The 115,343-nt window shown below is 71.4% G+C and carries 98 protein-coding genes and 1 riboswitch (2 of these 99 only partly in view); of the genes, 43 read left to right on the top strand and 55 right to left on the bottom strand.

The window, feature by feature from the left end:
* Both DBP14_RS25720 and DBP14_RS25730 read right to left on the bottom strand, forming a co-directional pair.
* Nucleotides 1-857, bottom strand: partial view of a hypothetical protein gene (locus DBP14_RS25720; RefSeq protein ID WP_206739352.1) — the 5' portion only. The gene continues 319 nt to the left of window position 1, outside the view; 857 of the gene's 1,176 nt are visible here — the first part of the coding sequence; the start codon lies at nt 855-857; its stop codon lies off the left edge, out of view.
* Nucleotides 858-987: 130 nt separating this feature from the next.
* Nucleotides 988-1,422, bottom strand: a complete 435-nt coding sequence (locus tag DBP14_RS25730; RefSeq protein WP_129309479.1) for an Rrf2 family transcriptional regulator — start codon at nt 1,420-1,422, stop codon at nt 988-990.
* 185 nt (nt 1,423-1,607) lie between these two features.
* Between DBP14_RS25730 and DBP14_RS25735 the strand changes: the two genes are divergently transcribed.
* The 3 genes from DBP14_RS25735 (at nt 1,608) to DBP14_RS25745 (ending at nt 5,133) form a co-directional block, all read left to right on the top strand.
* Complete coding sequence (locus DBP14_RS25735) at nt 1,608-2,300, top strand: DUF3105 domain-containing protein (RefSeq protein WP_129309480.1); 693 nt, start codon at nt 1,608-1,610, stop codon at nt 2,298-2,300.
* Nucleotides 2,297-2,929, top strand: a complete 633-nt coding sequence (locus DBP14_RS25740) for a DUF305 domain-containing protein (protein ID WP_129309481.1) — start codon at nt 2,297-2,299, stop codon at nt 2,927-2,929. Before DBP14_RS25735 ends, DBP14_RS25740 begins: the two co-directional genes overlap by 4 nt.
* A gap of 260 nt (nt 2,930-3,189) precedes the next feature.
* Nucleotides 3,190-5,133: a S53 family peptidase gene (locus DBP14_RS25745; RefSeq protein ID WP_129309482.1), complete on the top strand. Its 1,944-nt coding sequence runs from the start codon at nt 3,190-3,192 to the stop codon at nt 5,131-5,133.
* Nucleotides 5,134-5,207: 74 nt separating this feature from the next.
* On the opposite strand, the gene DBP14_RS25750 is transcribed toward DBP14_RS25745, so the two are convergent.
* Nucleotides 5,208-6,395: a globin domain-containing protein gene (locus DBP14_RS25750; RefSeq protein WP_129309483.1), complete on the bottom strand. Its 1,188-nt coding sequence runs from the start codon at nt 6,393-6,395 to the stop codon at nt 5,208-5,210.
* Between the two features lie 283 nt (nt 6,396-6,678).
* On the opposite strand from DBP14_RS25750, the gene DBP14_RS25755 reads away from it, so the two are divergent.
* The 4 genes from DBP14_RS25755 (at nt 6,679) to DBP14_RS25770 (ending at nt 13,745) form a co-directional block, all read left to right on the top strand.
* Entirely contained in the window at nt 6,679-8,040 is a 1,362-nt protein-coding gene (locus DBP14_RS25755; RefSeq protein WP_129309484.1) for a glutamine synthetase family protein, read from the top strand.
* A 59-nt stretch (nt 8,041-8,099) separates the two neighbouring features.
* Nucleotides 8,100-9,446, top strand: coding sequence for a hypothetical protein (locus tag DBP14_RS25760; protein WP_129309485.1), 1,347 nt, complete (start codon nt 8,100-8,102; stop codon nt 9,444-9,446).
* Nucleotides 9,436-9,999, top strand: a complete 564-nt coding sequence (locus tag DBP14_RS25765; RefSeq protein ID WP_129309486.1) for an NUDIX hydrolase — start codon at nt 9,436-9,438, stop codon at nt 9,997-9,999. The genes DBP14_RS25760 and DBP14_RS25765 overlap by 11 nt, the downstream gene beginning before the upstream one ends.
* A 518-nt stretch (nt 10,000-10,517) precedes the next feature.
* On the top strand, nt 10,518-13,745 hold the full coding sequence (locus DBP14_RS25770) for a bifunctional [glutamine synthetase] adenylyltransferase/[glutamine synthetase]-adenylyl-L-tyrosine phosphorylase (protein ID WP_129309487.1): 3,228 nt from the start codon (nt 10,518-10,520) through the stop codon (nt 13,743-13,745).
* Here DBP14_RS25770 and DBP14_RS25775 read toward each other — a convergent pair.
* On the bottom strand, nt 13,733-14,620 hold the full coding sequence (locus tag DBP14_RS25775) for a phosphatase PAP2 family protein (protein ID WP_206739353.1): 888 nt from the start codon (nt 14,618-14,620) through the stop codon (nt 13,733-13,735). The genes DBP14_RS25770 and DBP14_RS25775 overlap by 13 nt on opposite strands.
* A gap of 117 nt (nt 14,621-14,737) precedes the next feature.
* The gene (locus DBP14_RS25780) at nt 14,738-15,772 is read right to left on the bottom strand and encodes a LacI family DNA-binding transcriptional regulator (RefSeq protein WP_277752733.1); all 1,035 of its coding nucleotides are present in this window, start codon (nt 15,770-15,772) and stop codon (nt 14,738-14,740) included.
* A gap of 371 nt (nt 15,773-16,143) precedes the next feature.
* On the opposite strand from DBP14_RS25780, the gene DBP14_RS25785 reads away from it, so the two are divergent.
* The 5 genes from DBP14_RS25785 to DBP14_RS25805 all read left to right on the top strand — a co-directional run bounded on the left by DBP14_RS25785 (nt 16,144) and on the right by DBP14_RS25805 (nt 22,840).
* Nucleotides 16,144-17,418, top strand: coding sequence for an extracellular solute-binding protein (locus tag DBP14_RS25785; protein ID WP_129309489.1), 1,275 nt, complete (start codon nt 16,144-16,146; stop codon nt 17,416-17,418).
* A gap of 128 nt (nt 17,419-17,546) precedes the next feature.
* Nucleotides 17,547-18,551, top strand: coding sequence for a sugar ABC transporter permease (locus tag DBP14_RS25790; protein WP_129309490.1), 1,005 nt, complete (start codon nt 17,547-17,549; stop codon nt 18,549-18,551).
* A gap of 19 nt (nt 18,552-18,570) precedes the next feature.
* Nucleotides 18,571-19,476, top strand: coding sequence for an ABC transporter permease subunit (locus DBP14_RS25795; RefSeq protein ID WP_129309491.1), 906 nt, complete (start codon nt 18,571-18,573; stop codon nt 19,474-19,476).
* Between the two features lie 161 nt (nt 19,477-19,637).
* Nucleotides 19,638-21,323: a glycoside hydrolase family 13 protein gene (locus tag DBP14_RS25800; protein ID WP_129309492.1), complete on the top strand. Its 1,686-nt coding sequence runs from the start codon at nt 19,638-19,640 to the stop codon at nt 21,321-21,323.
* 134 nt (nt 21,324-21,457) lie between these two features.
* Nucleotides 21,458-22,840: an alpha-amylase family protein gene (locus DBP14_RS25805; protein WP_129309493.1), complete on the top strand. Its 1,383-nt coding sequence runs from the start codon at nt 21,458-21,460 to the stop codon at nt 22,838-22,840.
* Nucleotides 22,841-22,847: 7 nt separating this feature from the next.
* On the opposite strand, the gene DBP14_RS25810 is transcribed toward DBP14_RS25805, so the two are convergent.
* Nucleotides 22,848-24,941, bottom strand: coding sequence for a carbohydrate-binding module family 20 domain-containing protein (locus DBP14_RS25810; protein WP_241741040.1), 2,094 nt, complete (start codon nt 24,939-24,941; stop codon nt 22,848-22,850).
* A gap of 221 nt (nt 24,942-25,162) precedes the next feature.
* Here DBP14_RS25810 and pulA point away from each other — a divergent pair, with 221 nt between their 5' ends.
* On the top strand, nt 25,163-30,574 hold the full coding sequence (gene pulA / locus DBP14_RS25815) for a pullulanase-type alpha-1,6-glucosidase (protein ID WP_129309494.1): 5,412 nt from the start codon (nt 25,163-25,165) through the stop codon (nt 30,572-30,574).
* 1 nt (nt 30,575) lies between these two features.
* Here pulA and DBP14_RS25820 read toward each other — a convergent pair whose 3' ends face one another.
* The 5 genes from DBP14_RS25820 to DBP14_RS25840 form a co-directional block, all read right to left on the bottom strand.
* Entirely contained in the window at nt 30,576-31,265 is a 690-nt protein-coding gene (locus tag DBP14_RS25820; RefSeq protein ID WP_129309495.1) for a TetR/AcrR family transcriptional regulator, read from the bottom strand.
* A 67-nt stretch (nt 31,266-31,332) separates the two neighbouring features.
* Nucleotides 31,333-32,385 carry a PDR/VanB family oxidoreductase gene (locus DBP14_RS25825; RefSeq protein WP_129309496.1) on the bottom strand — a complete coding sequence of 351 codons (1,053 nt, stop codon included), beginning with the start codon at nt 32,383-32,385 and terminating at the stop codon, nt 31,333-31,335.
* Nucleotides 32,385-33,281: a metal-dependent hydrolase gene (locus tag DBP14_RS25830; RefSeq protein WP_129309497.1), complete on the bottom strand. Its 897-nt coding sequence runs from the start codon at nt 33,279-33,281 to the stop codon at nt 32,385-32,387. The genes DBP14_RS25825 and DBP14_RS25830 overlap by 1 nt, the downstream gene beginning before the upstream one ends.
* 144 nt (nt 33,282-33,425) lie before the next feature.
* Nucleotides 33,426-35,345, bottom strand: coding sequence for a hypothetical protein (locus DBP14_RS25835; RefSeq protein WP_129309498.1), 1,920 nt, complete (start codon nt 35,343-35,345; stop codon nt 33,426-33,428).
* 105 nt (nt 35,346-35,450) lie between these two features.
* A complete protein-coding gene (locus DBP14_RS25840; protein WP_129312099.1) occupies nt 35,451-35,975 on the bottom strand; it encodes a tetratricopeptide repeat protein in 525 nt (174 codons plus the stop codon).
* A 95-nt stretch (nt 35,976-36,070) separates the two neighbouring features.
* Here DBP14_RS25840 and DBP14_RS25845 point away from each other — a divergent pair, with 95 nt between their 5' ends.
* Nucleotides 36,071-36,505 (top strand): hypothetical protein, encoded by a 435-nt coding sequence (locus DBP14_RS25845; protein ID WP_129309499.1) that lies wholly within the window; start codon nt 36,071-36,073, stop codon nt 36,503-36,505.
* Nucleotides 36,506-36,602: 97 nt separating this feature from the next.
* Here DBP14_RS25845 and DBP14_RS25850 read toward each other — a convergent pair whose 3' ends face one another.
* The 8 genes from DBP14_RS25850 to DBP14_RS25895 all read right to left on the bottom strand — a co-directional run bounded on the left by DBP14_RS25850 (nt 36,603) and on the right by DBP14_RS25895 (nt 44,846).
* Nucleotides 36,603-38,147, bottom strand: a complete 1,545-nt coding sequence (locus tag DBP14_RS25850; RefSeq protein WP_129309500.1) for a DUF1996 domain-containing protein — start codon at nt 38,145-38,147, stop codon at nt 36,603-36,605.
* A gap of 175 nt (nt 38,148-38,322) precedes the next feature.
* Nucleotides 38,323-38,976 carry a response regulator transcription factor gene (locus DBP14_RS25855; RefSeq protein WP_129309501.1) on the bottom strand — a complete coding sequence of 218 codons (654 nt, stop codon included), beginning with the start codon at nt 38,974-38,976 and terminating at the stop codon, nt 38,323-38,325.
* Nucleotides 38,961-40,232, bottom strand: a complete 1,272-nt coding sequence (locus tag DBP14_RS25860) for a sensor histidine kinase (protein WP_129309502.1) — start codon at nt 40,230-40,232, stop codon at nt 38,961-38,963. The genes DBP14_RS25855 and DBP14_RS25860 overlap by 16 nt, the downstream gene beginning before the upstream one ends.
* A 31-nt stretch (nt 40,233-40,263) precedes the next feature.
* Entirely contained in the window at nt 40,264-41,322 is a 1,059-nt protein-coding gene (locus DBP14_RS25865) for an NAD-dependent epimerase/dehydratase family protein (protein WP_129309503.1), read from the bottom strand.
* Nucleotides 41,323-41,383: 61 nt separating this feature from the next.
* Complete coding sequence (locus tag DBP14_RS25870; RefSeq protein ID WP_129309504.1) at nt 41,384-41,872, bottom strand: winged helix-turn-helix domain-containing protein; 489 nt, start codon at nt 41,870-41,872, stop codon at nt 41,384-41,386.
* 444 nt (nt 41,873-42,316) lie between these two features.
* Entirely contained in the window at nt 42,317-43,348 is a 1,032-nt protein-coding gene (glnII, locus tag DBP14_RS25880; RefSeq protein ID WP_129309506.1) for a glutamine synthetase, read from the bottom strand.
* Nucleotides 43,349-43,619: 271 nt separating this feature from the next.
* Nucleotides 43,620-44,357 (bottom strand): hypothetical protein, encoded by a 738-nt coding sequence (locus DBP14_RS25890; RefSeq protein WP_129309507.1) that lies wholly within the window; start codon nt 44,355-44,357, stop codon nt 43,620-43,622.
* Nucleotides 44,358-44,477: 120 nt separating this feature from the next.
* Nucleotides 44,478-44,846, bottom strand: coding sequence for an arsenate reductase family protein (locus DBP14_RS25895; RefSeq protein ID WP_129309508.1), 369 nt, complete (start codon nt 44,844-44,846; stop codon nt 44,478-44,480).
* Between the two features lie 256 nt (nt 44,847-45,102).
* Here DBP14_RS25895 and DBP14_RS25900 point away from each other — a divergent pair, with 256 nt between their 5' ends.
* Nucleotides 45,103-45,417: a hypothetical protein gene (locus DBP14_RS25900; protein WP_129309509.1), complete on the top strand. Its 315-nt coding sequence runs from the start codon at nt 45,103-45,105 to the stop codon at nt 45,415-45,417.
* 156 nt (nt 45,418-45,573) lie between these two features.
* Here DBP14_RS25900 and DBP14_RS25905 read toward each other — a convergent pair whose 3' ends face one another.
* Complete coding sequence (locus tag DBP14_RS25905; protein WP_129309510.1) at nt 45,574-46,761, bottom strand: winged helix DNA-binding domain-containing protein; 1,188 nt, start codon at nt 46,759-46,761, stop codon at nt 45,574-45,576.
* A 182-nt stretch (nt 46,762-46,943) separates the two neighbouring features.
* On the opposite strand from DBP14_RS25905, the gene DBP14_RS25910 reads away from it, so the two are divergent.
* Nucleotides 46,944-47,222 carry a hypothetical protein gene (locus tag DBP14_RS25910; RefSeq protein WP_129309511.1) on the top strand — a complete coding sequence of 93 codons (279 nt, stop codon included), beginning with the start codon at nt 46,944-46,946 and terminating at the stop codon, nt 47,220-47,222.
* A 16-nt stretch (nt 47,223-47,238) separates the two neighbouring features.
* On the opposite strand, the gene DBP14_RS25915 is transcribed toward DBP14_RS25910, so the two are convergent.
* The 5 genes from DBP14_RS25915 to glnA form a co-directional block, all read right to left on the bottom strand.
* On the bottom strand, nt 47,239-47,823 hold the full coding sequence (locus DBP14_RS25915; RefSeq protein ID WP_129309512.1) for a hypothetical protein: 585 nt from the start codon (nt 47,821-47,823) through the stop codon (nt 47,239-47,241).
* 3 nt (nt 47,824-47,826) lie between these two features.
* Nucleotides 47,827-48,744, bottom strand: a complete 918-nt coding sequence (gene htpX, locus DBP14_RS25920) for a zinc metalloprotease HtpX (RefSeq protein WP_129309513.1) — start codon at nt 48,742-48,744, stop codon at nt 47,827-47,829.
* Between the two features lie 190 nt (nt 48,745-48,934).
* Nucleotides 48,935-49,060 carry a hypothetical protein gene (locus tag DBP14_RS37340; RefSeq protein ID WP_277752734.1) on the bottom strand — a complete coding sequence of 42 codons (126 nt, stop codon included), beginning with the start codon at nt 49,058-49,060 and terminating at the stop codon, nt 48,935-48,937.
* The gene (locus DBP14_RS25925) at nt 49,060-49,317 is read right to left on the bottom strand and encodes a hypothetical protein (RefSeq protein ID WP_129309514.1); all 258 of its coding nucleotides are present in this window, start codon (nt 49,315-49,317) and stop codon (nt 49,060-49,062) included. Before DBP14_RS25925 ends, DBP14_RS37340 begins: the two co-directional genes overlap by 1 nt.
* Before the next feature lie 191 nt (nt 49,318-49,508).
* Nucleotides 49,509-50,918 (bottom strand): type I glutamate--ammonia ligase, encoded by a 1,410-nt coding sequence (glnA, locus tag DBP14_RS25930; protein WP_129309515.1) that lies wholly within the window; start codon nt 50,916-50,918, stop codon nt 49,509-49,511.
* Between the two features lie 210 nt (nt 50,919-51,128).
* On the opposite strand from glnA, the gene DBP14_RS25935 reads away from it, so the two are divergent.
* Nucleotides 51,129-51,596: an RDD family protein gene (locus tag DBP14_RS25935; protein WP_129309516.1), complete on the top strand. Its 468-nt coding sequence runs from the start codon at nt 51,129-51,131 to the stop codon at nt 51,594-51,596.
* A gap of 131 nt (nt 51,597-51,727) precedes the next feature.
* Here the strand turns inward: DBP14_RS25935 and DBP14_RS25940 are convergent, their stop codons facing one another.
* From DBP14_RS25940 to lipB, 4 genes are all read right to left on the bottom strand, one after another.
* Nucleotides 51,728-52,429, bottom strand: a complete 702-nt coding sequence (locus DBP14_RS25940) for a DUF4191 domain-containing protein (protein ID WP_129309517.1) — start codon at nt 52,427-52,429, stop codon at nt 51,728-51,730.
* A gap of 63 nt (nt 52,430-52,492) precedes the next feature.
* The gene (locus DBP14_RS25945; protein WP_129309518.1) at nt 52,493-52,690 is read right to left on the bottom strand and encodes a hypothetical protein; all 198 of its coding nucleotides are present in this window, start codon (nt 52,688-52,690) and stop codon (nt 52,493-52,495) included.
* Between the two features lie 261 nt (nt 52,691-52,951).
* Nucleotides 52,952-53,941, bottom strand: coding sequence for a lipoyl synthase (gene lipA, locus DBP14_RS25950; RefSeq protein WP_129309519.1), 990 nt, complete (start codon nt 53,939-53,941; stop codon nt 52,952-52,954).
* Nucleotides 53,942-54,055: 114 nt separating this feature from the next.
* Entirely contained in the window at nt 54,056-54,853 is a 798-nt protein-coding gene (gene lipB, locus DBP14_RS25955) for a lipoyl(octanoyl) transferase LipB (RefSeq protein WP_129309520.1), read from the bottom strand.
* A 238-nt stretch (nt 54,854-55,091) separates the two neighbouring features.
* On the opposite strand from lipB, the gene DBP14_RS25960 reads away from it, so the two are divergent.
* Entirely contained in the window at nt 55,092-56,576 is a 1,485-nt protein-coding gene (locus DBP14_RS25960; protein ID WP_129309521.1) for a regulator, read from the top strand.
* 58 nt (nt 56,577-56,634) lie between these two features.
* Here the strand turns inward: DBP14_RS25960 and DBP14_RS25965 are convergent, their stop codons facing one another.
* Both DBP14_RS25965 and DBP14_RS25970 read right to left on the bottom strand, forming a co-directional pair.
* A complete protein-coding gene (locus tag DBP14_RS25965) occupies nt 56,635-57,999 on the bottom strand; it encodes an NAD(P)/FAD-dependent oxidoreductase (protein ID WP_129309522.1) in 1,365 nt (454 codons plus the stop codon).
* A gap of 431 nt (nt 58,000-58,430) precedes the next feature.
* On the bottom strand, nt 58,431-59,327 hold the full coding sequence (locus tag DBP14_RS25970) for a TIGR01777 family oxidoreductase (RefSeq protein ID WP_129309523.1): 897 nt from the start codon (nt 59,325-59,327) through the stop codon (nt 58,431-58,433).
* Between the two features lie 37 nt (nt 59,328-59,364).
* On the opposite strand from DBP14_RS25970, the gene DBP14_RS25975 reads away from it, so the two are divergent.
* Complete coding sequence (locus tag DBP14_RS25975) at nt 59,365-59,886, top strand: GNAT family N-acetyltransferase (protein ID WP_129309524.1); 522 nt, start codon at nt 59,365-59,367, stop codon at nt 59,884-59,886.
* On the opposite strand, the gene DBP14_RS25980 is transcribed toward DBP14_RS25975, so the two are convergent.
* Nucleotides 59,876-61,060, bottom strand: coding sequence for a MarP family serine protease (locus DBP14_RS25980; RefSeq protein ID WP_129309525.1), 1,185 nt, complete (start codon nt 61,058-61,060; stop codon nt 59,876-59,878). The genes DBP14_RS25975 and DBP14_RS25980 overlap by 11 nt on opposite strands.
* Nucleotides 61,061-61,274: 214 nt before the next feature.
* On the opposite strand from DBP14_RS25980, the gene DBP14_RS25985 reads away from it, so the two are divergent.
* Together DBP14_RS25985 and DBP14_RS25995 are read left to right on the top strand one after the other, a co-directional pair.
* On the top strand, nt 61,275-62,120 hold the full coding sequence (locus tag DBP14_RS25985) for a peptidoglycan recognition protein (RefSeq protein WP_129309526.1): 846 nt from the start codon (nt 61,275-61,277) through the stop codon (nt 62,118-62,120).
* 656 nt (nt 62,121-62,776) lie between these two features.
* Nucleotides 62,777-63,073 carry a hypothetical protein gene (locus tag DBP14_RS25995; RefSeq protein ID WP_129309528.1) on the top strand — a complete coding sequence of 99 codons (297 nt, stop codon included), beginning with the start codon at nt 62,777-62,779 and terminating at the stop codon, nt 63,071-63,073.
* On the opposite strand, the gene DBP14_RS36220 is transcribed toward DBP14_RS25995, so the two are convergent.
* The 9 genes from DBP14_RS36220 to DBP14_RS26040 all read right to left on the bottom strand — a co-directional run bounded on the left by DBP14_RS36220 (nt 63,012) and on the right by DBP14_RS26040 (nt 76,016).
* Nucleotides 63,012-63,725, bottom strand: coding sequence for a hypothetical protein (locus DBP14_RS36220; RefSeq protein ID WP_164992409.1), 714 nt, complete (start codon nt 63,723-63,725; stop codon nt 63,012-63,014). The genes DBP14_RS25995 and DBP14_RS36220 overlap by 62 nt on opposite strands.
* Nucleotides 63,726-63,893: 168 nt before the next feature.
* Nucleotides 63,894-64,778 (bottom strand): helix-turn-helix transcriptional regulator, encoded by an 885-nt coding sequence (locus DBP14_RS26005; protein ID WP_129309529.1) that lies wholly within the window; start codon nt 64,776-64,778, stop codon nt 63,894-63,896.
* A 298-nt stretch (nt 64,779-65,076) separates the two neighbouring features.
* Entirely contained in the window at nt 65,077-65,595 is a 519-nt protein-coding gene (locus DBP14_RS26010) for a DUF4240 domain-containing protein (protein ID WP_129309530.1), read from the bottom strand.
* Between the two features lie 174 nt (nt 65,596-65,769).
* Nucleotides 65,770-68,472: a pyruvate dehydrogenase (acetyl-transferring), homodimeric type gene (aceE, locus tag DBP14_RS26015; protein ID WP_129309531.1), complete on the bottom strand. Its 2,703-nt coding sequence runs from the start codon at nt 68,470-68,472 to the stop codon at nt 65,770-65,772.
* Nucleotides 68,473-68,877: 405 nt separating this feature from the next.
* Entirely contained in the window at nt 68,878-69,501 is a 624-nt protein-coding gene (locus DBP14_RS26020) for a GntR family transcriptional regulator (protein ID WP_129309532.1), read from the bottom strand.
* Between the two features lie 275 nt (nt 69,502-69,776).
* Entirely contained in the window at nt 69,777-71,561 is a 1,785-nt protein-coding gene (gene sucB / locus DBP14_RS26025; RefSeq protein ID WP_129309533.1) for a 2-oxoglutarate dehydrogenase, E2 component, dihydrolipoamide succinyltransferase, read from the bottom strand.
* A gap of 64 nt (nt 71,562-71,625) precedes the next feature.
* Entirely contained in the window at nt 71,626-73,014 is a 1,389-nt protein-coding gene (lpdA, locus tag DBP14_RS26030) for a dihydrolipoyl dehydrogenase (protein WP_164992410.1), read from the bottom strand.
* Nucleotides 73,015-73,322: 308 nt separating this feature from the next.
* Nucleotides 73,323-74,864: a leucyl aminopeptidase gene (locus DBP14_RS26035; protein WP_129309535.1), complete on the bottom strand. Its 1,542-nt coding sequence runs from the start codon at nt 74,862-74,864 to the stop codon at nt 73,323-73,325.
* A 357-nt stretch (nt 74,865-75,221) separates the two neighbouring features.
* Nucleotides 75,222-76,016 (bottom strand): adenosylcobinamide-GDP ribazoletransferase, encoded by a 795-nt coding sequence (locus DBP14_RS26040; RefSeq protein WP_164992411.1) that lies wholly within the window; start codon nt 76,014-76,016, stop codon nt 75,222-75,224.
* An 83-nt stretch (nt 76,017-76,099) separates the two neighbouring features.
* Between DBP14_RS26040 and DBP14_RS26045 the strand changes: the two genes are divergently transcribed.
* Nucleotides 76,100-76,864 carry a hypothetical protein gene (locus DBP14_RS26045; RefSeq protein WP_129309536.1) on the top strand — a complete coding sequence of 255 codons (765 nt, stop codon included), beginning with the start codon at nt 76,100-76,102 and terminating at the stop codon, nt 76,862-76,864.
* Here DBP14_RS26045 and DBP14_RS36445 read toward each other — a convergent pair.
* From DBP14_RS36445 to cobT, 3 genes are all read right to left on the bottom strand, one after another.
* Nucleotides 76,804-77,565, bottom strand: coding sequence for a hypothetical protein (locus tag DBP14_RS36445; protein WP_206739356.1), 762 nt, complete (start codon nt 77,563-77,565; stop codon nt 76,804-76,806). The two genes, DBP14_RS26045 and DBP14_RS36445, sit on opposite strands and share 61 nt — an antisense overlap.
* Nucleotides 77,566-77,601: 36 nt before the next feature.
* Nucleotides 77,602-79,383, bottom strand: a complete 1,782-nt coding sequence (locus DBP14_RS26055) for a phosphatidylglycerol lysyltransferase domain-containing protein (RefSeq protein ID WP_129309537.1) — start codon at nt 79,381-79,383, stop codon at nt 77,602-77,604.
* A 62-nt stretch (nt 79,384-79,445) separates the two neighbouring features.
* Nucleotides 79,446-80,546, bottom strand: a complete 1,101-nt coding sequence (cobT, locus tag DBP14_RS26060; RefSeq protein WP_129309538.1) for a nicotinate-nucleotide--dimethylbenzimidazole phosphoribosyltransferase — start codon at nt 80,544-80,546, stop codon at nt 79,446-79,448.
* A 134-nt stretch (nt 80,547-80,680) separates the two neighbouring features.
* Here cobT and DBP14_RS26065 point away from each other — a divergent pair, with 134 nt between their 5' ends.
* Nucleotides 80,681-81,709 (top strand): class I SAM-dependent methyltransferase, encoded by a 1,029-nt coding sequence (locus DBP14_RS26065; protein ID WP_129309539.1) that lies wholly within the window; start codon nt 80,681-80,683, stop codon nt 81,707-81,709.
* Between the two features lie 417 nt (nt 81,710-82,126).
* On the opposite strand, the gene DBP14_RS26070 is transcribed toward DBP14_RS26065, so the two are convergent.
* A complete protein-coding gene (locus tag DBP14_RS26070) occupies nt 82,127-83,329 on the bottom strand; it encodes a bifunctional adenosylcobinamide kinase/adenosylcobinamide-phosphate guanylyltransferase (RefSeq protein ID WP_129309540.1) in 1,203 nt (400 codons plus the stop codon).
* Nucleotides 83,330-83,406: 77 nt separating this feature from the next.
* Here DBP14_RS26070 and DBP14_RS26075 point away from each other — a divergent pair, with 77 nt between their 5' ends.
* Entirely contained in the window at nt 83,407-83,628 is a 222-nt protein-coding gene (locus DBP14_RS26075; RefSeq protein ID WP_129309541.1) for a hypothetical protein, read from the top strand.
* Nucleotides 83,629-83,685: 57 nt separating this feature from the next.
* Here the strand turns inward: DBP14_RS26075 and DBP14_RS26080 are convergent, their stop codons facing one another.
* The 3 genes from DBP14_RS26080 to DBP14_RS26090 form a co-directional block, all read right to left on the bottom strand.
* Nucleotides 83,686-84,765 (bottom strand): trypsin-like peptidase domain-containing protein, encoded by a 1,080-nt coding sequence (locus tag DBP14_RS26080; protein ID WP_129309542.1) that lies wholly within the window; start codon nt 84,763-84,765, stop codon nt 83,686-83,688.
* Between the two features lie 73 nt (nt 84,766-84,838).
* A complete protein-coding gene (locus DBP14_RS26085; RefSeq protein WP_129309543.1) occupies nt 84,839-85,546 on the bottom strand; it encodes a class I SAM-dependent methyltransferase in 708 nt (235 codons plus the stop codon).
* Nucleotides 85,547-85,629: 83 nt separating this feature from the next.
* Nucleotides 85,630-86,256 (bottom strand): DUF3043 domain-containing protein, encoded by a 627-nt coding sequence (locus DBP14_RS26090; RefSeq protein WP_129309544.1) that lies wholly within the window; start codon nt 86,254-86,256, stop codon nt 85,630-85,632.
* A gap of 283 nt (nt 86,257-86,539) precedes the next feature.
* Between DBP14_RS26090 and DBP14_RS26095 the strand changes: the two genes are divergently transcribed.
* The 5 genes from DBP14_RS26095 to DBP14_RS26115 all read left to right on the top strand — a co-directional run bounded on the left by DBP14_RS26095 (nt 86,540) and on the right by DBP14_RS26115 (nt 93,223).
* A complete protein-coding gene (locus DBP14_RS26095; RefSeq protein WP_241741288.1) occupies nt 86,540-87,310 on the top strand; it encodes a PspA/IM30 family protein in 771 nt (256 codons plus the stop codon).
* A 33-nt stretch (nt 87,311-87,343) separates the two neighbouring features.
* Nucleotides 87,344-87,622 carry a hypothetical protein gene (locus DBP14_RS26100; protein WP_129309546.1) on the top strand — a complete coding sequence of 93 codons (279 nt, stop codon included), beginning with the start codon at nt 87,344-87,346 and terminating at the stop codon, nt 87,620-87,622.
* A 312-nt stretch (nt 87,623-87,934) separates the two neighbouring features.
* A complete protein-coding gene (locus tag DBP14_RS26105) occupies nt 87,935-89,158 on the top strand; it encodes a histidine kinase (RefSeq protein ID WP_206739357.1) in 1,224 nt (407 codons plus the stop codon).
* The gene (locus DBP14_RS26110) at nt 89,155-89,835 is read left to right on the top strand and encodes a response regulator transcription factor (RefSeq protein WP_129309547.1); all 681 of its coding nucleotides are present in this window, start codon (nt 89,155-89,157) and stop codon (nt 89,833-89,835) included. The genes DBP14_RS26105 and DBP14_RS26110 overlap by 4 nt, the downstream gene beginning before the upstream one ends.
* 283 nt (nt 89,836-90,118) lie before the next feature.
* Nucleotides 90,119-93,223, top strand: coding sequence for an efflux RND transporter permease subunit (locus tag DBP14_RS26115; RefSeq protein WP_129309548.1), 3,105 nt, complete (start codon nt 90,119-90,121; stop codon nt 93,221-93,223).
* A gap of 667 nt (nt 93,224-93,890) precedes the next feature.
* On the opposite strand, the gene nadA is transcribed toward DBP14_RS26115, so the two are convergent.
* Nucleotides 93,891-95,075: a quinolinate synthase NadA gene (nadA, locus tag DBP14_RS26120; RefSeq protein ID WP_129309549.1), complete on the bottom strand. Its 1,185-nt coding sequence runs from the start codon at nt 95,073-95,075 to the stop codon at nt 93,891-93,893.
* A gap of 242 nt (nt 95,076-95,317) precedes the next feature.
* Here nadA and erpA point away from each other — a divergent pair, with 242 nt between their 5' ends.
* Nucleotides 95,318-95,674: an iron-sulfur cluster insertion protein ErpA gene (erpA, locus tag DBP14_RS26130; RefSeq protein WP_046586096.1), complete on the top strand. Its 357-nt coding sequence runs from the start codon at nt 95,318-95,320 to the stop codon at nt 95,672-95,674.
* A gap of 131 nt (nt 95,675-95,805) precedes the next feature.
* On the opposite strand, the gene DBP14_RS26135 is transcribed toward erpA, so the two are convergent.
* Both DBP14_RS26135 and DBP14_RS26140 read right to left on the bottom strand, forming a co-directional pair.
* Nucleotides 95,806-97,287: a hypothetical protein gene (locus DBP14_RS26135; protein WP_241741289.1), complete on the bottom strand. Its 1,482-nt coding sequence runs from the start codon at nt 97,285-97,287 to the stop codon at nt 95,806-95,808.
* Nucleotides 97,288-97,562: 275 nt separating this feature from the next.
* On the bottom strand, nt 97,563-97,775 hold the full coding sequence (locus DBP14_RS26140; protein WP_129309551.1) for a hypothetical protein: 213 nt from the start codon (nt 97,773-97,775) through the stop codon (nt 97,563-97,565).
* A 130-nt stretch (nt 97,776-97,905) separates the two neighbouring features.
* Between DBP14_RS26140 and DBP14_RS26145 the strand changes: the two genes are divergently transcribed.
* Nucleotides 97,906-98,880 (top strand): carbohydrate kinase family protein, encoded by a 975-nt coding sequence (locus DBP14_RS26145; protein WP_129309552.1) that lies wholly within the window; start codon nt 97,906-97,908, stop codon nt 98,878-98,880.
* A gap of 89 nt (nt 98,881-98,969) precedes the next feature.
* Here DBP14_RS26145 and DBP14_RS26150 read toward each other — a convergent pair whose 3' ends face one another.
* Nucleotides 98,970-100,346 (bottom strand): cysteine desulfurase/sulfurtransferase TusA family protein, encoded by a 1,377-nt coding sequence (locus DBP14_RS26150; RefSeq protein WP_129309553.1) that lies wholly within the window; start codon nt 100,344-100,346, stop codon nt 98,970-98,972.
* 284 nt (nt 100,347-100,630) lie between these two features.
* Between DBP14_RS26150 and coxB the strand changes: the two genes are divergently transcribed.
* From coxB to DBP14_RS26175, 4 genes are all read left to right on the top strand, one after another.
* Nucleotides 100,631-101,593 carry a cytochrome c oxidase subunit II gene (gene coxB, locus DBP14_RS26160; RefSeq protein WP_129309554.1) on the top strand — a complete coding sequence of 321 codons (963 nt, stop codon included), beginning with the start codon at nt 100,631-100,633 and terminating at the stop codon, nt 101,591-101,593.
* The gene (gene ctaD, locus DBP14_RS26165; protein ID WP_129309555.1) at nt 101,590-103,320 is read left to right on the top strand and encodes a cytochrome c oxidase subunit I; all 1,731 of its coding nucleotides are present in this window, start codon (nt 101,590-101,592) and stop codon (nt 103,318-103,320) included. The genes coxB and ctaD overlap by 4 nt, the downstream gene beginning before the upstream one ends.
* Nucleotides 103,317-103,715 carry a cytochrome c oxidase subunit 4 gene (locus DBP14_RS26170; RefSeq protein ID WP_129309556.1) on the top strand — a complete coding sequence of 133 codons (399 nt, stop codon included), beginning with the start codon at nt 103,317-103,319 and terminating at the stop codon, nt 103,713-103,715. The genes ctaD and DBP14_RS26170 overlap by 4 nt, the downstream gene beginning before the upstream one ends.
* Before the next feature lie 130 nt (nt 103,716-103,845).
* A complete protein-coding gene (locus tag DBP14_RS26175) occupies nt 103,846-105,102 on the top strand; it encodes an Ig-like domain-containing protein (RefSeq protein WP_129309557.1) in 1,257 nt (418 codons plus the stop codon).
* A gap of 302 nt (nt 105,103-105,404) precedes the next feature.
* On the opposite strand, the gene DBP14_RS26180 is transcribed toward DBP14_RS26175, so the two are convergent.
* Nucleotides 105,405-105,806, bottom strand: coding sequence for a hypothetical protein (locus tag DBP14_RS26180; protein WP_129309558.1), 402 nt, complete (start codon nt 105,804-105,806; stop codon nt 105,405-105,407).
* A 154-nt stretch (nt 105,807-105,960) separates the two neighbouring features.
* On the opposite strand from DBP14_RS26180, the gene DBP14_RS26185 reads away from it, so the two are divergent.
* From DBP14_RS26185 to DBP14_RS26210, 6 genes are all read left to right on the top strand, one after another.
* Nucleotides 105,961-106,581, top strand: coding sequence for a heme-copper oxidase subunit III (locus tag DBP14_RS26185; protein ID WP_129309559.1), 621 nt, complete (start codon nt 105,961-105,963; stop codon nt 106,579-106,581).
* Between the two features lie 75 nt (nt 106,582-106,656).
* Nucleotides 106,657-107,472, top strand: coding sequence for a cytochrome c (locus DBP14_RS26190; RefSeq protein WP_129309560.1), 816 nt, complete (start codon nt 106,657-106,659; stop codon nt 107,470-107,472).
* Nucleotides 107,469-108,527, top strand: coding sequence for a Rieske 2Fe-2S domain-containing protein (locus tag DBP14_RS26195; protein ID WP_129309561.1), 1,059 nt, complete (start codon nt 107,469-107,471; stop codon nt 108,525-108,527). The genes DBP14_RS26190 and DBP14_RS26195 overlap by 4 nt, the downstream gene beginning before the upstream one ends.
* On the top strand, nt 108,524-110,161 hold the full coding sequence (locus DBP14_RS26200) for a ubiquinol-cytochrome c reductase cytochrome b subunit (protein WP_129309562.1): 1,638 nt from the start codon (nt 108,524-108,526) through the stop codon (nt 110,159-110,161). Before DBP14_RS26195 ends, DBP14_RS26200 begins: the two co-directional genes overlap by 4 nt.
* 138 nt (nt 110,162-110,299) lie before the next feature.
* Nucleotides 110,300-111,364, top strand: coding sequence for an anthranilate phosphoribosyltransferase (gene trpD, locus DBP14_RS26205; RefSeq protein ID WP_129309563.1), 1,065 nt, complete (start codon nt 110,300-110,302; stop codon nt 111,362-111,364).
* A 446-nt stretch (nt 111,365-111,810) separates the two neighbouring features.
* Nucleotides 111,811-111,927, top strand: a riboswitch (SAM riboswitch).
* 161 nt (nt 111,928-112,088) lie between these two features.
* Entirely contained in the window at nt 112,089-113,450 is a 1,362-nt protein-coding gene (locus tag DBP14_RS26210; protein WP_129309564.1) for an aminotransferase class V-fold PLP-dependent enzyme, read from the top strand.
* Between the two features lie 104 nt (nt 113,451-113,554).
* On the opposite strand, the gene DBP14_RS26215 is transcribed toward DBP14_RS26210, so the two are convergent.
* Together DBP14_RS26215 and DBP14_RS26220 are read right to left on the bottom strand one after the other, a co-directional pair.
* The gene (locus tag DBP14_RS26215) at nt 113,555-113,836 is read right to left on the bottom strand and encodes an Lrp/AsnC ligand binding domain-containing protein (RefSeq protein WP_129309565.1); all 282 of its coding nucleotides are present in this window, start codon (nt 113,834-113,836) and stop codon (nt 113,555-113,557) included.
* Entirely contained in the window at nt 113,833-114,576 is a 744-nt protein-coding gene (locus tag DBP14_RS26220) for a rhomboid family intramembrane serine protease (protein WP_129309566.1), read from the bottom strand. Before DBP14_RS26220 ends, DBP14_RS26215 begins: the two co-directional genes overlap by 4 nt.
* A 151-nt stretch (nt 114,577-114,727) precedes the next feature.
* Between DBP14_RS26220 and DBP14_RS26225 the strand changes: the two genes are divergently transcribed.
* Both DBP14_RS26225 and DBP14_RS26230 read left to right on the top strand, forming a co-directional pair.
* Nucleotides 114,728-114,967 (top strand): hypothetical protein, encoded by a 240-nt coding sequence (locus DBP14_RS26225; RefSeq protein WP_129309567.1) that lies wholly within the window; start codon nt 114,728-114,730, stop codon nt 114,965-114,967.
* Nucleotides 114,968-115,004: 37 nt separating this feature from the next.
* On the top strand, nt 115,005-115,343 hold the 5' portion of the coding sequence (locus DBP14_RS26230) for an NYN domain-containing protein (protein WP_129309568.1). 1,005 nt of this gene lie beyond the right edge of the window; the window shows 339 of its 1,344 coding nt (coding positions 1-339); it begins with the start codon at nt 115,005-115,007; its stop codon lies off the right edge, out of view.

The following is a 115,343-nucleotide window of genomic DNA, read 5'->3' on the forward strand; positions in this document are numbered from 1 at the left end:
GCGGCCGCGCGGACCATGTCTCCGCCCTCCAGGCGGAGTTGAGCGAGCCGTGCCTCGAACGCGCCGTCCCAGAACGGTGTCGCGGGGGAGTCGTCCGGCGCGCCGGCCGCCGCTGCCGTCGCCGTACCGCCGTAGTGCTCGACCAGCCGGTCCAGGGCCTGGTGCCGGACGTCGTGCGGGTCCTCCGCGACGGTCAGGCGGAGCGCGAACGCGCGCTCGGCGGAGTCGAGCCGGTACCGCTCCCGGCCCCCGGCGACCGGCAGAAGCAGACGCTCTCGGCCCAGCAGCCGCAGCGAGGCCGCCGCCCGGGACACCGGCACCCCGCCGAGCGCCGCCGCCGCGCCCGCGTCGATCACATCGCCGGGATGCAGCGCGAGCAGCCGGAACAGCCGCTGGTCGGAAGCGGACAGCCGACGGTAGGCGGCCACCGGCTCCGGACGCCGTTCGGCGGCACGGCCGGTGAGGGAGCCGCCGGCCACGGGCGCGTCGGCGCACGCACCGGCCTGTGCGTGCGTCCGAGGCCCACCGGCCCAGCCGTCCGACCGGCACAGCAGACCCCGCAGTGCCCGCCGCCACCGTCCCAGCTCCGGAGCCGGGGCGCCCAGCGCGGTCACGATGTCGAGCACGAGGTCCATGTCGATACGGCGCCGCCCGGTGCGGAAGCAGTCGTAGACGGTGACCCGGCCCGGCGCGCACTCCGCCGCCGGTACCCCGCGGGCCGCACGGAGGGCGCTGATCCGCCGCACGAGTTCGGCGTACGAGGGGTTGCCGGCCCAGGCGCGCAGGGTCCGCAGGAGGTCCGCCAGTTCGTCGGTGGAACGGAAACCGTCGGCGTCGGGCACTGGTAAGAGGTCCATGCTCTTCGTCTCGTCGGTCGGGCACGATGGCACTGACGCACCGGAATGCGTGACACCGCTTCCGGTATTCGAACGTGTGCGCAGAGTAGCAGAGGGTGCCCGGCGGGGTGGGCGCTCGCGGCGGGCTGTTTCAAGCCCTCTTGGAGATCTCCAGCAGCAGCGGTCCGGTCGGCCCCGCGATGATGTCCTGCACGGTCAGCGGGTCCAGCGCCGCGAAGAACGCCTCCTGGGCGTGGCGGAGGGCGCCGCGCAGCCGGCAGCCGGGATTGAGCGGGCAGGGGGTGGCGCCCTCGCAGTCGACGACGTCGCCGTCACCCTCGAAAGCACGCACGAGCCGTCCCACGGACGCCGTACGCCCCTGCTCGGTGAGGCTGAGGCCGCCGCCGCGCCCCCGGCGGGCGTCCACCAGGCCCAGGTGCTGGAGTTCGGCGACGACCTTCGCGGTGTGCGTGTACGGCACGTCCATGCCCTCGGCGACCTGGCGGGTCGTAGGACTGGACCCGGTCGCCACCGCGAGCCGCATCAGGACGCGCAGGGCGAGGTCGGTGGAGCGCAGGAGCCGCATACCGCGAGCGTAGGTAATACGCATCCTGTATTCAACTTATCTGGAGCTGACATCCCCCCCCGGTGCCTTGCCGCACCCTTTCCCGCACCCTTTGCCCCGCCGGTCCACGGAAGCGGGGGCTTCCCCACTACGATCGGCACGCCTCACCTTTCCCGTGCCGTCCGTTTCCCCGAAGAGGACACCTGATGGGTTCCGCGAAGAACAGCAGCACCGCCGCGCGCAAGGCGCGCATAGAGGAGATGCGGCGGGCCGAGCGTGCCCGCGAGCGCCGCAACCGGATCCTCGTCGTCGCCGCGAGCGCGGTGGTCGTCGCCGGTCTCGTCGTCGGCGGTGTCGTGCTCCTGAAGGGGCAGTCGGACAGCGGCAAGGACTCCGTGGCGAGCGGTGACGACGCCAAGGGCGGCGGCAGCGCCGGGGACTCGGGCCACTTCGTCACCGGCAAGGACGGCGTGCGCACGTGGTCCGGCAAGCTGGGCCGCACCCACGTCACGACGAAGGTGTCGTACCCGATGCACCCGCCGGTCGGCGGCAACCACAACCCGGTCTGGCTGAACTGCAACGGCGACGTCTACACCCAGCCCGTGCAGGACGAGAACGCGGTGCACGCGCTGGAGCACGGCGCGGTCTGGGTCACGTACACCGGCAAGGCGAAGAAGGCCGACGTCGACGCTCTCGCGGCCAAGGTGAAGAAGACGCCGTACTCGCTGATGAGTCCGTACGCGAACCAGGCCGCCCCGCTGATGCTGTCGGCGTGGGGCCACCAGGTGACCGTGAAGAGCGCGAGCGACCCCGAGGTGAACAAGTTCTTCGCCGCCTATGTGCAGGGCCCGCAGACGCCCGAGCCGGGTGCCTCGTGCACCGGCGGGGAGATGAAGTGAGGCGGCGGCACGTCGGCTGGATCGCGTCCACGGCCGCGGCGGTGCTCGTCGCGGCCGGCGCGATCACCTACGCGGTCGCCGAGGACGACGGCTCCGCGGGCGCGAGCACGCCGGCCGCCGGCTCGGCGGACGCCGGGTTCGCCCGGGACATGGCCGTCCACCACCAGCAGGCCGTCGAGATGTCGTACATCGTGCGCGACCGCACGAAGAACGTCGAGGTCCGGCGGCTCGCGTACGACATCGCGCAGACGCAGGCCAACCAGCGCGGGATGCTGCTGGGCTGGCTGGACCTGTGGGGGCTGCCGAAGGTGTCCGCGGACCCGCCGATGACCTGGATGGGCATGGGGGACATGGCCTCCGGCAAGGACGGCGCGCTGATGCCGGGGATGGCCACGAACACCCAGATGAGGAAGCTGCAGACCCTGAGCGGCAAGCAGGCGGAGATCCTCTACCTGCAACTGATGACGGCCCATCACAAGGGCGGCATCCACATGGCCCAGGGGTGCGTCGACAAGTGCACCGTCGGCGTGGAGAAGCGGCTCGCGCAGGGGATGGTCGCCGGACAGCGGTCGGAGCTGGACGTGATGGCCGGAATGCTCAAGGAGCGCGGAGCCCAACCGCTCCCGTAATGCCCCCTTCCGTAGCGGCCCTTTTGTGACACCCGTTATCACCGTCGTACGGAAGAAAGGCTCAAATCACCCTCAAGTCCCCTGAAGTGACGGTTCCTTGGGTTTCTCTTGACCTTTCCGTTCCCCTGGCATGAACGGTTCATCGAGAGAGTGACCCCGATCGTGTGATCCATTCGCGGGCTCAAACCGCCGCGGGCCGGTGCGCGGATCCACGGAGTACCGACCACTACATGCATGCGAACCGCATCGCAGGGGGTTCTATGAGATCCAACCGCGCCACCATGCGCGCCGGCGTGAGCATGGCAGCGACACTGCCGATGATCGCCGGTGCCCTGGCGCTCGGCATACCCGCGGCCCACGCCGCGGACCAGCCGGCCCGCAACGCACTGGCGGGTACCAAGCCTGCCTGGGCCACGCCCAAGGCGGACAAGGGTTCCACCGCGAACAGCAACCGGGTCCACGCCCGGGTCTACCTCGCCGGCAGGGACGCCGCCGGACTCGCCGCCTACGCCAAGGCCGTGTCCGACCCCAGCTCGCCGCACTACGGCAAGTACCTCAGCGCCAAGAAGGCCCAGGCCCGCTTCGGCGCGACCAAGGCCCAGGTGACCGCCGTCAAGAACTGGCTGAAGTCGGCCGGTCTGACGGTCACTTCGGTCACCGACCACTACGTCGCCGTCTCCGGTGACGTCGCCGCCGCCGAGAAGGCGTTCGGCACCCAGCTGCACAACTACGCCAAGGGCGCCAAGACGTACCGTGCTCCGCAGCACAGCGCGTCCGCGCCGGCGTCCCTGAAGGGCGCCGTCCTGACCGTCACCGGTCTGGACAACGCCCCGCACAAATCGGACCGCGCCGACCAGCTCCCGCCGCCGGACGCCGTGTTCAAGAACGCCGGGCCGTTCTCCTCGTACTACGGCTCGAAGACCGCGAGCACGCTGCCCAGCGCGTACGGCCAGAAGATCCCGTACGCGATCAAGGGCTACACCGGCAAGCAGCTGCGCGCCGCCTACGGCGCCGGCAAGTACACCGGCAAGCACGTCCGCATCGCCATCACCGACGCCTACGCCTCGCCGACCATCGCGTTCGACGCGGGCATGTACGCGAAGAAGAACGGCGACGCCGCCTGGAAGACCAGCCAGCTGCACCAGGTGCTGCCGGCGAACTACACGCACACCGAGGAGTGCGGCGCGGCCGGCTGGTACGGCGAGGAGACCCTCGACGTCGAGGCCGTGCACGCGGTCGCGCCGGCCGCCGACGTCACCTACGTGGGCGCGGCGTCCTGCTATGACGACGACCTGCTCGACTCGCTCAGCAAGGTCGTCGACAACCACCTGGCCGACATCGTCTCCAACTCGTGGGGCGACATCGAGGCCAACCAGACGCCGGACCTCGCGGCCGCCTACGACCAGGTGTTCCAGCTGGGCGCGGTCCAGGGCATCGGCTTCTACTTCTCCTCCGGTGACAACGGTGACGAGGTCGCCAACACCGGGACGAAGCAGGTCGACACCCCGGCCAACTCGGCGTGGGTGACGGCGGTCGGCGGTACCTCGCTGGCGGTCGGCAAGCACAACAAGTACGAGTGGGAGACCGGCTGGGGCACCGAGAAGGCGACCCTGGCGGCCGACGGCAAGAGCTGGACCGGCTTCCCCGGCGCCTTCACCTCGGGCGCGGGCGGCGGCACCAGCAAGACCGTGCCGCAGCCGTACTACCAGAAGGGCGTCGTCCCGAACGCGCTGGCCACGGCGAACAACGCCGCCGGCAACCGCGTCGTCCCGGACATCGCCGCCATCGCCGACCCGACCACCGGGTTCCTCGTCGGGCAGACCCAGACCTTCCCGGACGGGTCGCAGCAGTACAGCGAGTACCGCATCGGCGGCACCTCGCTGGCCGCGCCGACCATCGCCGCCATCCAGGCGCTGGCCCAGGAGGCCGGCGGTGGCAAGGCGCTCGGTTTCGCCAACCCGGCGATCTACTCGAAGTTCGGCAAGAAGGGCGTCTTCCACGACGTCACGGACAACCCGACCGGCCACGGTCTGGCGAACGCCCGCGTGGACTTCGCCAACGGCTTCGACGCCGCCGACGGCCTGCTGACCTCGGTCCGCAGCCTGGGCAAGGACAGCTCGCTGTCCGCGGTGAAGGGCTACGACGACGTGACCGGCGTGGGCTCGCCCGCGGGCGGCTACGTGAAGTCGTACCGCCGCCACTGATCCACTGAGCGGCAGAAAAAGAGGGGCGTGAGGTGCCCGGCACCTCACGCCCCTCCTCTTACCCCTGGGCTTCCTTATCCCTGGGCGAGCCACAGGTCGGGACCGAACACCTCGTAGTGGATGTCGGCCGGGGCCACGCCCTTGCCGATCAGCTGGGTGCGCACGGCCCGCATGAAGGGCAGCGGCCCGCACAGGTACGCGCGCGTGCCCTCCGCCACGGCGACGTCCGCCAGGTCGACCAGGCCGGTACGGGCGCCGGGTGCGGCGTCCCGCTCGTAGAAGAAGTGAACCGAGGCGTCCGCGAGCTTGTCCGCGTACAGCGCGTGGTCGGTGCGCAGGGCGTGGTCGGCGGGGGAGCGGTCACCGTGGACGACGGTCACCGGCGCCTCGTACCCGTCCGCGGCGAGGGCGGCCAGCATGGCCACCATCGGGGTCACCCCGATACCGGCGGAGGCGAGCAGCAGCGGCCGCCCCGCGACGTCGCCGAGTACGAGGTCGCCGTAGGCCTCGGACAGCTCCAGCACGTCACCCACACGCACGCGCGCGTGCAGACGATTCGACACCTCCCCCTCAGGCCCCGAAGCCTCCTCCCGCACCCGCTTGACGCTGAACTGCCTCAATGACTCACCCGGCGCCCCCGACAGGCTGTACTGCCGTATCTGCCGGGCCCCGTCGGCCAGCTCGACGCGCACGGACACGTACTGCCCGGCGCGGAACTCCCGCACAGCACCCCCACCCACCGGACGCACCCGGAAGCTGACGACGTCAGCCGTCTCCTCGACCCGCTCCACGACCTCCCACGGCTGCCATCCCTGGCCGCCGCTCTCCTCGTAGAGCCGCTTCTCGATGGCGATGAGGGCGTTGGCCATCAGCCAGTACACCTCCGTCCAGGCGGCGGCGACCTCGGCGGTGACGGCGTCACCCAGCACCTCGGCGATGGCGGCGAACAGGTGCTCGTGCACGACCGGGTACTGCTCCGGGACGACGCCCAGCGAGGCGTGCTTGTGGGCGATGCGCTGGAGCATCTGGTCGGGGCGCTGGTCGGTGTGGTCGACCAGATGGGTGGCGAACGCGGCGATGGAGCCGGCGAGGGCCTGCTTCTGGGCGCCGGAGGCCTGGTTGCCCCGGTTGAACAGGTTCCGCAGCAGATCGGGGTGGGCGTCGAACAGCCGGGCGTAGAAGCGCTCGGTGATCTCGCCGATGGCCGCGCCGACGGCGGGAAGCGTGGCACGGACGGTGGCTGCGGACTGCTCGGACAGCATCGGGACTCCTCAAGGGGTCGATCGCTCAACTGATCGAACGCTAGGAAAACTTGCATCTGAAATGCAAATTATGGGGACGTGGTGTCGATCACGTGGAGAGGGAACCGGCCATTACATCCGGGCCCCTCCGAAGGCAAGATGGACACCAGGGCACACCCACCGGACGATCAAGGTCCGCAACGCGTATGAAACGCTGATGTGGTGTGATGCTCCTGTGCGCCCGACCGCCTCCCGCGACACCGGAGCAAAGGCGGCCTGACCAGCAAGGATGGGGAAGCGGAAGATGGACAAGCAGCAGGAGTTCGTGCTCCGGACGTTGGAGGAGCGCGACATCCGGTTCGTACGCCTGTGGTTCACGGACGTGCTGGGCTTCCTGAAGTCCGTGGCCGTGGCCCCCGCCGAACTGGAACAGGCCTTCGACGAGGGCATCGGCTTCGACGGCTCCGCCATCGAGGGCTTCGCCCGGGTCTACGAGTCCGACATGATCGCCAAGCCGGACCCCTCCACCTTCCAGATCCTGCCCTGGCGCGCCGAGGCCCCCGGCACCGCCCGCATGTTCTGCGACATCCTCATGCCGGACGGCTCCCCCTCCTTCGCCGACCCGCGCTACGTCCTCAAGCGCGCCCTGGCCCGCACCTCCGACCTGGGCTTCACCTTCTACACGCACCCCGAGATCGAGTTCTTCCTCCTCAAGGAGAAGCCCCTCGACGGCACGCGCCCCACCCCGGCCGACAACTCGGGCTACTTCGACCACACCCCGCAGGCCATCGGCATGGACTTCCGCCGCCAGGCGATCACCATGCTGGAGTCGATGGGCATCTCGGTGGAGTTCTCCCACCACGAGGGCGCCCCCGGCCAGCAGGAGATCGACCTGCGCTACGCCGACGCCCTCTCCACGGCCGACAACATCATGACGTTCCGCCTGGTCATGAAGCAGGTCGCGCTGGAACAGGGCCTCCAGGCCACGTTCATGCCCAAGCCGTTCTCGGAGTACCCCGGCTCCGGCATGCACTCCCACCTCTCCCTCTTCGAGGGTGACCGGAACGCGTTCTACGAGTCCGGCGCCGAGTACCAGCTCTCCAAGGTCGGCCGCTCCTTCATCGCCGGCCTGCTGCGCCACGCCGCCGAGATCTCCGCCGTCACCAACCAGTGGGTCAACTCCTACAAGCGCATCTGGGGCGGCTCCGAGCGCACCGCGGGCGCCGGCGGCGAGGCCCCCTCCTACATCTGCTGGGGCCACAACAACCGCAGCGCCCTGGTCCGGGTCCCGATGTACAAGCCCGGCAAGACCGGCTCGGCCCGCATCGAGGTCCGCTCCCTCGACACCGGCGCCAACCCCTACCTGGCCTACGCCCTCCTCCTCGCCGCGGGCCTCAAGGGCATCGAGGAGGGCTACGAGCTCCCGCCGGGCGCCGAGGACGACGTCTGGGCCCTCTCCAACGCCGAACGCCGCGCCATGGGCATCGAACCCCTCCCGCAGAACCTCGGCGAGGCCCTCACCCTGATGGAAAGCAGCGACCTGGCCGCCGAAACCCTCGGCGAACACGTCTTCGACTTCTTCCTCCGCAACAAAAAGCAGGAATGGGAGGAGTACCGCTCAGAGGTGACGGCCTTCGAACTCCGCAAGAACCTGCCGGTGCTGTAAGCACGGACAGCCTCGGCGCGAGAGCGTGAGCGGCTCGCGAAAAGGGTAGGGACCAGCCCATGGCGGCGGTCCTCAGCACAGGGTGGGACAGCGTGCGGCAGCGGGCCGGGCTCAAGGGCCACGCGCCCGCACCGGCGGAGCGGCTGACCGCACCGACGCGGGCCGAACTGCTCGGGCGGCTGCGCTGGGAAGTCATCCAGGGCCGCTCCCTGTTCCTCACCTACCCGCAGCTGCTCGACGGCGCCGTCTTCGCCGCGCTGCGGCCCGCCGTACTGCTCGACGAACTGGCGATCGGCGCCGTCGGCGGCGGCGCGGTCCTGCCGATCCGGGTGAACGCCAGGAACGCGGACCTGCCCCGGCAGCTGATCGCCATGCTCTCGACCGGTTTCCTCTTCTCCTCCCTCCCCGTGCCCGACGAACAGTGCCTGCGCCTCCAGCGGGAGCTGGCTGCCCGCGTGAACGGTGAGGCCGCGGCCTCGGAGGACCCGGCCGGCATGGCGGACCGCCTGCTGACGGCGACAGGCGTCCTCGACACCCGGTTACGGCAGCGCACCATCGCTCGGTGGGACGAGTGGCTCAAAGCTGCCGAGCACGGCCTGCTGGAGGTCAGCCCCCTGGTACCGGCCGACTACGCGACGGCGTACGCGCTGCGTCCCCCGCCGCGCCCGGAGGAACTCGCCAGTGACGAGGGCCGGGCCGTGCTCTTCTCCTGGACCGGCGGAGAGTTCGACGTGAACGGCCTGCCCAGCCGCAGCCGCCTGCACGAGAGCCTCGACCACCTGCTGCGCTCCGGTGACCCGGCGGCGCGGACGGACGCACTGACCCTGCGCGAGTCCTTCGACGAGGCGTACTACCGGGCCATCGCGGTGAGCGAGGGCTGCATGCTCGGGCTGACCTCACCGCGACGCGGTGTGCGGCGCGGGGAAGCGGCGACCCTGGCGGCGATGACACCGGTCGTGACCTATCCGACCCGGTTCGAACTACGGCTCGGCCTGATGAGCGGCGAGCAGTGGCGGCGCTACACGGACGAGGCGGCCGATGCCCTCGCCCAGTGGTGGAACGAGCAGGACCTCACCGCACTGCAAGAGGTGGGCGACCTGCTCGCCGGCCGGACGAAGGAGCCGCCGGCCGGCGGTGCGGACGTGCCCGTGACCCGACTCCAGCGGTTCGCGCGAGGCGCGCGCGGCACCACCGCCCAGATGGCCGCGGGCGGCGGGCTCAGCCTGGCGACCAGCCTGCTCGGCCAGGGGGCGACAGCAACCTTCGCCGCCGGTGCGGGTGGGGCGCTCGCACCGGTCGTCATCGCGGCCGTCACCGCCGGAGTGACCCGCCTGACCGACTTCCGGGGCCGCTACGACGTGATAGAGCTGCCCCAGGCGCCGGAGAGGACTCCCGATGGACACTGAGGCCCCACGCACCCGCACCCGCAAGGCCTACGCCGATGCCGACGGCGGCCGATGGTGCGAGGTCTACGTCGACACCTACCGCCTGCCGTCCGGCGCCGAGACAGACCGCCACCGCGTCCGCCTCGGCGGCGGCCGAACAGGAGTCGTGGTGCTGGCCCGCCGGGGCGAGGACATCCTCCTGGTGCGCCAGTGGCGACCGACGATCGGCCGGTGGGCCTGGGAACTCCCGCGCGGTTTCGGCGAGACCGATCCCGTCTCGGACGCGCTGCGCGAACTCGCCGAAGAGACAGGGCTGACCGGCTCCGCAGCGGCCGCGCCGGCGTACCTGGACGTCGACTCCGGCATGCTGGAGAGCGAGGTCGCCGTGGTCGAGGTCTCCGTTCCGGATGACCCGCCCCTGCAAGCCCGCCCGGCTGGTGACGGCGAGATCGCCGAAGCGCGCTGGTGGAGTCCACAAGACGTAGCACAGGCGATCCGCGCAGGAGAACTACGGGACGCCTTCACGCTGGCCGCACTGGGGGTGGCCGCTGCGGCCAGAGGCCGACCGGAGTAATGCCGCCCCTTCGGCGTCGCCCCGCACCCGCGTACGGCGGGAAGGGGACGTGCCGGGTGGTGTCCGCCCGCAGCGGCCGGCGAAAACTCCGTAAGCCTCTAGGCCGACAGCCCGCCGGACCGAGGACGGACACCACCCGGCGCGGCCCCGACCCACTCCCGCCCGGCGGGCGCAACGCGAACCCCCACGCACCCGAGCAGGCCGCCGCAGGCGTACGCACCCCCGACCCCCGGGGCGCGGCCCCGACCCACTCCCGCCCGGGGGCGCAACGCGAACTCCCACGCACCCGAGCAGGCCGCCGCAGGCGTCCACCCCGACCCACTCCCGCCCGGGGGCGCAACGCGAACCCCCACGCACCCGAGCAGGCCGCCGCAGGCGTACGCACCCCCGACCCCCGCGAGCAGGCATACGAACCCACGCACCCGCGCAGGCACGCGTACGCGGCGCCCCCGAAGCCACAACCGCCCCCGGCCGTTAGGCTCTGGCCAGGACCACCTTGATCCGAGGGGAGGCCACGGATGACGCCGGGCCGCAGAAGCAGCACGTTCACCCGCCTCCTGCGCCACGGCTTCACGGATCCCTCAACGGCCGAACGCCAACTGGACAGCCCGGAGCTCTCCCCGGTCCGCAACGACCCGGTCCTCCTGGAGGCCCTGGGCGCCACGGCCGACCCCGACCTGGCCCTGCACAGCCTCGTGCGCCTCCTGGAGGCCCAGCCCACGCCCCCGGACCGCCACGAGCTCCTCGACACTCTGATAGCGGCCAAACCCCTCAGAGACCGCCTCCTGGGCGTCCTCGGCGCCTCCGCCGCCCTCGCGGACCACCTCACCCGCCACCCCGCCGACTGGCAGGCCCTCGTCACCTACGAGCCCCAGGACCTCCATCCCGGCCTCCAGGAGTTCGAACACGGCCTGCGAGAGGCCACCGACCCCGTCACCCTCCGCATCGCCTACCGCCGCTGCCTCCTCTCCATCGCGGCGAGAGACGTCTGCGGCACCACGAACGTCGCGGACACGGCCGCGGAACTGGCAGACCTGGCAACAGCCACCCTCCGCACGGCCCTGGCCATAGCCAAGACCGAGTCCCCCGACGACGCGAAAGCCTGCCGCCTCGCGGTCATCGCGATGGGCAAATGCGGCGGCCACGAACTGAACTACGTCTCGGACGTGGACGTGATCTTCGTGGCCGAAGCGACAGAGCACACCCCCGAACCCCAGGCCCTCCGGGCCGCCACCGCCCTCGCCTCGCACATGATGCGCATCTGCTCGGAGACGACCGTCGAGGGCAGCATCTGGCCCGTGGACGCCAACCTCCGCCCCGAGGGCCGCAACGGCCCCCTCGTCCGCACCCTCAGCAGCCACCTCGCCTACTACCAACGCTGGGCGAAGACCTGGGAGTTCCAGGCCCTGCTCAAGGCCCGCCCGGTGGCCGGCGACCAGGACCTCGGCCAGGCGTACATCGACGCCCTGCAACCCCTGGTCTGGCAGGCCGCGGAACGCGACAACTTCGTGGTGGACGTCCAGAAGATGCGCCGCCGAGTGGTGGAGAACATCCCCGCGGCCGAGGTGGAACGCGAGCTCAAACTGGGCCCGGGCGGACTGCGGGACGTCGAATTCGCGGTCCAGCTGCTCCAGTTGGTGCACGGCCGCACCGACCCGGCCCTCCGCAGCGGCACCACCCTCGACGCCCTCCAGGCCCTCGCGGCGGGCGGCTACGTCGGCCGCGAGGACGCCGCCCGCCTCGACGAGGCGTACCGCTTCCTGCGCTCCCTCGAACACCGTATCCAGCTGTACCGACTGCGCCGCACCCACCTGGTGCCCGAGGCCGAGGAGGACCTGCGCCGCCTCGGCCGCTCCCTGGGCCTGCGCACCGACCCGGTGGACGGCCTGCGCCGCGAGTGGAAGCGGCACACCGGCGTCGTACGACGCCTGCACGAGAAGCTGTTCTACCGCCCCCTCCTGGACGCGGTGGCCCAACTGGCCCCCGGCGAGGTCCGGCTGAGCCCGGAGGCGGCGAGGGAACGCCTGGTGGCCCTCGGCTACGCCGACCCCGCCGCCGCCCTGCGCCACCTGGAGGCGCTGGCGTCCGGCGTCACCCGCAAGGCGGCCATCCAGCGCACCCTCCTCCCGGTGCTCCTGGGCTGGTTCGCCGACTCGGCGGACCCGGACGCGGGCCTGCTGAACTTCCGCAAGGTCTCCGACGCGCTCGGCAAGACGCCCTGGTACCTGCGCCTGCTGCGCGACGAGGGCGCGGCGGCGGAGAACCTGGCCCGGGTCCTGTCGGCGGGCCGCCTGGCCCCCGACCTCCTGATGCGCGCACCCGAGGCAGTGGCCCTGCTGGGCGAAACGACACCACGCCCTGAAACAACACCACGCCCCGGAACGGCACCACGCCCCGAAACCACACCCCACCCCAAAACCACCCAGCGACCCGCACCCGGCCGCACACCCGCACCCGGCCGCACACCCGCACCCGGCCGCACACCCGCACCCGGCCGCACACCCGCACCGCAACCCGCCCCCGCCCCCGCGACTGGCCCCGCCCCCGCGCCCCGTCCCGGGCCCGCCCCCACCCCCCGCACCGCCACAGGCTCCCTCGCCCCCCGCGACCGCGCCCACCTGGAACAGGAGATCATGGCCGCGGTGGGCCGCGCGGAGAACGCCGAGCAGGGCGTCACCGCGGCCCGAGGCGTCCGCCGCAGGGAACTGTTCCGCACGGCCGCCGCGGACATCGTCGGCTCCTACGGCACCGAGACCAGCCCAGCCGAGGCGGACGAGGGCGCCCTGGTGGACCGGGTGGGCGCGGCGGTCTCCGACCTCACCGCGGTCACCCTCGCCGGCACCCTGCGCGCGGTGGTCCGCGAGGGCTGGGGCGACACCCTGCCCACCCGGTTCGCGATCATCGGCATGGGCCGCTTCGGCGGTCACGAGCTGGGCTACGGCTCCGACGCCGACGTCCTGTTCGTGCACGAACCCGAGGACGGCGTGGACGAACAGCAGGCGGCGGCCGCCGCCAACAAGGTGGTCGCCGAGATGCGCCGCCTGCTGCAGCGCCCCAGCTCGGACCCGCCCCTGCTGATCGACGCCGACCTGCGCCCGGAGGGCAAGTCGGGGCCGCTGGTGCGCACCCTGAAGTCGTACGAGGCGTACTACCGCCGCTGGTCCCTGGTCTGGGAGTCGCAGGCGCTGCTGCGAGCCGAGCCGGTCGCCGGGGACGCGGACCTCGGCCGGCGCTTCACGGAGCTGATCGACCCGCTGCGCTACCCCGCCCAGGGCCTGGACGAGGACGCGGTCCGCGAGATCCGCCGCCTGAAGGCCCGCATGGAGTCCGAACGGCTGCCGCGCGGCGCCGACCCCAAGCTGCACACCAAGCTAGGCCCCGGCGGCCTCTCCGACGTCGAGTGGACGGTGCAGCTGCTGCAGCTCAGGCACGCCTGGCGGGAGCCGGCCCTGCGCACCACCCGCACCCGGGACGCCCTGGCCGCCGCCCGGGAGGCCGGGCTGCTGCCGGCCGAGGACGCGGCGACACTGGACGAGGCCTGGGTGCTGGCCACCCGGGTGCGCAACGCGGTCATGCTGGTCCGCGGCCGGGCCGGGGACACCTTCCCGACCGAGCCCCGCGAGCTGGCGGCCGTGGGCCGCTACCTGGGCTACGGCTCCGGTCACGCCGGCGACATGCTCGACGCCTACCGCCGTACGACCCGCCGGGCACGCACGGTCGTGGAGGAGCTGTTCTACGAGGACTGACGCCGCCCGGAGCGACCCTGCTCAGGGCGGCCCCGTCCGGAGCGGCCCGAAGCCGGCGCCGCCCCCGGCAGGGAGTACGGCAGGCTGCCGTACCAGAGGCGGGCCACCGCGAAGCCGAAGGCCAGGCAGAGCACACCCCCGACGGCGTCCAGCCAGAAGTGGTTGGCGGTGGCCACGATGACCAGCAGGGTCAGCGCCGGGTACACCAGCCCCAGCACCCGCACCCACGGCACCGAGGCCAGCGCGAAGATGGTCAGCCCGCACCACAGGGACCAGCCGATGTGCATCGAGGGCATCGCCGCGTACTGGTTGGACATGTTCTTCAGGTCACCTGAGGCCATCGACCCCCAGGTGTGGTGCACCAGGACCGTGTCGACGAAGTGCCCGCCGCTCATCAGCCGGGGCGGGGCGAGCGGGAACAGGTAGTAACCGGCGAGGGCCACACCGGTGGTCGCGAACAGCACCAGCCGGGCCGCCGCGTAACGCCCGGGATGCCACCGGTAGAGCCACACCAGCACACCCAGCGTCATGACGAAGTGCAGCGTGGCGTAGTAGTAGTTCATCCCAATGATCAGCCAAGTCACCGAGTTCGCGGCGTGGTTGACGGTCTCCTCGACGGCGATGCCCAGGGTGTGCTCCAGCCGCCACACCCAGTCGGCGTCGCGCAGCGCCTGCGCCCGCTGCTCGGGGACCGCGTTGCGGATCAGGGAGTACGTCCAGTAACTCGCCCCGACCAGAAGGATCTCGACCCACAGCCGGGGCCGCCGCGGCCGCCGCAGACCGCGCAGGAACCGCGTCCTGTCCCCGACCGCGACGGCCCGCGGAACGGTCACCTTCTCGCGACCTTCCGGCTCTGTCACGGTCGAGTCACTCATGGGCACTCAGTCTGCCAGAAAAGACCTCTTCGACCGATCATCCCAAGCGTGAGCGGATATCGCACATCCAGCGGTGTGCGTACCGGGATGTGCGTGATGTCCGGAAGGCTCGGGAATTCACCCGCGCACGCGGTCCCCCGGCGCCGAGGCGGTCGAACCGCGCACGACCAGCTCCGGCATGAACACGAACTCGCTGTGCGGCGCGGGCGTCCCGCCGATCTCCTCCAGCAGGGTGCGCACCGCCGCCTGCCCCATCGCCGGGACCGGCTTGCGGATCGTGGTCAGCGGCGGGTCCGTGAAGGCGATCAGCGGGGAGTCGTCGAAACCCACGACGGACACGTCCCGCGGCACCTCCAGACCCAGCTGCCGGGCCGCCCTTATCGCGCCGAGGGCCATCATGTCGCTGGCGCACACCACCGCGGTGCACCGGCGCTCGATCAGCGCGGTCGCGGCGGCCTGACCGCCCTCCAGGGTGTACAGCGAGTGCTGGATCAGCTCGGTCTCCACCACCTGGGCCGTCAGCCCCAGCTGGTCCTGCATGGTGCGGACGAAGCCCTCGATCTTGCGCTGCACCGGCACGAACCGCTTCGGCCCCAGCGCCAGCCCGATCCGGGTGTGGCCCAGCGACGACAGGTGTGTCACGGCCAGCGTCATCGCGGCCCGGTCGTCGGGGGAGATGAACGGCGCCTGCACCTGCGGCGAGAAGCCGTCCACCAGGACGAAGGGCACGCCCTGGGCGCGCAGCCGCTCGTAGCGGGCCATGTCGGCGGTGGTGTCCGCGTGCAGCCCGGAGACGTAGATGATGCCGGCCACCCCGCGGTCCACGAGCATCTCGGTCAGCTCGTCCTCCGTGGACCCGCCCGGGGTCTGTGTGGCGAGCACCGGCGTGTACCCCTGGCGGGTCAGCGCCTGGCCGATGACCTGGGCCAGGGCCGGGAATATCGGGTTCTCCAGCTCCGGGGTGATCAGGCCGACCAGCCCCTCGCTGCGCTGCCGGAGCCGGACCGGACGCTCGTAGCCGAGCACGTCGAGCGCGGCGAGCACGGACTGGCGGGTGGTGGCCGCGACCCCCGGCTTGCCGTTGAGCACCCGGCTGACGGTCGCTTCGCTCACCCCCGCCTGCGCAGCGATGTCCGCAAGCCGTGTGGTCACGGCACCGGACTGTACCGGCCGTCCCTCACCTTGCACACCAGCGGGACGCCGGGCACGGGCGGACGATCGGCCCGCCGTGGATTGCTGCGTCATCGCGCTCCCTCAAGTTTGTGACGGCAAGAGCTTGCAGAGTCTTGCACAAGTGTCGCCCAACCCCCTCAGCGGCTTCAATAGGCGGTCTCGGACGGGCCGAGGTCAGGTCACGGCGGGGTAACCATCGTGGGTTCTTGCACTTTTTTGCTGCAAGGTCTTTCGCAGCGCTTACAAGCGCGGTTAATCTCACCGTCGCCCGGCCGCCGCAACGGCGCAGTCGGCAAGTCGCAGAGGCGTCAGACGGGACCGCCTCCTGCTTCAACCCTCAAGGAGAACTCATGCGGCGTGGCATAGCGGCCTCCGCGCTGGTGGCGTCCCTCGCCCTCACGGCGACGGCGTGCGGCGGGAGCGACAGCGACAGCGGCAAGGCGGACGGCCCGGTGACCATCACCTGGTGGGACACCTCCAACGCCACGAACGAGGCACCGACGTACAAGGCCCTGGTCGAGCAGTTCGAGGCCGCGAACAAGAACATCAAGGTCAAGTACGTCGACGTGCCCTTCGACCAGGCACAGAACAAGTTCGACACGGCCGCCGGCTCCAGCGGCGCCCCGGACGTCCTGCGCTCCGAGGTCGGCTGGACCCCGGCCTTCGCGAAGAAGGGCTACTTCCTGCCGCTGGACGGCACCGAGGCCCTGGCCGACCAGGCCAAGTTCGAGCCGAACCTGATCAAGCAGGCCCAGTACGAGGGCAAGACCTACGGCGTGCCGCTGGTCACCGACACCCTCGCGCTGGTGTACAACAAGGCCCTGTTCAAGAAGGCCGGGATCACCACGCCGCCCAAGACCTGGGACGAGCTGAAGTCGGACGCGGCCAAGGTCAAGGCCAAGACCGGCGCCGACGGCTACTGGGGCTCCACCCAGGCCTACTACGCGCAGAGCTTCCTCTACGGCGAGGGCACCGACACCGTCGACGCCAACGCGAAGAAGATCACCGTCGACTCCGCCCCGGCGAAGAAGGCCTACGGCACCTGGCTGAGCCTGTTCTCCGGCAAGGGCCTGCACAAGGCCGACACCACCGCCGACGCCTACGCCCACATCCAGGACGCGTTCGTCAACGGCAAGGTCGCCGCGATTATCCAGGGACCCTGGGAGATCACGAACTTCTACAAGGGCTCGGCCTTCAAGGACAAGTCCAACCTCGGCATCACCACCGTCCCGGCCGGCTCCACCGGCAAGGCGGGCGCCCCGACCGGCGGCCACAACCTCGCGGTCTACGCCGGCTCCGACAAGGCCCACCAGGCCGCGGCGCTGAAGTTCGTGAAGTTCATGACCTCGGCGAAGTCCCAGGAGACCATCGCCCTGAAGAACTCCACCCTGCCGACCCGCTCCGACGCCTACACCGCGAAGGTCACGGCCGACCCGGGCATCGCCGGCTACCAGGGCGTCCTCTCCGCCGCCCAGCCCCGCCCGGCCCTGCCCGAGTACAGCTCCCTGTGGGGTCCGCTGGACACCGAGCTGCCCAAGATCGCCGGCGGCAAGGAGTCCCTGGACAAGGGCCTGAACAACGCGGAGCTGGCCATCGCCAAGCTGGTGCCCGACTTCAGCAAGTGAGCCCTCGTGGCCGCCGGATCCTCCCTGTACTAAAAGGGGGGAAGGATCCGGCGGCCACGGCCCCGCACCTCCCGGCCCGACCCGGTACCCTCCCGGCCCCACCCCGAACGTTCAGAAGGTGTCGAACCATGACAGTCGCCATCGACCGCGCGACCGGCAAGCGCCGCGGTGACCGCGCGCCTCGGCCCGGGCTGGGGCAGCGCATCAGGAACGGCTACCAGAAACACTGGTACGCCTACGCGATGATCGCCCCGGTGGTCGTCGTCCTCGCTGTCATCGTCGGATACCCGCTGGTCCGTGGCGTGTACCTGACCTTCACCGACGCCAACAGCCTCAACTCGGCGCGCACCATCGGCGTCAACCACATCGCCGCCACGTACAAGTTCATCGGGCTGGACAACTACAAGGACATCCTGTTCGGCCCGCTGTCGTACGACCGGTTCTGGTCGCACTTCCTGTGGACCGTCGTGTGGACGGCCTGCTGTGTGTTCCTGCACTACACGATCGGCCTCGGCCTGGCGCTGATGCTCAAGGAGAAGCTGCGCGGCCGCACCTTCTACCGGCTGCTGCTGGTCCTGCCCTGGGCCGTGCCCACCTTCGTCACCGTGTTCTCCTGGCGGATCATGCTCGCCGACTCCGGCGTGATCAACCAGGTCCTGCACGCGGTGCACCTGCCCCAGCCGCAGTGGCTGGAGGACACCTTCTGGCAGCGGTTCGCCGCGATCATGGTGAACACCTGGTGCGGTGTGCCGTTCATGATGCTGTCCCTGCTCGGCGGCCTGCAGTCGATCGACTCCACGCTCTACGAGGCGGCGGAGATGGACGGCGCCAGCGCCTGGCAGCAGTTCCGGCACGTCACCCTGCCGGGCCTGCGCTCGGTCAGCTCCACCGTCGTCCTGCTCGGCATCATCTGGACCTTCAACCAGTTCGCCATCATCTTCCTGCTGTTCGGTCCGACCGGCGCCCCCGACGCGCAGATCCTCGTCACCTGGGCCTACTACCTGGGCTTCGGGCAGCAGCCACGCGACTTCGCCCAGTCCGCCGCCTACGGCGTGCTGCTGCTGTCGATCGTGATCGTCTTCACCTCCTTCTACTTCCGCTGGCTGAAGCGCAATGACCAGCTCGCCGTCTGACGCCGCAGGAGCCGCCGCCATGAGCACCACGACCCTGGACACGACCGAGACCGCGCCGGCCCCCGCCCCCGCGGCCCCGCGGCGCACCCGCCGGCGCGGCGAGCGCGGCCCGGTGGCCACCCTCCTCCTGCACGGCGGCCTCGTCGTCGCGAGCGTCATCGCGCTCGCCCCGGTGGCCTGGCTGATCTTCCTCTCCCTCGGCCCCGACAAGGACGACTACCTGCACCCGGGCAAGATCCTCGGGAAGATCAGCTTCTCCAACTACAGCTACGTGCTGGAGCACACCGCGTTCTTCGACTGGTTCAAGTCGACGATGATCGTGGCCCTCGGCACCACCGTGATCGGCGTCTTCGTCGCCGCCACCACCGGCTACGCCGTCTCCCGCATGCGCTTCCCCGGCTACAAGTCGCTGATGTGGGTGCTCCTGCTCACCCAGGCCTTCCCGATCGCCATCCTGATCGTGCCGATGTACGAGATCTTCAGCGAACTCGGCCTCATCGACACCTACTGGGCGCTGATCGTCATCAACTGCACCACCGCCGTGCCGTACAGCGCCTGGCTGCTCAAGGGGTACTTCGACACCATCCCCTTCGAGATCGACGAGGCCGGCCGGGTGGACGGGCTCAGCCCCTTCGGCACCTTCTTCCGGCTGATCCTGCCGCTGGCCCGCCCGGGCCTGGCCGTCGCCGCCTTCTACAACTTCATCACCGCCGTCGGCGAGGTCGCCTTCGCTACGACGTTCCTGCTGGACGACTCCAAGTACACCTTCGCCGTCGGCCTGCAGACCTTCGTCAGCGAGCACGACGCCCAGTGGAACTACATGGCCGCCACCGCCGTCCTCGTCGCGATACCGGTCTCGGTCTTCTTCTACCTCGTCCAGAAGAACCTCGTCACCGGCCTCACCGCGGGCGGCACCAAGGGCTGACGCCCCGGGCCCGTCCACACGGACCAGGCGGCCGCGGTGTCCATCCGACCCCGCCGGCATCGCGGCCGCCTCGCACCCCCGGCCCGCCCGCAGGCCCGACCGTCGCCCATCGCCCCTCACCCATGACCCAGTCACGTACTCCGTTACGCATCAAGGACGCCATGAGCCAGCAGCACCCTGCCGCCCCGGCCCCCCACACCGCCGTAGCCACTGTCGCCGGACACCGCGACTGGTGGCGGGACGCGGTCATCTACCAGGTCTACCCGCGCAGCTTCGCCGACAGCAACGGCGACGGCATGGGCGACCTGGAGGGCGTACGCTCCCGCCTCCCGTACCTGCGCGACCTCGGCGTCGACGCCGTGTGGCTCAGCCCCTTCTACGCCTCCCCGCAGGCCGACGCCGGCTACGACGTCGCCGACTACCGTGCCGTGGACCCGATGTTCGGCAACCTCCTGGACGCCGACGCGCTGATCCGCGACGCCCACGATCACGGCCTGCGCGTCATCGTCGACCTGGTACCCAACCACTCCTCCGACCAGCACGAGTGGTTCAAGCGGGCGCTCGCCGAGGGCCCCCGTTCCCCTCTCCGCGACCGCTACCACTTCCGCCCCGGCAAGGGGAAGAACGGCGAACTCCCGCCCAACGACTGGGAGTCCATCTTCGGCGGCCCCGCCTGGACGCGGGTCACCGAGCCGGACGGCACGCCCGGAGAGTGGTATCTGCACCTCTTCGCCCCCGAGCAGCCCGACTTCAACTGGGAACACCCGGCGGTCGGCGACGAGTTCCGCTCGATCCTCCGCTTCTGGCTCGACATGGGCGTCGACGGCTTCCGCATCGACGTCGCCCACGGCCTGGTCAAGGCGGACGGACTGCCCGACCTCGGCGACCACGACCAGCTGAAGCTGCTGGGCAACGATGTCATGCCGTTCTTCGACCAGGATGGCGTGCACGCGATCTACCGCCAGTGGCGCACGGTCCTCGACGAGTACGTGGGCGAGCGCGTCTTCGTCGCCGAGGCCTGGACACCGACCGTCGAGCGCACGGCCAACTACGTCCGCCCCGACGAACTGCACCAGGCCTTCAACTTCCAGTACCTGGGCACCGAATGGGACGCCGAGGAACTCCGCGCGGTCATCGACCGCACCCTGGAGGCGATGCGCCCGGTCGGCGCCCCGGCCACCTGGGTGCTGTCCAACCACGACGTCACCCGGCACGCCACCCGCTTCGCCAACCCGCCCGGCCTCGGCACCCAGATCCGCACCGCCGGCGACCGCGAACTCGGCCTGCGCCGGGCGCGCGCCGCCACCCTCCTCATGCTCGCCCTGCCCGGTTCGGCCTACGTCTACCAGGGCGAGGAACTCGGCCTGCCGGACGTCGTCGACCTCCCCGACGAGGTCCGTCAGGACCCCGCGTACTTCAGGGGCGCCGGCCAGGACGGCTTCCGCGACGGCTGCCGGGTGCCCATCCCGTGGACCCGCGACGGTTCGTCGTACGGCTTCGGCAGCGGCGGCAGCTGGCTCCCCCAGCCCCCCGCCTGGGCCGAGCTGAGCGTCCAGGCCCAGACCGGCACCCCGGGCTCCACCCTGGAGCTGTACCGCGCCGCCCTCGCGGCCCGCAAGCAGCACCCCGACCTCGGCGCCGGCGACCGCGTCGAATGGCTGCGCGCCCCCGAGGGCGTCCTCGCCTTCCGCCGCGGGGAGTTCATCTGCGTGGCGAACACCACCGGCGAATCCGTGACCACCCCCGCCCACGGCCGCATCCTGCTCAGCAGCGGCGAGGTCGCCGAGACGGACGGCGAGGCGAAGCTCCCCGCGGACACCACCGTGTGGTGGACCACGGCCGACTGACGACCCGTCTGAAAGTTCTTGCAGCAACTTCACGCCGGCCCGCTGTCTTTCGGACAGCGGGCCTCTAGCATCTGCGTCACCGCAAGTTTGCCGCAAGATGCAGCAAGCTCCTTCAACGGTGAAGGACTCCCCACATGGCACGCAGAAGCAGAACCCTCCCCACGGTCATATCCCTCGCGGCCGCCGCCGCGATCGGCCTGTACCCGACGTCAGCCGAGGCCTCCCCGCCCGGCGCCAAGGACGTCACCGCCGTCCTCTTCGAGTGGAACTACGCCTCGGTGGCCCGCGAGTGCACCACCACCCTCGGCCCCGCCGGCTACGGCTACGTCCAGGTCTCCCCGCCCGCCGAGCACATCCAGGGCCCGCAGTGGTGGACGTCGTACCAGCCGGTGTCGTACAAGATCGCCGGCCGCCTCGGCGACCGAACCTCCTTCCAGAACATGGTGAACTCCTGCCACTCGGCAGGTGTGAAGGTCGTCGTCGACACCGTCGTCAACCACATGTCCGCGGGCAGCGGCACCGGCACCGGCGGCTCCTCGTACACGAAGTACGACTACCCCGGCCTGTACTCCGTCTACGACTTCGACGACTGCACCGCCCAGGTCACCGATTACCAGGACCGCTGGAACGTCCAGCACTGCGAACTCGTCGGCCTGGCCGACCTGGACACCGGCGAGGAGTACGTCCGCAGGACCATCGCCGGCTACATGAACGACCTCCTCACCCTCGGCGTCGACGGCTTCCGCATCGACGCCGCCAAGCACATCCCCGCCGAGGACCTGGCCAACATCAAGAGCCGCCTGACCAACCCGAACGCGTATTGGAAGCAGGAGGTCATCTACGGCGCGAACGAGGCCGTCCAGCCCTCCGAGTACACCGGCAACGGCGACGTCCAGGAGTTCCGGTACGCCTACGACCTCAAGCGGGTCTTCCAGAGCGAGAAGCTCGCCTACCTGAAGAACTATGGCGAGGGCTGGGGCTACCTGAGCAGCTCGGTCGCCGGCGTCTTCGTCGACAACCACGACACCGAGCGCAACGGCTCCACCCTGAACTACAAGAGCGGCGCCGACTACACCCTGGCCAACGTCTTCATGCTGGCCTACCCCTACGGCGCCCCGGACATCAACTCCGGCTACGAGTGGTCGGACGCCGACGCGGGCCCGCCGGACGGAGGCCAGGTGGGCGCCTGCTGGCAGGACGGCTGGAAGTGCCAGCACAAGTGGCCCGAGATCATCTCCATGGTCGGCTTCCGCAACGCCACCCGCGGCCAGTCCCTGACCGACTGGTGGGACGACGGCAACAACGCGATCGGCTTCGGCCGCGGCACCAAGGGCTACGTGGCCATCAACCACGAGACATCCGCCACGACTCACACCTACCAGACGTCCCTCCCGGCAGGCACCTACTGCAACGTGCAGAACAACACGACGGTGACGGTGAACGCCGGCGGGCAGTTCACCGCCACCTTGGGCTCCGACACGGCCCTCGCGATCTACGCGGGCAAGCCGAACTGCTGAGCCGGGCCTACTTCCACGTGTCGCTCGTCGAGTACCCGGACGAACCGCCCGTCGTGTAGGAGCGGTTCGTGCCGGACTCCCAGGTCACGTTGCCGGAGGCGTCCTTCTTGACGTACTTGTACGCGAAGGACGTGCTCCTGTGGACGATGGCCAGACGGCTCCACACCGGGTACGACGCGGAGGACAGCGGGATGGCGTCCGTGGGGTTCCAGGAGCCGAGGGAGGGGAGGGAGCCGACGACGTAGACGTTGGTGCCGAGGGTCGTGGTGGCCGTCTCGTTGAAGGTGACATCGGTGGCGTCGGCGCTCGCCAGGTTCCATGAGTTGTCCAGGGTGAGGGCCGAGGTGGTCGTGGTGGCCGAGCGGTTGGCGTTGGACTCCCAGGTGACGTTGCCGGAGGCGTCCTTGCGGATGTACTTGTACTCGAAGGACGTGTTCACCGGCACGCTCACCTCGCCCGACCAGACCGGGTAGCCGGTGGAGGACAGCTTGACCGCCTTCGAGGTGTCCCAGCCGCCGAGCGCGGGGATGGAGCCGACCACGTAGACGTTCGTGCCGGACGACGTGGACGCGTACTCGTCGAACGTCGCGCTCACCGTGTCACCGGAGCCGCTGCCCGTGCCGCCGCCCGTGCCCCCGCCGGTGTCGCCGCAGCCCACCGTGCAGGTGTAGGAGGAGTCGTAGAAGGCGACCGCGCCCTTCGCCGGGATGGTGAGCGAGGCGCTGCCGCCGGAGACGGCGACCTTGGTGGTGCCCCCGTCGATGACATCGCTGTACGTGCCGTCGGCCATGCCGGTCGAGAAGGTGTACGTCGCCGGTGAGGTGCCGTTGTTCAGCGCGAAGAAGCCCGCCCCGCTGCGTCCGAAGCCGATGACGGACGACGACTTGGTCTGCCAGTCGGACACGGCGGCCGTGTCGACGTGGTTGTGCCAGGCCACCATGCCCACCACGGCGGTGTCCCGGTCCAGGCAGTACCAGCTGCCGGAAGAGCAGTCCGTGTCGGACACGAACCCGGCCGAGTTCGGCGGCGCCTCGTCGCTCTGGGTCCACTTCCAGCTGGCGTACACGGTCGGCGTCGACCACTTGTAGGCGAGCTGGAAGAGGTTGGCGAGCTTGTAGGTGTCGCCGTCCTTGTACGACATGTCCGTGCCGTTGCGCGAGGTGTCGTGGTTGGTCACGAAGGACACCGAGTTCGCGGCGGGCAGGAGGCCGGACGAGGAGAGGGAGGCGAGGTCGCTGATGTTGCCCTGGAACGCGGACTTCATCTTGCTCGCGTAGGTGAAGTCCAGGACGTCACCGGTGCCGTAGTAGTCCGACGGCTGCGGGGTCGAGCCCGGGTAGATCTCCTGGAAGACGTACGGCGCAGGGCCGGCCGTCGTGGCCGTGAGCTTGGACTCGATGGCCGCGAGGTCGGTCGCCGGGATGTGTTTGGCCGCGTCCACCCGGAAGCCGTCGACACCGAGGGCGAGCTGGGAGTTGAGGTAGTCGGCTATGCCCGTGCGGACGTGGTCGGAGCCCGTCTTCAGGTCCGGCATGCCGAGCAGTTCGCAGTTCTGGACCTGGGTGAGGTTGGAGTAGTCCTGGATGGTCAGGTCGGAGGTGGGGCACTGCGAGGAGTCGTGGTAGTCCGACCGGTCCCACTCGGGGGTGTCGTACTTGGTGCTGAGGGTCGTGCCGTTGTAGCCGGTGCCGGTCTGCGCGGCCGTGTGGTTGATCACCGCGTCGGTGTAGACCTTCACGCCCGCCTGGTGGCAGGTGCTGATCATGGCGGCGAACTTGGCCTTCGAGCCGAAGCGGCTGTTCAGGTCGTAGGAATAGGGCTGGTAGACGTCCCACCAGTAGTAGTCGGACTGCTTGAGGGATTCCTCCGGCGGCGCGACCTGCACCGCGCCGTAGCCGGCCGGGCCGAGGACGTCGGTGCACTCCTGGGCGACGGAGTCCCAGTTCCACTCCCAGAGGTTGGCGATGACATCGCCCTTGGCGGTCGTGTCGGCCTGCGCGGACTGGGCCGGCAGGGCGACCACGCCCGCGAGTGCCAGCGCGCCGGCGGCCATGGCTCCGGCCGTACGGCGGACGAGATCCGGGGGTCGGTATCCGGTCATGTGCGGCTCCGAAATGTGTGTGGGGATTCAACCGTCGGTGAGCGTGCGGCAGTTGGGAACAGGGCGTCAAGGAGTCCGGTGAAACTTCTTGCTGTGAGTTTCAAGCCTCTTGCTGTAAGCCTTGCGTCGGCGATACGGTCACGCGGGCGCCCGGCACCGCACACCGTGCCGCGCGTCGGGGTCGGACCCGAACAAGCCGTATTCGCAAGGAGTCACCGCCTGTGATACCGAGATGGCCGGCGCCCGGAACGCGCCGCTCCCCACACGTGAGACGGGCCGCGGCCGTCGCCGTAGTCTCCCTCGCCGCAGCGCTCGTCCAGCCGCTCGCGGCCCGCGCGGCCACCCCACCGCCCGCGCCCCCCTCGGACGCGAAGCTCGCCGCGCAGCCGGCCCGGCACGACGACACGCGCGAGCAGTTCTACTTCGTCATGCCGGACCGTTTCGCCAACGGTGACAAGGCCAACGACCGGGGCGGCCTGACCGGCTCGCGCATGAGCACCGGCTACGACCCCACCGACAAGGGCTTCTACCAGGGCGGCGACCTCAAGGGCCTGACCAAGCGGCTCGACTACATCAAGGGCCTCGGCACCACCGCCATCTGGATGGCGCCGATCTTCAAGAACCGGCCCGTGCAGGGCACCGGGGCCAACGCCTCGGCCGGCTACCACGGCTACTGGATCACCGACTTCACCCAGGTCGACCCGCACTTCGGCACCAACCAGGACCTCAAGACCCTCATCTCCAAGGCGCACGCCAAGGGCATGAAGGTCTTCTTCGACGTCATCACCAACCACACCGCCGACGTCGTCGACTACGACGGCAGCTCGCACGACTACCTGTCCAAGGGCGCCTTCCCCTACCTGACCAAGGACGGCAGGCCCTTCGACGACGCCGACTACGCCGACGGGACGAAGAGGTTCCCGAAGGTCGACTCCGGTTCCTTCCCGTACACGCCGAAGGTCACCAGCGACAGCAAGGTCCCGGCCTGGCTGAACGACCCGACGATGTACCACAACCGGGGCGACTCCACCTTCGCCGGCGAGTCCGCGACCTACGGCGACTTCTCCGGACTGGACGACCTGTGGACCGAGCGTCCCGAGGTCGTGCACGGCATGGAGAAGATCTACGAGCGGTGGGTGAAGGACTTCGCCATCGACGGGTTCCGGATCGACACCGTCAAGAACGTCGACATGGACTTCTGGACCCAGTGGGCCACCGCGCTGGACACGTACGCCGCCCGGCACGGCCGCAAGCACTTCTTCATGTTCGGCGAGACGTACGACGCCAACACCTCGGTCACCGCGCCGTACGTCACCCAGGGCCGCCTGGACGCCACCCTCGACTTCCCCTTCCAGGACGCCGCCCGCGCCTACGCCTCCCAGGGCGGCAGCGCCAAGAAACTCGCCTCCGTCTTCGGCGACGACTACAAGTACACGACCGACAAGGCCAACGCCTACGAACAGGTCACCTTCCTCGGCAACCACGACATGGGCCGCATCGGGTACTTCCTGAAGCAGGACAACCCGAAGGCGACGGACGCCCAACTGCTCGCCAAGGACAGGCTCGCCAACGAGGTGATGTTCCTCAGCCGCGGCAACCCGGTCGTCTACTACGGCGACGAGCAGGGCTTCACCGGCTCCGGCGGCGACAAGGACGCCCGCCAGACCATGTTCGCCTCCAAGGTCGCCGACTACCTCGACGACGACGAGATCGGCACCGACCGCACCCACGCCAGCGACTCCTACGACCCGAGCGCGCCCCTCTACAAGGAGATCGCGGCCCTCTCCAAGCTCCGCAAGGCCAACCCGGCCCTGGAGGGCGGGGTCCAGACCGAGCGGTACGCCGCCGACGGCGCCGGGATCTACGCTTTCACCCGCACGGACGCCAAGACCGGCCAGGAGTACGTGGTCGCCCTCAACAACGCGGACGACGCGAAGACCGCGACCTTCAGCACCGGCTCGGCGGACATGTCGTACCGGGGGATCCACGGCACCGACGGCACCCTGAAGACCGACGGCGACCGCAAGCTCACCGTCACCGTCCCGGCCGGCACCGCCGTCGTCTACAAGGCCGGCGGTGCCCTCGCCGCCCCCACCGCCAAGCCCACCATCACCCTGAAGGCCCCCGCCGCCGGAGCCACCGGGACCGTCGAGGTGTCCGCCGGCACCGACGGCGGGCAGCTCAACCGGGTCGTGTTCGCCGCCCAGGTCGGCGACGCCCCCTGGAAGGTGCTCGGCTCCGCCGACCACGCCCCCTACCAGGTCACCCAGGCCCTCGGAGCGAAGGTGCCCGCCGGGACCGCCCTGCGCTACAAGGCCGTCGTCGTCGACTCGGCCGGGCACACCGCGAGCGCCACGGCGAGCAGCACCACCGGCACCCCGCCCGCGCCCGAGGTCCCCACGGCCTCCTCCCGCGACTACGCGATCGTCCACTACAAGCGCGCCGACGGCGACTACGCCGACTGGAACCTGTACGCCTGGGGCGACCTCGCGGACGGCGAGTCCACCACCTGGCCGGCCGGGCACCCCTTCACCGGCCGCGACGCCTACGGCGCCTTCGCCTACGTCAGGCTCAAGCCGGGCGCCACGAACGTCGGGTTCCTCGTCGTCGACAAGGACGGCAACAAGGACGTCTCCGCCGACCGGAGCATCGACGTCACCAAGACGGGCGAGGTCTGGATCGAGCAGGGCAAGGCCGACGTCCTCACCCAGCGGCCGGACTACCCGGCCCAGGACACCACCAAGGCCGTCCTGCACTACCACCGCGCCGACGGGAACTACGACGGCTGGGGCCTGCACGTCTGGACGGGCGCCGCGAACCCCACCGACTGGTCGAAGCCGCTGATGCCGGTCAAGACTGATGCCTATGGCGCGGTCTACGAGGTACCGCTCACCGAGGGTGCCACCAGCCTCAGCTACATCATCCACAAGGGCGACGACAAGGACCTGCCCACCGACCAGTCCCTGGACCTCAAGGCGGCCAACGGCCACGAGGTGTGGCTGGTGAGCGGCCAGGACAAGCCCCTGCTGCCGCAGCCCACGGGCAGCGCGGCCGCCCTCGACCTGACCACCTCCAAGGCGGTCTGGATCGACCGGGACACGGTCGCCTGGAACGGGGCCGACGGTGCCGCCTCCACCCAGCTGCTGTACTCCCACGACGGTTCGATCACCGTGAAGGAAGGGTCCCTGACCAGCGACGACGAGCGCTGGCTGCGGCTGGAGAAGACCACCCTCACGGACGCGCAGAAGGCGAAGTTCCCCTACCTGAAGGACTACACCGCCTGGTCCGTCGACCCGCGCGACCGCGACCGGGTCCGCGAGGCGCTCAAGGGCCAGCTCGTCGCCTCCCAGCGGGCCGCGAACGGCGCGGTACTGGCGGCGACCGGCGTGCAGATCGCCGGCGTGCTCGACGACCTGTACGCGGGCGCCACGAAGGCCCACCTCGGGCCGGTCTTCCACCACGGCAGGCCCACCCTGTCGGTGTGGGCGCCGACCGCCCAGTCCGTCCACCTCGACCTCGACGGCCGCAGCGTGCCCATGCACCGGAACGCGGCCACCGGCGTCTGGTCCGTCACCGGCCCGGCGTCCTGGAGGGGCAAGCCCTACCGGTACGTGGTGAAGGTGTGGGCGCCCAGCGTCCGCAAGATGGTCACCAACAAGGTCACCGACCCCTACTCGGTCGCCCTCACCGCGAACAGCGAGCGCAGCCTCGTCGCCGACCTCGACGACCGCTCCCTCGCCCCGAGCGGCTGGACGCACCTGCACAAGCCCAAGGCCGTACCGCTCAGGGACGCGCAGATCCAGGAGCTGCACATCCGGGACTTCTCCGTCGCCGACAAGACCGTCCCGGCGGGGGAGCAGGGCACCTACCTGGCCTTCACCGACAAGAACAGCGACGGCTCGAAGCACCTGCGGGCACTGGCCAAGGCCGGCACCTCCTACGTGCACCTGCTGCCCGCGTTCGACATCGCCACCATCCCCGAGAAGACGGCCGACCAGGCCACTCCCGACTGCGACCTGGCCTCCTACGCGCCCGACTCCGAGCAGCAGCAGGCGTGCGTGGCGAAGAGCGCGGCGAAGGACGCCTACAACTGGGGCTACGACCCCTACCACTACACGGTCCCCGAGGGCTCGTACGCCACGAACCCCGACGGCATCGCCCGTACGGTCCAGTTCCGCAAGATGGTGCAGTCCCTCAACCAGGACGGGCTGCGGGTCGTGATGGACGTCGTCTACAACCACACGGCGGCCGCCGGCCAGGCCGACACCTCCGTCCTCGACCAGGTCGTGCCCGGCTACTACCAGCGGCTCCTCGCCGACGGCTCGGTCGCCAACAGCACCTGCTGCGCCAACACCGCGCCCGAGAACGCGATGATGGGCAAGCTGGTCGTCGACTCGATCGTCACCTGGGCCAAGGAGTACAAGGTCGACGGCTTCCGCTTCGACCTCATGGGCCACCACCCCAAGGCCAACATCCTCGCGGTCAGGAAGGCCCTCGACGCGCTGACGCCGGCCAAGGACGGCGTCGACGGCAAGAAGATCATCCTGTACGGCGAGGGCTGGAACTTCGGGGAGGTCGCGAACGACGCCCGGTCCGTGCAGGCCACGCAGCAGAACATGGCCGGTACCGGCATCGCCACCTTCTCCGACCGGGCCCGGGACGCGGTCCGCGGCGGCAGCCCCTTCGACTCCGACCCCGGCGTCCAGGGCTTCGCCTCCGGCCTCTACACCGACCCCAACTCCTCCACGGCCAACGGAACCGAGGCGGAGCAGAAGGCCCGGCTGCTGCACTACCAGGACCTGATCAAGGTCGGCCTGACCGGCAACCTGGCCAAGTACCACTTCACCGACAGCGACGGCAAGGAGGTCACCGGCGCCGAGATCGACTACAACGGCCAGCCCGCCGGGTACGCGGACGCCCCCGGCGACGCCCTCGCCTATGTGGACGCCCATGACAACGAGTCGCTGTTCGACGCGCTGACGTACAAGCTCCCGAAGGACACCTCCGCCGCCGACCGGGCCCGGATGCAGGTCCTGGCGATGGCCACGGCGTCCCTCTCGCAGGGCCCGTCCCTCTCCCAGGCCGGCACCGACCTGCTGCGCTCCAAGTCGCTGGACCGCAACTCCTTCGACAGCGGCGACTGGTTCAACGCCATCCACTGGAACTGCGCCGACGGCAACGGCTTCGGCCGTGGCCTGCCCATGGCGGCCGACAACCAGTCCAAGTGGCCGTACGCCAAGCCGCTGCTGACCGGCGTCAAGGTCGGCTGCCCGCAGATCACCGGCGCCTCCGCCGCCTACCGGGACCTGCTGAAGATCCGTACGACCGAGAAGGCGTTCTCCCTCGGCACGGCGGCCCAGGTGCAGGACCGGCTCGCGTTCCCGCTGTCCGGGAAGGACGAGACGCCCGGGGTCATCACCATGACCCTCGGTGACCTGGTCGTCGTCTTCAACGCCACGCCCCAGAAGCAGGACCAGCGGATCCCGGCCCTGGCCGGCGCCCCCTACCGGCTGCACCCGGTGCAGGCGTCCGGCGCCGACCCGGTGGTGAGGACCGCCGCCTACACGGCCGGTTCGGGTACGTTCACGGTCCCGGCCCGCACCGTGGCGGTGTTCGTCCGGGCGGCCAAGTAGCTCAGGGCGCCAAGGAGATGAGCCGGCCGACCAGCTCCGCGAAGGGGCCGTCGGCCGGCTCGTCCTTGACCATGGTGCGCAGCAGCAGCGCCATCTCGTCGTCCTGGGCGGCGCTGACGGCGACCAGCGCGGCGAGGTCGTGGACGAGCTGCAGCTCCAGTTCGGCGCGGGGCACGCGCCGGCCGTCCAGCCAGATCAGGGCCGTCGACTCGACGAGCGAGATCCACGAGCGGAGCACCAGGTCCAGCCGCGGAGGTGCCTCGGCGACGTCCAGGTGCGCAAGGATCTGGCCATAGGCGGCCTGCCGCACGGAGTCGATGAGCGCGTTCGTGGCCGACGAACCGACCGCCGGGCCGCCGCGCATCAGGGCCGCGAAACCGGGCCCGTGCCCCTCCACGAAGTCGAAGAAGCGGCGCATCACCCGCAGCAGCCGGGCACCGAGGGAGCCCTCGTGCGGCTCGGCGAACCGGCCCGCGAGATCCTCGGCGGCACGCTTCAACGCGGCCTCGTACAGGCTGAGTTTGCCGGGGAAGTAGTGGTAGACCAGCGGGCGTGAGATGCCCGCCGCCGACGCTATCTCGTCGATGGAGACGTCGTCGGGGGAGCGCTGGCTGAACAGTTCGAGGGCGACCCCGATCAACTGCTGCCGCCGCTCCTCCACACCCATCCTGCGGCGAACCCCGGTACTCATGCGAACACCTTACCGATCGAAACCGGCCGTGAACGGCCCGGTTCCGTCCCGGTGTTGACACGTTCCGTCACATGTCGAGCACGAGCCGCTCACCTCGGGCTCGGGAGACACAGATCAGCATCGAGTCGCCACGCTCCGCATCCGTCAGCAGCTCGTCCCGGTGGTCCACCTCACCCTCCAGCACCCGCTGTTGGCAGGTCCCGCAGAACCCCTGCTCGCAGGAGTAGGCGGTGTCGGGCAGCTCCCGCCGTACGGCCGCCAGCACGGTCGAGCCGGCGGTCACCGCCACGGTCCGCCCGCTGCGCCGCAGTTCCACCTCGAACTCCGTGTTCCCGTCGGCCGACGTGCGCGGCGCGAACCGCTCCAGGTGCAGCGTGGCCCCGGCCGGCAGCCGCTCCTCCACCGCCGCCATCAGCCCCTCCGGGCCGCAGCAGTACACGGCGGTCCCGGCGGGCAGACCGGCGACCAGCGCGTCCAGGTCCGGGAGCCCGTCCTCGTCCTCGGCGACCAGCGTGAGCCGGTCCCCGGCGAGCTTGCGTATCTCTTCGAGATACGGCATCGAGGCCCGGGTCCGGCCGCCGTACAGCAGCCGCCACTCGGTGCCGTCCGGCAGGGCGCGCAGCATGGGCAGGACCGGCGTGATGCCGATACCGCCGGCGACGAAGACGTACGACTCCGCCCCGACCAGGGGAAAACGATTCCTCGGCCCGCGGACCTCCACCTCCATCCCCTCGGTCAGCTGCTCGTGCACCTCCCGCGAGCCGCCCCGCCCGTCCGCCACCAGCCGCGTGGCCACCGTGTACGAGGAGACGTCCTCGGGGTCCCCGCACAGCGAGTACTGCCGCACCAGCCCCGACGGCAGCACCAGGTCCAGGTGCGCGCCGGGCTCCCAGCCGGGCAGGTTCGCCCCCTCCAGGCGCAGTTGTACGACCCCGTCGGCGATCGTCTCCCGCGCGGTGAGCACGAGCCGCAGCGCACGGGAGCGGGGCCGCCCGGACACCGGCGGGTCCAGGGCGGGCAGCGGCCACAGCGGGGACGCCTTGACGCGGCGGCGCAGGGCCCGCCGGGTGAGCACGGCGGCGCCCGCGACGAGGGCGACGGTCAGCGGCCTCGGAGCCATCACGCCACCGCCTTGTCCGCCGCCAGGGCGGCGGGGGAGGAGGCCAGATAGGCGACCGCCTGCGCGGTGGAGCACTCCTGGGAGGGGTGGTAGTCGCGGCTGAGATAGCGCGGGATGGACTTCAGCATGGCACCGGTGGTGGGCAGCGTGCCCCGCCGGCCGCTCCGCCAGAACTCCCCGAACGACGCCTTGCCGTCGACGAGGGTCGGGTCGTTCTCCATGAAGAACCGGGCCCCGCGCTGCCACAGGAACACCAGCGCCGAGAAGGCCAGCGCCCAGGTCCGCGCGCGGCGCCGGTAGCCGCCGTCGACGTGCATGAACAGGTCGAACGCGACCGAGCGGTGCTCGACCTCCTCGGCGCCGTGCCAGCGCAGCAGGTCCAGCATGGTCGGATCGGCGCCCCGCCGGTCCAGCTCGGCCGCGTTGAGCACCCAGTCGCCGAGGAAGGCCGTGTAGTGCTCGATGGCCGCGATCAGCGCGACCCGCTCCAGCAGCCACCAGCGGCGCGGCCCGCCCGGCGGCAGCGTCCGGTCGCCGAGCAGCTTCTCGAAGAACCAGTCGACCTGTGCGGTGTACGGCGTCGGATCGAGCCCCTGCTCCCTGAGGTGCGGCAGCACCTCGTCGTGGGCCTGGGAGTGCATGGCCTCCTGCCCGATGAACCCGACCACGTCCTCGCGGAGCCGGTCATCCTTGATCAGCGGCAGCACCTGCTTGTACACGTGCACGAACCACCGCTCCCCGGCGGGCAGGAGCAGGTGCAGCACGTTGATGGTGTGCGTGGTGAACGGATCGCCGGGCACCCAGTGCAGGGGGGTGCCCTCCCACGAGAACGACACGTTGCGCGCCTTGAGCGCGATCCGCTCGTCCTCCCCGGACCGGGCCTGCGTGTTAGACATGGCGTCAATGTACTGACGAGTATCCCTGAGGGGAACCCCTCGGGGGCCTCTTATTGACACCAGTGTCAACGAGGAGAGTCGAGTACGTCGCCTGCTGGCCGGTGGGGGCTTGGCGCGCAGTTCCCCGCGCCCCTTCGGGGCGCTTCAGTGGAGGCCGCTGACGGAGCTACCGTCGGTCAACCGCCCCTTCAACTCGGCCTGAGTACCCTGCTGAGCCTTCACCGCGAGCAGCGCCCCCTGGCCGGAGGCCGTCACCCCACCGGACGTCGAGATCGACGCCATGTCCTGGTCCCCGGCCGCCAGCACGTACCACGAACCGGTCCCCGACTTCCACAGCACCCCGGCCAGCACATGCGGATCACGTGGCCCGCACGCCGCAACGTCCGTGCCCTTGGCCGTGACCGCCCCGACGGGTCCGCCCGGCGTCCGGAACTGGGCCAGCGCGACCGCCCCGGCGCCCCGCCAGGTGTCGGCCCGCGTGCACACCCACGTGCCCGTGCCGCCCGCCTCCGGCAACGGCTGCTCCGCGTACGCCCAGGCGTTCACGCTCCGCACGCCCGCCGAGCGTTCCGCCGCCAGGGAGCAGGCGAACGGCGCCCACCCCTGGAGCCCCTCCCTGCTGGTCGCCTCGCCGGGCGCGCCCGGCCGGCCCGCGGTGAGGTGGGCCGGCACCAGTTCGCCGAGGTCCGTGGCGAGCCGGGTGCCGGTGGCGTCGGTCAGCTCCAGCACCGTCCAGGACGTGCAGGTGCCGGGCTGCAGGGCGGGGCTGGCCAGGGGGGAGGTGACCCCGTCGCTGAGGGCGAGGGGCGTCGCCCCGGCGTCCGGCTTCATCAGGTCCCGCTTGGCCACCTTGGACACCCACGGGGCCGTCAGATAGCGGACGTTGCCGTCGGTGCGGCCCAGCACCAGCACGCTCGACTCGGCGGTGCTCGCCCCGTCGACCCGGGCGAAGTCCAGGGCGGCGCCCGCCGTGCCGTCCGTCGGCTCGGCGTACCGCGCGATGCGCAGACCGTCGTACAGGAGCACCACGCGCGCGTTGTCGACGACGCCCGCGTAGAGCAGCTGGGGCGGGCCGGCCGGGCCGCCCGTCTGGGTGCCCGGCGTCGCCGAGACACGGACCGTCTCACCGGGCCGGGCCCACACCGCCAGCGCCCGGCGCAGCAGGGCCGTGTCGCCGGTGAGCTTGCCGCGGGCGGGCCACACGGAGAAGTCGGTGCGCGCCGCCGACTCCCAGGCGGTCGGCGCCACCCGGACCAGCTTGCCCGGGTCCAGGGCGGCCTCGGCGGCGGGATTCTGGGCGTACACGGGCGCGGCCGCGCCGTCCGGGCCCCAGCCGCCGCCCGGCAGGGCGACCAGCGCGCCGCACACCGCGAGCGCCGCCGCGGCGGCGAGGACCGCCTTGGTGTGCTGGCGGCGCCGCATCAGGTCGGTGGGCCGGGCCTGCAGCGAGCAGGGGTCGAACTCGGGGGAGGTGAGCAGGTCGTACTGCTCGGGCACCTCGCCGGCCGCGGCGAGCGCCCCGCCCGCGTCGGTGACCCCGGCGGCCTTGAGGACCTTGCGGGTGTCGGAGTCCGACAGCTTCTCCAGTCCGCGCAGCACATAGGCGGCCCGGGCCGGTCCGGACAGGGTGGAGAGCACCTGGTCCAGGGCGAGTTCCTCGGCGCCGCCGGAGCGCGGGAACAGCCTCAGGCCCCACACCTGCGGCAGCAGCGGCGGGAGCGGGCCGCGCCGCAGCAGGCCCTTGCGGGACCGGGCGGCGTCCAGCGCCGAACGCACCACCTGCAGACGCACGAACGCGTACCCCGGGTCGCCGTCCCGGGCGGAGGCCTGGGCCGGGATCACGGACGCCTGCTTGCGCCCCCGGGGCAGCGCCCGCTGGGCCAGGGCGTGTGCGGTCAGCACCCGGCGGCCCCGGCCGAGGCCCGGTGGCAGCACCAGGTAGGCGAGCCGGACCAGCCGCGGGTAGTGCTCGACGAGCGCGGCCTCGGCCTGCTCGACATCGACGACCGGGCCGGAACCGGCGGGGGCGGGTGCCTGACGCTGGGCTACATCCTGTGACTGCACGTCCGGCAAAACGAGCGAGGCGTTGGTTGGTCACCGCCACGCGAGTGACTCACATCCGTTTCCTACCCGGCGCACACCCCGCCCGCTGCCGAAGCGCTGCCCGGTTCAGGCATCCGGGTCGACCAGCGCGCGGGCGTAGTTCGCCATCGACCGCCGGTAGCGCGGCAGATGGGGGGCGAGGGCGCCGAGCACCAGCGACAGGCCCTCGCGGTCGCGGCCCAGGCTGGACAGGCACAGGGCGAGACAGGCGCGCACCGCGTCGTCCAACTCGTCGGAGGGCGCGTCCAGTTCCGGGGTGAGCAGCTTGACACCCTCCTCTGCCTGCCCGATGTTCCGCAGCGAGCTGGACAGCTGGATCTTCGCGCGCCGGCCCCGGTAGCCGTCGAGTCCGCGCGCCAGCGCCTCCCGGTACAGCGGCGCCGCCTGGTCGGAGTGCCCCGTGGAGTCCCAGGCGCAGGCCCGCTCGAAGGGGCCCAGCGGGCTGTCGTCCGGCAGTTCGGCGACGAGGCCGTCGACGAGGGCGCGGAACTGGGCCGCACGCTCCTCGGGATACTCGCCGTCCTCGAAGGCGGCCCAGGCGGCGGCCTCACGGTCTTCCCAGTCCTTGTTCACCGGGCCACCCTCGCACAGTCGTGCGGCCACGCGACCGGAAATTGAGCGGAGCGGGCGCGGGAGCCGTATCCGAAGGCGCTGAGGCATGCTTGCTCCCAGGACCGGAGGAACAGATGAGGGTGACAAGGGCGCTGCTCGCCGCCACGGGTGCCGCCGTGGCCGTACTCGCGCTGGCCGGGTGCGGAGCCGGGGGATCCGGGGGGACGGCGGCCCAGAAGGTGCCGGCGACCGCCACCGGCAGCCTGGAGAGCCTGGCCGCCGAGGTGAAGTGCAAGCCGAACATGCAGACCGACGCGGACGAGATCCGCCAGGCGATCTGCAAGAACGGCGACGGCAGGTTCATCCTCGCGACCTTCGCCACCGACCGCGGGCTGCGCGAGTGGATCAACGACGCAAAGGACTACGGCGGGTTCTACCTCGTCGGCCGCAAGTGGGTGGCCGTCGGTGACGACGGCGTCGTCAAGGCGCTGCGCGGCACCCTCGGCGGGGACCTCGAGGTGGGCGTGAACCACGCGGCGCACGAGGGCCACGAGGCCCACGGCGGCTGACACCCCGCGGGAGCGCACGACGAAGGCCGGGGACGGGGGAGGGGTTCCGTCACCGGCCTTCCGGGTGACCCGGGGAGTTCAGCGGGGGTTCAGCGGGTCACGAGCAGTTCCGGCCGCGGTTGATGCAGTACGCGATCCTGTTGGCCAGACCGCCGGTCGTGACGCTGACGAAGTCGTCGTGATCGGTGATCGGCTTGTGCAGCTGCTCCGGGAAACTGTCCAGCGCGTACGTGTTCTTCAGCTGGCCGTTCTGGATGCTCGGCGGCTGCACGGCGTACACCAGGCGCATGGTGAGCTGCGGGATCGCCTTGAACCCGTTCTGGCAGTTGCCGCGCGCGTCGGCGAACACCACGTGGGTGCGGTGGTTGGCGCTGTCGATGTTCTTGCCGTCCCAGCAGTTGGGGAAGGCGAAGGAGCGAACCACGTCGCTGCCCTGCGGACAGATCGGGTACTTGTCGGTCAGCTGCACCTTGTTCTCGAAGCCGGTGCAGCTCCAGTGCGCGTTGGAGTTGGCCGGTCCGTTGGTGAAGGACTTCGCGTCACCGGTGATGATGCGCAGGAACTGCGGCATCGGGACGACCTTGCTGGTCGGGCTGCCGACGTACTTGATCTGGGCCTGCTTGGGCGTCACGATCTGGCCGGCGTTGCCCTCCTTGCCGCCGCCGTTCTGGTTCTGGTCGGCCTCCTGCGTGCCGTTCTGCAGGCGGATCACCGGCCAGAAGTACGCCGACAGGTCGTTCTTGTTCTGGCAGCTGGTGCCGCCCTGCAGGAACGTCTGGTTGCTGGAGAACGCGTTGACCTTCTGGTTGCCGACGTAGTCGTGCACGTGGTGGGCGCCGTTGGTCACGCCGGGCGCCGCGATCACGTTGTCGGAGTTGTGGTTCTTGTTCGCGTTCACCCCGCAGCGGGTGATGAAGGAGCCGGTCGAGGCGCCCCACCGCTTGGGCGGCTTGGCCTGGACGTTCGGCTGGACCTTCGTGATGTCGACGAAGTCGGCCGCGACGGGACCGTTGCCGCCCTGTCCGCCGATGTTCCCCTGCTGACCGCCGTTGCCGTTCTGCTGGCCTCCTTGCTGGCCCTGCTGACCCCCGTTCTGCTGCCCGCCGTTGCCGTCCTGCTGGCCGCCTTGCTGCTGGCCGTCCTGCTGGCCGCCGTTGGTCTGCTGGGCCGTGGTGCCGGTGCAGGAGGCGAGCTGGTCCAGGCTCTGCGGCGCGTTGCCGCCCACCCGGTTGATCTCCAGCTGGATCCGGTCGATGATCGCCTTCCGTCGGTCCTTGAGCGGGCCGAGGATGGTGTTCTGGACGAAACTGGCGTCCTGGGCCTGCGCCCTCCGCGTGGTCGCCAGCCGCTGGTAGGCGTCGGTGATCTGGCGGTCGAGGTTGCCCAGTTCCCCGGCGACCTCGGTACGGGCCTGCTCCGGCACGTTCGTCAGCTTCTGGCCGATGTCCGGACAGGAGATCGTCTCCACCTGCGCCGTCGCGGCCTTGGTCTGGTTGCCTCCCCACGCGCCGTTGTCCGACTCGTGCGCGGAGGCGTAGAAGTTCGCCCAGATCAGCCCGCCCCCACCGAGCGCCAGTGCCGCCGAGGCGGCTATGGCCTTGGTCGCCAGCGGCGTACGACGTTTTCTTGTGTTGCGTCCCATGGAACTCCTCTGACTTCCTTGCGGGGCAGCATCGAGGCGCCCGACAGGAGTGAAGCGGCTCCCATGGATACGGACGCGGCACCACAGGCGTTCACCCGTCCCACGGATTCAACGCCGGCACATGCCGCACAGCACCCCTCAACCCGCCGTTGACCAGGGCGGGTTGGGTCTGAAGTCACCGGTCCCGGTTGAGGTGCGCGAGGACGGCCAGGACGCGGCGATTGTCGTCGTCCGACACCTCCAGTCCCAGTTTGCCGAAGATGTTGGAGGTGTGTTTCGCGATGGCCCGTTCCGTCACCACCAGCTGGCCGGCGATCGCCGCGTTCGACCTGCCCTGCGCCATCAGCTCCAGCACCTCCAGCTCGCGCGGCGTGAGCCGGCCGAGCGGCCGGTCGTCGGCCGACCGCCTGGACAGCAGCTGCTGGATCACCTGCGGGTCCATCGCCGTCCCGCCCGCCGCCACCCGCCGTACGGCGTCCACGAACTGCTCGGCGTCGAACACCCGGTCCTTCAGCAGATAGCCGATCCCGCCGTTGCCGTCGGCGAGCAACTCCCGTGCGTACAGCTGCTCCACGTGCTGGGAGAGGACCAGGACGGGCAGCCCCGGCCGGTCCCGGCGGGCCTTGAGCGCGCACTGCAGGCCCTCGTCGGTGTGCGTGGGCGGCAGCCGTACGTCGACCACGGCGACGTCCGGCTCCAACTCGTCCAGCGCACGGGCGAGTTCGGGGCCGGACTCGACGGCGGCGGCGATCTCGAAGTCGTAGGCCTCCAGCATCCGGACCAGTCCGTCGCGCAGCAGGAACAGGTCCTCGGCTAGGACAACACGCACGGGATCTCCAGGGTCACCAGGGTGGGACCGCCGGCGGGGCTGCTGACGGCCAGGACGCCGTCGAATGTACCGAGTCGCCGTTCGACCCCGGCCAGGCCCGAACCGGCGCCGACCGTCGCGCCGCCCTTGCCGTTGTCGGTGACGGTGATGCGCAGCATGCCCTCGGCATGGTGCAGGTCGACCCAGATCCGGTCGGCTCCCGAGTGCTTGACCGCGTTGGTGAGCACCTCGCTGACGGCGAAGTAGGCGGCGGACTCCACGGGCGCGTCCGCCCGTCCGGCCAGGTCGACGGTCACCTCGGTGGGCAGGGGCAGCCGCAGCGCCAGCGCCCGTACGGCGTCGCCGACCCCGCGTTCGGCGAGCACCGGCGGGTGGATGCCGCGGACCAGGTCGCGCAGCTCGGCGAGGGCGTCCACTGAGGACTGACGGGTCTGGGCGAGGAGCCGCCTGGCCCTCTCCGGGTCCTTGTCGAGGAGCATCTCGATGGTGCCCAGGTCCATGCCCATCGCGACCAGGCGGGCCTGCGCGCCGTCGTGCAGATCGCGTTCGATGCGGCGCAGTTCGGCCGCGGAGGTGTCGACGGCGTCCCGGCGGGTCTCGGTGAGCACCCGGACCCGCTCGGTCAACTCGCCCTGGCTGGGGCCGAGAACACTCGCGGTGAGCCGGAAGTGGGCGGTCAGCACGCGCGGGGCGTACGGCGCGAGGAGCAGGAGGAGCGCGGCGGCCAGGGCGCCGGCACCGAACGCGGAGGTCTGGTCGGTGACGTGCACGAAGCCGTACCAGTAGCCGCCCCACGTGGACAGCGGCCGCCACAGCCCGGCCGCGACGGCGAACCCCTCCAGGGGGTAGAGCAGCAGGACGGCCGGCAGCAGCGCGGTGGCGAACCCGGCCGTGATGTCCACCGCCAGCCAGCGCAGGTCCCGCCAGGTCTGCGGGTCGCCCAGCATCCCGGCGGTGCGCGCCCAGGGGTTGCCGCCCTCGGGAAGCGGCCGGTACACCGCCGGTATCCGCACGCCGCACCACTCGTCGGCGAGCCGGCGGCGGGTGTCCGCCAGTGCCCTGACACCGGTCAGGACCCACGGGGTGGTGACGAGCCCGAGGCCGATCGGGATCAGCCCGAGGGAGACGAGGGAGAGGACGAGGAACAGGGTCGAGAAGGGCAGCACCACCAAGGCCAGCACGAGCCCCCGTACGGCGGCCGGCAGCACCTCGCGGGCGCGTCCCCGGCCGCCGTATCTCTTCGTGTCGGTGTTCATGCGGCCAGTCTGGCCGACACTCGACGCGGGTTCACTGGCCCGAGGCCCCCTCTGCGGGGGTGGTGCCAGGTACACCCCCGCCGCCGGCTCCAGCCAGTACCTTCGCCTCCAGCGCGGGATCCAGGCCCACCGGCGGACGGTCCGGCCGCAGCGGAGCCTCACCGCCGATCTCCGTCAGCCACCGCCAGGTGTCGGCGACGGTCTCGGCGGCCGGGCGGCAGCGCAGCCCGGTGGCCAGTGCCCGCGACACGTCCGCGCGGTGCGCCGCGTCGTACAGCTCACTTCCCGGCGGCACCCACACGGGCAGCTGCGTCCACGGCTCGATCCCGGCCGCCACCACCGCCTCCGGGTCCGTCCAGCGCAGGTCCGCGTCCGCGCCGGTGACCCGGACACACGCCTGGAGCAGCTCGCCCATCGTGGTGTGACCGGGCGGGCCGATCAGGTCGTACGGCCCGCCGAGCCCCTGTGCCACCGCGCCGAGCACCCACTCCGCGAGGTCGCGCGCGTCGACGTACTGCAGGGGCAGTTCACGCGGTCCGGGCGCCAGGACCGGGCCGCCGCGCGCGATCCGGGTCAGCCACCAGGGCAGCCGTCCCACGTTCTCGTACGGCCCGAGGATCAGCCCGGCCCGCACCAGCAGCGATGCCTCCGCGCCGAAGGCCTCCACGGCGGCCAGCTCACCGCCCCGCTTGTCCCGCGCGTAGTCCGTCGGCTCCGCGTCGGCGGCGGCGCCCTCGACCAGCGGCCCGTCCTCGGCGGGCCCGCCCACCGAGGGCCAGGGCCAGGCGTAGACGGACCGGCTGGAGATGTACGCGTACCGTCCGGCCCGCCCCCGCAGCAGCCGGGCCGCGTCCCGCACGGCGCGCGGCCCGGCCGACCAGGTGTCGACCACGGCGTCCCAGGTGCCGTCGGCTTCGTCGAGCGCGGCCAGTCCGCCGGGGGCGGTCCGGTCACCGCGCAGCGCCCGCACACCGGGCGGCGGCGCGTGCCGCCCCCGGTTGAGGACGGTCACCCGCCAGCCCCGCCCGAGCGCGGCCGCCACGACCGCCCGCCCCACGAATTCCGTACCACCCAGCACGAGAAGTTCCATGCGGTCGATCCTGCCCTCGACGACGCGGCGGAAGGCGGAACTCTGCTGACGGCAGAGCGGATCAACGCCCGCCGGGCGGGGTGTACTTGTAACCGACCCTGCGGACGGTCCGGATCGCCTCCCGGTGCCGCTCGCCCAGTTTCCGGCGCAGCCGGGCGATGTGCACGTCGACGGTACGGCCGTCACCGACGTGCCCGTACCCCCACACCGTGGTGACCAACTGATCCCGCGTGTGCACCCGATCCGGATACGCCACCAGATGCGCCAGCAGCTCGAACTCCAGATAGGTCAGCTCCAGCTCCCGCCCATCGACACTGGCGATACGCCGCCCGGCATCGATACGCACGAGCGGGTCGCCGACGGGCGGCGCGGGCAGCGGCGGCGGCTGCTCCTGGTCCGCCGGGACGAGCACCAGGTAGCCGACCATCGGCGGCCGGCCGGGGAGAGCGGGCACGGTGTGCTGAGGGGCGGGCAGCCAGGTGGCGCCGGGCGGCAGCAGGTCGGGGACGCTCACGGGGGAGGGGGACAGGGAGGAACGAGTGGTCGCCATGCGGGATCAGCTCTTTCGCGCGAGGAGGTCGTCTGTGGGACGTACGTCGTCTCGCGCGGGGCTCGGAGGAGGCGCTTACGCCTTCACCGGGTCCGCGCGTTCGTCGCGCGGCAACACACCCGGTCGAAGTCGTCATGCTGACGGGAGGGCCAGAACGGCTCAAGGTCACACCGACCCGTCACCCCAACCTCCCGAAACCCAACCATGCCCACATTGAACCAGACCCCACCTCAAGGCGGTAGCGCCCCGCAAGGGCGCGGGGCTGTGTCAAACTGCGGCTCCGCCGCGCGGGCGCGACCCGCCCGCAGCCAAAAGCCGACCGAACCCCCCTAAGGGGCGCGGGGAACTGCGCGACCAGCCACAAAGCCCCCGCACCCGGCAACGCGCAGAACCGGGCAGACGCGACCCCGCCCGGCACCGCACCGCAGGTACAGGCGCCCAGACCTAAACCTGCCCCACCTTCTCCAGCGCGGAGCAACACGTGTCGACCAGCAACCGTGTCACAACGTAAGGATCCACATTGGCGTTGGGACGCCGGTCCTCGATATACCCCTTGCCCTCCTTCTCGACCTGCCAAGGAATCCGCACCGAGGCCCCCCGGTCCGACACCCCGTACGAGTACCGGTCCCACGGCGCCGTCTCGTGCAGCCCCGTCAGCCGTTCGTCGATGCCGGCGCCGTAGTTCTTGACGTGGTCCAGCGGCTTGGATCCCTCGCCGAGGGACTCGCAGGCGGTGATGATCGCCTCGTAGCCCTCACGCATGGCCCTGGTGGAGAAGTTGGTGTGCGCGCCCGCCCCGTTCCAGTCGCCCTTGACCGGCTTCGGGTCCAGCGTCGCGGAGACACCGAAGTCCTCGGCGGTGCGGTACAGCAGCCAGCGGGCCACCCACATCTGGTCGGAGACCTCCAGCGGGGCGAGCGGCCCGACCTGGAACTCCCACTGCCCCGGCATGACCTCGGCGTTGATGCCGGAGATGCCGAGCCCGGCCTTCAGGCAGTTGTCGAGGTGGGCCTCGACGACGTCCCGGCCGAAGATCTCGTCGGCGCCGACACCGCAGTAGTAGCCGCCCTGCGGGGCCGGGAAGCCGCCCTGGGGGAAGCCGAGCGGACGAGTGCCGTCGAAGAACGTGTACTCCTGCTCGATGCCGAACACCGGCTCCTGCGCGGCGAACCGCTCCGCGACCTCGGCCAGCTCAGCCCGGGTGTTGGACGGGTGCGGGGTCACGTCCGTGTCCAGGACCTCGCACAGCACCAGGATGTCGTCGCCGCCGCGGATCGGGTCCGGGCAGGTGAAGACCGGCCTGAGCACACAGTCCGAGGAGTGGCCCTCGGCCTGGTTGGTGGAGGACCCGTCGAACCCCCAGAGGGGCAGAGCGTCGAGACCGGCCGGGCCATCCGTGATGATCTTCGTCTTGGAACGCAGCTTGGCCGTCGGCGCGGTGCCGTCGATCCAGATGTACTCGGCCTTGAAGGTCACGGGGCCACATCCTTCGGGGTGGGTCGGGCGCGGGTGCGGGGAGTGCGGCGCTGCGGCACCGGGGCGGCGTACCGAACTGCTCAGCAGCCTGTCAACAGGCCGTTTCCCGTCCATTGCCCGGGTGTGAACCCCGTGTTACCTGTGGACGCACGCGGTGCGCGCGCCGACGGCGCCGGTCCTGCTGTTCGTGGCCGCGAACAGCAGGACCCATGACCCGACGGAGGTGGTGGCCGCGGCCGACCGCCTCAGCTACTTCGCGTCCGGTTGACCCTCACCCCACCTTCTCGATCAGTGCCCGGCGGATCAGGAACTTGCCGGACTCCCGGACCTGCTCGAACGCGGAGTTGTTGAGCAGGACGCAGCTGCCGGAGACGGAGGTGACCTTCACCGTGGTCGACTTGTTGTTGTCCAGGTTGGTGACCTTCAGCGTCGTCCCCGCCGGGAACTGGTTACTGGACGCCGCCGGGGCGCCGCCCTCGCCGGAGAGCGTGACCGTGGACCCCTTGCAGACCTGCTGACCGGCACCCGCCTGCTGACCAGCACCAGCCTCCTGGCCGGCACCCGCCTGCTGACCGGTGTCCTGCCCGCCTCCGGCCTGCTGGCCGGCGCCCTGCTGGGCGTTCCCGCCCTGCTGACCGCTGCCCGCCTGTGCGTCGCTGCCCTGCCCCGACTGGGAGCCCTGAGCCGACTCCCCAACGGTGCAACCGGACGCCTTCTGCTGGACCTTGATCTGCGCGATGACCGCCTGCCGGTTGGCGATCCGGGCCGCCGACTGCGAGTCGGGGCTGGCCTGCTGACCGGCGATGAACCGCTCGTTGTTGCCGAGGGCCGTGGCCAGCCCCTGGCAGACGGTCGAGCCGTCCGCCGCCGACAGCGTTCGCGCGCCCGGCGGACTCTGCGCCGCGTTCGACGTGGACGCCAGCGCGAAGGCCCCGCCGCCCGCCACCGCCGCGGCACTGACGAGCAGCGCGATCTTCTTCTTCGTCCCGAGAGTTCTCCTACGCGACATGCGCGCCTCCTGAAGAGGTAGGGGAGCGTACGCCGCTATGTACGAGATGCCGAACGTGGTTACTCAGCGGTTCCGGGACTCAATCCAAGTAACCTGAATCACAGTGGAGTTGAGCGCGATTCAGCTCTTGGTGCGGGACAGCGCCTCCTGTACGGCGTCCTCGCTGCGGGCCACCAGGGCCGTTCCGTCGTCGGCCGTGATGATGGGCCGCTGGATGAGCTTGGGATGTTCGGCGAGGGCCGTGATCCAGCGGTCCCGCGACGCCTCGTCCCGGGCCCACTCCTTGAGCCCCAGTTCCTTGGCGTCCGCCTCCTGGGTGCGCGTGATGTCCCACGGCTCCAGCCCGAGCCGGTCGAGCACGGCCCTGATCTCGTCCGCGCTCGGCACGTCCTCCAGGTACCGCCGGACCGTGTACTCGGCCCCCTCGGCGTCCAGCAGACTGATGGCGCTACGGCACTTCGAGCAGGCCGGATTGATCCAGATCTCCATACCCCCACGGTACGCGAGGATTCCCCCGCGCCGGCGCACCGGGGACACCTTCGCCGGCCCCTCTGTTCGATTTTCTGCCGTCTCCCGGGCCCCTCGCGAAACGGCCGTGACACACCGCCAATTACCCAGCCGACCAGCCGATTTACCCGTCCGGGCGGACTGCTCGATGTCAGTGGTGGGCAGTAGACTGGAGTCAGTGTTCGAGAGCATCGCCGGGACGTCCGGCGCATGCTCTGATCGCGACAGGAGGATGCCCGTGCCCGCTGCCGCACTCAAGCCGAAGCCGTTGCCGACCCAGTCCACCGCCAGGCGTGCCGTCCGGCTGGACTCGCCGTACGTGCCGCTGGAGAAGCGCCCGCTGCCCGCCGGGCGGCCGCGCGAGTGGTACCAGACGCACAACCGCCGCCTGAAGGCCATGCGCCTCGCCATCGCCCTGCTGGACTCCGGGGTCTACCTGCCCGACCAGGCCCGCGACGAGACGATCCGGGACACGGCGGAGACGATAGGCGTGCACCCGCCGTCCGCCACGACGTGCCACATGGTGCGGGCGTTCATGCGCTACCACCGCTGACGCGACGGGTCTCCGGGGCGCCGGGCGCTCCGCCGCACGAGGCGGGGCACCCGGCGCCTCCCCGCACCGGCCGCCTCCCCGCACCGGCCGCCACCCCGCCGCCGTCGCCGGCCAACAGCACCCCTGGCAGGGCGGACGCACCCCCCGCCGGACGGCTCACGCGGACAACTCCTTCTCCAGCGGCGTCCGGAAACGCGGCGTGATCCTCGTCGTACCCGCCCACCCCCGCAGCCGCTCGGCCTCCGCCGCGACCGCCGCCACGGCCTCCGCGCCCACGCCGTCCCGCTCCGTGATCCGCCAGACGATCTCGCCGTCCGGACGCTGGGCCCAGCCGCCCACCACCCGGCCGTTCCACCACACCGTGGGCCCCACGTTGCCGCTGCGGTCGAAGAGCAGGGGGCGCAGAGCCGGGGCGAGATACCAGTCCCGCTGCTGCCAGCCCATCGCCGTCGGATCCAGGCCGGGCAGCAGGGCCGCCCAGGGCTCCTCCGGGGGCCGTACCGGAGCCGCGTCGCCGGCGGTGACGTAGCCCGTGCCCTCGTCCAGGGACACCTCCCGCGCTCCGATCGCCGCCAGGGCCCGGCGGACCTCCGTCACCCGCCAGCCCGTCCACCACTTCAGATCCGCCTCCGTCGCCGGACCGCACGCGCCGAGCCAGCGCTCCAGCAGCTCCGCCTGGGCCGCCGCCGGGTCCAGCTCCGGGTGCGGGGGCGCCACCGCCCAGCGGAACTGGGTGGACGTCCAGGAGCCCAGCGGGCGGCCACGGACCACCTTCCCCTCGACGCCCAGCACCCGCAGCAGGCGCGAGGAGACCGTGTGCACGCCCTCGTAGCTCTTTCCCGCCGCGTACGCGAACTGCTCGCGCAGGCGCGGCTCGTCCACCGCGAGCTCCGACGCCGTCGCCTGCCCCCGCCGGGCCAGCGCGGCCAGCGTCGAGGCCTCCACCTCCGTCAGCCAGGCCGCGTCCGGGGCGCCCGCGACGGCCATGTCCTTCACCAGTTTCGCCCGCTCCCGGGCGGCCACCGTCAGGCCCGTCGAGGCGTGGACGACCGCCGTCAGCTCCGTGGGGAACACGAACACCGTGTGCCGCATGCCGTGCATGCGCACGAGCGTGCGGTCCTCGTACAGCGCGCGCTCGGTCTCGGGCAGCGCCTTCGCCGGCTCGGCCAGCCGCGCCGCCACCGCCAGGTACACCGTCGCCGGATCCGTGCCGTGCAGCGCCACCAGCGAGCCCGCGACCTCCTCGGGACTCCCCGCCCGCACCCCACCCGCCAGCCGGTGCCGCAGGGCCAGCCGGGCCCGCCGCTCCGCCGCGTCGATGTGCCGCCGCTTGCTCTCACCCATGCCGGCCTCCACCCGTCACATCACGTCAGCTCCGACTCCTGCCCCCATCCTCTCCGACCCCACTGACAATCGGCCGTCCCGCCCGCGCCACCGTACGGAAAACCAGGTGCACGCCCCGTAATCGCCTCCCTACGCTGAAAGGGCGTCACGAAACCGGCAAACCGCACCCACGGAGGTCCGACATGCGCACTTTCGTCCTCGCCGCGACCGCCGTCCTGGTGGCCCTCGGCATCGAGAACCACGCCTGGTGGCTGGCCGCAGTCACCCTGTTGTGCCTGTACCTGAGACACGGCAGGGGCTCGCCCGGTACGGCCCCTCCCACCACCGGCACCCCCGCGCCCCCGCCCGACTCCTACCGCGCCTACCGCGACCGCCGGGACCGCCAGGCCAAGTGGGAGCGCCGCTACCGCCGCGAACGCCCCTTCGAGGCCCGGCGCCAGGAGCGTGGGCGGACCAAGTGAGGCCCGGCGCCCCCGGTCACAGACCGGGGGCGCCCCACACCGGGAACCAGCGGCTGAGGTCCTGCTCGATCCGCAGGTCGTTCGCGAGGGTCGCCTTCAACTGCAGCTCCAGCGCGTTGTCCCGGCGCTTCGCCCCGCCGGGCAGCGGGGCGAAGGGGTAGAACGCGCCGCGCTTGTACAGATAGACCAGGGCCAGGCGGCGGTCCCGGTCGTCGGTGAACGCGGCCAGGGAGCACAGCAGCTGGGGGCCAAAGCCGTTGACCTCCATCGAGGTGTTCACCGCGTGCAGGTCGGTGACCAGCTCCGGCAGCTCGTCGGGGGCGCGGTGGGAGACCAGCCACGAGTAGCCGTAGTCGTCCTGGCTGAACTCCACCGGGGGCCCGGTGCGGTCGGTGTCCGCGTCGAGCAGGGCCTGGACCTCCCGGTGGGTCTGCTCGAAGGCCGCGCCCTCCACCGTGGCGAAGCAGACCGCGCCGGCCCCGGTCGGTGTGAAGCCGGCCGAGGCCTGGAGCGTGATCGCCGCCGACGGCAGCGCGAAGAGCTGATCGAGGTCGGGCGCGACGGGTTTCGTACGGCCCAGCAGGATGTCCAGCAGCCCCAAGACTCAGCCCGCCTTCCCCGGTGCCGTCGCCTCGCCCAGTTCGGCGGAGATACGGCCCAACTGCTCCAGCCGCTGCTCCAGCGTCGGGTGCGTGGAGAACAGGCGGGCGATGCCGGGCTCGGCGCCCAGGGCCGGGGTGAAGTAGAACGCGTTGAACGCCTGGGCGGTGCGCAGGTCCTCGCTCGGGATGCGGGCGATGTCCCCGGTGACCTTGGTCAGCGCGGACGCCAGCGCCGAGGGGCGCCCGGTCAGATGGGCCGCGGCCCGGTCGGCGGCCAGCTCCCGGTACCGGGACAGGGCCCGGATCAGCAGGAAGCTGATCGCGTACACGGCGGCCGAGACACCCATCACGATGGCGAACACGGCCATCGTGTTCTGGTCCTTGCGGCCCCGGAACAGCTCCGAGTAGAACGCGAACCGCACCATCAGGCCCGCGATCACGCCGAGGAAGGACGCGACCGTGATCACGGCGACGTCCTTGTGCGCCACGTGCGACAGCTCGTGCGCGAGGACGCCCTCCAGCTCGCCCGGCTCCAGTCTGCGCATCAGCCCCGTCGTCACGCAGATCACCGCGTGATCGGGGTTCCGCCCGGTCGCGAACGCGTTCGGCATGTCCATCCGGGACACGGCGACAACCGGCTTCGGCATGTCCGCCTGCGCGCACAGTCGGTCGATCACCCCGTGCAGGTCCGGATACTCCTCGCGCTCCACGATCCGGCCGTGCATCGCGTACAGCGCGATGCGGTCGGAGAACCAGTACTGGGCGACGAGCAGCCCCGCCGCGACCACCACGACCAGCACCCACGACTTCAGCAGCACGATCAACGCGGCGACGAAGCCCACGTACAGCAACCCGAGCAGGAACAGCGTGACCCCCATACGCGCGGTCAACCGCCGGTCGCTCCGGAAGCGGCTCTGCATCTTGCATCACCCCGCAGTCAGGCACTCGTCCCGCTGTCCAGTGTGCACCTGCCGACCCCCATGAAGCGGTCCCGATCGCCCCTAGGGGCAGCAAAAGCTCCCGGTATGTCGCCACCCGTCGCCGACAGTCACCCCGGCCGCCCCGGCCGAGCGCCTCCCCGGGCTCCCGCGCCGTCCGGTCCGGCGCACCTCACGCCCGCCCCCGCCGTACCGCGAGCTCCGCGCGGGCCCGCAGCCGGTCGGGGGCCTCGTGCGGTGCGGCGCCGGCGGCGAGGTGGCGCGCGGTGAGGATGCCCTCTCGCAGGTCCGAGAGCACTAGTAGGGGGAGCTGAGCTGGGCGTAGCCGAGGAGCAGGATCACCGCGGCCACGCAGCCCAGGACGATGGCCGTGGACATCCAGGACGAGCGGCGGGGCGCCACCGGCTCGGGGTCGGCGCGGAAGGGGGCCGGGTCCGGCGGGTTCTCCTTCCAGCGGGCGGCCAGCATCCGGGCGCGGGCGGACGGCTCCTTGTGCTCGGCGGAGTTCGCCCACCGGTGATCGAACTCCCGCTCCCAGTCGTCCTGTTCAGTCATCCCCGTGCAACCTCTCTCGTCCGGCGGTCAGGGAGGATGATCCCCCGACAATAGGAAGTCTGGGAAGCGCAAAAGGTTGCACGCACCCCGGGAACGCGGGACGCCCCCGCCTCCGGAGAACCGGAGACGGGGGCGTCGGCGACGCACGGGGACGGCGACGGCACACGAGGCCGGGCCGGCCTCGGGCCGGATCACACGTCGAAGTACAGCTCGAACTCGTGCGGGTGCGGGCGCAGCTGCAGCGGGGCGATCTCGTTCGCGCGCTTGTAGTCGATCCACGTCTCGATCAGGTCCGGCGTGAACACGTCGCCCTGGAGGAGGAACTCGTGGTCGGACTCCAGGCGGTCGAGGACCGCGCCGAGGGAGGTCGGGACCTGCGCCACGTTGGCGTGCTCCTCGGGAGCCAGCTCGTAGAGGTCCTTGTCGATCGGCTCGGCCGGCTCGATCTTGTTCTTGATGCCGTCCAGGCCCGCGAGCAGCAGCGCGGAGAAGGCCAGGTACGGGTTGCCGGAGGAGTCCGGGGCGCGGAACTCGACGCGCTTGGCCTTCGGGTTCGAACCGGTGATCGGGATACGCATGGCCGCGGAGCGGTTGCGCTGCGAGTACACCAGGTTGATCGGCGCCTCGAAGCCCGGCACCAGGCGGTGGTACGAGTTCACCGTCGGGTTGGTGAAGGCCAGCAGCGACGGGGCGTGCTTGAGGATGCCGCCGATGTAGTAGCGGGCGGTGTCCGACAGGCCCGCGTACCCGGCCTCGTCGTAGAACAGCGGCTCGCCGTTGCTCCACAGCGACTGGTGCACGTGCATGCCCGAGCCGTTGTCACCGAAGATCGGCTTCGGCATGAAGGTCGCCGTCTTGCCGTTCTTCCACGCCACGTTCTTCACGATGTACTTGAAGAGCTGGAGGTCGTCGGCGGCGGCGAGCAGCGTGTTGAACTTGTAGTTGATCTCCGCCTGGCCGGCCGTGCCCACCTCGTGGTGCTGGCGCTCGACCTTCAGGCCGGACCGCTCCAGCTCCAGGGAGATCTCGGCACGCAGGTCGGCGAAGTGGTCGACCGGCGGGACCGGGAAGTAGCCGCCCTTGTAGCGGACCTTGTAACCGCGGTTGTCCTCCAGCGCACCGGTGTTCCAGGCGCCCGCCTCGGAGTCGATGTGGTAGAAGGACTCGTTCTCCGCGGTCCGGAAACGGACGCTGTCGAAGACGTAGAACTCGGCCTCGGGGCCGAAGAACGCGGTGTCGGCGATCCCGGTGGAGGCCAGGTACGCCTCGGCCTTCTTCGCCACGTTGCGCGGGTCACGGGAGTACTGCTCGCCCGTGATCGGGTCGTGGATGAAGAAGTTGATGTTGAGCGTCTTGTCGCGGCGGAACGGGTCCACGCGCGCGGTGGACAGGTCGGGGCGCAGGGACATGTCCGACTCGTGGATGGCCTGGAAACCACGGATCGAGGATCCGTCGAAGGCCTGCTCGTCGTCGGGGTCGAACGCCTCGGCGGGCAACGTGAAGTGCTGCATGACGCCCGGCAGGTCGCAGAAGCGGACGTCGACGAACTTGACGTCCTCGTCCGCGATGAACTTCTTGGCCTCGTCGGCGTTCTGGAACATCCAGCTCCTCCTACTCCCGACCGTCCCGCCGGGGTGGTAGATCGTTCGTGCGGCCAGTGCGGTGGCACACGCTGTCCTCGACCCTAGGGACGGGTGATTTCTCGGGCGTGACCCATTTGTTTCGCAGAAGTTAACCGGCCACCGTTCCACGTTAGCCCCGACACACCCCTCGGCGCCTCCGCCGCTTTCCGGGGCCGGTACCGTGGACGGGTGGACAACAGGCAAGCACTCGGATCGTGGCTCTCCGGGCCCCGCGCGGCCATGGAGGACGCCGGGGCCGACTTCGGTTACCGGGGCGAGCAGCTCGGTCTCCCCGAGGAGGGCCCCAACTCGATCGCCCGGCCCGGCAGGCGGCTCGGCGCATTGGCTGTTGACTGGGGTCTCTGTCTCCTGGTCGCAGACGGTCTGATCACGAACAGCTATCACGACGCTGCCCAGGTCTGGGCGCCGCTCATTCTCTTCGTACTGATGGTCCTCACTCTGGGTACCATCGGATTCACTCCGGGGAAGCGGCTCTTTAGGCTGAGGGTGGTTGCCCTGGAGACGGGGCGAGTGAGTCCGCCGCGCGCCCTCCTGCGGACGGTGCTGTTTTTCCTTGCCATCCCGCCGCTCATGTGGGACCGGGACGGGCGAGGCCTCCATGACCGCCTGGCGAAGACTGTAGAAGTCCGCATCTGAGAATCGTTTGTATACGTCGAAGAGGCGCCCGTGGAGTGTCTTCCGGGCGCCTCTTCGACGTGCGTTGAGTGATGCGTGCCCCAAAGGGGCGCGGGGAACTGCGCGACAAGCCCCCACCGGCCGGCGGAGAACTAACGACCCCGCGGCCCACCCTTGGGCATCCGCATCCCCTTCGGCATAGGCCCCTTCGGCAAAGGCATATTGCTCATCAGATCCCCCATGGCCCGCAACCGGTCATTGGTCGCCGTCACCTGGGGACCAGCCAGCACACGCGGAAACTTCAGCATCGTCGTGCGCAGTTTCTTCAGCGGGACCTGGCCCTCGCCGTTGCCCACGATCACGTCGTGCACCGGCACGTCGGCCACGACACGGTTCATCTTCTTCTTCTCGGCGGCCAGCAGGCTCTTCACCCGGTTCGGGTTGCCCTCGGCGACCAGCACGATGCCGGCCTTGCCGACCGCCCGGTGCACCACGTCCTGGCTGCGGTTCATCGCCACCGCCGGAGTCGTCGTCCAGCCCCGGCCGACGTTGTCCAGGACCGCCGCCGCCGCGCCCGGCTGGCCCTCCATCTGCCCGAACGCGGCCCGCTCGGCCCGGCGGCCGAACACGATCGCCGTCGCCAGGAGGCCCGCGAGCAGGCCCAGGATCCCGAGGTAGACCGGGTGGCCGATCGCGAAGCCGATCGCGAGGAGGACAACGAGGGTGCCGATGCCGACGGCCGCGAGTACAAGACCGATCTTTTTGTCAGCCTTGCGGGTCATCTTGTAAGTGAGGGCGATCTGCTTCAGTCGCCCCGGGTTCGCGGCAGCCGCCGCCGTTTCCTTCCTCGCCATGCCACGAAGTCTACGTGGCCCGGGGGAGTGAACACGACGGCAGTACCCGGCCGCGCGGGGAACTCAGGGGCGGCCGGCGGCCCGGTCCAGGACGCGCTGCGCCTCGACGCGGTCCTTGGCGCGGCGGCGGTCCTCCAGGACCGAGGTCCAGGCGTTGCGGCGGGCGGTGCGCTGGCCGCCGCTCATCAGCAGTGACTCCACGGCGCGCAGCGCGCTGGTGAAGGACGGAATGGCGGTGGCGCGAACGGGCGCGGCCTGCATGATCGGGGTCCCCCCTCGGGACTGGTGAACGTGCTGTGATTCCGGCGTGCGGTTTCGGTGCGTGAATCCAGTGTCACTGACAGGTGTTACCAGCGCATGACCGGACGGTCAAACACCCATGAAGGATCGGTTCCGCTCCCGGAAGCCCCGGGGAGCTCGCCGAAGACGCCGACGCGGCCCCGGCGGGTGCCCTCATCAGCGAGGACGGCCGGGACCGCGTCACCTCGGCCATTACTGGCCGGTAATTGCTTGTGCGTGAATTCACACAGCCTGGGAGGCGATGGAGGAACCCTCCCGCTGCGGAGCGGCTGATCGACGCTGCTCGATGGCCATCCGGTACAGCCGCCCCGCCCGGTAGGAGGAGCGGACGAGCGGGCCGGACATCACACCGGAGAAGCCGATCTGCTCGGCCTCCTCCTTCAGCTCGACGAACTCGTGCGGCTTCACCCAGCGCTCCACCGGGTGGTGGCGCACCGACGGGCGCAGGTACTGGGTGATGGTGACCAGCTCGCAGCCCGCCTCGTGCAGCTGGCGCAGCGCCTCGCTGACCTCCTCGCGGGTCTCGCCCATGCCGAGGATCAGGTTGGACTTGGTGACCAGGCCGTAGTCGCGGGCGTCGGTGATGACCTTCAGCGAGCGCTCGTAGCGGAAGCCGGGGCGGATCCGCTTGAAGATCCGGGGGACCGTCTCGACGTTGTGCGCGAAGACCTCGGGCCGGGAGGAGAAGACCTCGGCCAGCTGCTCGGGCACCGCGTTGAAGTCGGGGGCGAGCAGTTCGACCTTGGTACGGCCGTCCGCGCGGTCCGCGGTCTGCGCGTGGATCTGGCGGACCGTCTCCGCGTACAGCCAGGCGCCGCCGTCCTCCAGGTCGTCGCGCGCGACGCCGGTGATCGTGGCGTAGTTCAGGTCCATGGTGACGACGGACTCGCCGACGCGGCGCGGCTCGTCACGGTCCAGCGCCTCGGGCTTGCCCGTGTCGATCTGGCAGAAGTCGCAGCGCCGGGTGCACTGGTCGCCGCCGATGAGGAAGGTCGCCTCGCGGTCCTCCCAGCACTCGTAGATGTTCGGACAGCCGGCTTCCTGGCAGACCGTGTGCAGGCCCTCGCTCTTCACGAGGTTCTGCATCTTCGAGTACTCGGGGCCCATTTTCGCCCGGGTCTTGATCCACTCGGGCTTGCGCTCGATGGGGGTCTGGCTGTTGCGGACCTCCAGGCGCAGCATCTTGCGTCCGTCGGGTGCGACTGCGGACACGACCGGCTCCCTGTGACTTCGATTCTTCGGCGTACACCAGCGTACGCCCGTGCTGTTTGCGCCCTGCCAGGGAGGCCAACCCCACGACCGCAGGGCGCATTCCCGGGAGAGGGCCTACGCCGAGGCCTTCTCGATCACCCTCGGCCTGAGGTCCGCGTTCTCCAGGACGTCCTTCAGGTGCTTCTCCACCACCGGCAGGACCTCCTCGACCGTGATGTCGCGGCCCAGCTCGTTCGCGAGGGAGGCGACGCCCGCGTCGCGGATGCCGCACGGGATGATCCGGTCGAACCACTTGTTGTCGGGGTTCACGTTGAACGAGAAGCCGTGCATCGTGACGCCCTTGGCGACGCGGATGCCGATCGCCGCGATCTTACGGTCCTCGCGGCGCTGTCCGGCGTTGGAGGGCGCGTACTCCGGGCCGTTGAGGCGGGGGTCGAACTCCTCGTCCGTCAGGCGCGGGTCGAAGTCGAGGGACAGCCCGCCGAGCGCCGGGCGCTGCTCCACCGGGTCGCCGAGCACCCACACGCCGCTGCGGCCCTCGATCCGGGTGGTCTCGACGCCGTACTCGGCGCAGACGCGGATCAGGGCCTCCTCCAGGCGCCGTACGTGCGCGACCACGTCCACCGGGCGGGGCAGCTTCTGGATCGGGTAGCCGACGAGCTGGCCCGGGCCGTGCCAGGTGATCTTGCCGCCGCGGTCCACGTCGATGACCGGGGTGCCGTCCAGCGGGCGCTCGTTGTCCGCGGTGCGGCGGCCGGCCGTGTACACCGGGGGGTGCTCCAGGAGCAGCACGGTGTCGGGGGTCTCGTCGGCGAACCGGGCCGCGTGCACCCGGCGCTGCTCGTCCCAGGCCTCCTGGTAATCGACGGCGTCCGCACCGAACCCCATGCGGACGAACCGCAACTCACTCACGGCAAGCGCCTCCCTCAGCGACCGGCGTCAGGCGCGAAACGCGCCCACGCCACTGTACGTCCGCCCCGCGAACGTCAGCCCTGCGGTCAATCCTCACACGATCGGATGAATGAACGGGGAAGAGTGCGATCACCTGCTCACTCTCCGCTACATTCGCGCCGTTCGTGAGGCCAAAAGGGCAGCTCACAGGCAATCCCGGCACCTCAGAGGCCTGGAAGGCAGGAGACCGCACCGCACCATGACGGACCGACCCGCGCAGCGCACCCCCAACCGCCAGCTCGCCGCGCTCATCGCAGAAGCGGGGTTCTCCAACGCGGGTCTCGCCCGACGCGTCGACCAGCTCGGCCTGGAACACGGGCTCGACCTCAGATACGACAAGACATCCGTCACCCGCTGGCTGCGCGGCCAGCAGCCCCGGGGTACGACCCCGGCACTGATCGCCGAGGTGTTCACCCGCCGCCTCGGACGCCGGCTCACCGCCCAGGACCTCGGCCTGGACGCCTGCGCGCCGGTGTACGCCGGGCTGGAGTTCGCGGCGACCCCGGAGGAGGCCGTGGACATCGTCAGCGGGCTGTGGCGCAAGGACTCCGGCAGCCACGCCGAACTGCGCAAGATCGCGTTCACCCCGGCCGGGCTGGTCGTGCCCAGCCGGGACTGGCTGATCGGCAAGGCCGACGACCGGGTGGCCCGCGAGCGCACGCCCCGGGTGCCGGCGCAAAGCCGGCCGGGCCCGCACAAGCCGGCGCCCGGCCCCGGACGCGCCGAGTCCGCGCCCGCCCTGCCGCCCCGGCCGCGCGCGCAGGCCGAGCGGGGCGCGGGCCACAAGGTCAGCGGCGGCGACATCGCCGCGCTGCGCTCCGTGGGCGAGCTGTTCCGCACCCTCGACGACGCCTACGGCGGCGGCCACGCCCGGCAGGCCCTCGTGCGCTACCTGGAACACGAGTGCGAGCCCATGCTCCGCGGCACCTACGACGAGCCGACCGGCCGCCGTCTGTTCGCCGCGGCCGCCGACCTCACCCGGCTCGCCGGCTGGACGTCGTACGACATCGCCGCGCACGGACTCGCCCAGCGCTACTTCGTACAGGCGCTCCGGCTGTCCCAGGCCGCCGCCGACCGTGCCTACGGCTCCTACGTGCTGGTCACCATGAGCCGCCAGGCCGTGTACCTCGGGCACGGCAGGGAGGCCGTCCAGCTGGCCCGGGTGGCCCAGCAGGGGGTCGGCACCGGCGGCCCGCCGGTCGTGCAGGCGCTGCTGCACGCCGCGGAGGCGCGGGCGCACGGGGTGCTCGGCGAGGTGCGGGCGTGCACCGGCGCACTGGTCCGGGCCGAGCGCGCCCTGGAGGCGGCCCGGCCCGGGGACGAGGTGCCGCACTGGGCCCGGTTCTTCGACGAGGCACAGCTCGCCGACGAGTTCGGGCACTGCCACCGCGACCTCCAGCAGTTCCGGTCGGCCGCGCAGCACGCCGAACGCGCCCTGCGGCTGCGGGCCCCCGCGCACGCCCGCAGCCGCCTGTTCTGCCGCGTCGTCCTGGCCACCGCCCGCCTCGGCCTCGGCGAACTCGACCAGGCCTGCACCCTGGCCGCGGAGGCCGCCGGCCAGGCCGCGGAGATGCGCTCGGTCCGCGCGATCGAGTACGTCCGCGACTTCGAGCGCCGCCTGGAGCCCTACAAGGACGCCGCCCCGGCGAGGGGCTACCGGGAGAAGGTGGCGGCCCTGGGCTGAGAACCGCCCGGGGCCACGCCGCCAGGGGTCAGGCCGCCCGGGGCCACGCCGCCCGGGGTCAGGCCGCCCGGGGGAGGGTGGCGGGCGGGTCGGCCCGGTGGAGGGAGCCGGCCGCGCCGAGGTCCGTCAGGATGGCGGCGGCGGCGCGGTGGGCCGAGCGGAAGGCGCCCTGGACGGTACTGGTGTCCCGGTGGTCGCCGCACACGTACAGGCCCGCCAGGATCCGTACCGGCCGCCGCAGGTCGTGCGGGGGCCGCATCGCGGGCACCGCCTCGGGCGTGTGGCGGACGGCCAGCGTCTCCCAGCGGCGCGTCGAGGTGCCGTACAGGCGGGCGAGATGGATGCGGACGGCCGTGTCGACGCCGTCGGGCGGGGTGCCGAGGACGGTCGAGGAGATCAGCACCCGGCCCGCCGGCGCCCGGCTCGGGTCGACATTGCTGAGCACCGCCGTGTGCGCGACCGGCCCGCCCCGGTCGGCGTCCAGCAGCAGCGAGGTGCCCGTGGACAGCGCCGGGGCCGGATCGTCCGTGGTGTGGTGCAGCACCGTCACCGGATGGAAGTCGGGCACCCGCAGCCCCGGCAGCAGCTCGGCCGCGGCCCGCGCGTCCGTCGCCAGCAGCACCGCCCGGCAGCGGATCTCCCCGTGCTCGGCGGTGGTCACCGAGGTCGTGGACACGGAGGTCGCCCGCACCCCCGTGCGCACCGTGCCCGGCGGCAGCGTCCCCGCCAGGAGTTCCGGCAGTACGTCGGCACCGCCCTCCGGCACGCACAGCCGGCCGCTCGCGAAGGAGCGCAGCGCCAGGTCGGCGCACCGGCTCGACGTGGCCAGCTCCGGGTCGCACAGCAGCGCGGCGAGCAGCGGGCGCAGAAAGCCGTCGATCGTCCGGGCGGGCACCCCGCGCGCGGCGAGGGCCTGCGCGGCGGGCAGTTCGGGACGGGCCAGGACCCGCTCGACGGGCGTCGCGGCGATCCGCGCCAGCGCGGCGCCGAGGCGGGCCTGGTCCACGGCGCCGCCGAGGGGCGCGCTCGTGCGGCCGGGTACCGCCGCGGGCCCGCGGGGGGCGCTCGCCAGGGCGCGCACTACGTGAAGTGCGCCCCTCGCGCTCCGTCCGCCCGCCGGAGCGCCCGCGCGGTGCCTGCGGCCGTCGCGGTGCAGCAGCACGCCCGGCGCGAACCGGCGCAGGGTGAGCCCGTCGAGGCCGGGGGACAGGCGGAGTTCGGGGTAGGACGTGGAGAGCAGCTGTCCGATGCGGTCGAGCCGGAAGCCGTCGACCTTCTCGGTCGACATACGGCCGCCGACCCATGGGGCGGCCTCCAGGACCGTGGTCGTTATTCCTGCGCTGATCAGCCGATGAGCCGCGGAGAGACCGGCGATTCCGGCTCCCACGATGACGACGTCCACCTGGTACGCGGGCTCAAGCACGAGGCCCCCTCCTGTGGTTGCGCGGCCGGTGGAGACGTCATGCCCCCAACAGGCCCTAGGGATACCCGAGTTCCGGTCGAGGTTAGGCCCACGACCGGTCACAGACAGTCGCGCACCAACAGAGCACAGTCGCACACCGGTCGCATACGCTCACCCTCGATCCCCCGGCCCCCTCGACCCCGCTGCGCCGCCGCTCACCCTCCGCCCTCGTAACCGGGGCCACCTGTGACCCCGCTGCGCCGCCGCTCACCCTCCGCCCTCGCAACTCGGGCCCCCTCGACCCCGCCGCGACGGCGCTCAGCCCCCACGCGCGGCTCGGCGGTGCCGAACTGCCTCAACCCGGCGCTGTCTCACCCGGCACTGCCTTGCCCGGCGACGAGCCGGCGCCCCCGGCCCGCGGTGCCCAACCGCCGAGCCCCGCTGCACCCGGCCTAACCCGCGGAGCGGATCGCCGCGTCGATGGCCGGGAACGCGAACCTGAACCCCGACTCCAGCAACCGCTTCGGCACCACGCGCACACTGCCCAGCACATCCCCGGCCATCTCGCCCAGCACCGCCCGCAGGACCGGTGCCGGGACGGCGAACACGGTCGGCCGGTGCAGGACCCGGCCCATGGCCGCCGTCACCTCACGGTTCGTCAGCGGCTCGGGTGCCGTCAGGTTGAACGGTCCGGACAGGGCCTCGGTGTCGATGAGATGGCGGATCGCGGCGATCTCGTCGTGCAGCGCGATGTACGACCAGTACTGGCGGCCGTCGCCCAGCCGCCCCCCGAGCCCCGCCCGGAACAGCGGGAACAACCGCCCCCAGGCACCGCCCCCGCGCGCGATCACCAGCCCCGTGCGCAGGAACACCGTCCGTACGCCCGCCTCCCGCACCGGCTCCGCCGCCTCCTCCCACTCCACGCACACCGACGGCAGGAACCCGTCGCCCGGCGGGGCGTCCTCGTCGACGATCCGGTCACCGGTCTCGCCGTAGATGCCCATCGCGCTGCCGTTCACGAACACCCGCGGCGGTTCCGGCAGCGAGGCCACCGCCTTCGCCAGCGCCGCCGTACCCAGCACGCGGCTGTCCCGGATCCGCCGCTTGTACTCGGGCGTCCAGCGCCGGTCACCGATCCCCGCCCCCGCCAGGTTCACCACCGCGTCACAGCCCGCCAGACCCGCCGCGTCCACCCACTGCCGGGCGGGATCCCAGCGCACCTCGCCCGGGCCCGAGGGCGCCCGGCGGACCAGGCGCACCACCTCGTGCCCGTCCGCGGCCAGCGATCGGACCAGGGCGCTGCCGATGAGACCGGACGCACCGGCCACCGCGATTCGTGAACGCTCCATACGGCCATCCTGCCCGGCGCGCCTTAAGGTTGCCGTCATGCCGGACCCGTTCATACCCGTCGCCATCCGCGTGGCCCAGCCCGCCGACGACACCGCACTGAGCCTCCTCGACCGGGAGACCTGGTCGACCCTGCACGAGGTCATGCCCGAACCCCAGCCGCCGTACAGCCCGTTCTTCGGTGACCGGGACGACCCCCGCGACACCCTCGTCGCCGAACTCGGTCACCGGATCGTGGGCTACGTCCGGCTCGGCCTTTCGACCCCGCTCGCGTCCAACTCCCACGTACGGCAGATCCAGGGCCTCGCCGTCCACGACGACGCCCGCGGCAAGGGCGTGGGACACGCACTCGTCCGTGCTGCTGTCGCGGAGGCGCGCGACCGGGGCGCGCGGCGCATCACCCTGCGCGTCCTCGGCCACAACACCCCGGCCCGCGCGCTGTACGCCTCCGAGGGGTTCGTCGTCGAGGGCGTACTCCCGCAGGAGTTCCTGGTCGGCGGCGAGTACGTCGACGACGTCCTCATGGGACAGTCCTTGGGGGGCGGCGCGCCTACGACGTGACCAGGCGGCCCGTGTCCACCGCCGTCGTGGCGGTCGCCGCCTGCCGGGCGTCGCCCGCCACCTCGGCCGCCGTCAGCGCGTACCCCGTCTCCGCGTCCGAGGTGGAACGGGCGAAGACCATGCCGAACACCCGGCCGTCGGTGGTCAGCAGCGGGCCGCCGGAGTTGCCCGGCCGGACCGTCGAGCGGACCGAGTAGATCTCCCGGGTGACCGTGCGGTCGTTGTAGATGTTCTGGCCCGTCGCCCGGACCCGGCTCGCCACCGTCGCCGCCCGCAGGTTCAGGCCGCCGTCCTGCGGATAGCCCGCCACCACCGCCGCCGCGCCCCGCCGGGCGTCGTCGTCGAAGCGCAGCACCGGCGTGTGCAGCCCCGGCACGTACAGCACGGCCACGTCCCGGTCCGGGTCGAACAGCACCACCCGCGCCGCGTACGACGGCCCGACACCGCCCACCCGGACGCTCGGGTGGTCGATCCCGGCCACCACGTGCGCGTTCGTCATCACGTGCCGCGCCGCGTACACGAACCCGCTGCCCTCGCGGCCCTCACTGCCCGAGAGGCCCTCGATCTTCACCGTGCTCCGCTTGGCCGCCTCCGCCGCGGCCGGCGTCACACTGTCGCCGGAGGGCTCGGGCACCCGGGCCGCCGCCTCGTTCTCGAACGGGTTGAACACCTGCGGGAAGCCCGCCTGCGTGAGGGCGGACGTGGCCCGCGAGAACCAGGCGGGCGTGGTGTCCGGCATCGCCTCCTGCACCGTGCCCAGCAGGGCGGAGTTCCGTATCGCCGTGGACAGGGTCTGCGACGGGGTCGCCGCCAGGACGCTCGCCGCGACCCAGGCCACGACCAGCACCGCGACCGCGTTGGCCGCCGCCCCGCCGATCCCGTCCGCCACCCGCAGCGGCCCCCGGTCCAGCTCCCCGCGCAGCCGCAGCGCCAGCCGCCCCGCCAGCTCGTGCCCCACCACGCCCGGCACCAGCACCGTCAGCACCGCGAGCACCGTCGACGTCGTCGACCCGCGCGCGGCCAGGCCCGTCACCCAGGGCAGCACCCACACGCCGACGGCCGCGCCGCCCACGAACCCGGCCAGCGACACGCATCCGGCCACCAGCCCACGCCGGTACCCGGACGCCGCGTAGCCGACGATCAGCAGCACCAGCAGCAGGTCGAGCAGGTCCACTGAGCCGCCTTTCTCTCGGGCCCCTCACCACGAGCCGTACCGACCACGACGGGCGGACATGCCCGATGATCAGCCACGCGCGTGCGGCCGGCCACCGGGCCGCGCACCGGCCGCCGTGCGTGTACCACCAGAAACGTCCCGGACCGGAACAATGGTTCCACCACATGGCACAGCACACATCGCGGACGCGGTCGTACGACCCGACAGTGGGACCATGCGTGTCCTGCGAAGAGCGCGGGCGGGCCGGCGACGGCGCCGCGCGCACATACGCGGCGCGGTGCTCGTGCCGCTCGCCTGCCTGCCCGGCCTGGCCGCCGTCCTCGCCCTGGCCCTGTGCGCCCAGGGCGTGGAGCGGGCCGTCACGGTCCGCCTCGACCGGCCCGTCCCCTCCACCCGCCCGGCCGCCGTCGATCCCGCGGCCGCGCACCGGGCGCCCCGGCCCCGGATCGTGCTCCGCGCCGCCTGGCTCGACCCCGTCACCCGGCGCGACCAGCCGCCCCCGCGCTACGACGACAAGGTGGTCGCCGTCTTCGTCCACCACACCGACTCGCCCAACACCTACCGGTGCGCCGACACCCCCCGGATCATCCGGGACCTGTACGCCGGCCAGACCAGCGGCGCCCGCGACTGGGACGACATCGGCTACAACTTCCTCGTCGACCGCTGCGGCACCGTCTACGAGGGCCGCGCCGGGGGCGTCGACCGGCCGGTCACCGGCGCCCACACCAAGGGCTTCAACCACCGCACCGCCGGTATCGCCGCCATCGGCACCTTCACCGCCGGGGTGCCCGTGCCCCGGGCCATGACCGACGCGATTGCCGCCCTCGCCGCCTGGAAGCTGGGCCTCGCCGGCGTCGACCCGCGCGGCCGCACCCGCCTGGTCTCCACCAGCGGCCTCAGCCGCTACCGGGCCGGCACCACCGCCACTCTGCCCACCCTCGCCGCCCACCGGGACGCCTACATGACCAGCTGCCCCGGCGCCGCCCTGACCGCGCTGCTCCCGGAGATCAGACAGGAGGCGGCCCGTCTCCAGGGCCGGCCGGCCACAGGAACCTCCTGAGGCGGCACACGGCCCGCCATGCGCGCACGGGGTGACACGCGCCCCCAAGTCCGCCCGGTGGCAGGGAAATCGGGCTTGTTTGCAACTTGGCGCATGGATTCGGGAAGCCTAACCTTTTCAGGGCAAAGTCAGGCAGGAGTGAGTGACCTGCGGTCGGGTTGGTGCCGCGCACTGGCCACTCCCGCCGTCGTCCTGCGAGGGCCCGCGCGCGTGCGATACGGTGCGTGCGGACCGGCGAAAGCGGGAAATACGGGGGTTTCCAGGCATGGCGCACAGCCTCGCACCGTACGGTCGCGACCGCGGGGTGAGAGGGAGTCAGGGGTGGGCGACGGTGACCTGCTCGCACGGGGGTGGCGCAAGAGCAGTGCGTGCGATCCGTACCAGTGCGTGGAAGTCGCCCTGATGGACGGGGGAGTTCGGGTGCGTGTGTCGCATCGTCCGGACGGGCACGTGATCCCTTTTCAGGCCCGGGCCTGGGGGGAGTTTCTGCGCGCGTTATGCGGTAGAACCCTGGAGGGACCGGCGTGAGGAAGGACGTCCGGCCGGCGGGCCGGAGTGACGGCGGGGGACGGGGGGTCGCTGTGCTTCGACCGGGGCCGGCGGTGACACGACATCCGCGTCACCACCAGAGTCCACATGAGCTGCCTGGGGGCGAGATGGGGGATTCCGCACAGACGCCGCTTCCCGTCAAAGGCCCGGCCGGGCCACGCGGCAGACCGCTGTTACCGCTCGCCGTCCTGCTCGTCGTCGGCTTCGTGCTCTCCGGGGGGACGGCCACGCTGGTGGGGCTGCTGATCTCCCTGGCCGTGACGCCGGTGCTACGGCCCTGGGTGTGGGGGGTGGCCGGCGCGGCGACCGCCGCTGTCGCGGGCCTGCTGCTCGACCGCGGGACTACGGCCGCGGCCCGCCGCTTTCCGCAGCTGGCGGCTCGGCGGTTCCGGGGGCCTGTGTAGCGGGCGGGGTCCGCAGATGCTCCCTGAACCACCTGCGGACGCGCGCGCCCGCCCAGACGAGGAAGGTGCCGCTGGTGAGCCAGCCCACGCTCCACGTCACGGCGGTGAGCGAGGTCCCGGGGGCGATCCGCTGGGCCACGGCGTGGATGGTGAGGGCGACGATCCACAGGATGACGCCGGCCCCCAGCAGCATGGCGACGAGGCACCCGCATGCCTTGAGGAACCTCTTCAGGGCGAGGTCCGAGCCGAAGACCACGCGCATGAAGTAAAGCGCCAGGTCGAAGAGGGTGGGCTGCCGGTCCGGGAGGACGTCGCGCGGCGAGGGGATGTCCTGACCCTCCGCGCCGATGGCGGCGCCGGAGATGATCACGGTCGGCTGGATCGGCTCCAGCGCGCTCCCCGGCCCTGCCGGAGCGTCGCTCCCGCCGGGTATCTCCTGGCCGCGGGCAGCGGCCGGTGGCCCGACCGCGTCGGCCGTCCCGGCGGCCACCACGGTCTCCGCCACGGCAGGCTCCGCCACGGCAGGCTCCGCCACGGCAGGCTCCGCCGCCGCGGGCTCAGCCGTCGCCGGCCCGGCCACCGCCCGCTCCGCGGCCGGTGCCGCCTCCACGGTCGGTGTCGCCCCCGCGGCCGGTATCACCTCCGCGGTCACCGCCGGTCCCGTCGGCCCGCCCGGCTCGGCTTGTCCCTGCGCGTCCTGCGGCACAGGGGCGCCCGGGCGGCCAGGATCACCTGCCTGCCTTCGGCGTATGCGGTTGAAGACACCCGCCACGGGCCCTCTCCGATCTCTGCCCGACTGTCTCCAGTGCGGTGGGACGTGCTAGGACGGGTACTGCGCCAGCACCTCGTCGATGAACGCGGTCGCCTCGTCGCCCGACAGGGACTGCCTGCGGGACTCCGCGAACCGCGTCAGGTACTCGTCGACCGCGTGCTGGTCGTCGCGCGTGGTCAGCGCGCCGCTGGAGCTCTCCACGAACAGCACGTCGTCGCCGTCGCCGAACGTCAGCGCGATCGAGCCGTTGCGCAGCACCGGGTGCGCGCCCAGCGAGAAGGGCACCACTCCCAGGTCCACGTGCGCGATCCCGGCGACGGACTTCAGCCGCTCCAACTGCCCCCGCATCGTGGCCGGCCCGCCGACCCAGCGGCGCAGCGCCGCCTCGTCGACCAGGAACGACAGCCGGGGCTCGGACGCCTCCCGCAGCAGCCGCCGCTGCCGTTCGACCCGCAGCCGCACGATCGCGTCGGTCTCCTCGGCCGGCTGCCGGCCGTCCCCGGAACCGTTCCCGTCCCCGCTCCCGTCCCCCAGCAGGGCGCGGGTGTACTCCTCGGTCTGGAGCAGGCCGGGGACGAGCGTCGGGTCGTAGGCGAACAGTTCGCGGGCCGCGCTCTCCAGGCCCAGGTACGTGGCGAAGTGCGGGGGCACCACGTCCCGGTAGGCGCTGTACCAGGGCGGCCGTCTGCTGTCCCGGGTGGCCTGCTCCAGGTCCTGGCGGGTCGCCTCGTCCCGTACGGCGTACAGATCGAGGAGGGCGCGCAGGTCGGTGACGGACACGCCGACCGAGCCGCCCTCGATACGGATGACCTTCGACGGTGACCAGGCCAGGTGCTCGGCCACTTCGGGCTGGCTGATGCCCGCCTTGTTGCGATAGTTGCGCAGGGCGAGACGTACCCTGCGCCGTTCCAGAGCCGGATCTTTCGCTGTCATCTCCTCGCGTTCCTGATTCTTCCGAGGGTGACCGGGCACTGCCGCCGACGCGTCTGCCAGGTGGCAACTTGCCAGGAGGACATCGGCTTACTGGCGGCGGTGGCGGAGTGCGCCCAGCCTACCTCCGGCGCGCGTAAAGCGGGGAACACGCCCCCGGCGTACTGTTTCTGACGGTGTGTCCACTGGGGCGGGCGAGGCCCAGGGAGCAGAAGGAGCCGCAGTTCAGGGCGGGCGAGGGCGCCGGAGAAGCGCGGCGGTGTGCCCGATGGAACGTTTTCGGTCGTTCTCGGCGACCGAATCAGCCCTTGAAGCGATCCCAGAGTTTGGGATAGAGGTCGGCGAGGACCGATTCCTTCTCGAAGTCGACCGGGGTGCCCTGGGGCTCGGCGGGAGCCGGGGCGATGCCCAGGTCGGTGGCGACCGAGCCGGTCAGCTGCTCGTACGCCTCGTCCGCCGCGTACCCCAGCTCCTCGCCGTCGCCGTCGATCTCCTCGTCGAAGTCGTCGAGCAGGTCCGCCAGCGCGTCCGGCTCGTGCAGGGCGCCCTCGAAGACCTCCCGGCCCTGTCCGATGAGCCAGCACCGGAAGTAGTCGAACGCGTCGTCGCTCGCCCCGTCCAGCAGCACCCAGGCGGCACCCCACAGATCCCAGCGGTACGCGCGGTTGTAGCGGGCCTCGAAATGACGGGCGAAGTCCAGGACCAGCTCCGGCTCCAGCTCCAGCAGCCGGGACACGAGCACGTCGGCCTGCTCCTCGGGGTCGCCCTCGGCGGCCTCCCGGGTGGAGTCGATCAGCTCCCAGAACTCCGTCTCGTCCATCACCGCTCCAGCATCGGGCCTCAGCCGGTGGGGCGCACGCGGAGTGAGCCACTTGTTATGAGCGGTGCGGGCCCGGGAATCCGGGGGCGCGCCCGCGCCACGGACATGCCGACAGCGGCGGGGAGAGGGGTGCGCCCCCTCTCCCCGCCGCTGTCGGTGGTACGCCGGCCGGGACTACAGGCCGTACTTCTCGCGGGCTTCCTTCACCGACGTCGCCTTGACCTCGCCGCGCCGGGCCAGCTGGGCCAGGGCCGCGACGACGATCGACTCGGCGTCGACGCCGAAGTGGCGGCGGGCCGCCTCACGGGTGTCGGAGAGGCCGAAGCCGTCCGCACCCAGCGAGGACCAGTCCTGCTCCACCCACTGCGCGATCTGGTCCGGGACCTGGCGCATGTAGTCGGACACCGCGAGCACCGGGCCCTCGGCACCCTGCAGCGCCTGGCGGACGTACGGCGTCCGCTCCTCGCCGCGCAGCAGCGCCGCGTCGGCGTCGAGGGCGTCGCGGCGCAGCTCGCCCCAGGAGGTCGCGGACCACACGTCGGCGGCCACGCCCCACTCCTCGGCGAGCAGCCGCTGCGCCTTGAGCGCCCAGTGGATCGCCGTGCCCGAGCCCAGCAGCTGGATGCGCGGGGCGTTGGCCGGGGCGGTCAGGCCCGCCGACTCCGCCGTGTTGAAGCGGTACAGGCCCTTGACGATGCCCTCGTCCACGCCGGCGGCGGCCGGCTTGGCCGGCTGCGGCATCGGCTCGTTGTAGACGGTGAGGTAGTAGAAGACGTTCTGGTCCTCGCCCGGCTTCGCCTCGCCGTACATCCGGCGCAGGCCCTCCCGCACGATGACCGCGATCTCGTAGGCGAACGCGGGGTCGTACGACAGCGCCGCCGGGTTGGTCGCGGCGATCACCGGGGAGTGGCCGTCGGCGTGCTGCAGGCCCTCGCCCGTGAGGGTCGTACGGCCCGCCGTCGCGCCGACGAGGAAGCCGCGGCCGAGCTGGTCGCCGAGCTGCCACATCTGGTCGGCGGTGCGCTGCCAGCCGAACATCGAGTAGAAGATGTAGAACGGGATCATCGCCTCGCCGTGCGTCGCGTACGACGACGACGCCGCGATGAAGTCGGCCATGGAGCCGGCCTCGGTGATCCCCTCGTTGAGGATCTGGCCGTTCTTGGCCTCCTTGTAGTACATCAGCTGGTCGCGGTCGACCGGCTCGTACGTCTGGCCCTTGGGGGAGTAGATCCCGAGGGACGGGAAGAGCGACTCCATGCCGAAGGTGCGCGCCTCGTCGGGGACGATCGGCACCCAGCGCTTGCCGGTCTCCTTGTCGCGGACCAGGTCCTTGACCAGGCGGACGAAGGCCATCGTCGTCGCCACGCTCTGCGAGCCGGAGCCCTTGTCGAACGCGCCGAACGCCTTCTCGGCCGGGGCCGGCAGCGGCGCGACCGGGTGCAGACGGCGGGCCGGGGCCGGGCCGCCGAGGGCCGCGCGGCGCTCCTGGAGGTAGCGCACCTCGGGGGAGCCGGCGCCGGGGTGGCCGTAGGGGACCTGGCCGTCGGTGAAGTCGCTGTCCTTGATCGGCAGCTCCAGCAGGTCGCGCATCGCCTTGAACTCGTCCACCGAGAGCTTCTTCATCTGGTGGTTGGCGTTCTTCGACGCGAAGCCCTCGCCGAGGGTGTGGCCCTTGACCGTCTGGGCCAGGATCACGGTCGGCGCGCCCTTGAACTCGACGGCGGCCTTGTACGCGGCGTAGACCTTGCGGGCCTCGTGACCGCCGCGGGAGAGGTGGAAGACCTCGAGGATCTTGTCGTCGCTCAGCAGCTTCGCCATCTCCACGAGCGCCGGGTCGGCGCCGAAGAAGTCCTGGCGGATGTAGGCGGCGTCGCGGGTCTGGTACGTCTGCACCTGCGCGTCGGGTACCTCGCGCAGCCGCCGTACCAGCGCGCCCGTGGTGTCGAGCCGGAACAGCTCGTCCCAGGCGGAGCCCCACAGCGTCTTGACGACGTTCCAGCCGGCGCCGCGGAACTGGGCCTCCAGCTCCTGCACGATCTTGAAGTTGGCGCGGACCGGGCCGTCCAGGCGCTGCAGGTTGCAGTTGATGACGAAGGTGAGGTTGTCCAGCTCCTCACGCGCGGCCAGCGCGAGCGCCGCCGTCGACTCCGGCTCGTCCATCTCGCCGTCGCCGAGGAACGCCCACACGTGCGAGGCGGAGACGTCCTTGATGCCGCGGTTGGTCAGGTAGCGGTTGAAGCGCGCCTGGTAGATCGCGGAGAGCGGGCCGAGGCCCATCGACACCGTCGGGAACTCCCACAGCCAGGGCAGGCGCCGCGGGTGCGGGTAGGACGGCAGGCCGTCGCCGCCGGCCTCCTGGCGGAAGTTGTCCAGCTGCGCCTCGGTGAGGCGGCCGTCCAGGAAGGCGCGGGCGTAGATGCCGGGGGAGGCGTGGCCCTGGATGTACAGCTGGTCGCCGGAGCCGTCGCCCTCCTTGCCGTGGAAGAAGTGGTTGAAGCCCGTCTCGTACAGCCAGGCCGCGGAGGCGAAGGTGGCGATGTGGCCGCCGACGCCGTGCTTCGCGCCGCGGGTCACCATCGCCGCCGCGTTCCACCGGTTCCACGCGGTGATCCGGGCCTCCATGGCCTCGTCACCGGGTACGGCGGGCTCGGCGCCGGTCGGGATGGTGTTGACGTAGTCCGTCTCGAGGAGCTTCGGCAGCGCGACGCCGCCCCGCTCGGCGCGCTCCAGCGTGCGCCGCATCAGGTACGCGGCGCGGTGCGGGCCCGCTTCCCTCGCGACGGCGTCCAGGGAGGCCTGCCATTCGGCGGTCTCCTCCGGGTCACGGTCCGGGAGCTGGTCGAGCGCGCTCGGCTGGATGGCGTTGGGGTCGGTCATGTCGCCGCCTTCCTCAGTCGAAGGGGGTTCCCTCATCGGTAAGGGTTCGGGTGTGCCCTTGGTCTTTGGCAGGACAGGGCTAGGACCCCGGTTGGAGGTCCGTCGGCGACTGTAACTCCCTGATCGATGATCGATCAAAGGGTTGAGGGTCAAAACCTCTCGATCACGAGAAAGTCGGCACGGGGTGCCTCCGGCGGTGGCACCGGGTGACCTTGAAGTTGGGGTGTTCTGGCAGGTGAGCGGGGGTTGACTCGGGTGTGCGTTGTCAGGCGTCTGCGGGCGCGCTGTGGCTGATTGCGCAGTTCCCCGCGCCCCTGAAGGGGCGCGGGGAACTGCGCAAAAAAAAGGGGGTCTGGGGGCTTGCCCCCAGTGTCGGGAAGGGTAGGGGCGGCGGTGGCGAGGAACTCAGGCCCGCGGCGCGCACCCGAGCACGTGCGCCTTGACGAGCGCCGAGATATCCGGATCACGCCGCTTGAACGCCTGCACCAACTCCTCGTGCTCCTCGGCGTACGACTGCTGCACCGTCCCCAGCCACCGTATCGACAGCGCCGTGAACACCTCGATCCCCAGCCCCTCCCACGTGTGCAGCAGCACCGAATTGTCCGCGGCCCGCACCAGCTCCCGGTGGAAGCCGACGGTGTGCCGGACCTGCGCCGTCCCGTCGGCGTCGCGGTCGGCCTCGTACAGGGCCAGGACGTGCGGTTCCAGGGCCGAGCAGTCCACGGCGAGGCGGGCGGCCGCCAGCTCCGCCGCGATGGCCTCCAGGCCGGCCCGGACGGGGTAGCTCTCCTCCAGATCGGCCGCGCTCAGGTTGCGTACGCGGACGCCCTTGTTCGGCGCGGACTCGATCAGCCGCAGGGACTCCAGCTCGCGCAGGGCCTCCCGGACGGGGGTCTGGCTGACCTGCAGTTCCGTGGCGATCCGCCGCTCGACGATGCGCTCGCCCGGCTGCCAGCGCCCGCTGACGATCCCCTCCACGATGTGCTCGCGGATCTGTTCGCGCAGCGAGTGGACGACGGGCGCGGTCATGAGGGCTCCTCCCGGGGGCTGACGTTTAGACAATACGGCCGTGCGCGGCGCTGGGCGGGGTGGAGGGGGTGCTTTCACGCAGGTGAGATGAGTTGCACATGGGGTTTGGGGCGCGTGTGAACTCGGGGGGCTCTGTCGTTCGGCGGCTGCGGGTCGGGCGTGGCCTGTCGCGCAGTTCCCCGCGCCCCTTGGGAAGTCGCGGTCGCCCTGCGCCGAAAAGGCGACGCCCCGTCCGGATGGCTCCGGACGGGGCGTCGTAGCACCTGATCAGGAAATCAGAGACCGAGCTCGACCTCGAACTCGCCTGCCTCCAGGATCGCCTTGACCGCCGTCAGGTAGCGCGCCGCGTCGGCGCCGTCGACCAGGCGGTGGTCGTAGGAGAGGGTCAGGTAGGTCATGTCGCGGACGCCGATGACCGTGCCCTCCTCGGTCTCGATGACCGCCGGGCGCTTGACCGTGGCACCGATGCCGAGGATCGCGACCTGGCCCGGCGGCACGATGATCGTGTCGAACAGCGCGCCGCGCGAACCGGTGTTGGAGATGGTGAAGGTCGCGCCGGACAGCTCGTCCGGGGTGATCTTGTTGCCGCGGACCTTGCCCGCCAGCTCCGCCGTGGCCTTGGCGATACCGGCGATGTTGAGGTCACCGGCGTGCTTGATGACCGGGGTCATCAGGCCCTTCTCGGAGTCCACCGCGATTCCGACGCTCTCGGAGTCGAAGTAGGTGATCGTGCCCTCGGCCTCGTTGATCTTGGCGTTGATGACCGGGTGGGCCTTCAGCGCCTGGGCCGCGGCCTTCACGAAGAACGGCATCGGGGAGAGCTTGACGCCCTCGCGCGCGGCGAAGGAGTCCTTGGCCTGGGCGCGCAGCCGCATCAGGCGGGTGACGTCGACCTCGACGACCGACGACAGCTGCGCCTGCTCGTGCAGCGCCTTGACCATGTTGTCGCCGATGACCTTGCGGATGCGCGGCATCTTGACGGTCTGGCCGCGCAGCGGGGAGGCCTCCAGGCTGGGGGCCTTCTTCGCGGCGGGCGCGGCGGCGGCGGCCGGAGCCGGCGTGGCGGCCTTCGCGGCCTCGGCGGCGGCGATGACGTCCTGCTTGCGGATACGGCCGCCGACGCCGGTGCCCTTGACGGTGGACAGGTCGACGCCGTTCTCGGCGGCGAGCTTGCGCACCAGCGGGGTGACGTAGGCACCCTCGTCCGTGGCCTGGGCGGCGGGCGCGGCGGGAGCGGCCGGGGCCGGGGTGACCGGGGCCGGAGCCGCGGGCTGGGCCGGAGCCGGAGCAGCGGCGGCGGGCGCGGCCGGGGCGGCGGGAGCCGGAGCCGGGGCAGCCGGGGCGGGGGCGGCGGGCTGGGCCGGAGCCGCGGGGGCGGCCGGGGCCTCGGCGGCGGGCGCCGGGGCGGCCGGGGCCGGAGCGGCGGCGGGGGCGGCACCGGCGGCACCGATGACGGCGAGCTTGGCGCCGACCTCGGCGGTCTCGTCCTCGCCGACCACGATCTCCAGCAGCGTGCCCGAGGTGGGCGCCGGGATCTCGGTGTCGACCTTGTCCGTGGAGACTTCGAGCAGCGGCTCGTCGGCCTCGACGGAGTCGCCCACCGACTTCAGCCAGCGGGTGACGGTGCCCTCGGTGACGGACTCGCCGAGCGCGGGCAGGACCACGTCCGTGCCCTCGGCGGAGCCGGCGCCGGCGGCGGCCTCGGCGGTGGGGGCCGGGGCCGGGGCGGCCTGCTCGGCGGCGGGGGCCGCGGGAGCCGGCTCGGCGGCCGGGGCCGGGGCCTCGGCGGCGGCCGGGGCGGGCGCGGCGGCGGGGGCGCCGGAACCGTCGTCGATCAGGGCCAGCTCGGCGCCGACCTCGACCGTCTCGTCCTCGGCGACCTTGATGGAGGCCAGCACACCGGCGGCGGGCGAGGGGATCTCGGTGTCGACCTTGTCGGTCGACACCTCGAGCAGCGGCTCGTCGGCCTCGACGCGCTCACCCTCGGCCTTCAGCCAGCGGGTCACAGTGCCCTCGGTGACGCTCTCACCGAGCGCCGGAAGGGTTACGGAAACCGCCATGGTTTCGGTTGCTCCTAACGAATTGCGGAAAGTCTGTGTCGTCGCGCCCGATGGACTGAGGGCGTCAGTCGTGGGCGTGCAGCGGCTTCCCGGCCAGAGCCAGGTGAGCCTCGCCGAGCGCCTCGTTCTGCGTCGGGTGGGCGTGGATGAGCTGGGCCACCTCGGACGGCAGCGCCTCCCAGTTGTAGACCAGCTGGGCCTCGCCGACCTGCTCACCCATGCGGTCGCCGACCATGTGGACGCCGACCACGGCACCGTCCTTGACCTGGACGAGCTTGATCTCGCCCGCGGTCTTCAGGATCTTGCTCTTTCCGTTGCCCGCCAGGTTGTACTTCAGAGCGACGACCTTGTCCGCGCCGTAGATCTCCTTGGCCTTGGCCTCGGAGATGCCGACGGAGGCGACCTCCGGGTGGCAGTACGTCACCCGCGGGACACCGTCGTAGTCGATCGGAACCGTCTTCAGACCGGCCAGACGCTCCGCCACCAGGATGCCCTCGGCGAAGCCGACGTGCGCGAGCTGGAGCGTGGGGACCAGGTCGCCGACGGCCGAGATCGTCGGCACGTTGGTCCGCATGTACTCGTCGACGAGGACGTAGCCGCGGTCCATGGCGACCCCGGCCTCCTCGTAGCCCAGGCCCTGTGAGACCGGGCCGCGGCCGATGGCGACGAGCAGGACCTCGGCCTCGAACTCCTTGCCGTCCGCCAGGGTGACCTTCACGCCGTCCTGGGTGTACTCCGCCTTCTGGAAGAAGGTGCCCAGGTTGAACTTGATGCCCCGCTTGCGGAACGCGCGCTCCAGCAGCTTGGAGCTGTTCTCGTCCTCGACCGGGACCAGGTGCTTGAGGCCCTCCACGATCGTGACGTCGGAGCCGAAGGACTTCCACGCCGAGGCGAACTCGACGCCGATGACACCGCCGCCCAGGATGATCGCGGACTTCGGCACGCGGTCCAGGACGAGGGCGTGGTCCGAGGAGATGATCCGGTTGCCGTCGATGTCCAGGCCCGGGAGCGACTTCGGTACGGAACCGGTGGCGAGGAGCACGTGGCGCCCCTGGATCCGCTGGCCGTTCACGTCGACGGAGGTGGGGGAGGACAGCCGGCCCTCACCCTCGATGTACGTCACCTTGCGGGACGCGATGAGACCCTGCAGACCCTTGTACAGGCCCGAGATCACCTCGTCCTTGTACTTGTGGACGCCCGCGACGTCGATGCCCTCGAAGGTGGCCTTCACGCCGAACTGCTCGCTCTCGCGGGCCTGGTCGGCGATCTCGCCCGCGTGGAGCAGGGCCTTGGTGGGGATGCAACCCCGGTGCAGGCAGGTGCCGCCGACCTTGTCCTTCTCGATCAGGGCGACGTCCAGGCCCAGCTGCGCCCCGCGCAGGGCCGCGGCGTAACCACCGCTACCACCGCCGAGGATCACTAGGTCGAAAACGGTGCTGGCGTCGTTCGCCACGTCACGTCCTCCATGCATGTGCGCCTCACGCCGGTCTCCTGTGACCGGCGGGCGGCTGGTGTCCGGCCGCTTGATGCTTCGGCCCTTTGGTGGGGGCCCTGTCCTGCCGGGCTCCATCTTTGCACTTGTTCGACCCGTACGAGACGCGGGGCTGGAGTGTGAGACACCCCACGTACGCCGCGAAACCCAGGGCAGTGATCGAGATACGGCCAGGGCAGCGCCCCGAAAGGGGCGCGGGGAACTGCGCGACCAGCCCCCACGCCCCCGCGGCCGCCCTACAGACAGGACGGGCCACCCCAATAGGCGGCTCAGCCCAGCTCGCCGCAGGCGGTCAGCTCCGCGAGCCGCACCAGCGTACGCACGGCGGATCCGGTGCCCCCCTTGGGCGTGTACCCGAAGGGACCGCCCTCGTTGAAGGCGGGACCCGCGATGTCCAGGTGCGCCCAGGTGATGCCCTCGCCCACGAACTCCCGCAGGAAGAGCCCGGCGAACAGGCCGCCGCCCATCCGCTCGCCCATGTTCGAGAGGTCGGCCACCTGGGACTCCCCGGCCTTGCGCAGGTGCTCCGGCAGCGGCATCTGCCACGCCGGCTCGCCGACCTCCTCCGCGGCCTCGTGCACCGCCGCGCGGAACGCCTCGTCGTTGCCCATGATCCCGAACGTCCGCGTGCCCAGCGCCAGCACCATCGCGCCGGTCAGCGTGGCCACGTCGACGATCGCGTCCGGGTTCTCCTGCGAGGCCGCCCACAGCGCGTCGGCCAGCACCAGCCGGCCCTCGGCGTCGGTGTTGAGCACCTCCACCGTCTTGCCGCTGTACATGCGCAGCACGTCGCCGGGGCGCACGGCGGAGCCCGACGGCATGTTCTCGGCCAGCGCCAGCCAGCCGGTGACGTTGACCTCCAGGCCGAGCCGGGCGGCGGAGACGACCGCGGCGAACACGGCGGCGGCGCCGGCCATGTCGCACTTCATCGTCTCGTTGTGGCCGGCCGGCTTCAGGGAGATGCCGCCCGAGTCGTAGGTGATGCCCTTGCCGACCAGCGCCAGGTGCCTGTCGGCCTTCGGGTGCTTGTACGACAGCTTGACCAGGCGCGGGGTGGCCGCGGAGCCGCCGCCGACGCCCATGATGCCGCCGTAGCCGCCCTTGACCAGGGCCTTGTCGTCGAGCACCTGGACCTTGAAGCCGTGCTCCTTGGCCGCGGCCTGCGTGATCGCGGCGAACGCCTCGGGGGTGAGGTCGTTGGGCGGCATGTTGATCAGGTCGCGGGAGCGGTTCAGCTCCTCGGAGACGGTGACCGCGCGGGCCAGGGCGCCCTTGTGGGCCGCGTCCCGCGGCTTGCCGCCCAGCAGTGCCGCCTCGCCCAGCGGGGCCTTGCCGTTCTTCGCCTTGCCGTTCTTCGCGCCGTTCTCCCGCTGGGCGTCGTACGAGTACGCGCCCAGCAGCACGCCCTCGCCGATCGCGCCGATGGCACCGGGGCCGTCGACCGGCAGCGCGAACGCGGCCTTCTTCGACCCGGTGAGGGCCCGCGCGGCCACGCCGGCCGCCCTGCGCAGGGCCTCCGGGTCGTAGGCGTCGTCCTTCCCGGGCTCGTCGCCCAGGCCCACCGCCACCACGAGCGGGGCCTTGAAGCCGGCCGGGGAGGGGAGTTTCGTCAGTTCGCCCTCGGCACCCGAGGCGCCGAGGGTCTCCAGAACGCCGGCCAGCTTGCCGTCGTACGCCGCGTCCACGGCCTCGGCGCCGGGCGCGACGACGAGTCCCGCGGACCTGGATGCAGTGCCCTTGGCGACACCGATCACGATCGCGTCGGCCCGCAGGCCGGCCGCCGCGGCGGTGCTGAGAGTCAGAGCAGTCACGGTGGTGAATTCTCGCTTCCGATGTGAAGTTGCTGTGGCCGAATGGGGGTGGGTCGACCGGGCCCGAGAGCCGACCCTAGGTCCAGGCCATGGGGTGGGTGGCAACCGGGGCCTTCACCCTGCCGGCGAACACCCGCCCCGAGCCTACGCGCGTACGCCCCCGCACTCGTCCCTCCGGTACCGACACCGAGGCCCCCCGGGAGGTCCCGTTCTCATGATCCCGGCCGCCGACAGCGCGCCCCCAAAGGGGCGCGGGGCTGCGCTGATGTGCGGCTCCGCCGCGTGGGCGCGATCAACCACGACGCACCCGCAGACGCCACTCGACAGCCGCCCCCCGGACTCGCCGGCGTCCGCGCCTCACCCCAGCGCCAGCACCACCAGCGCCGCGGTCGCCGCCGTCTCCGCCAGCCCTCCGAACACATCCCCGGTGACCCCGCCGAACCGGTGCCGGCAGTGCCGTAGCAGGAGTTCGGCCGAGGCGAGCGCGACGATCACCGCGGCAGCGGCCCGCACCGCGGCGCCGCCGCCGAACAGCGCGCCCCCCGCCGCGGCCGCCCCAGCAACCACCACGGCCGCCACGGCCCAGGCCCACCCCCTCGGCACCACCCCGGCGACCGCCGCGCCCAGCCCCTCCGGGCGCGCGGCCGGTATCCCGGTGCGGGCCGCCAGGGTCAGCGCGAGCCGGGCCGCCGTCGCCGAGACGAGGGCGGCCAGCGCACCCCGCGCCCACGAGTCGTCGTACGCCCGGGCCAGCGCGGCGACCTGACCGAGCAGCACGAAGACCAGGGTGAGGACACCGAACGGCCCGATGTCCGACTGCTTCATGATCCGCAGCGCGTCCTCGGCCGGTTTGCCGCTGCCCAGCCCGTCCGCCGTGTCCGCGAGCCCGTCCAGGTGCAGACCCCGGGTGAGGGCGGCCGGCACGGCGGCGGTGGCGACCGCGGCCAGCCAGGGGCCCGCGCCCAGCAGGAGCAGCAGCAGTCCGAGCCCGGCCGCGCAGCCCCCGACGACCAGCCCGACCAGCGGGGCGTTCAGCATGCCGCCGCGCGCGGCCGCCCGGTCCCAGCGGTGCACCCGGACGGGCAGCACGGTGAGCGTGCCGAAGGCGAAGCGGGGGCCGTCGAACGACGAGGTCACGGGGGTCTCGGTCACCGGCGCAGGGTACCGGCCGGTCCGCGGGACCCTGCCCGCCGGTCCGCGGAGCCCCTCCCGGCGGCTGCGACTAAAGTTCGCATATGGGGCATTGGTGGGTACGGAACATCATCGAGCCGGGCAAGCTTCCGCTGCTGCTCGCCCTCGCCGCCTTCGTCCTCACCTTCTTCGTCACCCGCCTCATCACCCGGCTGATCCGGGCCGGCAAGGGGCCGTTCGGCAACGTCAAGGCGGGCGGGCTGCACATCCACCACGTCGTCCCCGGCATCCTCCTCACCGTCATCGGCGGTTTCGGCGCGGTCGCCAGCGACCGGCACGGGGCCGGCGGGGCCGTCGCCGCCGTCGTGTTCGGCATGGGCGCCGGCCTGGTCCTGGACGAGTTCGCCCTGATCCTGCACCTCGACGACGTCTACTGGACCGAGGACGGCCGCAAGAGCGTCGAGGTCGTCGTCCTCACCGCCGCCCTCGTCGGCCTCCTGCTCGCCGGCTTCTCACCGTTCGGCGTCAACGACCTCACGCAGCAGGAACTCGCCGACCGGGGCACGGCCATCTTCAGCGTCGCCCTGAACTTCCTGTTCTCGCTGATCGCCCTGAGCAAGGGCAAGACGCGCATCGCCGTGTTCGGCGTCATCGTGCCGCTCGTCGCGATCATCGGCGCGATCCGCCTGGCCCGCCCCGGATCGGCCTGGGCCCGCCGGTGCTACGGCCGCCGCCCCCGCGCCCGCGCCAAGGCCGCCCTGCGCGCCTACCGCCACGACCGCCGCTGGTCCGGGCCCCGCCGCGCCGTTCAGGACTGGATCGGCGGCAAGCCCGACCCGCGCCCGGCCCGCCTGCCCGACCGCCGGTGACGCCGCCACCACGACCGGATCCCGTACCGGCGCCGCACCCCGTACCAGGGCCGCGCCGCCGTCACCAGACAGAGCAGCCCTACGGCGATCAGCGCGGCCAGATGCTCCTTGCCCGCCAGGTTCTCCTTGACCAGCACCTCGACCACCATCGCCAGGGCCACCGCGCTCGCCGTGACGTAGGCGCCGTAGCGCCAGCACACGAACACCGCGAGCCCCACCACGGCCGCCGACGGGCCGGTGTCCACGACCTGCGCGTCCGAAGCGGGCAGCCCGAACGGGGCGTGCGGGCCGAGGGCGATGCCCACGCGCGCGTACAGCGTCCCCGCGAGCGTGGCGACGTAGGCGATGCCCATCGTCCGCCACCAGCCCAGGCCCACCTCGGCGACGCCGAACACCAGCAGGATCTGCGCCAGCGCGCCCCACACCGGCAGGTCCAGCGCCGGAACGAACAGCGACAGGGGAGTGCGCAGCAGGGCCTGCCACAGCGGGTCCTGCGCCCGTACGGCGCCCACGTTTTGCACGAACTCGAAACCCCACGGCTGGTTCTGCACGTACTGCAGGAGCGCCGTCAGGCACACCGCGCCGACCGTCATCGGGACCGCCCGCAGCCGCCGCTTCAGCAACGGCTCGCGCACGGTGACGTACAGCAGCCCCCACTCGGCACGAGCCCAGCGGGCCAGCGGGCCGGCGTGCGTTCCCATCAAACGGTCCTCATCCGGTGATCACCCGGTATTCCCTCATCGATGCGTGTCGAGATGCCGCCGATGCACCCACTTCGGCAGCCCCGGCGCTTCCAGGAAACCCTCGGCCCGCGCCGACGCGAGGCCGATGCGCAGCAGGTCCGCGCTCTTCTCGAAGAGCAGGAACCGGGGTTCCCAGATGGGCCGGTACTTGGCGTTGGCGCGGTACAGCGACTCGATCTGCCACCACCGGGAGAAGAAGCTGAGCAGCGACCGCCAAAGCCTCAGCACCGGGCCGGCACCGAGGCGCGCACCGCGTTCGAAGACCGATCGGAACATGGCGAAGTTGAGCGACACCTGAGTGATCCCGATCTCCCGGGCCCGCCGCAGGAGTTCGATGACCATGAACTCCATCAGCCCGTTGTCGGAGTCCCGGTCCCGCCGCATCAGGTCCAGGGACAGCCCGTGCGGGCCCCACGGCACGAACGACAGCAGCGCGCGCAGCCGGCCCTCGGCGTCCGTGCACTCCAGCATCACGCACCGGCCGTCCTCGGGGTCCCCGAGCCGGCCGAGCGCCATGCTGAAGCCGCGCTCGGTGGCCCCGTCCCGCCAGTCGTCCGCGCGCTCGATCAGATACGCCGTCTCGTCCGCCGGGATGTCCTCGTGGCGCCGGATCCGCACCTGGTAGCCGGCCCGCCGCACCCGGTTGTAGGCCTGCCGGACCGTGCGCATCGCCCGCCCCTCCAGGGTGAACTCGGCGACCTCCACGAGCGCCTCGTCACCGAGTTCCAGTGCGTCCAGGCCGTGCCGCGCGTAGACCGTCCCGGCCTCCTCGCCGGCCCCCATCACCGCCGGGATCCAGCCGTGCGCCCGCGCCTGGGCCAGCCACGGCGCGATGGCCCCGGGCCACGCCTCCGGGTCGCCCAGCGGGTCGCCGGAGGCGAGGCTGACCCCGCCGACGACGCGGTAGGCGACGGCCGCCTTCCCGGTCGGCGACCACACCACGCTCTTCTCGCGGCGCAGCGAGAAGTACCCGAGCGAGTCCCGCTCCCCGTGCCGCTCCAGCAGCTCCCGCAGCCGCTTCTCGTCGTCCTCCGTGAGCGGGTCGACGGCACGGCGGGAGCGGAACGCGGCGTAGAGGACGGCCAGGACGAGGGCCGTGCTGAGGACGTTGATCGTCACGTTGGCCCAGTTCGGCGGGTCGATGCCGGGGAAGCGGGACTCCTCGGCGGCCACCGACACCAGCCGCAGCGTGCCGTAGTGCCAGCGCTCCGGGAACGTCGAACGGGCCGCGTCCGGCGCCTGGTTGGTCACCGTCACCAGCAGGCCGGCCAGCAGCGAGCAGAGCAGCCCGCCGCCGAGGGCGACGGTCGCCGCGAGCCGGGGGTTGGAGCGGTCGCCCTTGGCGTAGAACTCTCCACGGCCGACGACCAGCGCGGCCACGAAGCCGGCCGTCAGCGCCAGGGAGATCCAGTTCTGCGCGTACCGGCGGATCTCCGGGAACGCCATGGCGAACGCGAACAGTGCGAGGAACAGCCCGCTCAGCACGAGGTTCAGGATCCAGGCGGCCCGCTTGCGGCGGCGCATGGTGATCGCCAGGAACGCGGTGAACACACCGGAGGCGAAGCCGGCGGTCAGCAGGTAGGGGGTGAAGAAGTTCTCCTGGTTGTGCCGGCGCACGTCCTGGCCCAGCGACACCCACACCGCGCTCAGGAAGTTGACGAACGCGACGGCACGCAAGTACCAGACGGCGAGGGCGGCGGCCCGGCGAGAGGCCCCACCCCCACCGGCCCGCCCCGGCTCGCCCCGCTGTTCCACCGCAATTCGGGCATCTCCCATAGGGGAGGATCATATGGGCGCCGTACCGGCGAACGGCTCTTTTCGGACCCGCGTAGCCCGCGTTACTCCGCTTCCGCCGCCTTCTCGCCTTCCGGCGCCTCGGCATCGGCCTTCGCCTCGGGCCGCTCCGGCAGCTCCGCGGCCAGTGCCGCCGCGCTGCGCACCAGCGGCAGGGCCAGCAGCGCGCCCACGCCCTCGCCGACCCGCACGCCCTGGGTCAGCAGCGGCTCCAGGGCCATCCGGTCCAGCGCCTTCGCCTGCCCGGGCTCCCCGCTGTCGTGCCCCGCCAGCCACCAGTCCGGCGCCCGGAAGGCGGCCCGCTGCCCGACCAGCGCGCACGCGGCCGCCACCACCCCGTCGAGGATCACGGGCAGCTTCCGCACCGCGCACTGCAGCAGGAACCCGGTCATCGCCGCCAGGTCCGCCCCGCCCACCGTCGCCAGCAACTGCAGCTGGTCACCGAGGACCGGCCGGGCCCGGCGCAGCGCGTCCCGGATCGCCGCGCACTTGCGCATCCAGACCAGGTCGTCGATCGCGAGCCCGCCCCGTCCGGTCACCACCGAGGCGTCGGTCCCGCACAGCGCCGCGACCAGCACCGACGCCGCCGTCGTCCCGCCCACGCTGACATCGCCGAGGACCACGAGATCCGTCCCCGAGTCGGCCTCCTCGTCGGCGACGGCCATACCGGCCCGGAACGCCGCGTCGGCCTCGTCCAGCGTCAGCGCGTCCTCGACGTCGATACGGCCGCTGCCGCGCCGCACCCGGTGCCGTACGACGTCCGCGGGGAACGCGTCCGGCTCGCAGTCCACGGCCATGTCGACGACGCGCACGGGCACGTCCAGGCGCCGGGCCAGCACCGCCACCGGACTGCCGCCCTCCAGCACCGCCCGCACCAGCTCCGCGGCACCGCCCGCGGGACGGGCGGAGACGCCCAGCTCGGCGATGCCGTGGTCGCCGGCGAAGAGCACCACGCGCGGCCGTTCCACCGGCCGTACCGGTACGGCGCCCTGCGCCGCCGACAGCCACTCGCCCAGTTCGTCGAGCCGGCCCAGCGCCCCGGGCGGCACGATCCGGCGCTCCCGGCGGGCCTCGGCGTCACGGCGTACGGCACCGTCGGGGCGCTCGATGAGATCGGAGAAGTCGTCGAGATCAATCCTGCTCATTCGCCGAACAGTACCGGCAGCGAACGAACGCTTTCCGCGTGCCGTCGCCACCACGCCGCCCTGACGTCGTTGCACCCCGGAGGGCTATCCCATACGTTCCGGTTTGCAGCGGAATGTCGTACAGGGAGCCGTCCATGCCACCCTCGCCACTCTCGCCCTCCACCACGGACACCGCGTCGCGCTCCGCCCCCGACCTGTTCCACGAACCGCGTCGCGAGGACTGCCCCTGGTGCGGCGCGCGCACCCTGCGCACCCGGCTGCGCACCACCGACCCGACCGGGCACCTGCCGGGCACGTTCGCCGTCGACGAGTGCCGGGGCTGCGGGCACGTCTTCCAGAACCCGCGGCTCGTCACGGAGGGGCTCGCCCTGCCCCACGGCGACTTCTACGCGGGCCACCTGGAGGACTTCGCGGCCCGCGTGCTGTCCGCCCGCGCGGTACGGCGCCGGCACCGGGCCACCGCCCACAAGCTGTCCGAGCTGCCCGAGCCGGAGAGCTGGCTCGACGTGGGCACCGGGTACGGCCACTTCCCCGAGGCGGCGAGGGAGTTCTTCGGCTACACCTCGTTCGACGGGCTCGATCCCTCGCCGCGCGTCCTGGAGGCCCGCGCGGCCGGGCGGGTGGAGGAGGCGCACGTGGGGCGGCTGGCCGGGCCGGGCATGACGACGCGGTTGCGGGGCCGCTACGACGTGGTGAGCATGTTCCACCACCTCCAGCACATGCCGGACCCGCGCGCGGAACTGCGAGCGGCGCTGGCCGTGCTGCGGCCCGGGGGGCATCTCGTCGTCGAAGTGCCGGATCCCCGCAGCGGGTTCGCCGCGCTGCTCGGCCGGCGGTGGCTGCCGTACGGGCAGCCGCGCCACCTCCATCTGGTGCCGGTGGCCAACCTGTGCGCGGAGTTGGAGTGCCGGGGGTGCAGGGTCCTGGTCGTCGACCGGGCCGCTCCCCACGTCCCCTACGATCTCTCGGCGGCCGTCAGCCTCGCTGTGGCCGGCGCGCCCCTCGCCGTTCGGGCGGCGGCGGCACCCTTCGCCACGGCAGCCTCCGTCCTCGACCTGGCGGTCTCTCCCCTGGCCCGCCACACCCCCCTCTCCAACGCGTACCGGGTCGTGGCCCGCAAGGAGCCCAGACCGACGCCGAAACCACGACCCGGCGCCGCCTGACCGCGCAGTTCCCCGCGCCCCTTGCGGGGCTCTGCCCTGCCTGCGCCGTGTTCGGCCGCGGGCTTGTCGTGCTTGCTTGCGCAGTTCCCCGCGCCCCTTGCGGGGTCCTGCCCTGCCTGCGCCGTGTTCGGCCGCGGGCTTGTCGTGCTTGCTCGCGCCGTTCCCCGCGCCCCTGAAGGGGCGCTGCCCTGCCTGCGCCGTCCCCGCCTGCGGGCGCGCCGTGGCTGGTCGCGCCCGCGCGGCGGAGCCGCATATCGGCACAGCCCCGCGCCCCTAGCTGCGGGCATGCGTGCCTCCCCCAGTGCCTTAAGGGCCTGGGGGGACCCCCAGGGCGGCACGGGTGGGCGGTGGGGGAGGCACCCGGCGAGCGCCGGGGAGTGTGATCTGCCCCCGGCCGGCCGTAGCAAAGGGTGCTGTTCAGCCCCGCAGGACCATCGCCTGGCCGGCCACCACCAGGAGGACCTCCTCGCACTCGGCGGCGAACGACGCGTTCAGGCGGCCCAGTTCGTCGCGGTAGCGGCGCCCGGAGGCCGTCGCCGGGACGATCCCGGACCCGACCTCGTTGGACACGGCCACCACCGTCCGCCGAGCGGACCGCACCGCCGCCGCCAGCTCGGCCACCCGCTCGCGCAGCGCCTTCTCCCCGCCGCCCGCCCACTCCGCGTCGTCCCACGCCCCCACCGCGTCCATCGCGTCCGTCAGCCACAGCGACAGGCAGTCGATCAGCACCGGCGGCCCCTCCTCGGCCAGCAGCGGCACCAGGTCCGTCGTCTCCGCCGTACGCCACGACCCCGGCCGCCGCTCCCGGTGCGCGGCCACCCGCGCCGCCCACTCGCCGTCCCCGCTCCGCGTGCCCCCGGTCGCCACGTACAGCACCTCGGGGAAGGACTCCAGCCGCCGCTCGGCCTCCACCGACTTGCCCGAACGCGCCCCGCCCAGCACCAGGGTCCGGCGCGGCACGTCCGGTACGTCCTCGTACGCGCCCACCACCAGCGTCGTTCCGTCGGGCACCGCGCGCGCCCCCGCCGCCGCGAGCCGTCGCACCGACTCGCCGCCGGACGGCACGTCGTGGTCGAGGTGGACGGCGACGACGTCCGTGGTCGGCCCGACCGAGCCCACCGCCCGCAGCCGGGCCAGCGCGTCCGGCCGCCCCACCACGTCCGCCAGGACCATCTGGTACGTCTCCGCCCGCGACTCCTCCAGTCCCGCGGGAGCGCCGCCCGGCGGCAGGTACAGCAGCCGCTGCCCGTCCGGCCCGGTCACCGCGTACCCGGTGCCGCCCGCGTCCATCGCCACCGCCCGCACCCGATGCCCCGTCAGCAGCGCCAACTCCCGGCCGTCCGGGACCCGGCCGGGCTGTGGCAGCCCGGCCGGCACCTCCACCGCCGGGCCGTCGTGCGGGTGCGACAGCAGCACCTGCCGAACCCCGCCCAGCGAATGACCGGCGCGGGCGGCCGCGAACGCCACGCCCGGCGTCAGGTCGAGCAGCAGCGCCCCGTCCACCAGGACGGCGGTGGCCGCCCGCGCGGCCGGCCCGAGCGCGGTCGCGCAGACGGCACAGGGACAGTCGGGGCGGGGCAGTCCCGCGGGGGCACCGGTGCCGAGCAGAGTCAGTTCCACGCCCCGATTTTCACCCGTCCTCGCAGGTCTTGCGCATCCGGCTAGGCTGGTCGGCAGTTGGATCAAAGGAGGCCCAGATGGCGGCATGGACGTGGCGGTTCGAGAAGGCCGACGGGACGGAGGTCCAGCCCGCGGTGCAGCCCGAGGAGTTCACCACGCAGGGGGACGCCGAGTCCTGGATCGGTGAGCACTGGAAGGAGCTGCGGGACGGCGGCGCGGACCAGGTGCGGCTCTTCGAGGAGACCAGCGAGATCTACGGCCCGATGAGCCTGCACGCCGACGCCGAGGACGCCTCGTAACACGTCCGGGCCTGGGTGAGCGGTGAGCGGCCCTCGCTGCTCACCCGGCGTCAGACCTCACTGCTCACCCAGTGTCACCTCGACGGTCGTCGTGCGGCCGTCGCGCAGGAACGTCACCTTCGTGTGCTGGCCCGGCCTCTCCGAGGCGAGGGCCTCGGAGAGGGACGTGATGGTGGTGATCGTCTGGTCACCCAGCCTGGTGATGATGTCCCCGGCCCGCAACCCCGCCTTGTCGGCCGCCCCGCCCCGCGCGACGCTGACCACCGCGACGCCGGCCGGCTGGTAGTCGCTGTCGACGACCGTCCGCGCCGTGATGTTGAGCGCGGCCCGCCCCGAGTCGACGACCTTGCCCTTCTGGATGATCTGGTCGGCGACCGTCTTCACCATCGACGCCGGGATCGCGAACCCGATGCCCGGCGCCGCGCTGCCGCCCAGCTGGGGATCGGTCGCCGCGAGCGTCGGGATACCGATGACCTGCCCGTCCAGATTGACCAGGGCGCCACCGCTGTTGCCCGGGTTGATGGCCGCCGACGTCTGCACCATGTTCGCGATCGTGGCGCCCGTTCCGCCGCCGCTGCTGCCCTCGCTGACGGTCCGTCCGGTCGCCGAGACGATGCCCTGCGTCACGCTGGACGACAGCCCGAGCGGCGAACCCATCGCCAGCACGATCTGCCCGACCGCGACCTTGTCGGTGTTCCCGAAGGACGCCGCCTTCAGCCCGTCCGGCACCTTGTCCAGCTTGATCACCGCGAGGTCCTGCTCCGGGTAGGAGTACACCAGGGACGCGGTGAGCGTGGTCTCGCTGTTCGCCGTGGTCACCTTGAACTTCTTCTCCGAGCCGACCACGTGCGCGTTGGTGACGATGTGCCCCTTGTCGTCGTACACCACCCCGGAGCCGAGGTCCTGGCTCGCCTGGATCTGCACGACCGACGGCAGGACCTCCTTGATCACTTTCTCGTACTGGCTCTGCAGGTCGCTCGCGTCCAGCGGCGCGGCCGCCGCCCGGGTGGCCGTGACGTCGTCCCGCGACGCGGGCGCGGGACCGGACCGCGAGCAGCCGGAGAGGAGGGCCACGGAGCACAGGAGCGCGGTGATCCAGGCGGCCCTCGGAAGAGCACGGGCAGGGGAAGCGTCCATGCCCCGAGTCTCGCCGCGGGCTGGTCGGACGGCTCTCCGGCTTCACCCGAACGGGGACCGCCGAGGCCCGGTGTCAGCCGCGCACTCCGCAGAGGTGCAGCAGCGCCGCCACCCCGCGGTAGGGGTCGGTGCGGCCGGCCTTCTCCTCGGCCGCGAGCAGCGCCCGCAGCTCATGCTCGCCCGGAACCTCGGTGCCGTCCGCCGCCGTGTCCGTGAAGACCCGCACCCCGTACCAGGCGTGCAGCGGCGCGTTGATCCCGGCTAGCGTCGCGGTGAGCGTGGCCAGCCGGTCGGCGCGGACGTCGAGACCGAGCCGGTTCCGGTACGCCGTCGTGTCGAACGCGGCCAGCGCGCCCGCCCAGTCGCCGGACAGCCCCGGCCGCATGGCCAGCGCGTCCCCGTTGCGGACCAGCAGGGACAGCAGACCGCCCGGCGCCAGCATCCGGGCCAGCCCGGCCACCATCGCGTCGGGCTCCTCGACGTACATCAGGACGCCGTGGCACAGCACCACGTCGAAGGCGCCCGGCAGGAAATGCACGCCGGTGTCCCGCCCGTCGCCCTGCACCAGCCGGACCCGCTCGCGGATGCCCACCGGCTCACCGGCCAGGGCCTCGCGGGCCGCCTCGATCATCGTCGGGTCCTGCTCGACCCCCGTCACCTGGTGCCCGAGCCGGGCCAGCCGCAGCGCCTGCGTGCCCTGCCCCATGCCCACGTCGAGCACCCGCAGCCGCTGCCCGACCGGGAACCGCCCGGCCAGCTGCTCGTCGAGCTGCCGGGCCACCAGCTCCTGCCGTACGACATCGCGCAGACCGCCCAGCCTGCTCAGCCAGGAAGCGGCCGCGCCCCCGGAGAACGCCTCTGTGCTCAGGGCCGCTCTCCGCGCTTGACCTGCGGCTTCGGCAGCCGGAGCCGGCGCATCTGGAGGGAGCGCATCAGGGCGTAGGCGACCGCGCCCCGCCGGTTCGCGTCCGGGAACCGCTCCGCCAGCCGCTTCTTCAGCCGGAAGCCGCTGACCGCCGCGTCCAGCACGATCAGCACGATCACGATCAGCCACAGCAGCAGCGCGATGCTCTGGATCGCCGGCACCCGCACCACGCTCAGCACCAGGATGACCACGGCCAGCGGCAGGAAGAACTCCGCCACGTTGAACCGGGAGTCGACCCAGTCACGGGCGAACCTGCGGACCGGGCCCTTGTCCCGGGCGGGCAGATACCGCTCGTCGCCGCCGGCGAGCGCCTTGCGCTGCCGGTCCATCGCCTGGCGGCGCTCCTCCCGCTGACGCTTCGCGGCGTCCTTGCGGTTCGTCGGAGTGCTGGCGACGCTGCGGCGCTGGGACTGGGCCTCACTGCGCTTGGGGGTCGGCCGGCCCTTCGGGGCCTGGGGGTCACGGGTCTGCTTGGAGTCGGTCAGCCCCGCCTTGGCGGCGGGGGCCTTCTCTTCCTTGGCGCGGCTACGGAACACAAAGACCAAGGGTAAGGGGTGCACCGGCATGGACCACAGCCCGCCGGGGAACGATCCGGCAACACCGGACGTCTGTACAGGGACAGAGGGTGCGTCGCGGACGGTTCACCCGCACGCCGACGGGGGATCACCTACTCCCTGCGCCGGAGCGGAGCGGTCCGCAGTCGTCCTTGGGGATGAGCGCATCCGTCCCCGAACAGTGCGGTAATGGAGTCAGGGCCCGTACTGTGGGTTCTGTCGCAGGATCTGTGAGCTGGAGTCCGTCAGAAGGGGGCGCGCGAAGCCCATGAGCGGTGTCATGAAGCGTATGGGGATGATCTTCCGCGCGAAGGCGAACAAGGCCCTTGACCGGGCCGAGGACCCGCGCGAGACCCTCGATTACTCGTACCAGAAGCAGCTGGAGCTGCTGCAGAAGGTGCGCCGGGGCGTCGCCGACGTGGCGACCTCCCGCAAGCGTCTCGAACTGCAGCTCAACCAGTTGCAGCAGCAGTCCACCAAGTTGGAGGACCAGGGCCGCAAGGCGCTCGCGCTCGGCCGCGAGGACCTGGCCCGCGAGGCGCTGTCCCGGCGCGCGGCGCTCCAGCAGCAGGTGACCGACCTGGAGACGCAGCACTCCACCCTCCAGGGCGAGGAGGAGAAGCTCACCCTCGCGGCCCAGCGGCTCCAGGCCAAGGTGGACGCGTTCCGCACGAAGAAGGAGACCATCAAGGCCACCTACACCGCCGCCCAGGCGCAGACCCGGATCGGCGAGGCGTTCTCCGGCATCTCCGAGGAGATGGGCGACGTCGGGCTGGCGATCCAGCGGGCCGAGGACAAGACGCAGCAGCTGCAGGCGCGGGCCGGCGCCATCGACGAGCTGCTCGCCTCCGGCGCGCTCGACGACCCCTCCGGCATGGCCAAGGACGACATCGCGGCCGAGCTGGACCGGCTCTCCGGTGGTACGGATGTAGAGCTGGAGCTGCAGCGCATGAAGGCGGAGCTGGCCGGCGGTTCGTCCTCGCAGCAGCAGGCGATCGAGGGCGGCACCGGGCAGGGGCAGTCCCAGCAGCAGCCGCAGGACACCCCGCGCTTCGACAAGCAGTAGTCCGGCGCCGGGACGGGAGCCGAGGAGGCCGACGTGATCGTACGGATCATGGGCGAGGGCCAGGTGACGCTGGACGACGCCCACTTCCCCGAGCTGAACAAGCTGGACGACGAGTTGCTGGCGGAGGTCGAGAACGGTGACGGGGAGGGTTTCCGGCGGACGCTGGGCGCCCTCCTGGACGCGGTGCGGCGACTGGGCGAGCCGCTGCCCGACGACTCGCTGGAGCCGTCCGAGCTGATCCTTCCCTCGGCCGACGCGACTCTCTCCGAGGTCCGCGAGCTACTGAGCGACGACGGTCTCATCCCGGGCTGACCCCTGGGCGGCACCTCGACCCTTCGCCCTCCGGGGCGGGGGTGGCTGTCGTACGGCGACTGCCGCCGCGTGGTGGCCGGTCGCGCAGTTCCCCGCGCCCCTTACGGGGCGCTGCCCCTGGCGTCGGCTTCGCAGCCGCCCCAGCCGCGGGCATGCGTGCCGCAAGGGGCGGCACGGGTGGGCGCGGCGGCACCCTGGCAGCGCCGGTAAGCGGACCTACCCCCGGGCGGCTTCGGCGGGCGGTGCCGAAGGAGCGCCCGTGAGTGTGCCCCACCCCGGTCGGCTGTGGCAGCGCACCCGTACATTCGGGGGGTGAGGACAATCGAACGGGCGCGGTGTGGGCTGCGGGCTCACCCCCTCGCGCTGGACGCGGCCATCGCCGCAGGCGTCCTCGTATGCATGGTCGCCGGCTCGTTCGTCGTGCCGGGCGGCGGCGGCCGGGGCATCAGCTGGGGCGTCCGGACGCCCGCGCCCCTCAGCCTCCTCCTCATGCTCCTCGGCGCAGCCGCCCTCGTGTTCCGGCGCCGCGCCCCGAAGGCTGTCCTCGCCGTCACCGGCGCCGTCTCCCTCGCCGAACTGGTCACCGCCGACCCCCGCGCCCCCGTGGCGATGTCCGCCGTCATCGCCCTGTTCACCGTCGCCGCCGCCACCGACCGCACCACCACCGTGCGCGTCGGCCTGCTCACCATGATCGTGCTGACGGGCGCCGCCATGCTCGGCGGCAGCCTGCCCTGGTACGCCCAGGAGAACCTCGGCGTCCTGGCCTGGACCGGTATCGGCGCCACCGCCGGGGACGCCGTACGCAGCCGCCGCGCCGTCGTGCAGGCCATCCGCGAGCGCGCGGAACGCGCCGAACGCACCCGCGAGGAGGAGGCCCGCCGCCGCGTCGCCGAGGAGCGGCTGCGCATCGCCCGTGACCTGCACGACGTCGTCGCCCACCACATCGCCCTCGTCAACGTGCAGGCCGGAGTCGCCGCGCACGTCATGGACAGGCGCCCCGACCAGGCCAAGGAGGCCCTCGCCCACGTCCGCGAGGCCAGCCGCTCCGCACTGAACGAACTACGCGCCACCGTCGGCCTGCTCCGCCAGTCCGGCGACCCCGAGGCCCCCACCGAACCCGCCCCCGGCCTCAGCCGCCTCGACGACCTCGCCGGCACCTTCCGCAGCGCCGGCCTGCCCGTGCAGGTGGCCCGCGCCGACGACGGCACCGCCCTCCCCGCCGCCGTCGACCTGGCGGCCTACCGGATCATCCAGGAAGCCCTGACCAACGCGCAGAAACACGCGGGCCCGAACGCCAGGGCCGAGGTCAGCGTCGTACGCGTCGGACCGAACATCGAGGTCACCGTCCTCGACGACGGACCGGGAGCGGACGGTGAACCCGGCGCGGGCGGCGGGCACGGGCTCCTCGGCATGCGCGAGCGGGTCACCGCGCTGCGCGGCACCCTGACCACCGGCCCCCGCTACGGCGGCGGCTACCGCGTCCATGCGATCCTGCCCGTCGAGACCCGCACGACGGCCCCGGGGGAGACCGCATGACGATCCGTGTCCTGCTCGCCGACGACCAGGCACTGCTGCGCAGCGCGTTCCGCGTGCTCGTCGACTCCGAGCCCGACATGGAGGTCGTGGGGGAGGCCTCCGACGGCGCCGAAGCGGTCCGCCTCGCCCAGGAACAGGGCGCCGACGTCGTCCTGATGGACATCCGGATGCCCGGCACCGACGGCCTCGCCGCCACCCGGCTGATCAGCGCCGACCCCGCCCTCGGCCACGTCCGGGTCGTCATCCTGACCACCTTCGAGGTCGACGACTACGTCATCCAGGCGCTGCGCGCGGGCGCCTCCGGCTTCCTCGGCAAGGGCAGCGAACCCGAGGAACTCCTCAGCGCCATCCGCGTCGCCGCCGGCGGCGAGGCCCTGCTGTCCCCAGCCGCCACCAAGGGCCTGATCGCCCGCTTCCTCGCCCGCGGCGACGACGGCGACGGCGCCGACCCGGCGCGCGCCGAACGCCTCGACGCCCTCACCGGGCGGGAGCGTGAGGTCCTCGTCCAGGTCGCGGGCGGCCACTCCAACGACGAGATCGCCGAACGCCTCGAAGTCAGCCCGCTCACCGTGAAGACCCACGTCAACCGGGCCATGGCCAAGCTGGGCGCCCGGGACCGGGCCCAGCTCGTGGTCATCGCGTACGAGTCCGGGCTGGTCCGTCCGCGGATGGACTGATCTCCACCCGCGTGTACTGCGCGCGGAGTAGGGCGCCGGTAAGGAAATGGACCTGGGGCCTACGGGTGAGGGCCCGGCCATGGCCCAGGGTGGTGGGGTGGGCGCGCACCTGTGCGGCCACCGTCCCGTGTCCCGCCCCGATTCAGCCGATCCCGCCCAACCCGCCGATCCCGTCGCTTCCGCCGACCCCGCCGATCCCGCCGATCCCGTCGCTTCCGCCGACCCCGCCGATCCCGTCGATTCCGCCGCTTCTGCCGCTCACAGGAGAGAGACCCCCAACGCCATGTCCTGGCTGTCCAGGTTCAGCCTCGCCCAACGGGCCCTGATCGGGCTCGTGTCCATCATCGCGCTCGTCTTCGGGGCCATCGCGATACCCCAGATCAAGCAGCAACTGCTGCCCACCATCGACCTCCCGGTCGTGTCCGTCCTCGTGCCGTACCAGGGCGCCTCGCCCGACGTCGTCGAGAAGCAGGTCGTCGAGCCGATCGAGGACAACCTCCAGGCCGTCGACGGCGTCTCCGGCGTCACCTCCACGGCCAGCGAGGGCAACGCCGTGATCATGGCGTCCTTCGACTACGGCAACGACAGCAAGCAGCTCGTCGCCGACGTCCAGCAGGCCGTCAACCGGGCCCGCAACCAGCTCCCGGACGGCGTCGACCCGCAGGTCATCACCGGATCCACCGACGACATCCCCACCGTGGTCCTCGCCGTCACCTCCGACAAGGACCAGCAGGCCCTCGCCGACCAGCTCGACAAGACGGTCGTACCGGCCCTGAAGAACATCGACGGCGTCGGCCGCGTCCAGGTCACCGGCGTACGCGACCTCCAGGTCACCGTCACCCCCGACAACGCCGAGCTCGCGCGGGCCGGACTGAACCCCGCCGCGCTCGGCGAGGCCCTCAAGGCGGGCGGCGCGACCGTCCCGGCCGGCTCCTTCGCCGAGGACGGCAAGAACCGCACCGTCCAGGTCGGCGGCGGCTACACCTCGCTCGAACAGATCCGCGACCTGATGGTCACCGGACAGGACGGCGGGAAGCCCGTACGCCTCGGGTCCGTGGCCACCGTGAAGGAGCAGCCGGCCCCCGCCGACTCCATCACCCGCACCGACGGCCGGCCCAGCCTCGCCGTCAGCGTCACCACCGACCACGACGGCAGCGCGGTCTCCATCTCCAAGGCCGTGAACGACAAGCTCCCCGACCTGCGCAAGGACCTCGGCTCCGGGGCGAAGCTCACCGTCGTCAGCGACCAGGGCCCGGCCGTGTCCAAGTCCATCAAGGGCCTGACCACCGAGGGCGCGCTGGGCCTGCTCTTCGCGGTCCTCGTCATCCTGGTCTTCCTGGCCTCGATCCGCTCCACGCTGGTCACCGCCGTGTCGATCCCGCTGTCGGTGGTCCTCGCGCTGATCGTGCTGTGGATCGGCGACCTGTCGCTCAACGTGCTGACGCTGGGCGCGCTCACCATCGCCATCGGCCGGGTCGTCGACGACTCCATCGTCGTCCTGGAGAACATCAAACGGCACCTCGGCTACGGCGAGGAGCGCCGCGAGGCCATCCTGGGCGCCGTCCGCGAGGTGGCCGGCGCGGTCACCTCCTCCACCCTCACCACGGTCGCCGTGTTCCTGCCGATCGGCCTGGTCGGCGGCATGGTGGGCGCGCTGTTCGGCTCGTTCAGCATCACCGTGACGGCGGCCCTGCTGGCCTCCCTGCTCGTGTCGCTGACGGTCGTGCCCGTACTGTCGTACTGGTTCCTGCGCGCCCCCAAGGGCACCCCCGAGGACGCGGACGAGGCCCGCCGCCGGGCCGAGGAGAAGGAGGCGCGGAGCAGGCTCCAGCGGATCTACGTCCCCGTCCTGCGGTTCGCCACCCGGCGCCGGATCACCAGTGTGCTGATCGCCGTCGTCGTGCTCTTCGGCACGTTCGGCATGTCCGGCCTGCTGAAGACCAACTTCTTCGACCAGGGCGACCAGGAGGTCCTCACCGTCAAGCAGAAGCTGAAGCCCGGCACCAGCCTCGCGGCCACCGACGCGCGGGCCAAGCGGGTGGAGAAGCTGCTGGCCTCGACCAAGGGCGTCAAGGACTACCAGGTCACCGTCGGCTCCTCCGGCTTCATGGCCGCCTTCGGCGGCGGCACCGACACCAACCAGGCGTCGTACCAGGTCATGCTGAAGGACTCGGCGTCCTACGACGACGTGCAGAAGCACATCGAGGACGGGCTGAAGAAGCTCGACGGCATCGGTACGACCACCGTGTCCGCCGGTGACGGCTTCGGCAGCCAGGACCTCAGCGTCCAGGTGAAGGCGTCCGACCCGGCGGCGCTGCGCACGGCCTCCGAGCAGGTCCGCGCCGCCGTCGCCGGACTCGACCACGTCACCGACGTGACCAGTGACCTCGCGCAGAGCGTGCCGCGGATCTCCGTGAAGGCCAACTCGAAGGCCGCCGCGGCCGGCTTCGACGACCAGAAGCTCGGGCTCGCGGTCGCCCAGGCCGTGCGCGGTTCGACGGCCGCGCAGGCCGTCCTCGACGACACCGAGCGCGACGTCGTCGTGAAGTCGGCGAAGCCCGCGACCACGCTGGCCCAGCTGAAGGCGCTGCGTCTCGGGCCGGTGAAGCTGGGGGACATCGCCACGGTGAAGCTGGAGCCCGGCCCGGTGTCGCTGACCCGGATCGACGGCCAGCGGGCGGCCACCATCACGGCCCGGCCGACCGGCGACAACACCGGCGCGGTGAGCACCAAGCTCCAGTCGAAGATCAAGGCGCTGAAGCTGCCGGCGGGCGCCACCGCGCAGATCGGCGGGGTCAGCTCCGACCAGGACGACGCGTTCAAGAACCTGGGCCTGGCGATGCTGGCCGCGATCGCGATCGTGTTCATGCTGCTGGTGGCGACGTTCCGCTCGCTGGCCCAGCCGCTGATCCTGCTGGTCTCCATCCCGTTCGCGGCGACCGGCGCGATCGGCCTGCTGATCGCCACGGGCACCCCGATGGGCGTCCCGGCGATGATCGGCATGCTGATGCTGATCGGCATCGTGGTGACCAACGCGATCGTGCTGATCGACCTGATCAACCAGTACCGGGCGCAGGGCTACGGCGTCGTCGAGGCGGTCGTCGAGGGCGGCCGGCACCGGCTCCGCCCGATCCTGATGACGGCCCTCGCGACGATCTTCGCGCTGCTCCCGATGGCCCTCGGGGTCACCGGCGAGGGCGGCTTCATCGCCCAGCCGCTGGCGGTGGTCGTCATCGGCGGCCTGATCAGCTCCACCCTGCTGACCCTGCTGCTCGTCCCGACGCTCTACGCGATGCTGGAGCTTCGCAAGGAGCGGCGGGCGAAGAAGCGGGCGGCGAAGAGGGACGCCAAGGAGGCGGCCTCCGCCCGGGAACCAGTGGGCGTATAGCTGCGGCTCGCTGTGGCCGGCCTGTCTTTCCCACCCACCGACCCGTTCGGTCGGTGAGTAAGCGGGGGCACGGCCGCCGGCCCGGTAACCGTGAACCGCCCGAAGCCCCGTACCGCGTGACGCCGCGGTACGGGGCTTCGTTCGGGGCCGGCGGGCGGCTGCGGGTCCGCTGTGGCCGGCCTGCCTTGCCCACCCACCCGTTCGGTCGGTGAGTAAGCGGGGGCACGGCCGCCGGCCCGGTAACCGTGAACCGCCCGAAGCCCCGTACCGCGTGACGCCGCGGTACGGGGCTTCGTTCGGGGTCGGCGGGCGGCTGCGGGTCCGCTGTGGCCGGCCTGCCTTGCCCACCCACCCGTTCGGTCGGTGAGCAAGCGGGGCCGGCAGTGGGCCCGGTGGGCGGGTGCGGGCGCTGTGGCCGGCTCGTTCTTCCCGCCCCACCACCCGTCCGGCCGGTGGGGCGGGACCGGAGCACAACCGGCCCGCAACGCGGGAAACGCACGAAGCCCCGTACTGCGTGATGCCGCAGTACGGGGCTTCCGTTCGCCTCAGGCCCCGCCCGGTACAGGGCCGCCGGCCCAGGCGCATCCGGCCTGGGGTCGGCCGGGGCGCGACTGTTGGTGGTGCCCGTTGTGGCCGACCGCGCGGGTGGGTGGGTGGGAGAGGCCGGTTACGGGAGGGCCAGCATGCGTTCCAGGGCCAGTTTGGCGAACGCCTCCGTCTCGGGGTCGACCTCGATGCGGTTGACCAGGTTGCCCTCGGCCAGCGACTCCAGGGCCCAGACCAGGTGGGGGAGGTCGATGCGGTTCATCGTGGAGCAGAAGCAGACCGTCTTGTCGAGGAACACGATCTCCTTGCCCTCGGGCGCGAAACGGTTCGCCAGCCGCCGTACCAGGTTCAGCTCCGTGCCGATCGCCCACTTGGACCCGGCCGGAGCCGCCTCCAGGGCCTTGATGATGTACTCCGTCGAGCCGACGTAGTCCGCCGCGGCGACCACCTCGTGCTTGCACTCCGGGTGGACCAGCACGTTCACACCCGGGATCCGCTCGCGGACGTCGTTCACCGACTCCAGGCTGAAGCGGCCGTGCACCGAGCAGTGCCCCCGCCACAGGATCATCTTCGCCGCGCGCAGCTCCTCCGCGGTCAGCCCGCCGTTCGGCTTGTGCGGGTTGTAGACCACGCAGTCGTCCAGGGACATCCCCATGTCCCGGACGGCCGTGTTGCGGCCCAGGTGCTGGTCGGGCAGGAACAGCACCTTCTCACCCTGCTCGAAGGCCCAGTCCAGCGCCCGCTTGGCGTTCGAGGACGTGCAGATCGTCCCGCCGTGCTTGCCGGTGAACGCCTTGATGTCGGCGGACGAGTTCATGTACGACACCGGGACCACCTGCTCGGCGATCCCCGCCTCGGTCAGCACGTCCCAGCACTCGGCGACCTGCTCGGCCGTCGCCATGTCGGCCATGGAGCAGCCGGCCGCCAGGTCGGGCAGGACGACCTTCTGGTCGTCGCCGGTGAGGATGTCCGCGGACTCGGCCATGAAGTGCACACCGCAGAAGACGATGTACTCGGCCTCCGGGCGCGCGGCCGCGTCCCGGGCCAGCTTGAAGGAGTCGCCCGTGACGTCGGCGAACTGGATGACCTCGTCGCGCTGGTAGTGGTGGCCGAGCACGAAGACCTTGTCGCCGAGCTTCTCCTTGGCCGCGCGGGCCCGCGCCACCAGGTTGGGGTCGGACGGCGAGGGCAGGTCACCGGGGCACTCCACGCCCCGCTCGCTCTTCGGGTCGGCCTCACGGCCGAGCAGCAGCAGGGCGAGCGGAGTCGGCTGTACGTCGAGCTCCGGGGTCTGGGCGGTGGTCACGACACGCACCCTTTCTACTTTTCGTCGAACTGACGCTATCTATCATAGCCGCTTCACGTCACTTTGACGATGGCCATAGTGTCGATGTGACATGAATCCCGATGACACGTTTTCCGCTTCCGCGGGCATGTGCGAGCATGAAGAAGGAACCCGACACCGAACGCCCGGCCCGGAATGAATCCGCGGCCCCGCCGGTTGCAACCGTCGGCAAGCAGTCTCCGTACAACCCGGGAGAGATGTAGATGTCCGTATCGGACGAGACCAGCACCGTCACCGACGGCATCGTTCTGACCGACGCCGCCGCGTCCAAGGTCAAGGCCCTGCTCGACCAGGAAGGCCGTGACGACCTCGCCCTGCGCGTCGCCGTCCAGCCCGGCGGCTGCTCCGGCCTGCGCTACCAGCTCTTCTTCGACGAGCGCTCGCTCGACGGCGACGTCGTGAAGGACTTCGACGGCGTCAAGGTCGTCACCGACCGCATGAGCGCCCCCTACCTGGGCGGCGCCACCGTCGACTTCGTCGACACCATCGAGAAGCAGGGCTTCACGATCGACAACCCGAACGCGACCGGCTCCTGCGCCTGCGGCGACTCCTTCAGCTGAACCGGCCCCGGCCGGACCACGAAAGGCGGCGACCCCTCCACCCAGGGGCCGCCGCCTTCGTACATCGCCGGCTTCGTACGTATGCCGGCTTCCTACGTATGCCGCCTTCGTACGTCCGCCGCCGAGGCGGGTCAGCGCACCGGCCCGGGGTGCTGCTGCGGGCGCAGCGCCCCAGGCTTCACCTGCGGCAGCTGCCGGCCGTCCGTGCCGAGCACCTTCCGGCCGTCCAGCGGCGCGTCCAGCCGTACCGTCTTCGCGTACTCCTTGGCGATCATGACGCAGACCTTGTCCGGCCACGGCGTCTCGGTCACCGTGACCGTCACCGCGCCCGCGCTCTCCTTCGCCGCGGCCTTGTAGTCGGCGCAGACCCCGCCCATGAAGCTCACGGTCAGGTTCCGCCGGTCGGCGAGGTAGCCCTCCACCTTCACGTCGTGCGTCTTCGGCGCCGCGCTCGGCGGGGCCGCCGGCGCGGTCGGCGCGGTCGGCGAGGCCAGGTACTGCGGGTCGACCGCCGGGTACGACACCGTCCCCGCGCCGTCCGCCGCCGAACCGCCCAGCTCGAACAGCCAGGACGGCACCAGCGTCTGCTTCCCGGCGACGGAGTGCGCCGCCAGCCCGAACACGGCCTTCTCGACCGGCACCGTGTTCCCCGCGGACTCGGACGGCACCGCCGTCGGCCGCCGGCACGGCTTCTCCAGCCGGTCCTTCGGCGGCACGGGGCTCGTACAGCCGCCGATGCCCATCCGGTGGTCGGACGTCGGCGCCCCGTTCAGCAGCGCCAGCGTCTTCTCCGCGCTCAGCACGGGATACGAGGGCCCCTTCGCCGGCGCCGCCAGCAGCCCATGGCCGCCGACGAGTTCACCCTGCTTGCTGATGGTCAGGCCGGTCGTCCAGCCGTACGTGGGCAGCCCGCCCACCACAGGATCGGCGTTCACCACCCGCTGGGCGCCCATGATCTGGCCCGCGTCGACCTTCGCGTCGTCCTGGCCCAGCGCCTTCAGCACCGGCGCCGCCGCCTTCTTCGCCGCCGCCTCGCTCACCGGGGACCCGGCAGGCCCGCCCGGGTCCTGCCCGCAGATGAGCTTCTTGCAGTTGTCGGTGCCCGGCGCGTACCGGCTGAAGGTCCAGCTGCCCGGCGCGTCCCGGTTCACCTGGAGACTCGGCCCGAAGCCGTCCTTGCCGCCGCCGACCCGCCAGATCCGCCCGTCGAGCACCGGCACGTCCTGCACGCCGAGCGCCCGGGCCAGCCGGGCCACCGCGTCCTGGCCGACCTCGCCCTTCGTCACGTACACCGCGGCCGATCCCGGCCCGTCCGGCAGCTCGCCCCTGGCCACGTACGTCACCCCGTACGGGTTCGGCTCGCCGGGCGCGATGCCCGCCGTGGCGCCGCCGCCGGACCGGCCGTCCAGGGCCAGCGGCGGGGGAGTGCCGTGCCCGCCGGCGGCACCCGGGGCCGTACGACCGTCCGACCCGCCGCTCGCGGCTAGGTACGCGCCACCGCCGCCGACCAGCAGCACGGCGGTGACGACGGACGCGACGACCACGGGAGTACGACGCCGTCCGGGCTTGGCCGACGTGTGACCGGCCCCGTCGACGCCGCCGATCTCGTGCACCTGACCGGCCGTGTCCTTGTCACCGGCCGTGTCCTTCGCACCGGCCGTGTCCCTTTCACCGGCCGTGCCGTCCGCCTCGGGCGTCCCGTCGTCCGCCGCCCCGGCCGCCTCGTCCTCACGCGCGCCCTCGGGGGTCTCGGGTTCCTCGGCGTTCTCGGGTCGCTCCCTGTTCACCGCATCGCTCCTCGCTGGTCGTGTCCCGCATCCCCGGCAACGGGGACGGCGATGGGACGCGCGAGGGGAGCGCACGGTTCCCCCGAAGCGTGCGCCCCGGCTCAGTCGCCGTAATCGGACATCGCGTCCAGCATCCGCGCGGACTTCACCGGCACGGTCACCCCGTGGATACGGGACGGCGACACGGGCCGGGACTTCACCCGTTCCGGCGCCGCCCAGTGCGGGACCATCCGGGCGCAGTCGCCGCGCAGCGAGGCCAGGTCGCCGTCCAGGTCCGCGGCCGTGCCGGGGGAGTTGACCTTGAGGTTCGTCATGCCCGCACCGTAGACACGCGGAGGCGGGCGAAGAAAGAGCTACTATCGGGTAGTTTTGTCAGCTTCAGTGACCGCCCGTGACCGGGTAGCGTGAACTGTCACCCTGCCTCCCTACAGGAGTATCGCCGTCGTGCGCATCGCAGTCACCGGCTCCATCGCCACCGACCACCTCATGACCTTCCCCGGCCGCTTCGCCGACCAGCTCGTCGCGGACCAGCTGCACACGGTCTCGCTGTCCTTCCTGGTCGACAACCTGGACGTGCGCCGGGGCGGCGTCGGCGCGAACATCGCCTTCGGCATGGGCCAGCTCGGCACCCGGCCGATCCTGGTCGGCGCCGCCGGCTTCGACTTCGACGAGTACCGGGCCTGGCTCGACCGGCACGGCGTCGACACCGAGTCGGTCCGCATCTCCGAGACCCTGCACACCGCCCGGTTCGTGTGCACCACCGACGCCGACCACAACCAGATCGGCTCCTTCTACACGGGCGCCATGAGCGAGGCCCGGCTGATCGAGCTGAAGACGGTCGCGGACCGGGTCGGCGGCCTCGACCTCGTCCTCATCGGCGCCGACGACCCCGAGGGGATGCTCCGCCACACCGAGGAGTGCCGCTCCCGCGCGATCCCGTTCGCCGCCGACTTCTCCCAGCAGATCGCCCGCATGGAGGGCGAGGAGATCCGGATACTGCTGGACGGGGCGACGTACCTCTTCTCCAACGAGTACGAGAAGGGGCTCATCGAGACCAAGACGGGCTGGACCGACGCCGAGATCCTGGCGAAGGTCGGCCACCGCGTGACCACGCTCGGCTCGCGGGGCGTGCGGATCGAGCGGACCGGCGAGCTGCCGATCGAGGTCGGCTGCCCCGACGAGGAGCGCAAGGCCGACCCGACGGGCGTCGGCGACGCCTTCCGCGCGGGGTTCCTGTCGGGCCTGGCCTGGGGCGTCTCCCTGGAGCGCGCGGCCCAGGTCGGCTGCATGCTGGCGACTCTCGTCATCGAGACGGTGGGGACGCAGGAGTATCAGTTGCGGCGGGGGCACTTCATGGAGCGGTTCACCAAGGCGTACGGGGACGCTGCCGCTGAGGAAGTCAGGGTTCACCTGGGCTAGGTCGTCTCCAAAGTGCCGGCGGGTGGGGGCTGGTCGCGCACACGCGGCGGAGCCGCATATCGACACAGCCCCGCGCCCCTTTGGGGCGCTTATGTGAGCCGGCGTACCAAGTAGGCGGAGCCTTTGCTCGCCCTCTCCTCTCCCACGTAATCCTGGCCCCGCATCTCGCACCAGGCCGGGATGTCCAGGCGGGCCGCCTCGTCGTCGGAGAGGACGCGGACCAGGCCGCCGAGTGGCACGGTGGGGAAGACCTTGGCGAGTTCGATGACGGGGATCGGGCAGCGCTTGCCGAGGGAGTCGACGACGAGTACGTCCTCCCGTACGGCGGTGGCGGGTGCCGGCGCTCCCAGCTTGTCCCGGACCGCCGCCACCGTGCCCGGCAGGACCTCCAGGAACCGTTCCACGTCGGCCTCGGCCGTGCCCGGCGGCAGCGACACCCGGACATTGCCCTCGCTCAGCACGCCCATCGCCTTCAGCACATGGCTGGGGGCCAGGGTGCTGCTCGTGCAGGATGAACCGGATGAAACGGAGAAGCCCTCCCGGTCCAGCTCGTGCAGCAGGGCCTCTCCGTCGACGTAGAGACAGGAGAAGGTGACGATCCCGGGCAGCCGCCGCTCGGGCTCGCCCACCACCTCCACGTCCGGCACCAGCTCCGGCACCCGGGTCCGGATCCGCTCCGTCAGCTCCCGCAGCCGCAGGGCCTCCTGGGCCGCCTCGGCGCGGACCGCTCGCAGGGACGCCACCGCCGCCACGATCGCCGGGATGTTCTCGAACCCCGGGGCCCGCCCCGACTCCCGCTCGTCGGACGGTCCTTGCGGGGCGAACCGCGCCCCCTTGCGTACGACGAGCAGCCCGACCCCCGCCGGCCCGCCCCACTTGTGCGCACTGGCCGTCAGCAGCGACCAGTCGCCCTCCACCGGGCCCCACCCCAGCGACTGGGCCGCGTCCACCAGCAGCGGCATGCCGGCCGCGCGACACACCTCGGCCACCTCCGCCACCGGCTGCACGGTCCCCACCTCGTGGTTGGCGGACTGCAGACACGCCAGCGCGGTGTCCGGGCGGAGGGCAGCCTCGTATGCCGACGGGTCCACGGCACCCGCCCGGTTCACGGGCACCCGCGTCACCGTCCCCCCGTCCGCCTCGAACACCTCCGCCGAATGGAGGACGGAGGAGTGTTCGACGGATGACACGATCAGGTGGCGTCCGACTCGCCGCCGCCCGGCCAACGCCCCCGCGACACCCGTGTGTACGGCCCGCGTCCCCGACGAGGTGAACACGACCTCGTCCGCCCGGCATCCGACAACCTCGGCAGCGGCCTCGCGGGCGGCATCCAGCAGCAACCGAGCCTTCCGCCCCTCCCGGTACAACCGCCCGGCATCCGCCCACCCCTCGTCCAGAGAGGCCAACAACCCCTGCCGGGCAACAGGATGAAGAGGAACACCGGAGGCAGCGTCAAAGTAGGCCATACGGCAACGTTAAGACCCCGGTCAGGGCGGCCGACCCAGGGGCGCGGGGCTGTGCCGATATGCGGCTCCGCCGCGGGGCGCGACCAGCCACGATGGTCCTGCGGCCGCCAATCAAGCGAACCACCCACTCCAGTAGGCACCCCTCCCCGCGACCCCTCGGAGAGGGTGGGCTAGGGTTTGGTCCGCATAAACATCCAAACCCCTGCCCGACGCAGGGCGGCGACCGACCAGCGAGAAGAAGGCCGCAGCCGACCGCGCGGGCGAGACTCTCGGGAAGGCGCTACGTGAGTCCCAACGGCTCCGACCGCTCGCCGCGGCGCCCGATGCGGCGGAAGCTGCTGCAGGCACTGACCGCGGGCCTGGTCCTGGCGACCGCAACCGGTTGCACATACAAGGACTTCCCCCGCCTTGGCATGCCCACCCCCACCACGGAAGAGGCTCCGCGGATCCTCTCCCTGTGGCAGGGCTCCTGGGCTGCCGCGCTCGCCGTCGGCGTGCTGGTGTGGGGCCTGATCCTGTGGAGCGCCATGTTCCACCGGCGCAGCCGCACCAAGGTCGAGGTACCTCCGCAGACTCGGTACAACATGCCGATCGAGGCCCTGTACACGGTGGTCCCGATCATCATCATCTCGGTGCTCTTCTACTTCACGGCCCGGGACGAGTCGAAGCTCCTCAGCCTCTCCGACAAGAAGCCCGACGTCACGGTCAACGTGGTCGGCTTCCAGTGGAGCTGGGGCTTCAACTACATCGAGAACGTCCCCGGTGTCACCGGTGACGCGAAGACCGACAAGAACCTGAACGCCATTCCGGACCGGTTCAAGAAGGCCTTCCCGGCGAACGCCGGCGGCGTCTACGACGTCGGCACGCCCGGCACGCGGAACCCGCAGACCGGCAACCCCGGCCCCACGCTGTGGCTGCCGAAGGGCGAGACGGTCCGCTTCGTCCTCACCTCGCGCGACGTCATCCACGACTTCTGGGTGATTCCGTTCCTGATGAAGATGGACGTCGTCCCGGGCCACACCAACGCCTTCCAGGTGACTCCCAACCGGGAGGGCACCTTCAGGGGCAAGTGCGCCGAGCTCTGCGGCGTCGACCACTCCCGGATGCTGTTCAACGTGAAGGTCGTCTCCCCCGAGCGGTACCAGCAGCACCTCAAGGACCTCGCCAAGAAGGGGCAGACCGGTTACATTCCCGCCGGCATCGCGCAGACGAGCCACGAGAAGAACCGGGAGACGAACAACCTGTGAGCATCCTCAACGAACCCCAGGGTGCCGCGGCGGCTGACTCGTACGAGAACGAGCTGCCGGTCAGGCGCAAGCAGCCCGGTAACGTCGTGATCAAGTGGATGACGACCACTGACCACAAGACGATCGGCACGATGTATCTGGCGACGTCGTTCGCCTTCTTCCTGATCGGCGGCGTCATGGCGCTGCTGATGCGTGCCGAGCTGGCCCGTCCGGGCCTGCAGATCATGTCGAACGAGCAGTTCAACCAGGCGTTCACGATGCACGGCACGATCATGCTGCTGATGTTCGCGACGCCGCTGTTCGCCGGCTTCACGAACTGGATCATGCCGCTGCAGATCGGCGCGCCCGACGTGGCGTTCCCGCGGCTGAACATGTTCGCCTACTGGCTCTACCTGTTCGGCTCGCTCATCGCGGTGGCCGGCTTCCTCACGCCGGACGGCGCGGCCGACTTCGGCTGGTTCGCCTACGCCCCGCTGTCGGACGCGATCCGCTCGCCCGGCATCGGCGCCGACATGTGGATCATGGGTCTGGCCTTCTCCGGCTTCGGCACGATCCTCGGCTCGGTCAACTTCATCACCACGATCATCTGCATGCGCGCTCCCGGCATGACGATGTTCCGCATGCCGATCTTCGTGTGGAACGTGCTGCTGACCGCGGTGCTCGTGCTGCTGGCCTTCCCGGTCCTGGCCGCCGCCCTGTTCGCCCTGGAGGCGGACCGCAAGTTCGGCGCCCATGTGTTCGATGCCGCCAACGGCGGACCACTCCTGTGGCAACACCTCTTCTGGTTCTTCGGCCATCCAGAGGTGTACATCATCGCGCTGCCGTTCTTCGGCATCATCTCCGAAGTGATCCCGGTGTTCTCCCGCAAGCCGATGTTCGGCTACATGGGTCTGATCGCCGCGACCATCTCGATCGCCGGTCTGTCCGTGACCGTGTGGGCCCACCACATGTACGTCACCGGTGGTGTGCTGCTGCCGTTCTTCTCCTTCATGACGTTCCTCATCGCGGTCCCGACCGGTGTGAAGTTCTTCAACTGGATCGGCACGATGTGGAAGGGCTCACTGAGTTTCGAGACACCGATGCTCTGGGCCGTCGGCTTCCTGATCACCTTCACGTTCGGTGGTCTGACCGGTGTCATCCTGGCCTCGCCGCCGATGGACTTCCACGTCTCCGACTCGTACTTCGTGGTGGCGCACTTCCACTACGTCGTCTTCGGCACCGTCGTCTTCGCCATGTTCTCCGGCTTCCACTTCTGGTGGCCGAAGTTCACCGGAAAGATGCTCGACGAGCGCCTCGGCAAGATCACGTTCTGGACGCTGTTCATCGGCTTCCACGGCACCTTCCTCATCCAGCACTGGCTGGGCGTCGAGGGCATGCCGCGCCGGTACGCCGACTACCTGGCGGCCGACGGCTTCACCACCCTGAACACGATCTCGACGATCAGCTCCTTCCTGCTCGGCCTGTCGATCCTGCCGTTCCTCTACAACGTCTGGAAGACCGCCAAGTACGGCAAGAAGGTCGAGGTCGACGACCCGTGGGGCTACGGCCGTTCGCTGGAGTGGGCGACCTCCTGCCCGCCGCCGCGGCACAACTTCCTCACCCTGCCGCGGATCCGCAGCGAATCCCCGGCGTTCGACCTGCACCACCCCGAGATCGCTGCTCTCGAACAGCTTGAGCACGCCGGTCACGGCGGCGCCGTCGCGGGCAGCAAGGAGGCCGCCAAGTGAAGATCCAGGGGCGGTTGTTCATCTGGCTGGCTTTCTTCCTCCTGGTCATGGCCGTCGTGTACGGCGTGTGGTCGAAGGAGCCGGCCGGCACCACGGCACTCTTCCTGTCCTTCGGCCTGACCATCATGGTCGGCTTCTACCTGGGCTTCACCGCCCGGCGGGTCGACGCGGGTGCGCAGGACAACAAGGAGGCCGACGTCGCGGACGACGCGGGCGAGCTGGGCTTCTTCAGCCCGCACAGCTGGCAGCCGCTCGCCCTCGGCATCGGTGGCGCGCTGGCCTTCCTCGGTGTCGCTGTCGGCTGGTGGCTGCTGTACTTCTCGGCGCCCATCATCCTGATCGGTCTCTTCGGGTGGGTCTTCGAGTACTACCACGGTGAGAACCGCACGCAGTAGCACGCGCCGAGCGCTCAGGGAGCCCGGACACTCCGTCAGGAGGTCCGGGCTCCCTCGTTTGCCGCAGTGCCCGTCGCTCGTCCGGGTCACTCGCCGCGCCGGTGCGCTCACCCGCTCATAGCGTGATCGCATGAACCACACTCCGCGAACCCGCACCGTCGTCAGCTGCACCCTGCTGGTGGCCGCCCTCGGCGCGGGCGTCACCGGCTGCGGTTCGGACGGCAACCCCCTGTCGGCCACGCCGTACGACGCAGCGGACCAGATCTCGTTCAACAGCTCCACGGACAACGGCAAGAAGGTCGACCCCGACAAGCCCCTGGAAGTGACCCTCAAGGACGACGAGGGCCGCATCACCGACGTCACCGCCCAGGACTCCACAGGCCGCTACGTGGCGGGCGAACTCTCCGCCGACGGCAGCCGGTGGCACAGCACCTCCCCGCTGGCCGCCAACGCCCACTACACGGTCCGGGTGAGCACGGAGGACGAGGACGGCGCCCCCGGCCGCGAGGTCCTCACCTTCGACACCAGCAAGCCGAGCAGCACCAAGCGCCTGAACGTCACGTTCGGGCCGGACGCGGGGGAGTACGGCGTCGGCCAGCCCATCACCGCGCAACTCGACCACGAGGTCAAGGACAAGGCGCAGCGGGCGATAGTGGAGCGGGCCCTACGGGTGGACTCCACGCCGGCCGTGCAGGGCTCCTGGTACTGGGTCAGCGACAAGGAACTCCACTACCGGCCCAAGGAGTACTGGCCCGCCCACGCCACCATCCGGGTGCACAGCAACCTGGACGGCCTCAAGATCAGCGACCGCCTCTGGGGCGGCAAGTCCAAGTCGCTGAAGATCACCACCGGCGACAAGCTGGTCGCCGTCGCGGACGCCGCCTCCCACGAGATGACGGTCTACAAGAACGACGAGGAGATCAACGAGATCCCCATCACCACCGGCAAACCGGGCTTCGACACCCGTAACGGCATCAAGGTGGTCCTGGCCAAGCAGTACTACGTCCGGATGCGCAGCGCCACGGTCGGCATCGCCGCGGGCAGCTCCGACTCCTACGACCTGCCGGTCTACTACGCCACCCGGGTGACGTGGTCGGGCGAATACGTCCACGCCGCCCCCTGGTCCGTCGGCTCCCAGGGCTACGCCAACGTCAGCCACGGCTGCACCGGTATGAGCACGTCCAACGCCGAATGGTTCTTCAACACCGTCCGGGAGGGTGACATCGTCAAGGCCGTCAACTCGGGCGGCGACGACATGGAGCCGTTCGGCAACGGCTTCGGCGACTGGAACGTCACCTGGAAGACGTGGCAGACGGGCAGCGCCCTGACCAAGACGGGCGCCACCACCCCCCAGGACACCTCCCGCCTCAAGCCCACCGCGGTGTGAACGCCCAGGAGGAGTACGGGGCCACTACGCCGCCGGCTCAGCAGCAGCCCACCCAGGGGAGCGGGGCTGTGTCGATGTGCGGCTCCGCCGCGTGGGCGCGAGGGGCCCCTACGCGACGGGCTCAGCAGCAGCCCACCCAGGGGCGCGGGGCTGTGTCGATGTGCGGCTCCGCCGCGTGGGCGCGAGGGGCCACCACGCAGCCGACGCCAGGGCAGCCGACCCAGGGGCGCGGGGAACTGCGCGAGAAGTCCCCACCGGGCCGCACTCGCGCACGACCTCCGCGCCCCGAGCTCACAGGCGCCCTATGCCCCGATCAGCCTCTTCTGCCGAAGCAGGGACGCCAGTCCGGACGCGAACTCCACCGGATCCACCGGCAAGGTCACCGCGACGTCGGCCCGGCTCCACGTCGCCAGCCACGCGTCCTGCGGCCGCCCCATCAGCAGCAGCACCGGCGGACAGTTGAACACCTCGTCCTTGATCTGCCGGCACATCCCCATGCCCCCCATCGGCACGGCCTCGCCGTCCAGCACGCACACGTCGATCCCGCCCTTGTCCAGCTCCGCCAGCACCGCGGCCGGGGTCGCGCACTCCACGAACTCCACCAGAGGCACGTCGGGAGCCGGCCGACGCCCGGCGGCGAGCCGCACTTGCTCGCGGGTGTTGGAGTCGTCGCTGTAGACCAGCACCGTGGCGGTCGGCTGCATTGTTCCTCCGGGACGTCAGCGTCGTACGGACAGGACGGACAGGGCCGTTTGGGCGGATGTTACTCCCCTGAAGACCACGTCAACACCGCTCCGACAGGGCCCAACACTCCGAACGGCACCCCCCGGGGTGAGGGCGGGATAAGCGACCGACATAATGTCGGTCGTGGCGACAGCAACGACAGTAGAAACCGGGCACGCGCACCCGTCGGTCAACCGGCCGAACCTCACCAGCGTCGGAACCATCATCTGGCTGAGTTCCGAGCTGATGTTCTTCGCGGCCCTCTTCGCGATGTACTTCACCCTTCGATCGGTGACCGGACCGGACCACTGGAAGTCGATGGCGGACGCGCTCAACGTCCCCTTCTCGGCGACGAACACCACGGTCCTGGTGCTCTCCTCCCTCACCTGCCAGCTCGGCGTGTTCGCGGCCGAGCGAGGTGACGTGAAGAAGCTCCGTGGCTGGTTCATCCTCACCTTCATCATGGGTGCCATCTTCATCGGTGGTCAGATCTACGAGTACACGGAGCTGGTGAAGAAGGACGGGATCTCCCTGTCCTCCGACCCGTACGGCTCGGTGTTCTACCTGACCACCGGCTTCCACGGCCTGCACGTGACCGGCGGTCTCATCGCCTTCCTGTTCGTCCTCGGACGGACGTACGCGGCGAAGAGGTTCACCCACGAGCAGGCGACCGCCGCGATCGTCGTGTCCTACTACTGGCACTTCGTCGATGTGGTCTGGATCGGCCTCTTCGCCACGATCTACCTGATCAAGTAACTCGGCGGGCCTGAAGACGGCCACCGATCCATCCCTGAAGCATCGACGCAGAAGATCCTGACACCGGGGTAATCCGTGAAAAAGCTCTCCGTACGACGACGCCATCCGCTGGCGGCGGTCGTCGTCCTACTCTTCGCGCTGGCGGCCACTGGGGGGCTGTACGCCGCGTTCGCGCCCGCGGGCAAGGCGCAGGCCGATGAGACCTCCCAGTCCCTCTCCAAGATCCAGGAGGGCAAGAAGCTCTACGAGGTCGGCTGCGCCAGCTGCCACGGCACCGGTGGCCAGGGCTCCTCCGACGGCCCGAGCCTGGTCGGCGTCGGCGCCGCCGCCGTGGACTTCCAGGTCGGCACCGGCCGTATGCCGGCCGCCACCTCCCAGGGCGCCCAGGTCCCGAAGAAGAAGGTCACCTACAACCAGGACCAGATCGACCAGCTCGCGGCGTACATCGCCTCGCTGGGCGCCGGTCCGAGCGTTCCGACCAAGGAGCAGTACGGTCCGGACGGCGCCGACATCGCCAAGGGCGGTGAGCTGTTCCGCACCAACTGCGCGCAGTGCCACAACTTCACCGGCAAGGGCGGTGCCCTCACCAAGGGCAAGTACGCGCCGTCGCTGGAGGGTGTCGCTCCGAAGCACATCTACGAGGCCATGCAGACCGGCCCGCAGAACATGCCGAACTTCCCCGACACCACGCTGACGTCCAAGAACAAGAAGGACATCATCGCGTACCTGCACGCGGTCGACAGCAGCGATACGACCAACCCCGGCGGTCTGGAGCTGGGCGGCCTCGGTCCGGTCAGTGAGGGCCTGTTCGCCTGGATCTTCGGCCTCGGCGCACTGATCGCGGTCGCCGTGTGGGTCGCCGCTCGGACCGCAAAGGCCAAGAAGTCATGAGTAGCCAAGACATTCCAGAAGAGAACCTGCCGGCAGAGCAGGAGCACGCGCACGGCGCCGTGGACGTCGCGGACGAGGAGAACCCCTTCTCCGACCCGGGGCTGCCGCCGCACGAGCACCGGATCCAGGACATCGACGAGCGGGCCGCCAGGCGGTCCGAGCGCATGGTCGCCCTGCTGTTCACGGTGTCGATGCTGGCCACCATCGGCTTCATCGCCTCGTACGTGTCGATCCCGGACGACAAGTCGATCTTCGTCTTCCCGATCGGTCACGTCAGCGCGCTGAACTTCGCGCTGGGCCTGACGCTCGGCCTGGCCCTGTTCTGCATCGGCGCGGGCGCGGTCCACTGGGCCCGCACCCTGATGTCCGACGTCGAGGTCGCCGACGACCGTCACCCGATCGAGGCCTCTCCCGAGGTTCGGGCGAAGGTCCACGCGGACTTCCGCGAGGGCGCCAAGGAGTCGGCGCTCGGCCGGCGCAAGCTGATCCGCAACACGATGTTCGGCGCGCTCGCCATGGTGCCGCTGTCCGGCGTCATGCTGCTGCGCGACCTCGGCCCGCTGCCGCACGACAAGCTCCGGCACACGCTGTGGGCCAAGGGCAAGCTCCTCGTCAACATGAACACGAACCAGCCGCTGCGTCCCGAGGACATCGGCGTCGGTTCGCTCACCTTCGCCAAGCCCGAGGGCCTGGAGGAGACGGACGAGGACTTCCAGAACGAGATCGCCAAGACGGCCCTGATGATCGTCCGGCTTCAGCCGGGCAACATCAAGGACAAGCGCGAGCTCGACTGGGGGCACGAGGGCATCGTCGCCTTCTCGAAGATCTGCACCCACGTGGGCTGCCCGATCTCCCTGTACGAGCAGCAGACGCACCACGTGCTGTGCCCGTGCCACCAGTCCACCTTCGACCTCTCCGACGGTGCCCGAGTGATCTTCGGCCCCGCCGGTCACGCCCTGCCGCAGCTGCGCATCGGCGTGAACGACGACGGTTACCTCCAGGCGCTCGGCGACTTCGAGGAGCCCGTCGGTCCTGCATTCTGGGAGCGCGGATGAGTACTGCAGCGAACGAAACGCCCCGCTCTCGCGGGAAGGCTCCGGCCGGCGAGCGCGTCGCCGACTGGGCCGACGGACGGCTCGGGATCTACTCCCTGGCCAAGTCCAACATGCGCAAGATCTTCCCCGACCACTGGTCGTTCATGCTCGGCGAAGTGTGCATGTACAGCTTCATCATCATCATCCTCACGGGTGTGTACCTGACGCTGTTCTTCCACCCGTCGATGAACGAGGTCGTGTACCACGGCAGCTATGTCCCGCTTCAGGGGCAGGCGATGTCCGAGGCGTTCAACTCGACCCTGCACATCTCCTTCGACGTGCGCGGTGGTCTGCTGGTCCGGCAGATCCACCACTGGGCCGCGCTGATCTTCCTCGCCGGCATGTTCGTGCACATGATGCGCGTGTTCTTCACCGGCGCGTTCCGCAAGCCGCGTGAGATCAACTGGCTGTTCGGCTTCCTGCTGTTCGTCCTCGGCATGTTCACCGGCTTCACCGGTTACTCGCTCCCCGACGACCTGCTCTCCGGCACCGGTGTCCGCTTCATGGAGGGCGCGATCCTGTCCGTGCCGATCGTCGGCACGTACCTGTCGTTCTTCCTCTTCGGCGGCGAGTTCCCCGGCCACGACTTCGTGGCCCGGTTCTACTCGATCCACATCCTGCTGCTGCCGGGCATCATGCTCGGCCTGATGGTGGGCCACCTGATCCTGGTCTTCTACCACAAGCACACGCAGTTCGCGGGTCCCGGAAAGACCGAGAAGAACGTCGTCGGCATGCCGCTGCTGCCGGTGTACATGGCCAAGGCCGGAGGCTTCTTCTTCCTGGTCTTCGGTGTCATCGCGGTCATCTCGGCGATCGCGCAGATCAACCCGATCTGGGCCATCGGCCCCTACCGTCCGGACCAGGTGTCCACCGGCGCCCAGCCCGACTGGTACATGGGCTTCTCCGAGGGCCTGATCCGCTTCATGCCGGGCTGGGAGATCAATCTGTGGGGCCACACGCTCGTCCTGGGCGTGTTCATCCCGCTGGTGATCTTCCCGCTGGTCCTGGTGGCCATCGCGGTCTACCCGTTCATCGAGTCCTGGGTCACCGGCGACAAGCGTGAGCACCACATCCTGGACCGCCCGCGCAACGCCCCGACGCGTACGGCGTTCGGTGTCGCCTGGCTGACGCTCTACTCGATCCTGCTCGTCGGTGGTGGAAACGACCTGTGGGCCACCCACTTCCACCTGTCGATCAACTCGGTCACCTGGTTCGTCCGGATCTTCTTCTTCGTCGGACCGGTCATCGCGTTCATCGCCACCAAGCGGATCTGCCTCGGCCTGCAGCGCCGCGACCACGAGAAGGTGCTGCACGGCCGCGAGACCGGCATCATCAAGCGCCTGCCGCACGGTGAGTTCATCGAGGTGCACGAGCCGCTCAGCCAGGAGGCCCTGCACACGCTCACCGCGCATGAGCAGTACGAGCCGGCCGAGATCGGCGCCACGGTCGACGAGAACGGCGTCGAGCGCAAGGTGAAGGCCACGGAGAAGCTGCGCGTCAAGCTCTCCGGTGCCTACTACGGCGAGGGGAACCAGATCCCCAAGCCGACCGTCGAGGAGTACAAGGAGATCACGAGCGGCCACGGCCACCACTGATCCCGCGTCGCCACGCCACAGCGAAGGGCCCCGTCCGGTGTTCGGACGGGGCCCTTCGCCCTGCCCGGGGCTGGATAGGGTGGAGCCGTACTTTCTTGTACGTCCCTTCGTGTACGTCCATGACACCAGGAGCGGCTGATGAGCGCTGTGACCCCCGCTGGAGGCGACACCGCGGCGGGCCGTTCCTGGCCCGCCCTGCTGAACGGCCTGCTGGCCGGCCAGGACCTGGCGGCCGACGACACCGCCTGGGCGATGGACCGGATCATGGGCGGCGAGGCGACGGACGCCCAGATCGCCGGGTTCGCGGTCGCGCTGCGCGCCAAGGGCGCCACCGTCCAGGAGATCACCGGTCTCGTGCGCACGATGTACGACCACGCGAACGTGATCGAGGTGCCGGGCGCCACCGTCGACATCGTCGGCACGGGCGGCGACGGCGCCAAGACGGTCAACATCTCCACCATGTCGTCGATCGTCGTCGCGGGCACCGGCGCGAAGGTCGTCAAGCACGGCAACCGGGCCGCGTCCTCCGCGTCCGGCGCGTCCGACGTGCTGGAGAAGCTCGGCGTCAACCTGGACCTGACCCCGCAGGGGGTCGTCCGGGTCGCCGAGGAGGCCGGGATCACCTTCTGCTTCGCGGTGAAGTTCCACCCGGCGCTGCGCCATGTGGGCGCCGCCCGCGGCCAGTTGGGGATCCGCACGGTGTTCAACCTGCTCGGTCCGCTGACCAACCCGGCGAAGGTGCGGGCGCAGGCGGTCGGTGTCGCCGTCGCGCACGAGGCGCCGATCGTGGCGGGCGTCTTCGCCGAGCGCGGCAACTCCTCGCTGGTCTTCCGGGGCGACGACGGCCTCGACGAACTGACCACCACGGCCACCTCGCGGGTGTGGGTCGTCCGGGACGGCAAGGTCACCGAGGAGAGCTTCGACCCGCGTGACGTCGGCCTCGACCTCGTCCCCGTGGAGGCCCTGCGGGGCGCCGACGCCTCCTACAACGCGGAGGTGGCCCGGCGCCTGCTGGACGGCGAGCGGGGCCCCGTCCGGGACGCCGTAGTGCTGAACTCGGCGGCCGCGCTGGTCGCCCTGGACCCGGGGCCCGGCACGCTGGCCGAGCAGATCCGGGCCGGCATGGACAGAGCGGCGGAGTCGATCGGCTCGGGCGCCGCGAAGCGCACCCTGGACCGCTGGGTGGCGGCGAGCAACGCGTAGTCGCCCCCGGACAGTCGCCCCCGGACAGTCGCCCCCGGACAGTCGCCCCCGGACAGTCGCCCCCGGACAGTCGCCCCCGGACAGTCGCCCCCGGACAGTCGCCCCCGGACAGTCGCCCCCGGACAGTCGCCCCCGGACAGTCGCCCCCGGACAGTCGCCCCCGGACAGTCGCCCCCGGACAGTCGCCCCCGGACAGTCGCCCCCGGACAGTCGCCCCCGGACAGTCGCCCCCGGACAGTCGCCCCCGGACAGTCGCCCCCGGACAGCCGCCCCCGGACAGCCGCCCCCGGACAGCCGCCCCCGGACAGCCGCTCGCGGCGGCCGGCCCCGGCACCGCCGGCCCGGCCGCCGCTCGCGGTGGGGCGGAACACCGGGGAGCGCCGCCGTGTCCCGTCATCCGGACAGAAGTTGCGCGCCGCCGATCAGCTCGGCTAGTTTCAGGCTCAGGTCATGAGTGACAGCCATAAGGCCCCGGCCGGCTGTCCGGCAACCCTCCTTCCGTGGCGGGGTGCCCCGGGTGAGGACCAGGTCGTGGGCAGCAAGGCTCACGGCAAGCGCGGACCCTCGCGTCACCAGGGGTCCTGGTCGTCGAGGAGCCTTCCGTGAGCAAGCGAATGCGATAGGGCGTAGAGCCCCGCCTCCGCACACCCCTTTTCACTTTCCCCACGCTTGAGCCGTACCCGCTCGCGTGGTGGTTCCGCCTTGCCTCTCACGGGAGTTCGCCATGTCCGTCTCCACCGCTGCCACTCACCAGGCCGTTTGTCCCCAGCTGCCCGTTCTGGGGCGGGATGTCACCGTCCCGCTCGTCACCGGCGGCGAGGTCACCTACGCGGCCCTCGACTACGCGGCCAGCGCCCCCGCCCTCCAGCGCGTCTGGGACGACGTGGCGGCCTACGCGCCGTACTACGGCAGCGTCCACCGCGGCGCCGGCTACCTCTCCCAGCTCTCCACCGACCTCTTCGAGAACGCCCGCTCGACGGTCGCCGAGTTCCTGGACTGCCGCGACGACGACCAGGTGGTCTTCACCCGGTCGACCACGGACTCCCTCAACCTGCTGGCCCGCGCCCTGCCCGCAGGCTGCGAGGTCTTCGTCTTCGAGACCGAGCACCACGCGTCCCTGCTGCCCTGGCAGGACGCCCGGGTCAGCTACCTCGACGCGCCCCGCACCCCGCGGCAGGCCGTCCACACCCTGGAGCGGGCCCTCGCCGACCGCGACCCGCACGGCCCGGCCCTGGTCTGCGTCACCGGCGCGTCCAACGTCACCGGCGAGCTGTGGCCCGTACGCGAGCTGGCGGCCGCCGCCCACGCGCACGGCGCCCGGATCGTCCTGGACGCCGCCCAGCTCGCCCCGCACCACCCGGTCTCCCTGCGCGACCTCGACGTCGACTGGGTCGCCTTCTCCGGCCACAAGCTGTACGCCCCGTTCGGCTCCGGAGTCCTGGCCGGCCGCGCCGACTGGCTGCGGGCCGCCGAGCCGTACCTCGCGGGCGGCGGCGCCAGCCGCACGGTGAGCAGGCGCCAGGACGGCGGCGTGGACGTGGAGTGGCACGAGAGCGCCGCCCGCCACGAGGCCGGCTCCCCGAACGTGATCGGCGCCTACGCCATCGCCTCGGCCTGCAAGGCGCTGACGGAGGCCGGCTGGGACACCCTCGTCGCCCGCGAGCAGCACCTCGTCGAGAAGGTCCGCACCGGTCTGGCCGGGGTCCCCGAGGTGAAGGTCCTCTCGCTCTTCGGCGACGACGCCCCGCGGGTCGGCGTGATCTCCTTCGTCGTCGAGGGCTGGAACAGCTCCCACTTCGCCGCCGCCCTCTCCGCCGAGTACGGCATCGGCGTCCGCGACGGCCTCTTCTGCGCCCACCCCCTGCTCCGCACCCTCCTCGGCACGTCCCCCCAGACCCAGGGCGAATGCGGCGCCCCCGAGGCCGCCCCCGGCGAGAAGTCCCTCAACGCCATCCGAGTCAGCTTCGGCGCGGGCACCCCGGACGAACACACGGACCGCTTCATCACAGCGGTACGAGAACTGGTGACCAACGGCACCCAGTGGACCTACCACACAGAAAACGGCCGCTGCGTCCCGGTGGCTTGATGCCAACTCCAGGGTTGCCGACCTCAGGGGCGCGGGGAACTGCGCGATCAACCACAACGCACCCGCACCCGCGCAGAAACCGCGCCCCGCGGACGCGTAGGCGACTAGGAATCCAATCCAATAGCAAACGCAGCCTCAAGATCATGCTGCGAGTACGTCCGGAACGCCACGTGCGTATCCGTCCCCTCCACCCCGGGAATCTTGCTGATCCGCCCCGGAATGACATCCGCCAGATCCTCGTGCCGCCGCACCCGTACCATCGCGATCAGGTCATACGTCCCGGTGACGGAGAACACCTCGCTCACCGACTCCAGCGAAGCGATCCGCTCCGCGATCTCGGGGATCCGGTCCACGCTGGTCTTGATCAGGACGATCGCGGTGATCACGGCTGGTTCTCTCCCTCGGGTACCGGGGCGGCTGCGCCCTTCACTCTAGTGGTACGGCCGTAGCGCCCCCACGCGTAGAGGAACCCCAGCCCGAAGCCGACCAGGTGCGCCAGGTACGCCACCCCCGGCCCCTGTGCCGACCGCTCCGCAGCCAGCCACTGCAGCCCCGCCCAGAACGGCAGCACCACCCACGCCGGGAAGCGCAGCGGCAGGAAGAAGAGGAACGGGAGGAGACTGGTCACACGGGCCCGGGGGAACAGGTACAGGAACGCCCCGAGGACCGCCGAGATCGCCCCGGAGGCGCCCACCAGCGGCTCCTGGGAGGTGGTGTTGGCGGCCGCGTAGCCCAGCAGGGCCAGGTATCCGCAGCCGAGATAGAAGAGGGTGAACTCCACCCGGCCCATCCGTTCCTCGGTCATCGCCCCGAAGACGAAGAGGAAGAGCATGTTGCCGAGCAGATGCACCCAGCTGCCGTGCACGAACAGGGCCGTGGCCGGGGTGAGCGCCTGCCGGACCGTTCCTTCGAACAGGTCTGCGGGGATCACGCCCCAGTGTCGGAAGTACGCCCGCTGCGCGGCTAGCAGCGCGTCCCTGGAGCCGTATCCCGGAGTCAGCCCGGAGGCCGGGCCCAGCACGAAGAGCAGGCAGCACAGGGCGATGAGGCCGTACGTCATCGGCGCCGGGGAGTGCCGGACCGCCCTGAGGGTCCGGCCGGCCGTCGCGCTCCAGTGGCTGATCATGAATACAGAGCATGACGTAACGGGACGCAACCCGACAGACCGCCTCGCCGCCGTGGACAGAAGGGCGGCGGGGACCCCGCAGGCCGTAGGGTTACGAGCCACACGCGCCCGGACCGGCGCGGACCGACACGACGAGGAGCGAACAGTCACGATGACGGTGCCCCTGCCGACCGCCACGACACGATGGCGCTGCACCCTCTGCGGCAATCTGACCCGCTTCGACGTCACGCGCTCGTCGAAGGTCGTCGAGTACGTCCACCTCGACCTGGCCGGTGAGCCGACGGTCGAGGAGCGCGAGGTGGTCAGTGAGACCATCGAGTCGGTGCGCTGCCGCTGGTGCAACGCGGTGGACCAGGTGGAACTCGTGGACAGGCCGGGCTCCGGCTCCTGAGGGGAGCGGGACCCCGCACAGCATTGGGGTGTGACGGATGGTGGAGACCGCAGGCGGGGGGCCGGGCGACGGCACCGCCGAGGTGCTTGACCGTCCGCTGCCCGACGGCGTGCGCCGCCGGGTCGTACAGATCGTCTCGGACGGCTTCGGCGGACTGACCGTGGCGGAACTGCCCGCCCAGTTGCGGCAGTACGCCCGGTTCGCCCCCAATCGGCGGACCAAGTTCGCGGGCAACGCGATGGCGGCCGCGCTGGAGACCGACGCGGTCTTCCGGCAGCGGATCGGGGAGAAGTTCAGAGAGGCGCAGCCGGAACTGTCCGGCGCCCTCGACTCCGGCTCGCCGCCCCCGGCCGCGGATCCGCTCGACGTGGCGGCC

It is taken from the genome of Streptomyces sp. L2 (assembly GCF_004124325.1).
Lineage (GTDB): Bacteria > Actinomycetota > Actinomycetes > Streptomycetales > Streptomycetaceae > Streptomyces.

Excerpts from the sequence above, each read along its gene's own strand:
- DBP14_RS25730 (WP_129309479.1), bottom strand. The coding sequence starts at position 1,422 with ATGCGGCTCCTGCGCTCCACCGACCTCGCCCTGCGCGTCCTGATGCGG.
- DBP14_RS25735 (WP_129309480.1), top strand. The coding sequence starts at position 1,608 with ATGGGTTCCGCGAAGAACAGCAGCACCGCCGCGCGCAAGGCGCGCATA.
- DBP14_RS25745 (WP_129309482.1), top strand. The coding sequence starts at position 3,190 with ATGAGATCCAACCGCGCCACCATGCGCGCCGGCGTGAGCATGGCAGCG.
- DBP14_RS25750 (WP_129309483.1), bottom strand. The coding sequence starts at position 6,395 with ATGCTGTCCGAGCAGTCCGCAGCCACCGTCCGTGCCACGCTTCCCGCC.
- DBP14_RS25755 (WP_129309484.1), top strand. The coding sequence starts at position 6,679 with ATGGACAAGCAGCAGGAGTTCGTGCTCCGGACGTTGGAGGAGCGCGAC.
- DBP14_RS25760 (WP_129309485.1), top strand. The coding sequence starts at position 8,100 with ATGGCGGCGGTCCTCAGCACAGGGTGGGACAGCGTGCGGCAGCGGGCC.
- DBP14_RS25765 (WP_129309486.1), top strand. The coding sequence starts at position 9,436 with ATGGACACTGAGGCCCCACGCACCCGCACCCGCAAGGCCTACGCCGAT.
- DBP14_RS25770 (WP_129309487.1), top strand. The coding sequence starts at position 10,518 with ATGACGCCGGGCCGCAGAAGCAGCACGTTCACCCGCCTCCTGCGCCAC.
- DBP14_RS25775 (WP_206739353.1), bottom strand. The coding sequence starts at position 14,620 with ATGAGTGACTCGACCGTGACAGAGCCGGAAGGTCGCGAGAAGGTGACC.
- DBP14_RS25785 (WP_129309489.1), top strand. The coding sequence starts at position 16,144 with ATGCGGCGTGGCATAGCGGCCTCCGCGCTGGTGGCGTCCCTCGCCCTC.
- DBP14_RS25790 (WP_129309490.1), top strand. The coding sequence starts at position 17,547 with ATGACAGTCGCCATCGACCGCGCGACCGGCAAGCGCCGCGGTGACCGC.
- DBP14_RS25795 (WP_129309491.1), top strand. The coding sequence starts at position 18,571 with ATGAGCACCACGACCCTGGACACGACCGAGACCGCGCCGGCCCCCGCC.
- DBP14_RS25800 (WP_129309492.1), top strand. The coding sequence starts at position 19,638 with ATGAGCCAGCAGCACCCTGCCGCCCCGGCCCCCCACACCGCCGTAGCC.
- DBP14_RS25805 (WP_129309493.1), top strand. The coding sequence starts at position 21,458 with ATGGCACGCAGAAGCAGAACCCTCCCCACGGTCATATCCCTCGCGGCC.
- DBP14_RS25810 (WP_241741040.1), bottom strand. The coding sequence starts at position 24,941 with ATGACCGGATACCGACCCCCGGATCTCGTCCGCCGTACGGCCGGAGCC.
- DBP14_RS25820 (WP_129309495.1), bottom strand. The coding sequence starts at position 31,265 with ATGAGTACCGGGGTTCGCCGCAGGATGGGTGTGGAGGAGCGGCGGCAG.
- DBP14_RS25825 (WP_129309496.1), bottom strand. The coding sequence starts at position 32,385 with ATGGCTCCGAGGCCGCTGACCGTCGCCCTCGTCGCGGGCGCCGCCGTG.
- DBP14_RS25830 (WP_129309497.1), bottom strand. The coding sequence starts at position 33,281 with ATGTCTAACACGCAGGCCCGGTCCGGGGAGGACGAGCGGATCGCGCTC.
- DBP14_RS25845 (WP_129309499.1), top strand. The coding sequence starts at position 36,071 with ATGAGGGTGACAAGGGCGCTGCTCGCCGCCACGGGTGCCGCCGTGGCC.
- DBP14_RS25850 (WP_129309500.1), bottom strand. The coding sequence starts at position 38,147 with ATGGGACGCAACACAAGAAAACGTCGTACGCCGCTGGCGACCAAGGCC.
- DBP14_RS25860 (WP_129309502.1), bottom strand. The coding sequence starts at position 40,232 with ATGAACACCGACACGAAGAGATACGGCGGCCGGGGACGCGCCCGCGAG.
- DBP14_RS25865 (WP_129309503.1), bottom strand. The coding sequence starts at position 41,322 with ATGGAACTTCTCGTGCTGGGTGGTACGGAATTCGTGGGGCGGGCGGTC.
- DBP14_RS25870 (WP_129309504.1), bottom strand. The coding sequence starts at position 41,872 with ATGGCGACCACTCGTTCCTCCCTGTCCCCCTCCCCCGTGAGCGTCCCC.
- DBP14_RS25890 (WP_129309507.1), bottom strand. The coding sequence starts at position 44,357 with ATGTCGCGTAGGAGAACTCTCGGGACGAAGAAGAAGATCGCGCTGCTC.
- DBP14_RS25895 (WP_129309508.1), bottom strand. The coding sequence starts at position 44,846 with ATGGAGATCTGGATCAATCCGGCCTGCTCGAAGTGCCGTAGCGCCATC.
- DBP14_RS25905 (WP_129309510.1), bottom strand. The coding sequence starts at position 46,761 with ATGGGTGAGAGCAAGCGGCGGCACATCGACGCGGCGGAGCGGCGGGCC.
- DBP14_RS25910 (WP_129309511.1), top strand. The coding sequence starts at position 46,944 with ATGCGCACTTTCGTCCTCGCCGCGACCGCCGTCCTGGTGGCCCTCGGC.
- htpX (WP_129309513.1), bottom strand. The coding sequence starts at position 48,744 with ATGCAGAGCCGCTTCCGGAGCGACCGGCGGTTGACCGCGCGTATGGGG.
- DBP14_RS25925 (WP_129309514.1), bottom strand. The coding sequence starts at position 49,317 with ATGACTGAACAGGACGACTGGGAGCGGGAGTTCGATCACCGGTGGGCG.
- glnA (WP_129309515.1), bottom strand. The coding sequence starts at position 50,918 with ATGTTCCAGAACGCCGACGAGGCCAAGAAGTTCATCGCGGACGAGGAC.
- DBP14_RS25940 (WP_129309517.1), bottom strand. The coding sequence starts at position 52,429 with ATGGCGAGGAAGGAAACGGCGGCGGCTGCCGCGAACCCGGGGCGACTG.
- DBP14_RS25945 (WP_129309518.1), bottom strand. The coding sequence starts at position 52,690 with ATGCAGGCCGCGCCCGTTCGCGCCACCGCCATTCCGTCCTTCACCAGC.
- DBP14_RS25960 (WP_129309521.1), top strand. The coding sequence starts at position 55,092 with ATGACGGACCGACCCGCGCAGCGCACCCCCAACCGCCAGCTCGCCGCG.
- DBP14_RS25970 (WP_129309523.1), bottom strand. The coding sequence starts at position 59,327 with ATGGAGCGTTCACGAATCGCGGTGGCCGGTGCGTCCGGTCTCATCGGC.
- DBP14_RS25975 (WP_129309524.1), top strand. The coding sequence starts at position 59,365 with ATGCCGGACCCGTTCATACCCGTCGCCATCCGCGTGGCCCAGCCCGCC.
- DBP14_RS25985 (WP_129309526.1), top strand. The coding sequence starts at position 61,275 with ATGCGTGTCCTGCGAAGAGCGCGGGCGGGCCGGCGACGGCGCCGCGCG.
- DBP14_RS25995 (WP_129309528.1), top strand. The coding sequence starts at position 62,777 with ATGGGGGATTCCGCACAGACGCCGCTTCCCGTCAAAGGCCCGGCCGGG.
- DBP14_RS26005 (WP_129309529.1), bottom strand. The coding sequence starts at position 64,778 with ATGACAGCGAAAGATCCGGCTCTGGAACGGCGCAGGGTACGTCTCGCC.
- DBP14_RS26010 (WP_129309530.1), bottom strand. The coding sequence starts at position 65,595 with ATGGACGAGACGGAGTTCTGGGAGCTGATCGACTCCACCCGGGAGGCC.
- aceE (WP_129309531.1), bottom strand. The coding sequence starts at position 68,472 with ATGACCGACCCCAACGCCATCCAGCCGAGCGCGCTCGACCAGCTCCCG.
- DBP14_RS26020 (WP_129309532.1), bottom strand. The coding sequence starts at position 69,501 with ATGACCGCGCCCGTCGTCCACTCGCTGCGCGAACAGATCCGCGAGCAC.
- sucB (WP_129309533.1), bottom strand. The coding sequence starts at position 71,561 with ATGGCGGTTTCCGTAACCCTTCCGGCGCTCGGTGAGAGCGTCACCGAG.
- DBP14_RS26045 (WP_129309536.1), top strand. The coding sequence starts at position 76,100 with ATGGGGCATTGGTGGGTACGGAACATCATCGAGCCGGGCAAGCTTCCG.
- DBP14_RS36445 (WP_206739356.1), bottom strand. The coding sequence starts at position 77,565 with ATGGGAACGCACGCCGGCCCGCTGGCCCGCTGGGCTCGTGCCGAGTGG.
- DBP14_RS26055 (WP_129309537.1), bottom strand. The coding sequence starts at position 79,383 with ATGGGAGATGCCCGAATTGCGGTGGAACAGCGGGGCGAGCCGGGGCGG.
- cobT (WP_129309538.1), bottom strand. The coding sequence starts at position 80,546 with ATGAGCAGGATTGATCTCGACGACTTCTCCGATCTCATCGAGCGCCCC.
- DBP14_RS26065 (WP_129309539.1), top strand. The coding sequence starts at position 80,681 with ATGCCACCCTCGCCACTCTCGCCCTCCACCACGGACACCGCGTCGCGC.
- DBP14_RS26075 (WP_129309541.1), top strand. The coding sequence starts at position 83,407 with ATGGCGGCATGGACGTGGCGGTTCGAGAAGGCCGACGGGACGGAGGTC.
- DBP14_RS26080 (WP_129309542.1), bottom strand. The coding sequence starts at position 84,765 with ATGGACGCTTCCCCTGCCCGTGCTCTTCCGAGGGCCGCCTGGATCACC.
- DBP14_RS26090 (WP_129309544.1), bottom strand. The coding sequence starts at position 86,256 with ATGCCGGTGCACCCCTTACCCTTGGTCTTTGTGTTCCGTAGCCGCGCC.
- DBP14_RS26095 (WP_241741288.1), top strand. The coding sequence starts at position 86,540 with ATGATCTTCCGCGCGAAGGCGAACAAGGCCCTTGACCGGGCCGAGGAC.
- DBP14_RS26110 (WP_129309547.1), top strand. The coding sequence starts at position 89,155 with ATGACGATCCGTGTCCTGCTCGCCGACGACCAGGCACTGCTGCGCAGC.
- DBP14_RS26115 (WP_129309548.1), top strand. The coding sequence starts at position 90,119 with ATGTCCTGGCTGTCCAGGTTCAGCCTCGCCCAACGGGCCCTGATCGGG.
- erpA (WP_046586096.1), top strand. The coding sequence starts at position 95,318 with ATGTCCGTATCGGACGAGACCAGCACCGTCACCGACGGCATCGTTCTG.
- DBP14_RS26140 (WP_129309551.1), bottom strand. The coding sequence starts at position 97,775 with ATGACGAACCTCAAGGTCAACTCCCCCGGCACGGCCGCGGACCTGGAC.
- DBP14_RS26150 (WP_129309553.1), bottom strand. The coding sequence starts at position 100,346 with ATGGCCTACTTTGACGCTGCCTCCGGTGTTCCTCTTCATCCTGTTGCC.
- DBP14_RS26175 (WP_129309557.1), top strand. The coding sequence starts at position 103,846 with ATGAACCACACTCCGCGAACCCGCACCGTCGTCAGCTGCACCCTGCTG.
- DBP14_RS26180 (WP_129309558.1), bottom strand. The coding sequence starts at position 105,806 with ATGCAGCCGACCGCCACGGTGCTGGTCTACAGCGACGACTCCAACACC.
- DBP14_RS26185 (WP_129309559.1), top strand. The coding sequence starts at position 105,961 with ATGTCGGTCGTGGCGACAGCAACGACAGTAGAAACCGGGCACGCGCAC.
- DBP14_RS26195 (WP_129309561.1), top strand. The coding sequence starts at position 107,469 with ATGAGTAGCCAAGACATTCCAGAAGAGAACCTGCCGGCAGAGCAGGAG.
- DBP14_RS26200 (WP_129309562.1), top strand. The coding sequence starts at position 108,524 with ATGAGTACTGCAGCGAACGAAACGCCCCGCTCTCGCGGGAAGGCTCCG.
- trpD (WP_129309563.1), top strand. The coding sequence starts at position 110,300 with ATGAGCGCTGTGACCCCCGCTGGAGGCGACACCGCGGCGGGCCGTTCC.
- DBP14_RS26210 (WP_129309564.1), top strand. The coding sequence starts at position 112,089 with ATGTCCGTCTCCACCGCTGCCACTCACCAGGCCGTTTGTCCCCAGCTG.
- DBP14_RS26220 (WP_129309566.1), bottom strand. The coding sequence starts at position 114,576 with ATGATCAGCCACTGGAGCGCGACGGCCGGCCGGACCCTCAGGGCGGTC.
- DBP14_RS26225 (WP_129309567.1), top strand. The coding sequence starts at position 114,728 with ATGACGGTGCCCCTGCCGACCGCCACGACACGATGGCGCTGCACCCTC.